The organism is Pseudomonas sp. FeS53a (assembly GCF_000931385.1).
In the GTDB taxonomy this organism is placed as follows: domain Bacteria; phylum Pseudomonadota; class Gammaproteobacteria; order Pseudomonadales; family Pseudomonadaceae; genus Metapseudomonas; species Metapseudomonas otitidis.
The window spans coordinates 1-115343 of record NZ_JYFT01000008.1 but is presented as its reverse complement, the minus strand read 5'-3'; the positions used below and the strand labels follow the sequence as shown (position 1 = coordinate 115343).

The following is a 115343-nucleotide window of genomic DNA, read 5'->3' as shown; positions in this document are numbered from 1 at the left end:
CAGGTACCACCAGCAGAACGCCGGCAGGACCGCCCAGGCCAGGATGCCGAAGGCATCGCTGAAGCCGCGCCGCAGCAGCACGAGGCCACCTGCGGCCGCACTCAGCCAGAACAACAGTGGAACAGCGGCGGAACCGGCTACGGCCAGTGTCGCCTGCATGCGGCCCCGCATGGTGAATTCAGCCAGTGCGCGCATGCGATCTATCTCTCAGCTTGCCGGCAGTCCGGGATCAACGGCCGTGGCTGTCGGTGTAGGGCAGCAGGGCCAGGTAGCGGGCGCGCTTGATAGCGGTGGCCAGCTGACGCTGGTACTTGGCCTTGGTACCGGTGATACGGCTGGGAACGATCTTGCCGGTTTCGGAGATGTAGGCCTTCAGGGTGTTGAGATCCTTGAAGTCGATCTCTTTCACGCCTTCAGCGGTGAAACGGCAGAACTTACGACGACGGAAGAAACGTGCCATGAACTTGGCTCCTCAATAAGGTCCGGGGATTACTCGTCAGCGTTGTCGCTGTCGTTGTCGCTGTCATCGCCTTCAGCGGCGCTTTCAGTCTCAACGCGCTCACGACGCTCACGGCGCTCGTTGCGGTTTTCCTCGGCCTTGAGCATCTCGGACTGGCCGGTAACGGCTTCATCGCGACGGATGACCAGGTTGCGCAGGACGGCGTCGTTGTAGCGGAAGTTGTCTTCCAGCTCGGCCAGGGCCTTGCCGCTGCACTCGACGTTCAGCATCACGTAGTGAGCCTTGTGAACGTTGTTGATGGCGTAGGCCAGTTGACGACGGCCCCAATCTTCCAGACGGTGGATCTTGCCGCCGTCTTCTTCGATCAGCTTGGTGTAGCGCTCGACCATGCCACCAACCTGCTCGCTCTGGTCCGGGTGAACCAGGAAGATGATTTCGTAATGACGCATAAATGCTCCTTACGGGTTGTAGCCTGCCAACATCGTGGTCAGGCAAGGAGTGAATGTTTCGTTTTGGCTTGCTGGACATCGGGCGTACGAACGCCTGCCGTCGCGGCAAGGGGCGCCATTCTAGAGAAGGGCACCGGGCCACGCAAGAAAAACTGGTGAATATTTGAACAGCCGCTAAGGGCGCGCCGGGACAACCGAAGTGGCGCGCCCCGGCGCGGTTCGCTAGCGGCCGCTGGCGGCGGAAGGCTTGCCGGCGGTGCGCTGGCGCACCGCCTCGAACAGGCAGATGCCGGTGGCGACGGAGACGTTGAGGCTGCTGACGCTGCCGCCCATGGGGAGCTTGACGAGGTAGTCGCAATGCTCGCGAGTCAGGCGGCGCATACCCTTGCCTTCGGCCCCCATGATCAGCACGGTGGGGCCGGTGAGGTCCTGCTGGTAGATGACCTGCTCGGCCTCGCCGGCAGTGCCGACCGTCCACAGGCCCTTCTTCTGCAGTTTCTCCAGGGTGCGGGCCAGGTTGGTGACGGCCACCAGGGGCACCACCTCCGCTGCACCGCAGGCGACCTTACGCACCGTAGCGTTGAGGGTGGCGGACTTATCCTTCGGAACGATGACCGCCTGCACGCCGGCGGCATCGGCGGTGCGCAGGCAGGCGCCGAGGTTGTGCGGATCGGTGACGCCGTCCAGTACCAGCAGCAAGGGCGGGCCCTCGCTGCGCTCCAGCAGTTCGTCAAGCATGTTCTCGCCCCACACCTGGCTGGGGCTGACTTCGGCGACGACACCCTGATGGACACCCTCGGCCCATTCATCCAGCTCGCGCCGGTCCTTGTTGCCGACCGGTACGCGGGCCTGCCCGGCCAGGCCCAGCAGGGCCTGGATGCGCGGGTCCTGCCGGCTCTCGGCCAGCCACAACTGCTTCACGCGCTTGGGGTGGTGACGCAACAACGCTTCCACGGCGTGCACGCCGTAGACCTTTTCCAACTCACTCATGACTTGACCTTGTTCTTGCCGCTACCGGCGGCCTTGGGCTTGGGCGGCCCCTTGCGATGCTTGCCTGGCTTGCTCGCCTTGGCGGCGGGCTTGGCCTTCTTCGACTTGTCACCCCCCGCCTTGGCAGGCCGGGCCTTGCCGGCCGGGTCCTGGCCGTCGGCGCCGAAGGGCGCGGCGCGGGACGAACCCTTGCCGGCCTTGTCCTTGCCTTCGCGCGGTTTCTCGCCGCCCTGCCGGGCCTCGCTGAGCAACGCCTGCTTCAGGGCGCGACTGCGCTTGACGTCGGTATTGCCAAGCATCTCCTCGGCCTGGGCAAGGATTTCGGGTGCCACCGGCGGCAGCGCCTGGACCTTGCCAGCCTTGGCACGACGGGGTGCCACGGCGACGCCGGGGGCCATCTGCTCGGGCTGAGGCGCTCGCGCGGCCTTCTTCGCCTGGGCAGAGGGCTTGCTTCCGCGGCTGCGGGTCTTGGCCCCCTTGGCGGTACGAGGCTCAGCAACCGGCGCGGCCTTGTCGGCCCCGCGTTTCTTGCGGCCGACCGGCGCAGTCAGCACGTTCTCGGACAGTTCGAAGTCGATCTTGCGCTCGTCCAGATCGACCCGGGCGATGACCACTTCCACCTGATCCCCCAGGCGGAAGCTGCGGCCGCTGCGCTCACCGGCGAGGCGGTGATGGATCGCGTCGAAGTGGTAATAGTCGCCAGGCAGGGCGGTGACGTGCACCAGGCCTTCCACATAGATGTCGGTGAGTTCGACGAACAGACCGAAGCCGGTGACGGCGGAGATGACGCCGGGGAAGGTCTCGCCCACCCGCTCGCGCATGTACTCGCACTTCAGCCAGTTGGTGACATCGCGGGTGGCTTCGTCGGCACGGCGCTCGGTCATGGAGCACTGCTCGCCGAGGCGCTCGAGAGCCGCTTCGTCGTACGGGTAGATGCGTGCCTTGGGCATGGCGGCGGCGCCGGCACGACGAACGTGCTCGGTTTCGCGCTTGGAGCGGATCACGCTGCGGATGGCACGATGCACCAGCAGGTCCGGGTAGCGACGGATCGGCGAGGTGAAGTGGGTGTAGGCGTCGTAGTTGAGGCCGAAGTGGCCCTGGTTGTCGGCGCTGTACACCGCTTGGCTGAGGGAGCGCAGCATGACCGTCTGGATCAGGTGGTAGTCCGGGCGATCACGGATGGTTTCCAGCAGCGCCTGGTAGTCGCTCGGCGTCGGTTCGCCCTTGCCTTTATTGAGGGTCAGGCCCAGTTCGCCAAGGAACAGGCGCAGCTTCTCCAGGCGCTCGGCCGGCGGGCCATCGTGCACGCGGTAGAGCGAGGGAATGTCATGGTCCTGCATGAAACGCGCGGTGGCGACGTTCGCGCAGAGCATGCATTCCTCGATCAGCTTGTGGGCATCGTTGCGCTGGGTCGGACGGATCTCGGCGATCTTGCGATCAGCGCCGAAGACGATGCTCGTCTCCTGAGTCTCGAAGTCGATGGCGCCACGCTTGTGGCGTGCGGCCAGGAGCACCTTGTAGAGCTTGTAGAGCTGCTGCAGGTGCGGGACCAGGTGCGGCATCTGCTCGGCGAGTTGCTGCCCTTCCGGGGAGTCAGGCGTCTCCAGCAACTGGCTGACCTTGGTGTAGGTGAGCCGTGCATGGGAGTGGATGACGGCTTCGTAGAACTCGTAGCCGGTCATCTTGCCAGCCCGGGACAGGGTGACCTCGCAGACCATGGCCAGCCGGTCGACCTGGGGGTTCAGCGAACAGAGGCCGTTGGAGAGAACCTCCGGCAGCATCGGCACGACCTTCTCGGGGAAATAGACGGAGTTGCCGCGCTTGGCTGCTTCTTCATCCAGTGCCGAACCGACCTTCACATAGTGGGAAACGTCGGCGATGGCGACGAACAGGCGCCAGCCGCCGCCCTTGCGAGCCTCGGCGTAGACCGCATCGTCGAAGTCGCGGGCGTCCTCGCCGTCGATGGTGACCAGGGGCAGGTCACGCAGGTCGACGCGCTTCTGCTTGTCCTTCTCGGCCACTTCGGGCTTGAGCTTGGCGGCCTCCTTCTCGACGGCCTCGGGCCACTCGTGGGGGATGTCGTAGCTGCGCAGGGCGACTTCGATCTCCATACCGGGCGCCATGTAGTCGCCCAGTACGTCCACCACTTCACCCTGGGCCAGGCGGAAGGCGCTCGGCCATTGCTCGATGCGCACCTGGACGAACTGGCCGTGGCGTGCACCGCCCCGCTTGTCGGGGGCCACCAGCACTTCCTGCTGGATCTTGGGATTGTCGGCGACCACGCGGCCGATGCCGCTCTCTTCGAAGAAGCGGCCCACCAGGGTCTCGTGGGCGCGCTCGATGACTTCCACCAGCGCACCTTCACGACGGCCACGGCGGTCGTGGCCGGAAACACGCGCGAGGGCGCGGTCGCCGTCGAACACGAGGCGCATCTGGGCGGGGCTGAGGAAGAGGTCGTCGCTGCCGTCGTCGGGGATCAGGAAGCCGAAGCCGTCCCGGTGGCCGCTGATGCGGCCGCGTATGAGGTCGAGCTTGTCCACCGGTGCATAGGCGCCACGGCGCGTATAGATAAGCTGGCCATCACGTTCCATGGCACGCAGCCGGCGCCGCAGGGCTTCCAGCTCGTCGTCCGTGGTCAGGCCGAACTCTTCCACCAGCTGCTCGCGGCTGGCGGGCGCGCCACGTTCGTCGAGGCGCTGCAGGATGAGTTCACGGCTGGGAATGGGGTTGTCGTATTTTTCCGCTTCGCGTGCGGCCTCGGGATCGAGGTTTTGCCAATCGGCCATCAGTTGGGAATCACCTTTTCATTCATAGGTCGGCTTGTCATGTAGCTATTGAAGCGCGAAATCCAATCGTCGGTCAGCTTTCGTCAGAGAATAATTTTTTTCGGGGTCAGGGGTTTACAAGCAAAAACCCGAACCGTATAGTTCGCGCCCACAACGTTGCTGACGTTGTAGTGTGAAGACGGTGAGCAATCATCGCACGCAGTGCCCAGGTGGCGGAATTGGTAGACGCACTAGGTTCAGGTCCTAGCGGTGGCAACACCGTGGAAGTTCGAGTCTTCTCCTGGGCACCACTCTTCAGAAACACGGCAATGCGCCGGGTTTCAACATAGGGACGCAGCACTCCCTGTCGACTCGGTCGATCAAGTGCAGCAAAAGTCGATGAGCGATCATCGCAATGTGCCCAGGTGGCGGAATTGGTAGACGCACTAGGTTCAGGTCCTAGCGGTGGCAACACCGTGGAAGTTCGAGTCTTCTCCTGGGCACCACTCTTCAAGACAAAGCCGAGCAATGCTCGGCTTTGTGCTTTCTGGCATTCCCTCATCACGCCTTGAACTGCCCGAGACTGGACTTGAGCTGAGCCGCCAGGCCATCCAGCAAGCGCCCGCTGCTGGCCGTGGCCGCGACAGCCTCGGCTGCAAGGCGCGCCTCGGCGTGGATGACATCGACCCGCCCGCGTACCGCCCCCGCTCCCTCGGCCTGATGCTCAGCCGCGCGCGCCGCAGTCCGTACCGCCTCGTGCACACCTTCGACCGCCTGCTGGACGCTCTGCTGCAGGCGCTCGCTGTCCCGCAGGGCGTCGATCCCTTCGGCGGCCCGCGCACGGGCCTGGGAGATGGCAGCCACCGCCTCCTGCGCACCTTTTTGCAGCGCACCGATATGAGCCTGGATGTCACCGGTGGATTGCTGGGTCTTGCTGGCCAGCGCCCGGACCTCATCGGCGACCACGGCGAATCCGCGACCGCTTTCCCCTGCGCGCGCCGCCTCGATCGCGGCGTTGAGCGCGAGCAGGTTGGTCTGCTCGGCAATACCGTGGATCACCGAAAGCACGACCTCGATCTGCTCGCTTTGCCGCGCCAGGCGCTCGATGACTTCGGAACCGTTCTGGACCCGCTCCTCCAGGGTTTCGATCAGCCCACCCACCTTGCGGGCGATCGCTGCACTGTCCTGGGTGGCTTGGCGGATCTCACCGACCTGCTGGAGCGCGGTCTGCATGGCATGGCTCTCGGCCTGGGCCTCGGCCGCCATCTGGCCCAGAGCCTCCAGGCTGCCGGCGACTTCGTTGCGCTGCCGATCAGCGGCAGCCTCGGCCGCCCTACTGCGCTCCGCCAGGGAGCGGATCTCCGAACCGGTGCGCACCGCCACCTCGCCCGCTTCACGGACGATCGGCTGGAGCTTGTCGATGAAGCGGTTAACCGCACCCGCCATCTCCCCCACCTCGTCACGGCTGTCGATCTGCACGCGCCGGGTCAGGTCACCCTCGCCCGCCGCCAGGTCATTCAACGCGGATATGAGCAGGCGCAGGCGATTGACCACCCGATGCCCCAGCACCACCGCCAGGACCAGCAGCACGCCCAGGCCGACCAGCACGAGCGCCAGACCGATGCGCCAGCGCAACTCGTGGGCAGCGCCCTCAACGGTGTTCTGGGCACCGGTGCTCATGCTGCTGGCTGCATCCTGGGCAGACTTCAAGCGCGCCGTGAGTACGGCCGTGCTACCGGTAGCCGCCCCCGCGAGACTCTGCGCCACGAGGTCGCCGCTGCTGGCGATGAGGGCACTGAAGCGGCTGTCCAGGGCTTTCAACTGGGTTTCGACGGAGGCGGTGGAAACGCCGAGGCGCACCTTGCCGATCTCTACTCCGTTGGGACTGATGGAGGCCTCCACCAGATAGACAGAGGGGTCGTGGGCCGCTGCATCCAGGACCTTGTCCAGCGCGCGCTCACCCTGACCTTTGTCCAACAGAGCCTTGATGACTTCGTTCTCGCGATTGAGATAGCGGGTCAGGTGCTGACCCTGAGCATCGTCGTAGATCACGAACAGCACATTGGGGTTGCGCTGGGCGCGCCGAGCGAATTCGGAAAGGGTGGGGATATCGCTGTCCCACATGGCGCGAGGTGCTACGGCCGCCAGCAGTTGGGCCAGGTCGTTGGCGGATGCCTTCAGGCTCTGCTCGAGGGATTCGCGCAGCTGCCCCTGCTCGGCCTTCAACCGCTCGGAAAGGGAGGCGCTCAGGCGTTCACGGGTCTGGGTGGAGAGACTGGAAAGGCTTCCCGACACCTCCTGCCCCGCCTGAGCCAGTTCGCCGGACAGGCGCTGGGTGTCATCCCCCAGGCGCTTGCCAAGGTCCGTGACCAAGGCATCGACCGTGCCCCGAGTCAGTGCAACAGCCACCACCACCTGCACCAGCAGGGCGATTCCGAGGGCGATGAATACAGGCCGCAACAGGCGGCTCTGCAGGAGGGAAAGGATGGCGGACACGACGATTACTCCTCAACGACCGTTCTGGGTTAACGGCGACTTCCGGGATTTATATAGGTCCTCAGCAAGGGGCATGCCGCAAATTTTTGAAACCCGGCCCATGGAGTGTGGCTGCGACGGGGCGGACGCGCGGAGGGGAAGGAGAAGGGGTCGACGAACGGTCGCTGTCTCGCAAAGAAAAAGGGCCGCATCAGCGGCCCTTTCTCGTTCATCGCACTCAGGCGTAGGGATGGCGCAGGACGATGGTCTCGTTGCGATCCGGGCCAGTGGAGATGATGTCGATGGGCGCCCCCACCAGCTCTTCCACGCGCTTGATGTAGGCGCGGGCGTTGGCGGGCAACTCTTCGAGGGACTTGGCCCCGACGGTGGACTCGGTCCAGCCCGGCATTTCCTCGTACAGCGGCTGCAGGCCGATGTAGCTGTCTGCATCGGTCGGCGCGTCGTCCAGCAGGTTGCCGTTCTGGTCCTTATAGCCGGTGCAGATGCGGATGGTTTCGAGGCCATCCAGCACATCCAGCTTGGTCAGGCACAGGCCGGAGATGCTGTTGATCTCGATGGCGCGGCGCAGGATGACGGCATCGAACCAGCCACAACGACGGGCACGACCGGTGGTGGAACCGAACTCGTGGCCACGCTTGGCCAGGTATGCACCGGTGTCGTCGAACAGCTCAGTGGGGAACGGGCCGGAGCCGACACGGGTGGTGTAGGCCTTGGTGATACCGAGGATGTAGTCCAGGTACAGCGGGCCGAAGCCGGAGCCGGTGGCGGTACCGCCAGCGGTGGTGCTGGAGCTGGTCACGTAGGGGTAGGTGCCGTGGTCGATGTCCAGCAGGGAGCCCTGGGCGCCCTCGAACATGATGTAGGCGCCCTGCTTGCGCAGTTCGTGAAGGCGGGCAGCGACGTCGGTGATCATCGGCTTCAGCAGCTCGGCATAGCCCAGGGCTTCGTCGAGGGTCTTCTGGAAGTCGACGGCCGGCTCCTTGTAGTAGTTCTGCAGGACGAAGTTGTGGTAGTCCAGCAGCTCGCCCAACTTGGCGGCGAAACGCTCGCGGTGGAACAGGTCGCCGATACGCAGGCCACGGCGGGCAACCTTGTCCTCGTAGGCCGGGCCAATGCCACGACCGGTGGTGCCGATCTTGGCGTCACCACGCGCCTTCTCGCGTGCCTGGTCGAGGGCCACGTGGTACGGGAGGATCAGGGTGCAGGAGGGGCTGATGCGCAGGCGCTCGCGAACCGGTACGCCTTTCTCCTCGAGCTTGGTGATCTCGCGCATCAGCGCGTCCGGCGCCACAACCACGCCGTTGCCGATCATGCACTGCACGTTCTCGCGCAGGATGCCGGACGGAATAAGGTGCAGGACGGTCTTCTCGCCATCGATCACCAGGGTGTGACCTGCGTTGTGGCCGCCCTGGTAGCGCACGACAGCTGCAGCCTGGTCGGTCAGCAGGTCGACGATCTTGCCTTTGCCCTCATCACCCCACTGGGTGCCCAGGACCACGACATTCTTACCCATAACACTTGTCCTCTTCGGAAGCTCGATGCCGGCGCGCGCCGGCGGGAAAACCTTAAACCAGGGGCGCAACCTGCCAGCGCCCATCCTGCAGGATCAGCTGGCGATCGCATGCCACTTCCTGCGCACTGCCCACATCCTGGCCCGGCAGCGCCTGAACGACACGCTGGCCTTCGCCACGCAGGCGCTTGATTGCCTGCCAGAGGTAGACGTCATGGACATCCGGTGCCCAGATTCCGGCGGGCGCATCATCCAGCTGCATGCGCCCCAGGGTCACCAGGGTCTTCAGATCGGTGGAGAAGCCCGTTGCGGGGCGCGCACGCCCGAAGTCGGCGCCGATGTCGTCGTAGCGACCACCCTGGGCAATGGACTGCCCTTCACCTGGTACGAATGCCGCGAAGACCACGCCCGTGTGGTAGTGGTAGCCACGCAGCTCACCCAGGTCGAAGTACAGCGGAAGCTCCGGATAACGTAGCTCCAGCTCATCCGCGATGGCGACGAGTTCATCGAGCGCGACATGGACCTCTTCGGGCGCATCCACCAAGACGCCCTGGGCAAGCTCAAGAACCTGGCGATCACCGCAGAGCTCGGCGAGGGAGCGAAGCATCCCGGCCAGGTGTGCAGGGAGGCCTTCGGTCAGCTCGGCCACCTCATCGACCGCCTTGCGTTGCAGGGCGTCGAAAAGACGCTGCTCAGCTTCGCCGGACAACTCGGCAGCACGGGCAAGACCACGGTAGATACCGACATGACCAAGGTCCATGTGCACGTCCGGCACATCGGCCAGCTCGAGCATCTCCAGCATCAGGCTGATGACCTCGACGTCGCTGGCCGGGCTGGCATCGCCATACAACTCGGCACCCAGCTGGATCGGGCTGCGGGAGGTGGAAAGTGCGCGCGGCTTGGCATGCAGGACACTACCCGCATAGCACAGCCGGTTAGGCCCTTCGCGACGCAGGGTATGGGCGTCCAGGCGCGCAACCTGGGGCGTGATGTCGGCGCGGAAGCCCATCTGCCGTCCCGATTGCGGGTCCGTGACCTTGAACGTACGCAATTCAAGATCCTGTCCGGCGCCCGTGAGCAGGGATTCGAGAAATTCGATGTGCGGGGTTACCACGAAGTCGTAGCCCCAGCGCTGGAACAGGTCCAGTACCTGGCGGCGGGCTGCCTCGATGCGCGCCGCGTCGGGCGGCAGTACTTCTTCGATTCCGTCTGGCAGCAGCCAGCGATCTACCGTTGCCATTTCGCCACTCCCCTCTTAGCTGGGCGGCAAGCCTTCAGTGAAGCAGATACAGGAGGCCGGTCCCCAGCAACATGCTGGCGAGGCCCATGAGGCGGAGATGGCGATCCTTCAGACTCGCCAACCCAAGCACCGCGGCGCGCCAACGGCGCGGATAGAGGAAGGGCAGGATGCCTTCCAGCACCAGCACAAAACAGATCGCTATGCCGATTTCCTGCCACATGATTCCCGCGGACGCAAAAAAGCCGGGATTTCCCGGCTGGCCCATCATAACACGTTTTCCCGGAGGGTCACCCCGGCGGTCAGGTTCGTCCGCCGGGGGTGCATCCTCACTTGGCCTTGTTCAGGAACTGGAAGAACTCGCTGTGCGGGTCCAGCACCATCACATCGCTCTTCTTGGCGAAGCTCTCGCGGTAAGCCTGCAGGCTCCGGTAGAAGGAATAGAACTCCGGGTCCTGGCTGTAGGCCTTGGCATAGATGGCAGCCGCCTGGGCATCACCATCACCGCGAAGCTCTTCGGACTCCCGGTAGGCCTCGGCCAGCAGTACACGGCGCTGACGGTCGGCATCCGCGCGGATACCTTCTGCCAACTCGCTACCCTTGGCGCGATGCTCACGCGCTTCCCGCTCGCGCTCGGTGCTCATGCGCTCGAAAACGCTGCGGTTCACCTCGCGAGGCAGGTCGATGGCCTTCACGCGGACGTCCACGACCTCGATACCCAACTCCTTGCTGGCCATGGTGTTCAGCGAACGCGTGATATCGGCCATCAGGCCATCGCGCTCACCGGACACCACTTCATGCAGGGTGCGCTTGCCGAATTGGTCGCGCAGGCCGGCCTCGAGACGACGAGAGAGCCGCTCGTCCGCAATCTGCTTGAGGCCGGACGTAGCGGTGTAGAAGCGCTCAGCATCGGAGACCCGCCACTTGGCATAGGCATCCACCATCACCGCTTTCTTCTCCTGGGTCAGGAAACGCTGGGTGGGTGAATCCAGGGTCAGCAGGCGCGCATCGAACTTACGCACCTGGTTGACGTAGGGGATCTTCACATGAAGGCCGGGCTGGACATCCGCCTCGACGATACGGCCGAACTGGAGGAGAACCGCTCGTTCGGTCTGGGCCACGATGTAGAAGCTGCTCCAGGCTACCAGCCCGAGCACGACAGCCCCGATCAGGGCGATCAGCGACTTGTTACCCATCAGCGACTCTCCCTAGAACGCAGATCGCGCTGCTGCAGATCGGTGGTGACGCGCGAACCCAGGTCGCTGGCCGCGCCGCTCGATGGGGCCGGGGCCGGCATCGCCGCACTGGAACCACCGCGGTTGTCGATCATCTTGTCCAGCGGCAGATACAGCAGGTTGTTCTGCCCCTTGTCACCCGTTACCAGGACCTTGCTGGTGTTGCTGAAGACTTCCTGCATGGTGTCGAGGTACAGGCGCTGGCGCGTGACATCGGGGGCCTTGCGGTATTCAGCCACGAGCTTGGTGAAACGATCAGCCTCACCCTTGGCACGGGAGATGACCTCTTCACGGTAACCGTTGGCCTCTTCGATGATGCGCTGGGCCTGACCACGGGCTTCAGGGATCACGCCATTGGCGTAGGCCTCTGCCTGGTTCTTGGCACGCTGTTCATCTTCACGGGCACGGATCACGTCATCGAATGCTTCCTGCACCTCACGGGGGGCGGCCGCACTCTGGACGTTGACCTGGGTGACGGTGATGCCGGTGCCATAGGTGTCGAGGAAGCGCTGCAGGCGCTCCTTGATCTCACTGGCCATCAGCTCACGGCCTTCGGTCAGCACTTGGTCCATCTCGGTCGAGCCCACCACATGACGAAGGGCGCTCTCGGTGGCGTGCTGCAAGCTCACTTCAGGCTGATCGACGTTCAGCACGAACTTCTGCAGGTCGCTGATCTTGTACTGCACAGTGAGCGGCACTTCGACGATGTTCTCGTCCTCGGTGAGCATCTGCCCCTGCTTGCTGTAGGCGCGCTCGCGGGTGACGTTCTCCTGGAACTTGCGATCGATCGGCGGGAAATAGATGTTCAGGCCAGGCCCAACGGTCTCGTAGTACTTGCCGAAGCGAAGTACCACCGCCTGCTCCTGTTCATCGACCACGTACACCGCGCTGTAGAGCCAGCCCAGTACAAGGATGAACAGGGCGATACCCAGCAAACCGAAGCCACCGCCACGGTTTTCATCGCCGCCTCGTTTCTTGCCGCCCCCGAACAGGCCATTAAGGCTGTCCTGCAGCTTGCGGAAGGCTTCGTCCAGATCCGGCGGTCCCTTGCGGTCACCGCCACGGCGGCCACCCCAGGGATCCTGATTGTTCGAGTTGCCACCCGGCTCGTTCCAAGCCATAGCGCTCTCCATACTGATAAAGCAAAGACGCGCCCAAGGCACGTCCGCCAATGCTACCGAAAGCCCGCTATCTGCGGCAAAAAGCCATTCCGCGGCCTTATTGCAAAGTGTGTTGCTCGATGAACGCCTGGGGTTGCCAGCCTTCGCGACTGACAAGCCGGTTCAGCTCGACACGCGGCAACCTGACCGCCAGCAATGTATCGCCAGCCTCATCGTGCTGCTCGCTCTGCACGGCCCCCAATGCGAAGAACTGCGCCCGCAGGCGCCCCAAACGCTGCGGTAGCTTCAGGGTCCCTACGAAGAGGTCCTCCCCCAACAACTCGGCAATCGCTTGCTCAAGCAGCTCAAGCCCTTTGCCCTCGCGGGCAGACAACCAGACACGCTCGGGCTTGCCATGCTCGTCTCGCTGGATCTGCGGTTCCATGGATTCCAGCAGGTCGATCTTGTTGTAGACCTCCAGCATCGGCAATCCATCGGCACCGATCTCCCCCAGTACCGCCAGCACTTGTTCGATCTGCGCCATCCGCTCAGGCTCATGAGCATCGATAACGTGCAGCAGCAGGTCGGAGTTGCTGGACTCCTCAAGGGTAGCCCGGAAAGCCTCGACGAGCTTGTGCGGAAGATGGCGGATAAAACCCACGGTATCTGCCAGCACGATCGGCCCCAGATCGGCCAGCTCGAGCCGGCGCAGCGTGGGGTCCAGCGTGGCGAACAATTGGTCTGCCGCATAGACCTCGGACGTGGTCAGGGCATTGAAAAGCGTGGATTTACCCGCGTTGGTATACCCCACGAGTGACACGGAAGGGATATCCGCTCGCTTGCGGCCACGCCGGGCCTGCTCACGCTGGCTGCGGACCTTTTCGAGGCGCTGCTTGATCTGGCGGATGCGCACGCGCAGGAGGCGACGGTCCGTTTCCAGCTGGGTTTCACCGGGACCACGCAGGCCAATACCGCCCTTCTGGCGCTCCAGGTGGGTCCAGCCGCGAACCAGACGGGTGCTCATGTGTTCGAGCTGCGCGAGCTCCACTTGCAGCTTGCCTTCATGGGTCCTGGCGCGCTGGGCGAAGATATCGAGGATCAGACCGGTGCGGTCCAGCACCCGGCACTCGAAGGCGCGCTCGAGGTTGCGCTCCTGGCTGGGTGTGAGGGTGTGATTGAAGATGACAAGCTCAGCCTGCTCAGCTTTGACCAGATCGTGAAGCTCCTCGACCTTGCCGCTGCCGATCAGGTATTTGGCGGTCGGCTGGTGACGGGAAACGGAGATGAAGGCCACCGTATCCGCACCAGCCGATCGAGCCAGCTCCTGGAATTCCTGCGGGTCTTCTCGCGCCTCAGGATCATGGCCTTCCAAATGAACAAGGACGGCACGTTCACCACCACCTGGGCGTTCGAAAAACAAAGCAGACTCCTATCAGGCGTTACCGGGCTCAGGCTGCTCTTGTTCGCTGGCGCTGGGCAGGCGGACGGGGCGGCTCGGTACAACGGTGGAAATGGCGTGTTTGTAGACCATCTGGCTGACGGTGTTCTTCAGCAGGATCACGAACTGGTCGAAGGATTCGATCTGGCCCTGCAGCTTGATGCCGTTGACCAGGTAGATGGAAACCGGTACGCGTTCCTTACGCAAGGTATTCAGGTAAGGGTCTTGTAGCGAATGCCCTTTTGACATATGCCGCACTCCTGTAGGGATCTAATTCGTATGAGTTGTCAAATGACGAGAAAGTTGGCCGCCCTACCCCCAAGGATAGACGGTAACTGGCGAGGTCTTAGCCCAATATGGAGACCGACTCCAGGTATTTCAAGGCGCGCGGCAGATTGTCGCAAGCCAGGCTGTCGAGCCAGTGCAAATCGGCCCAACTGCGTAACCAGGTGAACTGTCGCTTGGCCAACTGGCGCGTGGCAATGATGCCTCGCTCCTCCATTTCGGCCCGGGTCAGGTTGCCCTCGAGGTATTCCCATACCTGGCGGTAACCCACAGCCCTTATAGACGGCAATCCTGCGTGCAAGTCACGTCTTTCGCGCAGGTTTTCGACCTCTTGGACGAACCCCTGTTCCAGCATCAGACGAAATCGTTGCGCAATTCGTGCATGCAAAACCTGGCGATCCGTAGGAGCAATCGCCAGCTGCGCGACAGTATAAGGCAAATGCCCCGCCCCAGCGGGGCCGGCGTCGTGATTTTGCGACGCCTGTCGACGCCGCAGCTCACTCATGGAAACACCGCCAGAGAGGTACACCTCCAGCGCCCGGGTCAGGCGCTGGGGATCATTGGGATGAATGCGCGCCGCCGACTCGGGATCGACCGCTGCCAGCTCCTGATGCAAGACCTCCCATCCCTCCCGCGCAGCGCGGGCTTCCAGCTCAGCCCGTATGGCCGGATCCGCACTGGGCATGTCCGCCAACCCCTCCAGCAACGCCTTGTAGTAGAGCATCGTGCCGCCAACCAGCAGCGGTATGCGTCCGCGGGCGGTGGCATCCGCCATGGCGGCCAGCGCATCCGCGCGAAAATCCGCAGCTGAATAGGCGTCGGCAGGGTCGAGGATATCGATCAATTGATGCGGGTAGGCTTCCAGCGTGGCGCGATCCGGCTTGGCGGTGCCGATATCCATGCCGCGATACACCAGGGCGGAATCAACGCTGATCAACTCGCAGGGCAGTGCCTGGGCCAACTCAATGGCCAGATCGGTCTTCCCCGCAGCAGTCGGCCCCATCAGGAAGATGGCGGGCGGCAAACGCTCCCCCATCTCAACGGCCCCGCAGGAAGAGCTTGTCGAGGTCGTCCATGCCCAACTGGGTCCAGGTGGGGCGCCCGTGGTTGCACTGGCCGCTGCGCTCGGTCTGCTCCATGTCGCGGAGCAGGCCATTCATCTCCGGCACGGTCAGCCGGCGATTGGCACGCACCGCGCCATGGCAGGCCATGGTCGCCAGCAGCTCGTTCAGGTGCGCCTGAATGCGGTCGCTGGTCCCGTATTCGAGCAGATCCGACAGCACGTCCCGCACCAGTTGGGAAGCTTCGGCCTGCTTCAGCAATGCCGGTGTCTGGCGGATCGCCAGGGTCTCCGGCCCCAGTCGCTGCAGCTCGAAGCCAAGCCGCTGGAACCAGGCCGCGTGCTCTTCGGCGCAGTCTGCTTCGCGCTGGCTCACCGCCAGGGATTCCGGCACCAGCAACGGCTGTCCTTTGAGCCCCTCGCTGGCCATGGCGATCTTCAGGCGCTCATAGGTGATGCGCTCGTGAGCCGCATGCATGTCGACCAGCACAAGCCCCTGAGCGTTTTCCGCAAGGATGTAGATGCCCTTGAGCTGTGCCAGCGCATAGCCCAGCGGCGGAATATCGCCCTGGCTTTCCGGCAGGCTCACGGGCGCCGAATCCGGCAACGGAGCGAAATACTCGCGGTAAGCCGCCTGGGCCTCGGCCGTCCCTACAGGGCCGGCAGGCCGGGACGGCGGCGCATAACCGCCAGACGAGGCTGTCGGTCGCCAGGCAGGCTCGGCCACAGGGCGTTCCAACACATTGGCGGCCAGGCTCATCTCGCCCTGGGGACCGAACTCGCCCGCTTCCAGGCCGGTAGGGCGAACCACGGGCGCGACCGCCGCAGGCGCGGCGAGCTGGTCTTCGGGACGCACCTCGCCCAGGGCGCGATGCAAGGTTCCGTAGAGAAAGTCATGGACGGTGCGCCCTTCACGGAAACGCACCTCGTGCTTGGTGGGGTGCACATTCACGTCCACCGCAGCAGGGTCCAGCTCCAGAAACAGCACGAAGGTCGGATGGCGACCGTTGTACAGCACATCGCGATACGCCTGGCGCACCGCATGCACCACCAGCTTGTCCCGCACCATCCGACCATTCACGTAGAAATACTGCAGGTCCGCCTGGCTGCGGGAGAACGTCGGCAGCCCCACCCACCCCCACAGGTGCAGGCCATTGCGCTCCACCTGGATGGGCAGTGCCTGTTCCAGGAAAGCAGAGCCGCACACGCTGGCAACGCGCCGCGCGCGGGAAATTTCGTCACGGGCCTCATGCAGCGCGAATACCGTCTTGCCGTTGTGGCGAAGGTGGAAGGCCACATCGAACCGCGCCAGGGCGAGACGCCGGATGACCTCCTGCAGATGCTCGAACTCGGTCTTCTCGGCCCGCAGGAACTTGCGCCGCGCCGGCGTGTTGAAGAACAGGTCGCGCACCTCCACCGAGGTTCCCACCGGGTGGGCGGCAGGCTGAACGCGCGCTTCCATGTCGCGCCCTTCGGTCTCCACCTGCCAGGCCTGGTCGGCATCCGCCGTGCGCGAGGTCATGGTCAGCCGTGCCACGGAGCTGATGGAAGCCAGTGCTTCGCCCCGGAACCCCAGGCTCATGACCCGCTCCAGGTCATCCAGGTCGCGGATCTTGCTGGTGGCGTGGCGCGCCAGGGCCAGGGGGAGGTCATCGGAGGGGATGCCGCAACCGTCATCACGGACCCGCAGCAGCTTCACACCGCCCTGTTCGACCTCCACGTCGATCCGACGCGCACCGGCATCCAGGCTGTTTTCCAGCAGCTCCTTGATTACCGAAGCCGGGCGCTCGACCACCTCGCCGGCGGCGATCTGGTTGGCCAGGCGCGGGCTGAGCAGGTGGATGCGGCGCAGCTCTGCCATGTCGCTCATGGCTGGGCCGCCAGAGCCGTGGCGGCCGGGATGCTCAGGGTCTGGCCGACCTTGATGGTGTCGCTCTTCAAACCGTTGGCGTTGCGCAACGCCACCAGGCTGACCTGGTAGCGCTGGGCGATGAGCGCGAGGCTCTCGCCGGACGTGACGATATGCTCACGCGGGCCGGCGGCGATCTTGCCCGCATCACGCAGGGAGGCAATGTAGGTTCCCGGCGGCGGGTTCTGCACGAAGAACTGCTTGATGCCGCTCTGGATGGAGCGCGCCAGCGCCTGCTGATGCCCTGCTGAGGCCAGCTTCTGGGATTCCTGGTGGTTGGAGATGAAACCGGTCTCCACCAGGATCGACGGGATGTCAGGGGACTTAAGCACCATGAAGCCCGCCTGCTCGACCCGGCGCTTGTGCAGCGGCGTGACGCGCCCGATGTTGGTCAGCACCTTGTGCCCGACGTTCAGGCTGGAGGACAGCGTGGCCGTCATCGACAGGTCCAGCAGCACACCGGCCAGCATGCGGTCCTTGTCATCCAGGCTGACGCTGCCCACACCGCCGATGAGGTCGGAACGGTTTTCGTTGTCCGCCAGCCAGCGGGCCGTCTCGGACGTGGCGCCCCGGTCGGACAAGGCGAAGACCGAAGCACCGAACGCGCTGCGGCTCGGCGCCGCATCGGCGTGGATAGAGACGAACAGGTCGGCGCCCTTCTTGCGGGCGATCTCGGTGCGCTTGCGCAGCGGAATGAAGTAGTCGCCGGTACGCACCAGCTCGGCGCGGAAGCCCCGCTCCTGGTTGATCTGGCGCTGCAACTCCTTGGCGATGGCCAGCGTCACGTCCTTCTCGTGCTGCCCCTTGGGCCCGAGGGCGCCCGGGTCCTCGCCGCCGTGGCCGGCGTCGATGGCAACGATGATGTCGCGCTTGCCACCGGAAACCGGCGGCAACTTGCCGGTGGACGGCTGAGTGGGGGAAACCGGCGGCTGCGGCATGCTGGGCGCCGTCGCAACCTGCGGAGCGCTGGCCTCTTCGGCGGCAGAGGGCTGGTCGTACAGGTCGACCACCAGTCGATTGCCATATTGCTGGTTGGGCGCCAGGGTGAAGCTCTTGGGCGTGACGCCGGGCGCCACGTCAATCACCACCCGCAGGTCGGTCGGCGAGCGCTGTGCCGAGCGGACGCTCTTGATCGGCGTGTTGGCGATGGACAGCTTGTCCAGCTGAGTCCCCAACTGGGCGCCATTGATGTCGATGACGATGCGATCCGGAGCGGTTAGCGTGAACACGCTGTGCTGCACCGGGCCGGACAGGTCGAAGACCAGGCGGGTGTTGTCGGGAGCACGCCAGAGCCGCACACTGCGGACCTCGGTGGCAGCCAGGATATTGGTGGCAAAGGCTGCCAGCAGCAGACCGATCCCGGCAAACAGTGCGCGCGAGCGCATACTCCACCCCATACTCGTCTTCATTCTCCCGTGGCCAAGGCGGCACACCAGGCTTCGCCGCGCGCGGTATGCGGCGAGAAATGCAGCGAGCGGCCGCCTGCATGGGCGCTAATGGTAATGTCAAGGTCCGCCTTTGGCAAAACGCCCTGACCCCGCTCGGGCCACTCGATCAGGCACAACGCGTCGCCCTCGAAATAGTCGCGGATGCCGAGGAATTCCAGCTCCTCGGGGTCGACCAGGCGGTACAGGTCGAAGTGGTAGACCGCGACACCGCCGATCTCGTAAGGCTCCACCAGGGTGAAGGTCGGGCTCTTGACCGCACCGACGTGCCCGAGTCCCCGCAGCAAGCCCCGCGAAAGGGTCGTCTTGCCCGCGCCCAGGTCGCCATGAAGGTAGATAACCCCTCGCCCACCGCTGATATGCCCCAACCGGGCCCCAAGGGCGGTCATGGCGTCTTCTCCCTGGGCGAACAGCTTCAGCTCAGGCACGGCGAATACTCCTCGATCAACTGACGAATGGTAGGTATCAGGTCGCTGGCCGCCAGGCCGCGCCCTTTGAGCCCCTGGCGTTCCCCGGCTACGGCATGCAGCCAGGTGGCCAGGGCAGCGGCCTCGAAGGGTGACAGGTGCTGTGCCAGCAAGGCGCCAACCAGTCCCGCCAGGACATCCCCGAGCCCGGCGGTGGCCATGGCCGGATGCCCCCGATCACAGAGCACCAGGCGGCCATCGGGCGAGGCCACCAGGCTGCCAGCCCCCTTGAGCACCACCACGGCGCTGTAACGCCGGGCCAACGCCAAGGCAGCGGCGGGTCGATCAGCCTGAACCTGGCCGACCTCCACACCCAGCAGGCGCGCCGCCTCGCCGGGATGGGGCGTGATCACGCAATCGGGCGGCAATTGAACAGCACCCGCAGCCAGCAGATTCAGTGCGTCGGCATCCCAGACCTGGGGCAATACAGCGGCCGACAAAACGCTCAGCAAGGCCCGCCCCCAGGGGCCCTGCCCGAGCCCCGGCCCCACCACCAGCACATCGGCACGTTCCACAAGCGGCCGCAGCGTACCCGTCGACTCGACGGCCACGCTCATCACTTCAGGCACCCGCGCCAGGGCAGCGGCCAAGTGTTCGCCCCGGGTCGCCAGGGAGACCATCCCCGCCCCGCTTCGCAAAGCACTCTCGGCACTGAGCAACGCTGCGCCGCCGGTACCACGCTCGCCGCCCACGACCAGCACCTGCCCGTAGCGCCCCTTGTGAGCCGTGCGCGGTCTCGGCAGCAGGGATGGGAGGCCACCGGGCGCCAGCCTGCGGGCCAGGACCGGATGAGCGGCGACCACTTCCGGATCCGCCTTGAGGTCATCGAAAACCAACGCCCCCACATGATCAGGAGCCTGGCCGGTAAACAGGCCGAGCTTGAGGCCGATGAACGTCACCGTCATCGTCGCGACAACCGCCGCCCCCAGCATCTGGCCGGTGTCCGCACTGAGTCCCGACGGAATATCAACGGCCAGCACCGGCAGGCCGCTGCCATTGATCTGGCGGATAGCTGCTTCATAAGGCGCGCGCACCGGTCCGGAGAGGCCGGTGCCGAGCAACGCATCCACCAGCACGCCGCGCAGGGGTCCATCGGCGTGCCAGGCAATGATCGGAACACCTGCTGCCTGGGCCTCGTCCCGGGCCAGCGCCGCATCACCCGCCAGCGCTTGGGGCTCCCCAACCGCCAGGACGCGCACCTGCCAACCTGCGCGAGCCGCCAGGGCCGCCAGCAGGTAGCCATCCCCGGCGTTGTTGCCGCGACCGGCCAGCACAGTCACTTCGCCAGCCTCTGGCCAACGGCGACGCAGGGCCCGCCAGGCGGCATGGGCAGCCCGCTGCATCAGTTCGAAGCCGGGGGTACCCGCGGCGATCAGGCGGGCATCGAGTGCGCGCACCTGCTCGGCGGAATAAAGCGACAGCGGCAGATCATCGACAGGATCGGACATGCGATTCGGTAGTTCAGGCAGGGGTCTGGCAGAATTATACGCACCTCGCCACTGTTTCCCTCTCTCCCGATGCCCCTTTCCCCGCAGCAACTCGACGAACTGGCCGACGCCATCAAGACATGGGGGCGCGAGCTCGGCTTCCAGCAAGTGGGCATCAGCGATGTCGACCTCGGCGAGCACGAGGCGCACCTGCAACGCTGGCTGGAGGCAGGCCACCACGGCGAGATGGACTACATGGCCGCCCACGGCAGCAAACGCTCGCACCCGGACGAACTGGTGCCCGGCACCCTGCGGGTGGTGTCGTTGCGCATGGACTACCTGCCAGGCGACACGCGCATGGCCCAGGTACTCGCCGAGCCCGAGAAGGCCTACGTGTCCCGCTATGCCCTGGGCCGGGACTACCACAAGCTGATTCGCAAGCGCCTGCAGCAACTGGCCGACCGCATCCAGGCGGCCATCGGCCCCTTCGGTCATCGCGCCTTCGTCGACAGCGCCCCCGTACTGGAGAAAGCCATCGCCGAGCAGGCAGGCCTCGGCTGGATCGGCAAGAACACCCTGGTGCTCAACCGCAAGGCCGGCAGCTACTTCTTTCTCGGCGAACTGTTCGTCGACCTGCCGCTGCCCGTGGACGCGCCCCACGGCAGCGAGCATTGCGGTCGCTGCACGGCCTGCATGGACATCTGCCCCACCGCCGCCTTCGTCGCGCCCTACCAACTGGACGCGCGCCGCTGCATCTCCTACCTGACCATCGAGCTGAAAGGCCCGATCCCGGAAGCGTTGCGCCCGCTGATCGGCAACCGCGTGTTCGGCTGCGACGACTGCCAGATCGTCTGCCCCTGGAACCGCTTCGCCCGCCCCAGCGACCAGGGCGACTTCCAGCCGCGGCACAACCTGGACAACACCGAACTGGCCAGCCTGTTCGCCTGGACGGAAGAGGAGTTCCTCAGCCGTACGGAAGGCTCCCCGCTACGCCGGGCCGGCTACGAGCGCTGGCTGCGCAACCTGGCCGTGGGCCTGGGCAATGCCCCGAGCACCGTGCCGGTCCTGGAGGCGCTGCGCGCTCGGCGGGATCACCCGTCCGAGCTGGTGCGCGAGCACGTGAGGTGGGCCCTCGCCCGCCACGGTGCGAGCGAGGCCTGAGGGATCACAGCTTGATGAAGTGATCGCGGTAGTGGCGCAGCTCCGCGATGGAGTCGCGGATATCGTCCAGGGCCAGGTGGCTGCTGCTCTTCTTCACCCCGTCGCGAACGTGAGGCGCCCAGCGCGCGGCCAGCTCCTTGAGGGTGGACACGTCGAGGTTGCGGTAGTGGAAGTAGGCCTCCAGGCTCGGCATCTGCCGATAGAGGAAGCGGCGATCCTGGCAGATGCTGTTGCCGCAGATCGGCGACTTGCCCTTGGGCACCCAGTGTTCGAGGAAGGCCAGGGTCTGCGCCTCCGCCTCGGCGGTGCTGATGCGGCTCTCGCGAACCCGCTGGGTCAGGCCGCTCTGGCCGTGCTGGCGGGTGTTCCACTCGTCCATGCCGGCCAGGATCTCGTCGCTCTGGTGAATGGCCAGCACCGGCCCCTCGGCCAGCACATTGAGGTGGCTGTCGGTGACGATGGTGGCCATTTCGATGATGACGTCGTTGTCCGGATCCAGCCCGGTCATTTCCAGGTCGATCCAGATGAGGTTCTGAGGGTTCTGCATGTCGGAAATGCTCTCTAGGGACAGAGCGCAATTCTAGCGGATTACGCACGCCCCATCGGCCAGAAAAGCAGCGCCGTCTGGCGCCCGACCATCACGGGCAGGGAATGCTGTGGCGCCACGCCCGGCACCTCGAAGGTGTTGCTGACCAGCCAGCTGCCGCTGCGCATCTCCCCAAGGGCCTTCTCCCACAGACGCGGCATGGGCTCCGGCGAGAGAAAGCAGTAGGCCAGGTCAAATGTCGCCAAGTCGGCGCGCCACAGGCTCTGGTAGCGCACGCTGCAATTGCGCAGCGGCAGGCAGCGCAACCAGGCGAGCAGGAACAACAGCGGCGCGGTCTCCACGCCGACGAAGTGCCGCTCCGGGAAGCGCCGCGCCAAGCGCACCAGCAGGCCGCCGGTGCCACAGCCCAGGTCGACGAAGCGCAGTGCCTGTGGCTGCCCATCCAGCCAGTCGCCCAACAGCTGAACAGCCCGGTCGCCACTGAGATAGAGCGGCACGCGCTCGAACACGCTGTTCCAGTTCACCAGCGCCACCAGAACGAAACCCAGCAGGAACAGCCAGGGCGGCAGCGCCAGGTGCTGGACCAGCAACAGCGCCGGCAGGAACGCCAGGTTGATCCACGCCCACCAGCGGGACAGACCGAGCCTTTGACCAATGCCCGCCGCCAAGCCGCCTTCCAGCAGCGCCAGCGCCCATAAAGGCAGGCGCTGCCCCAACAGCCAGGCGAACGCATACACCAGCAGCGCCAGCAGCACGACCGCCGCCCCGTGTGCCAGGAGCGCACGCCCCAACGGCCGACCGAACAGGCCCACCCCCGACTTCATCCACCTCTCCCAACCGTGTTCAGCAGCCGCCCATGCTAGACTCGCCGCGCCCAACCCGCACGAAACTCTACCGACCCGGAAGCCCATGGCCAAACGCCACCTCAGCCGCCGTCAAAGCTGGCGCATCGAAAAAATCCAGGAAGAACGCGCCGCCCGCGCTGCCAAGCGCGAATCGCGCCTGGTCGATGAATTGGAAGGCGGCGACCTCGGCCCCGAGCAGACCGGATTGGTCATCGCCCACTTCGGCGTCCAGGTAGAAGTCGAAGCCCTGGAAGGCGAACTCGCCGGCCAGGTCGTCCGCTGCCACCTGCGCGCCAACCTGCCCGCCCTGGTAACCGGCGACCGCGTGGTCTGGCGCCCCGGCAACCAGGGCAGCGGTGTGATCGTCGCGCAACTGCCGCGCACCAGCGAGCTGTGCCGTCCGGACATGCGTGGCCTGCTCAAACCGGTGGCGGCCAACGTCGACCTGATCGTCATCGTCTTCGCGCCGCTGCCCACACCCCACGCCAACCTGATCGACCGCTACCTGGTAGCCGCCGAGCACGCCGGCATCCAGCCACTGCTGCTGCTGAACAAGTGCGACCTGGTGGATGACCAGAACGGCGCGATGCTCGACAGCCTGCTGGAGGCCTATCGGCAACTGGGCTATGCGTTGCTGGAGGTCTCGGCCCATGGCGGAGGCGGCATGGATGACCTGCGTGCGCGCCTGGATGGCCACACCAGCGTCTTCGTCGGCCAGTCCGGCGTGGGTAAATCGTCCCTGGTGAACAGCCTGCTGCCCGGCGTGGATACCCGCGTCGGCGCACTGTCGGAACTCACCGGCAAGGGCACCCACACCACCACCACCGCCCGGCTGTTCCACTTCCCCGGGGGCGGCAACCTCATCGACTCCCCCGGCATCCGCGAGTTCGGCCTCGGCCATGTCAGCCGTGATGACGTGGAAGCCGGCTTCATCGAATTCCGCGACCTGCTCGGCCATTGCCGCTTCCGCGACTGCAAGCACGACCGCGAGCCGGGCTGCGCCCTGCTCCAGGCACTGGAGGAAGGCCGCATCCATCCACAGCGGATGGGCAGCTACCGGCACATCATCGCCAGCCTCCCCGAGCCGGAGTACTGATGCAGAAAGGCCACGCAATGCGTGGCCTTTCTCGTTCAAGCAGCGAGCCCGGTCAGGGCTGCTTCTGCGAATCCATCTTCAGCACCCCATCCTCGAAGATGTTCAGCTTCTGCTGCAGCTCCTTGGGCTGCATGGGTTCCGCCCCTGAAGCCGGCTGCCCACCGGCGGGTGCAGCGGCGCCGGGCGCTGATGCCGGAGCATTGGCGGGCGCGCCCTCTTTGCTTTGCTGAGGTTCGCCCTCGATGTCGCGCTGGGCACGCTTGGTCAGGACGATGATGTCGATGCGACGGTTCACCGGGTTGAGCGGGTCCTTGCGGTCGAACAGGGCCGACGAGGCATAACCCACCACGCGCGCCACCTGCTCATCCGGGTAACCACCTGCAACCAGGGTGCGCCGCGCTGCGTTGGCACGGTTGGCGGACAGCTCCCAGTTGCCGAACTCGCCATTACCGGCGAACGGCTTGGCGTCGGTATGGCCACTGACGCTGATCTTGTTCGGCACCGCCTTGATGGTCTCGGCCAGGATCAACAGGATGTCCTCGAAATACGGCTGCAACCGCGCGCTGCCCAGGTCGAACATCGGCCGGTTGGCGGCGTCCATGATCTGAATACGCAGGCCGTCCTGGGTGATCTCGAAGAGGATCTGGTCCTTGAACTTGCGCAGTTCGGGGTTCTCCTCGACCTTGTTCTGCAGCTCCTGTAGCAGCATCTCGAGGCGCTCGCGCTCAACCTGCTCGGCCAGGTTCTCGGCCTGGGTCGGGTCGACCTGGCGAGTCTGGATCTGCTCGTTGCTGGAAGGGTCGACGGACTGCTCCTGGGCGTCGGGGGCGTCCTTCAGCTCGGGGTTCAGGGTGCGGTCGGGTGCGGGAGTCGGGGTACCGCCCAGGTCGATGACATAGGGGCTGGCGCTCTCAGTGAAGCCGATCGGGTCCTGGAAGTAGCCGGAGATCGCCTTCTTCTGTTCAGGCGTGGCTGACGACATCAGCCAGAGCACCAGGAAGAACGCCATCATCGCCGTGGCGAAGTCGGCGAAGGCGATCTTCCAGGCGCCCCCATGGTGGCCGGCCGCGCTCTTCTTGACGCGCTTGACGATGATCGGCTGGTTGTTGTCCATGCTCGGTCTTCAATCAGCTGCCGCGGACGGCCTGTTCGAGCTCGCTGAAGCTCGGGCGATGCGCCGGGAACAGGACCTTGCGCCCGAACTCGACGGCCAGGGACGGCGGCATCCCCGACGCGGAAGCCACCAGGGTGGCCTTGATGGCCTCGTACAGGTTCAGCTCTTCCTTCGCGTCGTGCTCAAGGCTGACCGCCAGCGGGCCGAAGAAGCCGTACGCCGCGAGAATACCGAGGAAGGTCCCCACCAGAGCCGCCGCCACGTGCTGGCCGAGTTCCGACTGGGCCACCTGGCCCAGCAGCGCCATGGTCACCACGATGCCGAGTACCGCCGCCACGATGCCGAAGCCCGGGAGGCCGTCAGCGATCCGGTTGACGGCATGGGCCGGGTGCTCCAGTTCTTCCTTCAGGCTGTTCAGCTCCATGTCGAACAGGCCTTCCAGCTCGTGGGGGGCCATGTTCCCGGAAGACATGATGCGCAGGTAGTCGCTGATGTAGGCCACCATCCCCGCATCCTTGAGAATGGCCGGGTACTTGCTGAAGATCGGGCTCGCGTTGGGGTCTTCGATGTCGGCCTCGATGGCCATCATCCCTTCACGGCGGCTCTTGTTGAGGATTTCGTAGAGCAGGCGCAGCACTTCGAGGTAGAACGCATGGGTGAAGCGCGAGCTGAACATCTTCAGCGACTTCTTCAGCACGTGCATGAAGGTGCTGCCGGGGTTGGCCTGGAGGAAGGCGCCCAGCGCCGCACCGCCGATGATCAGCACCTCGAAGGGCTGGATCAGCGCGGCGATCTTGCCGTGTGAAAGAACGTAGCCACCGAGCACGGCGGCGAAGACGACGATGATGCCGATTATCTTTGCCATAGAGAGAAGGGAGTTTCCGGGTGAAAACAGGGCCGCGAATACAGCCCTTCTAATTATCGGAACTTATGCGCCAGACTATAGCCAGTTAAGGCGAAAAGCCAGTTCGGCACAAACCTCATGAAGACCTCAAAGCCCGTCCCCACAAGCCTCGAAGGCTGGATCAAGCAGCTCGACGGTGTTCGCCTGCCGATCCCTGCCGCCAGCCACGAGCGGGTGCGTCGGGCCCTGGGGGACAGCCGCCGTTCGTTGCGCGACATCGCCGACATGATCCAGGACAGCCCCGCCCTTGCCCTCAGCCTGATGCGCGAGGCGAACCGCACGGCGACAGCACTGGGCGGCCCGGCGGAAAGCCTCGAGGTAGCCCTGACCCGCCTTGGCCTGAAGCGCTCCGAAGAGTTGCTCAACCGCCTGCCCGCCGTTGCCGAACACGACATTCCCCTGCCCCTCCGTCAGATCCTGTTGATCAGCCAGCACGCATCCCAGCAGGCCAACGGCCTGTTCGCCGCCCGACTGGCCAGGCTGTGGCAGGAGATCCACTGGAACAGCCTGCTCTTCCTCTCGCCGCTCTGGCCGCTGCTGGCGCTCTATCCCGAGCTGTTCAGCGCCTGGGAAAAGCGCGTACTGGTGCGCGGCGAGCCCGCCCGCCAGGTCGAGCGCGACCTGCTCGGCGTTCCCGTCCTGCGCCTGTGCCAGGCCCTTGCAGAGCATTGGCGACTGCCGGAGTGGATCACTGAAGGCTACCGCCTGCTGAATACCCAGCAGCGCATGCTGGTCAAGGCGCTGCACATTGCGCGCGACAACGAGCATCCGCTGCACCAGCAGCAATTACTGGATGCCGATACCGACCTGCGCCGCTGGCTGACCCAGCCCGCCAACACCGTGCTGCTGGCCAACGGTCTGGCCATCTCGGCCCACAACTCCTGGACCTGCGACCACAGCCTGCGCTGGCAGCGCCTGACAGGGCTCTACATGCAACTGCCCCTGGCGGACGTACAGCAGCTCATCCACCAACAGGCCGCGGAGAGCGCCCGCCACCACGCCGCGCCCGAGCTCTGGCACCCGGCGCAAGGCCTCATCTGGCCGTGGGGCACCAGCCGCTGGCCGGTCGATGCGGCCAAACCGGCACCGCCGCCCCCGGCCGCCCTGCAGGAATGGCGCACCCTCTGCACCCAGCTGCTGCAAGAGCCGAGCACCTTCGCCAATATCGTCCAGCTCACCGCCTGTGCCCGTGACGCACTTGCCGCCTGCGGCATGCGCCGCAGCCTGCTCCTGCTGGTGGACAAGACCCAGACGCGCCTGATGGTCCAGCAGAGCGGCGGCCTGCCCAAGGAGGCAGCCGGCCTGCAGCTGGACCCGGCCCAGAGCCAGGTCCTCAAGCGCCTGCTTGCCCAGCCGGGCCAGTTGCGCCTGAGCCCGGAGAACGCGGCGCAGTACTCCGCCTTCATCCCCGGCAACCTCAAGGCCCTGTTCCCGGCCGATCACCTGTTGCTGCGCTCCGTGGCGGCCAATGGGCGGGTGGTGCTGCTGGTGGTTGCCGATCAGGGCGGCCAGCCGTTCTCCGACATCGGCTTGCAGGCCTTCGGAAAGACCATGCAATGCATCGAGCGTGCCCTGCTTGGCTTTGCCAGTCGCGGGCGCTGACCTTTCCGCTACAATCTCCCGCTTTCCGCCCTTACCGGAGCCCGTCATGCCTGCCTTTGCCGGCCTGCCATTGGTCATCGAGCCCGCCGACCTGGCCGCACGCCTGGATGCCCCCGAGCTGATCCTGGTGGACCTCACCAGCGCCGCCCGCTATGCCGAGGGCCACATCCCCGGCGCCCGCTTCGTCGACCCCAAGCGCACCCAGTTGGGCCAGCCCCCTGCCCCCGGCCTGCTGCCGGCCAAGGCTGACCTCGAGGCACTGTTCGGAGAACTGGGCCATCGCCCCGACGCGGTCTACGTGGTCTATGACGACGAAGGTGGCGGCTGGGCCGGGCGCTTCATCTGGTTGCTGGATGTGATCGGCCACCCGCATTACCACTATGTCGATGGTGGCCTGCATGCCTGGCTCGCCGACGGCCACGCCACATCCAGCGATACCCCCACACCCGCCGGCGGCCCGCTGCCCCTGGTGCTTCACGACGCCCCGACCGCCACCCGCGAGTACCTGCAGAGCCGCCTCGGCGCAGCCGACCTGGCGATCTGGGATGCCCGCAACCCCGCCGAGTACGCCGGCACCAAGGTGCTGGCTGCCAAGGGCGGACACATCCCCGGCGCGGTCAATTTCGAATGGACCGCCGGCATGGACCCGTCGCGCGCGCTGCGTATTCGCCGCGACATGCCTGAAATCCTCAACCGGCTGGGCATCACCCCCGACAAGGAAGTGATCACCCACTGCCAGACCCACCACCGCTCCGGCTTCACCTACCTGGTGGCCAAGGCGCTCGGCTACCCCCGCGTGAAGGGCTACGCCGGCTCCTGGTCGGAGTGGGGCAACCACCCGGACACGCCCGTCGAGGCCTGAGGCCCCGGAACCCAAGGAAAGACCATGAAAGAACGCCTGTTCATCATCAGCCAGTACCTGCTTCCCCATCACCTGCTCTCGCGCCTGGCCGGGTGCGTGGCCGAATGCCGCATCCGCTGGTTCAAGAACGCCTTCACCGCCTGGTTCGCCCGCCGCTACCAGGTGAACATGAACGAAGCGCTGGTCGAGGACCTCACCGCCTACGAGCATTTCAACGCCTTCTTCACCCGCGCACTCAAGGACGGCGCCCGCCCGCTGGACAGCACCCCCGGCGCCATTCTCTGCCCCGCCGACGGCGCGGTCAGCCAGCTCGGCCCGATCGAACACGGCCGCATCTTCCAGGCCAAGGGCCACAGCTTCAGCGTGCTGGAGCTGCTGGGCGGCGATGCCGAACGCGCAGCCCCCTTCATGGGCGGCGACTTCGCCACCATCTACCTGTCGCCCCGCGACTACCACCGCGTGCACGCCCCGCTGGCCGGCACCCTCCGCGAAATGATCTACGTGCCGGGGCGCCTGTTCTCCGTGAACCAGAGCACCGCCGAGAACGTGCCGGAGCTGTTCGCCCGCAACGAGCGCGTGGTCTGCCTGTTCGACACCGAGCGCGGGCCGATGGCCGTGGTACTGGTGGGCGCGATGATCGTCGCCTCCATCGAGACCGTCTGGGCCGGCCTGGTGACGCCGCCCAAGCGCGAGCTGAAGACCTTCCGCTACGACGAAGCCGCACGGGCACCGATCAGCCTGGAAAAAGGCGCCGAACTGGGTCGTTTCAAGCTCGGCTCCACCGCCATCGTGCTCTTCGGGCCCGAGCAGATCCGCTGGGCCGAAGGCCTGGCCGCCGGTAGCGCGGTGAGCATGGGCCAGCTCCTGGCACTGCCGAAGGAAGCCTGACCGCAAGGCCCTGGGACGTTGAACGCGCGGCCACCCGGCCTGGTCCAACGTCCCATAAGCCCGCTCGACACGCCTGTCCGCGCGATACCGCCACCGGCCTCTCGTTAGGCTGCGGCGACCCGATGATGCTGCTAGAGTGCGAGAGACAGTTCCCACACGCCTGGCCCGTTGCTGTTGGAGTACCCGAGTTACATGGACAAGCAGAGTCCCCACCTGTTATTGCGTGTTCCGACTCCGAGCAAGCAGAGCCTGTCCCTCTGTGAAGCTACGCCCCGCGATATCAAGCGCTGGATCTCCCTGCTGCCCAAAGCCAACATCGGCGAGACTGCCCGTCAGCTCTACCAGGCGCTGGTGGAGCTGAACCAGCTCATCACCCCCAGCGACAACCGCCTGCACCTGCTGGAACTGATCCGCCCCGAGGTGTACTTCGTCTGCCAGCACCTCGAACGCCACTTCCTCAACCAGGCCATCGTCCTCGACGAACGTCCGCGCAAGGTGGCCAACCTGTGCCAGGCCCTGCAGAACCACCTGGCCATCGGCTACAAGCAGATCGTCGTGCAGGAAGCCCAGCGCCAGGCCCGTGACGGCCAGCAACTGCTGACCATCGCCCTGCAGCGCGCCATGCACAGCCTCAACTCCGCCCTCATCCGCGCCAGCCAGCTGTACTGCCCGGTGCCGGAAGGCCTGTGGCTGGAACTGCACCAGCTCTACCAACTGGCCAGCAGCCGGCAGGTTCACCGCGTCGTCGTGCGCGACGGCCTGGCCCGCCACACCGAAGGCCTGAGCGTCGAACAGACCTACCTAGTCGCCCTGCTGCTGGGCTGCGCCCGCTGCAACCAGATGCGCCAGAACAACATCGCAAAGCTCGCCGAAGTGCTGGAGCCCTGGAGCGCACTGGTGCGCCTGCAAGGCGCCGAACTGGCCTCCAGCCTGTTCGCCGTCGCGCCGCAGGTCGACGGCCCGCCCCGCTACAAATCGCTGTTCCAGGCCAGTGAAATGGCAGGCCTGCTGGGCATCGACCCGCTGCCGCTGGTGGATGCGATCAAGCACTACCTGACCCTCGCTACCGAAGACCGCGCCCAGGCGCGCCTGCTGGTACCGGAAGGCATCAGCGTCGACCTCCTGCAGCACCTCAGTTCCGCCTGGGGCGACATCTCCGAGCGCACCTTCCAGCGCACGCCCGGGCGCGGCGCGCTGACCCTCTGCATCGGCATGAGCGCCCTGCACTTCTTCCTCTCCGGCAAGCAGCCGTTCGGCGCGATCCTGAAGATCAAGGAAGCCGGCCAAGCGGTCTTCAAGCCGATCAACAAGGACGAAGGCGACGTCTGGAACACCGCCTTCGACGCCCAGCCGCAGAACTGGGACGAAGGCCTGCCCTACGAGGAAATCCAGTACAGCAAGCCGGTCACACCCGGCGATACCAGCACCCAGCCAGAACCCACGGCCAGCGGCGAGAACTACCCGACCTTCGAACTGACCATCGTCAACCACAGCCCCGGCGGCTACTGCCTCAGCTGGCCCAAGGAAGTCCCCAGCCAGCTCCAGGCCGGCGAACTGCTCGGCGTGCAGGACGCCCCCAGCCAGGGCTGGAGCGTCGCCGTGGTGCGCTGGATCCGCCAGGTACGTGGCGGCGGCACCCAGATGGGCATCGAGCTGATCGCTCCCCACGCCCAGCCGTGCGGCCTGCAGCTGCTGCGCAAGGCCGACCAGCACAGCCAATACCTGCGGGCACTGCTGCTCCCCGAGATCTCGGCCATCTCCCGCCCGGCGACCCTGATCACGCCGCGCCTGCCGTTCCAGGAAGGCAACAAGGTGCAGATCAACATCCACGGCGACGAACGCCGTGCCGTCCTCACCAGCCGACAGACCTCGACCGGCAGCTTCAGCCAGTTCGAATACCGTCCGTTCGAGCAGCCGACGGAGCAGCACGGGAAGCCTGTCACAGCTTCGGGAGAGCGCGGATCGGGTGGGGACGAAGACTTTGACTCGCTCTGGAAGTCGCTGTAGATTCCCCAGCCACTCCCATTTGTCGCCATTTAGCGCCCGTTCGGCGCGGTCTAAGCACACGCCATGGCAATCGAGAAGAAAACCATCCGTCTGCTGATCCTGGAAGACTCGCAGAACGAAGCCGAGCGCCTGGTCAGCCTTTTCCGTAACGCCGGACGCGCCACCCGCGTCCATCGCCTGGTGTCCAGCGAAGACCTCGCCGAAGCCCTCCAGCAGACCTGGGACCTGCTCATCGCAGCCCCCGAGAGCGAGAACCTCTCCCCCGGCGAAGCCCTCGGCGCGATCCGTCGCCAGTCAAAGGACATCCCCTTCATCCAGCTGGTGCAGGACAACGACCCGGACCTCGTCACCGAAGCCCTGGCCCTCGGCGCCCAGGATGCGGTGCCCCAGGGCGAGGACGAGCGCCTGGTGCTGGTGGCCAATCGCGAACTGGCCAACCTCGAGGAACGTCGCGCCCGCCGCGCCGCTGAGGTGAGCCTGCGCGAAGCCGAGAAGCGCTGCCAGCTGCTGCTGGACAGCTCCGTGGACGCCATCACCTACGTCCACGACGGCATGCACATCTATGCCAACCGCGCCTACGTCGAGATGTTCGGCTATGAAGATGCCGACGAACTCGAAGGCATGCCGATGATCGACCTGATCACCGGCGACGACCAGGCCGCGTTCAAGGACTTCCTCAAGAACTACCGAGACGGCGAAGGCAACAGCGAACTCACCTGCTCCGGCTGCAAGGTCGACGGCCAGGCGTTCCAGGCCCGCATGAGCTTCTCCCCCGCCACCTACGATGGCGAACCCTGCATCCAGGTGGTGATCCGCGCTGAAGTCGCCAGCGCCGAACTGGAAGAGAAGCTGCGCGAGATCAGCAGCCAGGACCTGGTCACCGGCCTGTTCAACCGCAACCACTTCACCGAGCTGATGGATGCCGCCGCCGAGCGCGCCGTCAACGCCGGGCAGCCCGCGAGCCTCGCCTACATCCGTGTGGACCGCTACTCCGCCCTGCAGGCGGACATCGGCATCGGCGGCAGCGACCTGGTGCTGACCGACCTGGCCAACCTGCTGCGCACCCACTTCCCAGCCGACGCCCAGCTCGCCCGCTTCAGCGACGACGTCTTCAGCGTGCTTCAACCCGGCCTCAGCCCGGAGCAGGCTCGCGACGGCCTCCAGGCCTTGCGCAAGAAGGTGGAAGGCCATCTGTTCGACGTCAGCGGCCGCACCGCCCAACTGACCCTGTCCATCGGCGTCGCCGGCCTCAACGAGACCACGCCACGGGCGGAAGAGGTCATCGACCGCGCCCACCGGTGTGCCGACGAGATCACCGACGGCAACGACGTGCGCCTGTACGACCCCGCCAGCGAACTGGCCGCCGCCGCCAGCCGCGGCAACCTGGTGGCCATGGTCCAGCAGGCGCTGGAAACCAACAGCTTCCGCCTGCTGTTCCAGCCCATCATCAGCCTGCGTGGCGACAGCCACGAGCACTACGAAGTGCTGCTGCGCCTGCTCAGCCCCCAGGGCGAGGAAGTGCCGCCGGCCGAGTTCCTCGGCGCCGCGCGGGAAGCCGGCCTGGCCGAGAAGATCGACCGCTGGGTGATCCTCAACTCGGTCAAGCTGCTGTCCGAGCACCGCGCCAAGGGTCACAGCACCCGCCTGTTCGTGCACCTGTCCGGCTCCAGCCTGCAGGACCAGACCCTGCTGCCCTGGCTGAGCGTCGCCCTCAAGGCCGCACGCCTGCCTTCCGACGCGCTGATCTTCCAGTTCAGCGAGCCCGACGCCATCGCCTACCTGAAGCAGGCCAAGGCCCTGACCCAGGGTCTGGCAGAGCTGCACTGCAAGGTGGCGCTGAGCCAGTTCGGCTGCGCGCTGAACCCCTTCAACACCCTCAAGCACCTGAACATCGACTTCGTGAAGGTCGACGGCTCCTTCACCCAGGACCTGGGCAAGGCCGAGAACCAGGAAGCACTGAAGACCCTGCTGGCCAGCCTGCACGCCCAGGCCAAGCTGACCATCGTGCCCTTCGTCGAGAGCGCCAGCGTGCTGGCCACCCTCTGGCAGGCCGGGGTCAACTACATCCAGGGCTACTACCTGCAGGGCCCCAGCCAGTCGATGGACTACGACTTCTCCTCCGGAGACGAGTAAGCCTTCAGCCACACACGAAAAAGCCGCCCTCGGGCGGCTTTTTCGTGCCTGGATGGCCGGACTCAGTCCTGGCCGTCGCGGTCGCGGAACCCCAGCAGGTAGAGGATGCCGTCCAGCCCCAGGGTGGAGATGGCCTGCTTGGCCGACTGCTTGACCAGCGGCTTGGCACGGAAGGCCACGCCCAGGCCGGCCAGGCCCAGCATCGGCAGGTCGTTGGCGCCGTCGCCCACGGCGATGGTCTGCTCCAGGCGCAACCCCTCGCGCTCGGCCAGCTCGCGCAGCAGGTCGGCCTTGCGCTGGGCGTCGACGATGGGCTCCACCGCCACGCCGGTCAGCTTGCCGTCGACGATCTGCAGCTCGTTGGCGAACACGTAGTCGATGCCCAGCTTGGCCTGCAGCTGCTTGGCGAAATAGGTGAAGCCCCCGGAGAGGATCGCGGTCTTGTAGCCCAGGCGCTTGAGCTCGGCGAACAGCGTCTCGGCGCCCTCGGTCAGGCGCAGGGAGGCACCGATTTCCTGCAGCACGTCTTCGGAAAGCCCCTTGAGCAGCCCCAGGCGCTCCTTGAAGCTGGCGCGGAAATCCAGCTCGCCGCGCATCGCACGCTCGGTGATCTCGGCCACCTGATCACCCACACCGGCCGCCTTGGCCAGTTCGTCGATGACCTCTGCCTCGATCAGCGTCGAGTCCATGTCGAACACCGCCAGGCGGCGGTTGCGGCGGAACACCGAATCGCGCTGGAAGGCGATGTCGACGTTCAGCTCCTGGGCCACGCTGAGGAACTCGGCCCGCAGCGCTGCCGGGTCGGCCGGCTCACCGCGCACGGAGAACTCGATGCAGCCCTTGCCCTGGCTGTCGGGCATGTCCAGCGGCATGCGCCCGGACAGGCGGTCGATGTGGTCGATGTTGAGGTCGTACTTCGCGGTGATGGCGCTGACACGCTGCAGCTGTTCGGCAGTGACCTTGCGGGTCAGCAGGGTGACGATGTGGCGGGCCTTGCCCTGGCCGCCGACCCAGGTCTGGTAGTCGGCTTCCGACACCGGCGTGAAGCGCACCTGCTGGTCCAGCTTGTAGGCGGTGAACAGCACGTCCTTCAGCACCGACGAGGCCTGCTCGGTCCCGGGGATCTCCACCAGGATGCCGAACGACAGGGTGTCGTGGATGACGGCCTGGCCGATGTCGAGGATGTTGACGCCGCCCTGCGCCAGGACGCCGGTGATCGCCGCGGTCAGACCGGGCCGATCCTCACCGGTGATGTTGATCAGGACTATTTCGCGCAAGGCGCACCTCCTGCAGTGGAAAAGGCGCACATTCTACCCACTTTCCCGGCCCGGCGAGCATGCCGGCCGCTTTGCCCTGCGGGGGGCGCTCGCTATACTGCGCCCCAATTCCGTCCGAGAAGAGCCGAGCTCTGTGAACCGGCCCACGTCCGTCAAACCCGACAACTTCTTCCTGCTGATCTTCAACGCCCTGCGCCAGCGCCGTGTGCCGATCGCCTTGCGCATCGCCAGCCACAGCCTGCTCCTGGTTGCCCTGGCGCTGGTGATCTACGCCTGGGTGATGGGCATGCAGTTCCGCCAGGCCATGCAGCAGCAGGCCGACGCCCTCGGCCAGAGCCTCACCGCGCAGACTGCCGCGTCCGCCACCGAGCTGCTGGTGTCCAACGACATCCTCAGCCTCAACGTCCTGCTCAACAACCTGGTGAAGAACCCGCTGGTAGCCCACGCCGCCATCTACAGCGTGGACAACCGCATCCTCGCCGAGGCCGGCTCGCGGCCCAAGCAGGGCCTGCTGGGCGAAACCACCGGGCTGTACTCCACCCCAATCACCTTCCAGGAAGTCATCGCCGGGCACCTGCGCCTGAGCCTGGACATGCAGCAGTTCCAGCAGCCGATGACCATCAGCCTGCAGAGCATGGGCCTGTTGAGCCTCATCCTGCTGGCCCTGACGCTGTCCCTCAGCCTGCGCCTGGGTCGCCACCTGTCCACGCCGCTGCTGCAACTGCGGGTGTGGCTGCGTGACCCGGACGACCCCGCCCCCGGTGCCGGCCGCCAGGATGAGCTGGGCGACCTCGCCCGCCAGCTCCAGGCCCGCCTGGTGCCGGAGAAGCCCGAGCCGGAACCCGAGCCCGAGCCGGACTACCCGGAACTCGAAGATGAAGACCTCCAGCCCGAGCCCGGCCTGGAAGACGAAGAAGACGGCTTCGAGGTCCGCGACCTGCGCGACACCCGCTACGACGTCGAGGACGAGCTGCCCAGCCGCCTGTTCACCCCGGACGATGACGATCCCTTCGCCGAGCTTCGCCCGGTGGAGGAGCCGCCCCGTGCGCCGGCCGTCGAGCCCCCAGCACCGGTGCAACCCAGCGTGCCCCAGCGCAGCGCCGTGCTCGCCGTGCAACTGGGCGCCCAGGACCAGCTGCGCCGCCTGCCGCGCTCGCGCCTGCTGGACCTGCTGCAACGCTACCGCGACTGCCTCGACCAAGCCGCCACCCTCTACCAGGGCGAGCTGCACACCCTCAACGACGGCAGCAGCCTGATGCTGTTCCACAGCCTCGACAGCGGCGAGGACCACCTCACCCATGCGCTGTGCTGCGGCGAGCTGCTGCGTGCCCTGGGCCACGCCCTGCAGATTGAGGTGGCCGACAGCGGCATCACCCTCCAGCTGCAGCTGGGCCTGACCCTCGGCGACAGCCTGGCCGGCATGAGCCAAGGCGACCTGCTGCTGGACGACGTGACCCAGGCCGCCCTCGCGCTCAGCCAGCACAGCCGCAACCTGCTGCTGGTGGACCGCGCCATCGCCGATGACGCGCTGGTGCGCCAGCGGGCGCGTGTGCGTGCCATCGCCAGCCCCGAAGGCGCCTGCTGCGTTGAACGCCTGCTGGAACCCTACCCCTCGCTGCTGGAACGCCAGCTGGCCCGCATGCACGAAGCCCGGCACTGAGCCGGGCGCCACGGAACGGCAACATGACCACACTGATCACCCATCCCCTGCCGGTGCTTGCCGTGGGCATCGCCCTGGGCAGCCGGGTCATTCCCCCGCGCCTGCTGCTGGCCGGCCTGATTGCCGCCTGCCTGCCGGACGCCGACGTGCTCGCCTTCAAGCTGGGCATCGCCTATGCCGATGCCTTCGGCCACCGGGGATTCAGCCATTCGCTGCTGTTCGCCGCGCTCTGCGCCGCACTGGCCGCCCTGCTCTGTCGCCCGCTGCGCTGCGGCCCCCTGAAGGCGGGCCTGTTCGTCGGTCTGGCGGCCCTCAGCCACAGCGCCCTGGACGCACTCACCAACGGCGGCCTGGGTGTCGCCTGGTTCTGGCCGTGGAGCCAGGAGCGCTACTTCCTGCCCTGGCGCCCCATCGAGGTCTCGCCCTTCATCAAGGGCTTCTTCAGCGCCCGCGGCCTGGCCGTGCTGGGCTCGGAAGCCCGCTGGGTCTGGCTGCCCTGCCTGGCTGTCGCGCTGTCCGGCTTCACCCTGCGCCACCTGCTGCTGCGCTCGCCGCAACGCGACCACGCCTGAACGCCCGGCTGAAAAAAAACGCCGCGCTCCCTGGGGATGCGCGGCGTTTTCACAGGTGGAACGGCACACCGCTAGAAGCGGAACACCTCCACATCGGTACGCACCGGAGCCGCCATCGGGATCTTCGGTTGCGCCGGCTCCCGGCTGTTGCGCGCGGGCGCGGGGCTGGGCTTGCGCGTCTCCCCGGCAGCGGGCGCAGAGGCCTGGCCCTCCAGGGGCTTCACGGCACCCGCCAGTTGCTCGGCCAGTTGCTGCAGCAGCTGGCTCTGGGCGCGAACCTGATCGCCCGCCGAACCGTCATGGGGCTGCTCCAGGCGCACCAGGCGGCTGTCACGCAGTTGGCCGGCCTTGTCCAACACCCGCCACTGGGCTTCCAGCACCGCCGGGCGCTGGGGGCCGGAGTCCAGGCGGTTGATGCTCAGCAGCACCTGGGCATCCGGGGTGAAACCCGGGTTGGCAGGGGCCAGCACCAGGCGCTGGCTGTCCAGGCGCCAGGCCAGTTGGCGCAGCAGGAGCTGGTCGATGTCACCGGCCAGGCTGCCGGCCCAGCGCCCCTCGGTGGAGGCGGTCAGGCTGCCGTCGGGCTGGCGTTGCAGAAGGGTTTCGCGCTGGAGGTAGTCCGCCACGGACACTGGGCCCAGCAGCACGGCCATGCCGGCAGCCTGGGAGGGCAGCTCGGAGTTGCCGGTCTCCAGCTGGTAGAGCGGCGCGGGTGGGGTGTGGACGCAACCCGCCAGCCCCAGGAGGCTGGTCAGCAGCGCCAGGAGTGGAAGTCGTACGACGTTCATCTGTCTGCTCTTCCGGGCCGCACGCGGCGGCCCTGTTCGAATTCATCTCGGGGCGCCCGCCATGGCGGGGCCGTCAGGGGGCACTATCATCCGCCAATGCGGCGGACGACTCCAGCCTCGCGCGTCGAATGGCAGGCGCCAAGGCTCCGCCGGGCGGTCAGCCCGGCAGCTCCACCTGCAGTGCATCGACCCGCTGGAAGCCACGGGGCAGCTTGTTGCCACGCCGTCCGCGCTCGCCCTTGTAGTGCTCCAGGTCGTCGGCCTTGAGCGACAGCGTGCGCTTGCCGGCCTGCAACACCAGGGTGGCGCCAGCGGGCAGCACGGCCAGGTCGGCCAGGTATTCCTCGCGGCTGGCAACGCGCTCGCCGGGGATGCCGATGATCTTGTTGCCCTTGCCCTTGGCCAGCTGCGGCAGGTCCGCAACCTTGAACAGCAGCAGGCGCCCTTCGGTGGTCACGGCGGCGAGGCAGTCCTCCTCCAGGCTGCCGAGAGGTCGCGGCGCCATCACCCGCGAACCTTCCGGCAGGCTGACCAGCGCCTTGCCGGCCTTGTTCTTGGCCTGCAGGTCGGCGCCCTTGACCACGAAGCCGTAGCCCGCGTCCGAGGCGATCACGTAGAGCGCGTCGTCGTCCGGCAGCAGCACGCATTCGAAGGTGGCCCCCGGCGGCGGCGTCAGGCGGCCGGTGAGCGGCTCGCCCTGGCCACGGGCGGACGGCAGCGAATGCGCCGCCAGGGAGTAGCTGCGGCCGGTGGAGTCGATGAACACCGCGAACTGGTTGGAACGGCCCGGCGCTGAGGCCTTGAAGCCGTCGCCCGCCTTGTAGGAAAGCCCGGTGGCGTCGATGTCGTGGCCCTTGGCGCAGCGCACCCAGCCCTTCTCCGAGAGCACCACGGTGACCGGCTCGGTGGGCATCAGTTCGGTTTCCGACAGGGCGCGGGCCTCGGCACGGGCGACGATCGGCGAGCGGCGCGCATCGCCGTAGGTCTCGGCGTCCTTGATCAGCTCCTCGCGCACCAGCCTCTTCAGCTTGGCGTCGCTGCCCAGCAGGGCCAGCAGCTTCTTCTGTTCCTTCAGCAGCTCGTCCTGCTCGCCACGGATCTTCATCTCTTCCAGGCGGGCCAGTTGGCGCAGGCGGGTGTCGAGGATGTAGTCGGCCTGGGCTTCGCTGAGCTGGAAGCGCTCCATCAGCACCGGCTTGGGCTGGTCCTCGGTGCGGATGATGTGGATCACCTCGTCGAGGTTGAGGAAGGCGATCAGCAAGCCATCCAACAGGTGCAGGCGCTTCTCCACCTTGTCCAGGCGGAACTGCAGGCGGCGGCGCACGGTGCCGACGCGGTAGGTCAGCCACTCGGTGAGCAGGGTGCGCAGGTCCTTGACCTGGGGACGCCCGTCGAGGCCGATCACGTTCATGTTGACCCGGTAGCTGGACTCCAGGTCGGTGGTGGCGAACAGGTGCTGCATCAGCTCGTCGGCATCCACGCGGTTGGAGCGCGGGATGATGACGATGCGGGTGGGGTTCTCGTGGTCCGACTCGTCGCGCAGGTCGGCCACCATGGGCAGCTTCTTGGCCTGCATCTGGGCCGCGATCTGCTCCAGCACCTTGGCGCCGGAGACTTGGTGGGGCAGCGCGGTGACGACGATGTCGCCGTCCTCGACGCGGTACACGGCGCGCATGCGCACCGAGCCACGGCCCGTTTCGTAGATCTTCAGCAGGTCGGCACGCGGGGTGATGACCTCCGCCTCGGTGGGGAAGTCCGGGCCGAGCACGTGTTCGCAGAGCTGCTCGACCGTGGCCGAGGGCTCGTCCAGCAGGTGCACGCAGGCACTGGCCACTTCCCGCAGGTTGTGCGGCGGCACGTCGGTGGCCATGCCCACGGCGATGCCGGTGGTGCCGTTGAGCAGCAGGTTGGGCAGGCGCGCCGGCAGGGTCAGGGGCTCCTGCATGGTGCCGTCGAAGTTGGGGCCCCAGTCCACGGTGCCCTGGCCCAGTTCGGAGAGCAGCACCTCGGCATAGCGGGACAGCCGCGCTTCGGTGTAGCGCATAGCGGCGAAGGACTTGGGATCGTCCGGCGCACCCCAGTTGCCCTGGCCGTCCACCAGCGTGTAGCGGTAGCTGAAGGGCTGGGCCATCAGCACCATGGCCTCGTAGCAGGCGGAGTCGCCGTGGGGGTGGTACTTGCCGAGCACGTCGCCCACGGTACGGGCGGATTTCTTGTGCTTGGAGTCGGCATCCAGGCCCAGCTCGCTCATGGCGTAGATGATTCGCCGCTGCACGGGCTTCAGGCCGTCGCCGATGTGCGGCAGGGCGCGATCCATGATCACGTACATGGAGTAGTTCAGGTAGGCCTGCTCGGTGAACTCGGCCAGGGAACGGCGTTCCACGCCTTCCAGGGAGAGATCGAGGGTTTCGCTCATGCGTGCCTCACGGTGTCAGGTGTTGGCGCAGCACCAGAGTGCCGTCGCGCTGTGTGAATTCGAGCTGCTTGAGGGCGCTCATGCCGAGCAGCACCTCGTCGCCATCCATGCCGGGAGCGATGATGGCGGGCACCTGGGCAAGGTGGATGTCGCCCAGTTGCAGCTCGTCCAGATGGGTGCGATGGCCGGTGGTGCGGCCATTCGCGGTACTCAGGGTGATGGGCTCGCCGCGCTTGAGCGCCAGGCGCCGGGCCAGCGCTTCAGGCACGGCAACGGCGGTGGCGCCGGTGTCCAGCAGGAAGGTCACGGCCTGCCCATCGATACGGCCATTGGCGAGGTAATGCCCCTGGCTGCCACTGGCCAGGCGCACTTCCACATAGCCATCGCCACGGGTGGAGGTGGGCGCCTGGTTGGGATTGCGCTTGCCGTCTTCCCAGCGGCCGAAGAAGTGTGTGGCCAGGAGCATGGCAATGCCCCAGGCGAGCACCAGCATCACCCGGCCCACACGCTTGCCCGGCGCCTGCTGGGTCATGGTGCTTCCCAGCCTCCGGTCGGCTTGGCAAAGCGCCACACGATCGGACGCGACTCGCCGTCGGCGCGCACGCTGGAGCCGTTGTCGACGCCGATCCAGGCGCCGTCGGCGTCGACCACCAGCGCCTCGGCCATGCCCCAGTCCACGTCGTAGCGACGGGGCTCGGTGAGGGCTTCGGCGGCGAACGACCAGCAGCGCTCCACCAGGCCCTTGGCCGGATCGCGGCGACAGACCTTGTGGGCATGGCGCTCCAGGGTGAACAGCTTGCCCTTGTACAGCGACAGGTCGGCGAAGTCCTTGGCCATCGGTACCGCACGCCCCAGGGTCGGCGGCGGGGTGTCCTCGCCGGCCTCGCTGAAGATCACGCAGCCCCCGGAGCACGACCAGGTGGACTGCTTGCGGTGCACCACCATCAGCCCACGGCGCTCGCGTTCGGCGGCCAACCACAGGCGCTCCCCGGCGGGGTCGATGGCGATCCCTTCGAGCAGCGCATTGAAGTGCAGCAGCATGCCACTGGCGCGGGCCTGGCGGACCAGGCTGTCCGGCAGGCGCAGCCAATCGGCGGTGCCTTCCGGGCGAACCTGCAGCACGGCGGCATGGGCTTCGCTGAGCAGGTAGCGGTTGCCGGCGGCATCACAGGTGATGCCTTCCAGGTCCAGTTCGTTGCCACGGAACAGGTTCATGAACCAGGTGCGTGTGCGCACGCCCCAGGGCAGGCCGCTGGGCGGCGGCGGCGGTGCCTCGAAGGCTTCCGCACGCGCCTGCAGGACGCCGTCCACCGGCTCCAGCACGAACAGGCGGTCATCCACCCGGTCGGACACGCTCTGCAGCGCCTTGCCACAGACTGCCAGGCCGGACAGGTTGCCGCCGTCCATGCCCGCCACCGGGTACTCGGCCACCAGCCGCAGCTCTTCCACCGGGGCAGCGGCCCACAACGACGGGGCGGACAGCAGCAGGGCGAGGAACAGGCCCGCCCTCACACCTGGACCTCGACCAGGTTGCCCTTGGATTCGAGCCAGCTCTTGCGGTCGCTGGCGCGTTTCTTGGCCAGCAGCATGTCCATCATCTCGTGGGTCAGGCTGCCGTCATCGAGGGTCAGTTGCACCAGGCGCCGGGTGTTCGGGTCCATGGTGGTTTCGCGCAGCTGCAGCGGGTTCATCTCGCCCAGGCCCTTGAAGCGGGTGACCTGGGGCTTGCCACGCTTCTTCTCGGCCGCCATGCGGTCGAGGATGCCGTCGCGCTCGGCGTCGTCGAGGGCGTAGTGGACCTCCTTGCCCAGGTCGATGCGGTATAGCGGCGGCATGGCGACGTAGACGTGGCCGGCTTCCACCAGCGGGCGGAAGTGACGCACGAACAGGGCGCAGAGCAGCGTGGCGATGTGCAGGCCGTCGGAGTCGGCGTCGGCGAGGATGCAGACCTTGCCGTAGCGCAGCTGGGACAGGTCGCTGGAGCCGGGATCGATGCCGATGGCCACGGCGATGTCGTGGACCTCCTGGCTGGCGAGCACTTCGCCGCCGTCGACTTCCCAGGTGTTCAGGATCTTCCCGCGCAGCGGCATGATCGCCTGGAATTCCTTGTCCCGGGCCTGCTTGGCGGAGCCGCCGGCGGAGTCACCTTCCACCAGGAACAGCTCGGCGCGCATCGGGTCCTGGCCGGCGCAGTCGGCCAGCTTGCCGGGCAGCGCCGGGCCCTGGGTGATCTTCTTGCGCTCGACCTTCTTGCCCGCCTTGAGGCGGCGGCCGGCGTTGCTGATGGCCAGTTCGGCCAGTTGCAGGCCCAGCTCGGGGTGGGCGTTGAGCCAGAGGCTGAAGGCATCCTTGGCGACGCCGGAGACGAAGGCGGCCGCCTCGCGGGAAGACAGGCGCTCCTTGGTCTGCCCGGAGAACTGCGGGTCCTGCATCTTCATCGAGAGGACGAAGGCGATGCGCTCCCAGATGTCCTCGGGGGCCAGCTTGACCCCGCGTGGCAGCAGGTTGCGGAACTCGCAGAACTCGCGCATGGCGTCCAGCAGGCCCTGACGCAGACCGTTGACGTGGGTGCCGCCCTGGGCCGTGGGAATCAGGTTGACGTAGCTCTCCTGCAGCGACTCGCCGCCCTCGGGCAGCCACAGCAGGGCCCAGTCCACCGCCTCCTTGTCACCGGCCAGGCTGCCGACGAACGGCTCGTCGGGTAGGCGCAGGTATTCGCTGACGGCGTCCACCAGGTAGGAGCGCAGGCCGTCCTCGTAGTGCCATTCGACGCGCTCGCCGGCGGCCTTGTCCTCGAAGGTGACCAGCAGGCCCGGGCAGAGCACGGCCTTGGCCTTGAGCACATGCTTCAGCCGGCTGACGGAGAAGCGGTGGGAGTCGAAGTACTTGGCATCCGGCCAGAAATGCACACTGGTGCCGGTGTTGCGCTTGCCGACGGTGCCGATGACTTCCAGGTCGCTGGCCTTGAAGCCATCGGCGAAGGCCATGCGGTATTCGTTGCCCTCGCGCTTGACGCGCACTTCCACACGGGTGGACAGGGCGTTCACCACCGAGATGCCCACGCCGTGGAGGCCGCCGGAGAACTGGTAGTTCTTGTTGCTGAACTTGCCGCCGGCATGGAGCTTGGTGAGGATCAGCTCGACGCCGGGCACCCCTTCCTCGGGGTGGATGTCGACGGGCATGCCGCGGCCGTCGTCGATCACTTCCAGGGAGTTGTCCTCGTGGAGGATCACCTGGACGCTCTTGGCATGGCCGGCCAGGGCTTCGTCGACGCTGTTGTCGATGACTTCCTGGGCCAGGTGGTTGGGCCGGCTGGTGTCGGTGTACATGCCCGGGCGCTTGCGCACCGGGTCCAGGCCGGAGAGGACTTCAATGGCATCCGCGTTGTAAGTGGCCATGGATTCCCTTTCGTTCAAAGGTCGGAAAAATCGATGTCCCGCCACTGCTGGGCGGGGAAACCGGCATACGCCAGCAGGGCCGGCAAATGGGCGGGGAAGCGCTGGAACCCATGGTCGCCGCCGGCCTCGATGCGCAGGGCACAGGCACGGTAGAAGCGCTCGGCTTCGCGGTAGTCCAGGGTTTCGTCGGCGGTCTGCAGCCAGACCTGGTAGCGGCTGGCGTCCTGCGGAGGTGCCACTTCCAGCGCTGCCAGGGCGTCCACATGGGCCTGGGTCAGCTCCCATTCCTCGCCGCTGTAATAGTTTTTCTGCGGCCCGAGGCGGCCCTCGAACAGCCGGTGCGGGTTCACCGCCGGGTTGATCAGGATGGCCTTGAGCCCGTGCCGCTCCGCAAGGTGGGTCGCATAGTAGCCGCCCAGTGAGCTGCCGACCAGCACCGGCCGGCCCAGCTCGGCGAGGGCCGCCTCCAGCTGCTCGATGGCCTGGCGCGGGCCATGGTGCAGGGCCGGCACGCGCAGCCGCTCGGCCTGCCCCATGCGCTGCATCAGGGCAGTGAGCTGGAGGGCCTTGCGGGAGTCGGGTGAGCTGTTGAAGCCGTGGATATAGAGGATGGCGGGGGCGGCGGTGGGCACGTGGCGTCCTGGGGTGTGTGGCTGGCAGTCGTACTTCTTGCCGTGCCTCGGCGCCAAGGTCAATAACCTTTGACGCTGTAGTCCACTTCGAAATCGATTCCGGTGACCCGCGATACGCCGGTCTCCAGGCGGCCATCGCCGTGCAGCCTGAGCCAGCGATAGCCCGGGGCCTCACCGCCGACCTGGAACTCCTCGCTCCCCGGCGCGAACTGCACGCAGGTGGAGGGAGAGGCCAACAGGCGCACGCCGTCGCGCAGCTGGTCGAACTCCTGGTGCACATGGCCCCAGAGCACGCCGCGCACATTGCTGAAGCGCGCCAGCACCTCGAACAGGGCGTCCGGGTTGCGGATGCCGATCGGGTCCATCCAGCGGCAGCCGATGGGCACCGGGTGGTGGTGGAAGCTCACCAGCACATGGCGATCGCCGGCTTCTCTCAGCGCCTGCTCCAGCAGGGCCAGCTGGGCGGGCGGGAAATGCCCGGGCACGGCACCGCCGATGGTGGAATCCAGCAGCACCACGCGCCAAGCGGGGAAGTCGATCACCGGTTGCAGCAGGTCGCTGTCGCGGCACACCTGCTCCATCACCTGGACCTCGTCGTGATTACCGGGGAACCAGCGGCACGGCGCGGGAATGCGGGCACAGAGATCACGGAAATGGACGTAGGACTCGGGACTGCCGTCCTGGGACAGGTCACCCGTGGCCAGCACCAGGTCGATGGCGGGCTGTTCCTCCAGCACCTGGTCGATGACGCGGCTCAGGCTGTCGTGCGTATTCATGCCCAGCAGCCGTCCTTCTTCTTCGGCGAAGAGGTGGCTGTCGGACAACTGCACGAGCAGGACCGAAGGAGCAGCGGCGTGGCGGTTCGCGCTGGACAAGACAGTCTCCTGGGGGTGAATGCCACGAATTATGGTGGCACAAGCGTGACGCGGTAAACCCGAGAACCGGGAATGGTTCACAGTTAGCGCGCCCCGGGAGATGGGCGGAAAGAAGTTTCCTACAAGACGACGGGTTCGACTTCGTGACCACAGGCCAGGCAGTGGGACAGCCACTCACCCAGGAAGAGGTTCAGCTGGCTCTTCTCGTCCGGCTGGTGCATGTCGACATTGGGGTAGGGATAGAAGCTGCGCAGGCGCCGTGCGTTCTCGGCGGCGACCACCTCGGCCATGCGCGCATCGTGGTACACGCGGACCTCCAGCTGCGGGGACGGCAGCCAGGGCAGCGGCAGCTCCTGGCGCACCTTCAGCGTGGTGGTGTAGGAGCATGCCTCCACCACGTCCAGCGCCAGCACCCCCAACAGGTGCTCGCCCTGGCTCAGGGCCACGCGGCGCGAGGCCTGGGCCTCGCGCATCTGGGGCAGCAACCGCATCAGCCGGGCGTAGTTGGCCTCACAGGCGGCTTGCAGCCCGGCCAGGTCCACCCGGTAGCGGTCGCGCAACAGGTTCACGTCCACATCCCCCGTACTTCGTCGCGGTTCAGCGCCAGCCATTGCAGGGCAATGATGGCGGCAGCGTTGATGATGCGCCCCTCGCGCAGGGCGGCCAGGGCATCGGCGAAGGACAGCACGTGGACACGGATGTCCTCCCCCTCCTCCGCCAGACCGTGTACGCCACCGGCACCCTCTGCGGTGCAACGGCCTACGTACAAATGCACGAATTCGTCGGAGCCACCGGGTGAAGGATAGTAGGCGGTGATGGGCCAGAGGGAGGTCAATGTCAGGTCAGCCTCTTCGACGGCTTCGCGTCGGGCCACCTCTTCCGGTTCCTCGGCCTTGTCGATGAGGCCGGCCACCAGTTCGAGCATCCAGGGGTTCTGGCTCTTCTCCATGGCGCCGACACGGAACTGCTCGATGAGCACCACCTCATCGCGTTGCGGATCGTAGGGCAGCACGCAGACGGCATCGTGGCGCACGAACAGCTCGCGGCTGAGTTCCGGGCCCATCTGCCCGGAGAACTGCCGATGACGCAGGCGCAGGCGGTCCAGGCGGTAGAAGCCGCGGAAACACACCTCGCGCTCAATCACGTCGATCGCATCAGGGCCGGGTTTGAAGGTGTCTGTCATTGCATCTCGCTCTTTCGGGTGGTTCTGCGTCCGCGCATCCTACTCCGCCGTTTCGGCTTTGCGCAGCCTCTTTGCAGGCGGGCCGGGGACTGGGATCATGCGTCCCCTCCTGCCCGGCGCCGCGAACTCATGGCGCCGGGAACAGTCGAAAACCGCACCGTCCAGCAGACAGCCGATCCGATGACCGATTCCCTCTCCCTGCGCAAAAAACTGGCGCTCGCCGCCTTCACCCTCCTGCTCGGCGCCTGCCAGAGCCTTGCGCCCGACACCGGCCTGAAGGTCGAACGCCAGGCCTGGGAACACCTCAAGCCCGGTTGCCAGGGCGAGAGCTGCCCGCTGGTGAACATCGACGTGGTGCACTTCCCCGACGCACCGGCACTGGAAAGCCTGGTCACCCGCCGCCTGCTGCAGATGACCCAGGACGCCCCCGGCACGCCGCTGCCGGCCTCGCTGGCCTCCTACGAACGGGACTTCCTCGCCCGCGCCGAGCCCGGCTGGGCCAGCTACCTGCAGGCCAAGGTACGCGAGCAGCATGACCAACTGACGATCATCGAACTCTCCAGCTACCTGGCCACCGGCGGGGCCCACGGCATGCCAGGGCGCGGCCTCATCACCTACGACCGCAAGCGCGAGCAGGCGCTGACCCTGCGCGACATGCTGCTGCCCGGCCAGGAAGAAGCCTTCTGGAAGCTGGCGGAAACGGCGCACCAGCGCTGGCTGGCGGCCAACAAGCTGGACCAGGATGCCGATTTCGCCAGCACCTGGCCCTTCCAGCGCACCGAGCACGTGGCCCTGACCCGTGGCGCGATGCTGCTGAAGTACGACGTCTACAGCATCGCCCCCTACGCCAGCGGGCACCCGGAGCTGACCATCCCCTACCCGCAGCTCAACGGCATCCTCAAGCCGGAGTATTTCCCCGGCCGAGGCTGATCCGCCCGAGCCCCCACTGCAGCACGCCGGCCGCCAGCAGCGCCGGCAGGGTCGCCCCCAGCTCCGGCCAGCGGGCGGCCAGCAGGTGGTACAGCGCCACACCGCAGCCCCAGGCCACCAGGGTGTCCCAGCGCAGCACACGGCGCGGCGCCAGCTCCGCACGGCGCTGGCGCAGGATGAAGTGATCCACCAGCACCACGCCGAACAGCGGCGCGAACACCGAGCCGATCAGCAGCAGGAAGTTCTGGTACTCCGCCAGCGGCGCGAAGGCCGCGATCAGGGTGCACAGCACACCGATGGCCAGGGCCAGCTGCTCCACCCTCAGCGGCAGCAGGATGCCCGCCGAAACGGCCGCCGAATGGATGTCGGCAAAGGCCTTCTCCGACTCGTCCAGCAGCACCAGCAACAGCGGAATGCCCGTCCCGGCACCGGCCAGGGCCAGCAGCAGGGCGTTGGCATCGCTGCCCTCGGCGAACGCCAGGGTGTAGGCCACGCCCAGGCTCATCAGCCACAGGCAGCCGACGAAGAAGCCCAGGGCCGAGCCAACGAACACCCCCGAGCCACGCCGCCCGAAGCGCGTGTAGTCGGCGATCAGCGGCAGCCAGGACAGCGGCATGGCGATGGCGATGTCGAAGCCCAGGGCAAAGCCCATCGAACCGTCGCCCGCCTTGGCCAGGATGGCGCCCAGGTCCGCACGGCGCAGCAGGTCCCAAGTCAGCCACAGGCAGGCCCCCAGCAGCAGCCAGATGCCCCAGCGCCGCAGGATGCGCCGCACGAAAGCCAAGGGGCCGGCCACTGCCAGCAGGGTCGCCAGGCCGCCGAAGACCAGCGTCCAGAGCAGCGGCGAGGTCCAGGCGCCCTGCTCGCCGAAGCTGCGGCTGGCCAGCAGGCTCGCGGCATCGCGCATGACGATGATCTCGAAGGCGCCCCAGCCCACCAGTTGCAGCAGGTTGAGCAGCGCCGGCAGGGACGCGCCGGCCGAGCCGAGGCTGAGCTTCATCGCCGCCATGCTCGACAACCCGGTGTCGCTGCCGATCAGCGCCGCAGCCCCCAGCAGCAGCACGCCGACGCCGGTGCCCAGGAGGATCGCCAGCAGCGCATCGTCCCCACCCAGGCCGGGCGCCAGCAGCGCACCGGTCTGCAGCACCATCAGGCCGAGGCCCAGGGAGAACCAGAAGGAAAACAGGTCGCGCGTGCCGAGAACGCGCTGGTCGAAAGCGACCGGGATGGACGGCGAGTAGCGAGGCGAGGTGTTCACGTGGCGGATGCCCTGGTTGGACGGTGGCAAGGATTGGCCCACAAACCGCGAAGCCGGGCATCAGGCCCGGCTTGCGAAAGAGGGTGGATCGGGGCGCCGGCGATGCCTGGGGCACGCCGGGCCCGGCTCGGTCAGACCTGCTTGTAGATCACCGAGCCTTCTTCGCGGAACCGCCCGGACTGCTCGGCGAACCCGGCCTGGATGGCCTTCTGTTCGTCGGTCAGCCCGTTTTCCTTGGCGTAGTCGCGCACTTCCTGGGTGATCTTCATGGAGCAGAACTTCGGCCCGCACATGGAGCAGAAGTGAGCCACCTTGGCCGACTCCTTGGGCAGCGTCTCGTCGTGGAACGCGCGGGCGGTGTCCGGGTCCAGGCCGAGGTTGAACTGGTCCTCCCAGCGGAACTCGAAGCGCGCCTTGCTCAGGGCGTTGTCGCGGATCTGCGCCCCGGGGTGGCCCTTGGCGAGGTCGGCGGCGTGGGCGGCGATCTTGTAGGTGATGATCCCGGTCTTCACGTCATCCTTGTTCGGCAGGCCCAGGTGCTCCTTGGGCGTGACGTAGCAGAGCATGGCGCAACCGAACCAGCCGATCATCGCGGCGCCGATGCCGCTGGTGATGTGGTCGTAGCCGGGGGCGATGTCGGTGGTCAGCGGGCCGAGGGTGTAGAACGGCGCCTCGTCGCAGCATTCCAGCTGCTTGTCCATGTTCTCCTTGATCAGGTGCATGGGCACGTGGCCGGGGCCTTCGATCATGGTCTGCACATCGTGCTTCCAGGCCACCTTGGTCAGCTCGCCGAGGGTCTCCAGCTCGCCGAACTGCGCCGCGTCGTTGGCGTCGGCAATGGAGCCGGGGCGCAGGCCGTCGCCCAGCGAGAAGGACACGTCGTAGGCCTTCATGATTTCGCAGATTTCCTCGAAGTGGGTGTAGAGGAAATTCTCCTGGTGATGCGCCAGGCACCACTTGGCCATGATCGAACCGCCACGGGAAACGATGCCGGTGACCCGCTTGGCGGTCAGCGGCACATAGCGCAGCAGCACACCGGCGTGGATGGTGAAGTAGTCCACGCCCTGCTCCGCCTGCTCGATCAGGGTGTCGCGGAACAGGTCCCAGGTCAGGTCCTCGGCGATGCCGCCGACCTTCTCCAGGGCCTGGTAGATCGGCACGGTGCCGATGGGCACCGGCGAGTTGCGGATGATCCACTCGCGGGTCTCGTGGATGTGCTTGCCGGTGGACAGGTCCATCACCGTGTCCGAGCCCCAGCGGATGCCCCAGGTCAGCTTGGCCACCTCTTCCTCGATGGAGGAACCCAAGGCCGAGTTGCCGATGTTGCCGTTGATCTTCACCAGGAAGTTGCGGCCGATGATCATCGGCTCCAGCTCCACGTGGTTGATGTTGGCGGGGATGATGGCGCGGCCGCGGGCGACCTCCTCGCGGACGAACTCGGGGGTGATCTCCTTCGGGATGGCGGCGCCGAAGCTGTGCCCCGGGTGCTGCTCCTTCAGCAGGCCGGCCTCACGGGCCTCGGCCAGCTTCATGTTCTCGCGGATGGCGACGAACTCCATCTCCGGCGTGATGATGCCCTTCTTCGCGTAGTGCATCTGCGTGACGTTGTGCCCGGCCTTGGCCCGGCGCGGGTTGCGCACGTGGGCGAAGCGCATGGCCGACAGCTCGGCGTCCGCCAGGCGGCGCTGGCCGAACTCGGAGGTCAGGCCCGGCAGGCGTTCGGTGTCGTTGCGGTCATCGATCCAGGGGGTGCGGATGTCTGCCAGCCCCTTGCGCACGTCGATGGCGACGGTCGGATCGGTGTAGGGGCCGGAGGTGTCGTAGACGGTCACCGGCGCATTGATCTCGCCACCGAAGGCGGTGGGGGTCACGTCCAGGGCGATCTCGCGCATGGGCACGCGGATGTCGGGGCGCGAGCCCTGTACATAGACCTTGTGAGAACGGGGAAACGGCTGGACGGATTGCTGATCGACCTGGGCGCTCTCGCTCAGGTTTCGTTGTTGTTTTGCGGTCATCGGCAGGCTCCTGGGTGATGTCGGAGCGAACCTGAAAGGCAGAGTGCACCGGGGCTGGTGCCGAGAGGGACCTCTCCGGAGTGCAAGGCGGGAGAGGCACATCTTGTTCCCTACGCAGGCCTTAACCTGATCAGGTTCAACGGGATCCGGAACTTTCCGATCTCAGCCTCCGATTCGAGGCACCCCGACAAGAACTCGCGCAGTCTAATCAAGCCCGCCGCCACAAACCAAGCCCGCGCCGGTAAATAAATGACCCGCGCGTCAGGAAATCCGCTGAAAACAGTATTGTTCCGGGCAGGCAACATAACGTCCGGCAAACTACACTCAGCCCGCCTGGTGGTTGTCTTGACCGCGTACCACGGCACCCGTAGCCTTGCCCGACCCCACTGAATCCAGGATTGATCATGCTGCGCAGACTCTCACTGGCTGTTGCCGTGGCCTCCGCATTCGCCGGAACCGCCTGGGCAGCCAACGCCCCGCTGTCAGCCAAGACGGACCTTGTAACCGTGTACAAGGACGCGGTCGACAACAACGCCGACCTCGCCGCCGCCCGCGCCAACTTCGAAGCCCAGCGCGAGGCCGTGCCCCAGGCACGTGCCGGCCTGCTGCCGCAGATCAATGGCGGCGCCAGCGCCAACGACACCCGCACCAAGCTGGACCAGCCCTCGGCCACCAGCTCGCGCAGCGGCATCGTCTACCAGGCCAGCCTCAGCCAGCCGATCTTCCGCGCTGACCGCTGGTTCCAGCTCAAGGCCGCCGAGGCCAGCACCGAACAGGCCTCCCTGGAGTTCTCCGCGACCCAGCAGAACCTGATCCTGCAGACCGCCGAAGGCTACTTCGCCGTGCTCCGCGCCCAGGACAACCTCGCCTCCACCAAGGCCGAGGAAGCTGCCTTCAAGCGCCAGCTCGACCAGGCCAACGAGCGCTTCGACGTGGGCCTCTCGGACAAGACCGACGTGCTCGAAGCCCAGGCCGGCTACGACACCGCCCGCGCCAACCGGATGATCGCCGAGCGCAACGTGGAAGACGCCTTCCAGGCGCTGACCACCCTGACCAACCGTGAATACGGCGCCATCGAAGGCATCCAGCACACCCTGCCGGTAGTGGTGCCCAGCCCGAACGACGCCAAGGCCTGGGTCGACACCGCCGCCCAGCAGAACCTCAACCTGCAGGCCAGCAACCACGCCGTGGACGCCGCCGAGGAAACCCTGCGCCAGCGCAAGTCCGGCCACGCCCCGACCCTGGATGCCGTCGCCCAGTACCAGAAGGGTGACAACGACAGCCTCGGCTTCACCAACAGCGGCAACAGCCCCGTGCGCTACGGCAGCGATGTCGAGCAGCGCACCATCGGCCTGCAGCTGAACATCCCGATCTACAGCGGTGGCCTGACCAGCTCCCAGGTGCGCGAGTCCTACCAGCGCCTGAGCCAGACCGAGCAGCAGCGCGAAAGCCTGCGCCGCCAGGTGGTGCAGAACACCCGCAACTACCACCGCGCGGTGAACACCGACGTCGAGCAGGTCAAGGCCCGCAAGCAGTCGATCATCTCCAACCAGAGCGCCCTGGAAGCCACCGAAATCGGCTACCAGGTCGGCACCCGCAACATCGTCGACGTGCTGGACGCCCAGCGCCAGCTGTACAGCTCGGTGCGCGACTACAACAACGCCCGCTACGACTACATCCTCGACAACCTGCGCCTGAAGCAGGCCGCCGGCACCCTCAGCCCGGCCGACCTGGAAGCCCTGGCCGGCTTCCTCAAGGCGGACTACGACCCGGACAAGGACTTCCTGCCCCCGGACCTGGCCAAGGCGGCGGAAGCCAGCCTGCGCAACAAGGCCAACTGACAGGCCCCATGAAAAAGCCCGGCACATGCCGGGCTTTTTCATGGGTGCGAGGTTCACTCCTCGCTGTGCACCACCACCAGCAACTCGGCCTGCTCCTCGCCCAGGGAGCGCAGGCGGTGCGGCTTCTGGGCGTTGAAGTGCAGCGCGTCGCCGGTTTCCAGGGTCAGGCGCTCGGACAGGAAGTCGACCTCCACCCGCCCGCGGTGGACGAAGATGAACTCCTCGCCCAGGTGCTCCTTGAAGGTCGAATGGCTGAAGTCCCGGGGGGGATGGACGATGAACGGCAGCAGCGCGCGGTCGCCGATCTGCCGGGCGAGGGAGGCGTAGGCCGGGCCCTCGTCGTCCCGCGCCAGCGGCTGCCGCTCGTCGTGGCGCACCAGGCTGTAGCCCTCGCTGGCGGCCCCCTCCTCGGCGAACAGCTCCTCCACCGGCACGCTGAGCGCCTTCGACAGCTTCAGCGCGGTGGCGATGGAGGGCGTGCTCAGGCCCCGCTCCACCTTGGACAGGTAGCTCTTGGTCATGCCGGTCTTCTCGGCCAGCGTTTCCAGGGTCATCCCCAGTTTTTTTCTCAACAATTTCAATCGCATGGACATGCAGAACGCCCCTTTGGCGTCGGTGCGGGAAACTTTTCTCTTGCCAATGACACTTTGTGTCATTTAGCTTTGTTTGTGTCATTCGCTTCGACATGACCGCGAGCCCCACTCGCGTCACCCGGCTAAGGATGCTCACATGGCAACTACCATGCACCTCCCCAAGGACCAACTGATCCAGCATGCCGAACGGCAGATGCAGACCAGCCTGCTGGATAATACGTGGACGGCCCGGCAAAAACTGGCCCTGACCTGCCGAATCCTCTTCGAGGGCGGCCATGATTCCGGCCTGGCCGGGCAGATCACCTGCCGTGCCGAGGAGCCCGGCACCTACTACACCCAGCAACTGGGGCTGGGCTTCGACGAGATTTCCGCCAGCAACCTGCTGCGGGTCGACGAGGACCTCAAGGTGCTCCAGGGCCAGGGCATGGCCAACCCGGCCAACCGTTTCCACAGCTGGGTGTACCGCGCCCGCCCGGACGTGAACTGCATCATCCACACCCACCCGCTGCACGCCGCCGCCCTGTCGATGCTGGAAGTGCCGCTGGCGGTCTCGCACATGGACCTCTGCCCGCTGTACGACGACTGCGCCTTCCTCAAGGAGTGGCCGGGGGTGCCGGTGGGCAACGAAGAGGGCGAGATCATCTCCGCCGCCCTGGGCGACAAGCGCGCCATCCTGCTCTCCCACCACGGCCTGCTGGTGACCGGTGCCAGCATCGAGGAAGCCTGCGTACTGGCGCTGCTGTTCGAACGCGCCGCGAAGATGCAGCTGCTGGCCATGTCCGCCGGCGAGATCCGCCCCATCCCGCCGGCCCTCGGTCGTGAGGCCCACGACTGGATCTCCACGCCCAAGCGCCACGGCGCGGCCTTCAGCTACTACGCACGGCGCAGCCTGCGTCAGCACGGCGACTGCCTGAGCTGACCGCGCGCCACCACACAAGACCTTTCGTTCATTGCCCCAGGTGCACCCATGTCCTCTTCCATCCTCCACGGCATCATCGGCTACACCATCACCCCCTTCGGCGCGGACGGCGCCCTCGACCTGCCGGCCCTCGGCCACTCCATCGAACGCCTGCTGGACGGCGGCGTGCACGCCATCGCGCCCCTGGGCAGCACCGGCGAAGGCGCCTACCTCAGCGACCCGGAATGGGACGCTGTGGCGGAATTCAGCCTGAGCACCGTCGCCGGCCGCGTGCCGAGCATCGTCAGCGTGTCCGACCTGACCACCGCACGCACCGTGCGCCGCGCCCGCCTGGCCGAGCAGCTGGGCGCCAGCGCGGTGATGGTGCTGCCGGTGTCCTACTGGAAGCTCAGCGAGGCGGAGATCCTTGCCCACTACCGCGCGGTGGGCGAAGCCATCGGCATCCCGGTGATGCTCTACAACAACCCGGGCACCAGCGGCACGGACCTGCCGGTGGAGCTGATCCTGCGGATCGTCCGGGAGGTGGAGAACGTCACGATGGTCAAGGAGAGCACCGGCGACATCCAGCGCATGCACCGGCTGCACCTGCTCTCCGACGGCCAGGTGGCCTTCTACAACGGCTGCAACCCGCTGGCGCTGGAGGCCCTGGTGGCTGGGGCGAAAGGCTGGTGCACCGCCGCGCCCAACCTCATCCCCCGGCACAACCTGGCGCTCTACGAGGCGGTGCGCGAGGGACGCCTGGACGAGGCGCGGCAGTCCTTCTATCGCCAGCTGGCGCTGCTGGACTACATCACCCGCCGGGGCCTGCCCACCACCGTCAAGGCCGGCCTGCGCCTGACCGGGCTGGACGTGGGCGTCCCGCGCCTGCCCCTGCAGGCGCTGGATGACGAAGGGCAGCGCTACCTGAGCGGCCTGCTGGCCGGCCTGCGCCTGACCGGGCTGGACGTGGGCGTCCCGCGCCTGCCCCTGCAGGCGCTGGATGACGAAGGGCAGCGCTACCTGAGCGGCCTGCTGGCCGACCTGCGCTGACCGGCGGCCCCGCCCGTCGCACGGCGGGCGGGGCGGCTCAATCGCGGTAGTCCGGTGCCACCCGGTCCAGCAGGCGCAGCAGCGCCTGCCAGGCCAGTTCGTTGGCATCCGGGTCGCTCAACTCGCCGTCCGCCAGCGGGCGCGCGGGTTCGTTGAACTGGCGCTGGGTGTGTTCGCAGACCTCGTGGGACGGCAGCAGCAGCTCGCCGCCGGCCTGGGCGGCCAGCTGGATGTCGCAGGCCTTCTCCAGGTAGTACATGCGCAGGAAGGCCTGGGCCACCGTCTCCCCCACCGTCAGCAGGCCGTGGTTGCGCAGGATCATCACCGGCTTGTCGCCGAGGTCAGCCACAAGGCGCTTCTGCTCGTCGAGGTTCAGCGCCACGCCCTCGTAGCCGTGGTAGGCCACGCGGCCATAGAACTCCATGGATATCTGGTTCACCGGCAGCAGCCCGGCCGGCTGGGCGGCCACCGCGCACCCGGCGCGGGTGTGGGTGTGCAGCACGCAGCGGGCGTCCTCGCGGGCGGCATGGATGGCGCTGTGGATGACGAAGCCCGCCGGGTTGACCTTGTGGCGGGTCGGCTCCACCGGGCGGCCCTGCAGGTCGATCTTCACCAGGTCGCTGGCGCGGATCTCGTCGAACATCAGCCCGTAGGGGTTGATCAGGAAATGGTGCTCGGGCCCCGGCAGGCGCACCGAGATGTGGGTGAAGATCAGGTCGGTCATGCGGAAGTGCGCCACCAGCCGGTAGCAGGCGGCCAGCTCCTGGCGCAGGGTGCGCTCCTCGGGGGAGCAGGACGAAGGGGGCAGCGGGGCGTGCAGCGGCGTCATGGAAGGCTCCGGGGTCGGTGGAAGGTGAAGTGGCCCACCGCGAGGGTGGGCCGGGTAGAGGCACCCTATCAGCGCACCGCCCAGGCGTTGAAGCGCTCCTCCAGCTCCTCGCCGTGGTCGACCCAGAACTCCACGTCCATGGGCAGGGCGTCCGCCAGGGCCTGGGGCGTGGCCGGAATCCAGCGCGCCTGCTCGGCGTCCAGCGCGGCGGCGGCCTCACGGTTGGTCGGGCCATAGGGAATGCGACCGATGTAGTCCAGCTGCGGCGCCTTGCGGTTCATGTAGGCGACCAGCCGTTCGGCCTGGGGCAGGTGCCGGGAACCCTTGATCACCGCCCAGTAGTCCATGCCGTAGAGGCTGCCGGGCAGCACCAGGGCGAAGTTGCGCCCGCCCTGGTGCGCGGCGGCCACGCGCCCGGAGTAGGAGGAGGTCATCACCACATCGCCTGCCGCCAGCCACTGGGTGGGCTGGGCACCGGCCTCCCACCACTGGATCTGCGGCTTGATCTGGTCGAGCTTGGCAAAGGCGCGGTCCACCCCGGCCGGCGTGGCCAGCACCTTGTACACCTCGCCGACCGGCACGCCGTCGGCCAGCAGGGCGAACTCCAGGTTGTACACGGCGCGCTTGCGCAGGCCGCGCTTGCCGGGGAATTTCTCCAGGTCCCAGAAATCCGCCCAGGAGGTGGGCGCCGTCTTCAGGCGGTCGGCGTCGTAGCTCAGGGCCACGCCCCACACCATCGCGGCCGAGCCGCAGTCCTGGGCGGCCTGGTCGATCAGTGCCTCGCGGCCGCCAAGGCGCGACCAGTCCAGCGTCTCGAACAGGCCGCTCTCGCAGCCGCGCACCAGGTCGGGCCCCTCGATCTGCACCAGGTCCCAGTCCACGTGGCCGGTCTCGGCCATCACCCGGATGCGCGCCATCTCGCCGTTGTATTCGGTCTGGATCAGGCGGTGGCCATCCTCGGCCGCGAAGGGTTTGAAGAAGGCTTCGTCCTGGGCCTTCTGGCCGTCGCCACCGTAGCCGACCACCACCATGTCGGGCGCCGCCTGGGCACCCAGGGCGGGCAGCAGCAGGGCCAGGCAGGTGAGCAGGCGGGGCAGGAACGGCGCGCTGCGCCGGTGGAACGGAGATGAGGTGTGGTTTCGCATGAACGTGCTCCCAGTCTTGTTGTTGTTCAGGGATGCCCCGTCGAGGGGGGCTTTCACGCTAGGGCCACGTCATTAAAAAAACAAGTTGATTTTTTACTGAAAACAAACAAGTAATGAATTTATAAGAAACGACCTCGCCGAGGCCCCCATGTCTGCCTTCCCCCACCTGTTCGAGCCCCTGCACCTGCGCGGCAAGCGCCTGAAGAACCGCATCATGTCCAGCGGGCACGACACCAGCATGCCCACCGACAACCGCGTCAACGACACCCTCATCGCCTACCAGCGCGCCCGCGCCGAAGGGGGCGTGGGGCTGATCGTGCTGCAGGTGGCCGGCGTCCACGACAGCGCGCGCTACACCTCCCACGTGCTGATGGCCACGGACGACTCCTGCATCGAGGGCTACCGCGAACTGGCCGAGGCCTGCCACGCCCACGGCACGCTGGTGCTGTCGCAGCTGTTCCACCCCGGGCGGGAGATCATGGAGACCGCCAACGGCCTGCTGGCGGTGGCCTACGCGCCGTCCGTCACGCCCAACGAGCGCTTCCGGGTCATGCCCCGGGCCCTCGACCAGGCCATGATCGACGAGATCGTCGCCGGCTACGGCGCCGCCACCCGGCGCCTGCGCGAGGCCGGGCTGGATGGTGTGGAGGTGGTGGCCAGCCACGGCTACCTGCCGGCGCAGTTCCTCAACCCCCGGGTCAACCTGCGCGAGGACGGCTACAACGGCGACCTCGACGCCCGCCTGCGCTTTCTCCGCGAGGTGCTCGAGGCGGTGCGTGAAGCCGGCGGCGAAGACTTCATCGTCGGCCTGCGCATCTCCGCCGACGAGCGCGATCCCCAGGGGCTGACCGAGGACGAATCCCTCAGCGCCGTGCTCGCCCTGCAGCCGCAGCTGGACTACGTGCACCTGGTGGCCGGCACCTCCGCGTCCTTCGGCGGCGCCGTGCACATCGTGCCGCCGATGGCGGTGGCGCCGGCCTACCTGGCCGAAACCGCCGGGCACTTCAAGGCCCGGCTGGGTATCCCGCTGTTCGTCACCGGGCGCATCAACCAGCCCCAGGAAGCGGAGCAGATCATCGCCAGCGGCCAGGCGGACGTGTGCGGCATGACCCGGGCGCTGATCTGCGACCCGCAGATGCCGGAGAAGACCGCCAGCGGCCGGGTGGACGACGTGCGCGCCTGCATCGCCTGCAACCAGGCGTGCATCGGCCACTTCCACAAGGGCTACCCCATCTCCTGCATCCAGCACCCGGAAACCGGGCGCGAACAGCAGTTCGGGCGCCTCGTCCCCACCGATCGCCCGCAGCGGGTGATGGTGGTCGGCGGCGGCCCGGCCGGCATGAAGGCGGCCGCCGTGGCGGCCCGCCGCGGCCATCAGGTCACCCTCTACGAAGCCGGCGCCCAGCTCGGCGGGCAGGTGCTGCTGGCCCAGCTGCTGCCCCGGCGCAGCGAATTCGGCGGCGCCGCTACCAACCTGCAGCGCGAGCTGGAGCTGGCTGGCGTGCAGGTGCAGCGCAACACCCGGGTGGACCTGGCCCTGGTGGAGCGGGAGCGCCCGGACCGGGTCATCCTCGCCACCGGCGCCCGCCCCTACTGGCCGGCGTTCGAACGCGGCGGCGACCTGCAGGTGGTGGATGCCTGGCAGGTGCTGCGCGGCGAGGTGAAGGTCGGTCGCTCGGTGCTGGTGGCCGACTGGCGCTGCGACTGGATCGGCCCCGGCATCGCCGAGCACCTGGTGCGCCAGGGGCATGCGGTGCGGCTGGCGGTGAACGGCACCCACTGCGGCGAGAGCCTGCCGCTGTACGTGCGCGACCAGATGGCCGGCGAGCTGCATCGCCTGGGCATCCCGGTCACGCCCTACGCGCGGTTGTATGGCTGCGACGACGACACGGTGTACATGCTGCACAGCGCCAGCGGCGAGCCGATGCTGTTCGAGCAGGTGGACACCCTGGTGCTGTGCCAGGGCCATGCGCCGTTCGATGAGCTGGGCAGCGCCCTGGAAGGCCGGGTGCCGTTCCAGCGCATCGGCGATTGCCTGGCGGCCCGCACGGCGGAAGAGGCGATCTTCGAGGGGCTGCAGGCAGCCTGGACGCTCTGAAGCCGGGGCGCGCGGCAAGGGTCGAACCTGCCTTACAATGCCGCGCCCGACACACCGGGCCGCCGGCCTACAAGGACAGCCAGACAATGAGCCCACTGCCGCCCTCGCCCCAGGCCGTACCGCCTGAAAGCCAGTTCCTCGGCACCCGCATCCGCGGCCTGCGCAAGCGCCGCGGCATGACCCTGAGCGAACTGGCCGAGCAGAGTTCGCTCACCGCCGGCTACATCAGCCAGCTGGAACGCAACCTCGCCTACCCCTCGATCCCGGCGCTGTTCAACATCGCCCGCAGCCTGGGGGTGACCATCCAGTGGTTCTTCGGCAGCGAAGCCCCCGTGGCCGAGGCCGACCGGGGCTACGTGGTGCGGCGCAACGCCCGCATGAGCCTGCATTACGAGGACGGCATCACCGACGAGCTGCTCAGCCCGCAGCCCAGCCGTTCGCTGGAGGTCCTCCATTCGCGCTTTCCGCCCGGCACCTACAGCGAGGAGAGCTACAGCCACGAAGGCGAGGAAGCCGGCTACGTGCTGAGCGGGCAGTTCGAGCTGTGGGTCGGCGAACGCCACTTCCTGCTGAACGAAGGCGACAGCTTCGCCTTCTCCAGCCAGGAGCCGCACCGCTACGGCAACCCCGGCGAGCGGGATGCCCTGGTGCTGTGGATCGTGACCCCGCCGACCTTCTGATCCCGCGCCGCCTCGGCGACGCTCCTCACTTCCTGATTCGGGCAGCCAGGCCAGCCAACAGGCGCTCCAGCGCGCCCTGGTTCGCCCGCAGCACGCCGAGCCCGGCATCGCGCATGGCGGCGGCGCGTGCGGCGTCGGCCCAGAGCCCTTCGAGGTCACGGGCCAGGGCCTCGGCGCCGTCCACCTCCAGCAGGGCGCCGGCATCGCGCAGTTGTGCGGCGATTTCGAGGAAGTTGAACAGGTGCGGGCCGGACAGCACCGGCTTGCCCAGGGCCGCCGGCTCCAGCAGGTTGTGCCCGCCGTTGGGCACCAGGCTGCCACCGACGAAGGCGCTGTCGGCCAGGGCGTAGAGGAACAGCAGCTCACCCATGGTGTCGCCCACCAGCACCTGGGTCTGCGCCGCCACCGACTCGCCGCTGGAGCGGCGCTGGCTGGCGAAGCCGGACTGGCGGCTCAGCTCGTACACCGAGGTGAAGCGCTCCGGGTGGCGCGGCACCAGGATCAGCAGGGCATCCGGACGCCGGGCCAGCACGGCGCGGTGGGCCGCGAGGATGATCTCGTCCTCGCCGGCATGGGTGCTGGCGGCGATCCACACCGGTCGCCCGCTGGCGCCCCAGGCTGCACGCAGCTCGGCGGCACGGGCCGGCAGGGCCGGGTCGATGGTGAGGTCGTACTTGATCGAGCCGGTCACCCCCACGCATTCAGGGCGCGCGCCCAGTTGGCGGAAGCGCTCGGCTTCGGCCTCGGTCTGCACGGCGATCCAGTCCAGCTCGGCCAGCATCGGCGCGGTGAGTTTGGCGAAGCGCGCATAGCCCCGTGCAGAGCGGGCCGACAACCGTGCGTTGGCCAGCACCACCGGGATCCGGCGCCGCGCGCACTGGTGGATGTGGTTGGGCCAGAGTTCGGTTTCCATGATCACCGCCAGCTTCGGCCGCACCCGGTCGAGGAAGCGCGACGCGGCCCAGGGCAGGTCGTAGGGCAGGTAGCAGTGCTGCACGCGGTCGCCAAACAGCGCCTGGATGCGCTCGGAGCCGGTGGGGGTCATGCAGGTGAGGGTGATGGGCAGGTCCGGGTGGCGCGCCATCAGCTCGCGCACCATAGGCGCGGAGGCGATGCTCTCCCCCACCGACACGGCGTGCACCCAGATGCCCCCCGGCTTGAGCGGTGGCAGGCCGAGGGCGAAACGCTCGCCGATGCGCCGGGCATAGGCCGGCGCCCGCCAGGCACGCCAGGCCAAGCGCAGGGCCACCAGGGGCAGGCCGAGATGGAACAGCAGGGTGTAGAGGGTGCGATTCATGGTGAGGCCAGTGATGCGGACAGGGGGCGGATGATAACTGAGCGGTCCGCCAATCGAAGCGTTTTCGGGCGCCAGCGGCTGGGCCTCAACCCAGGGCCTGCAGGTGCTCCGCCAGTTGCTCGGCCAGCCACAGCGCGGCGGGGCCGAGGGCTTCGTCGCGCCGGCAGACCAGCTCCACCACCAGCGAGGGCGGCGTCCAGTCGCTGCGCAGCTCCACCAGGTGGCCCTGGTAGGCCGGGTACTGCGCCACGTGCCGGGGCAGCCAGGCCCAGCCCAGCCCGCGCATCACCAGCTCGGCCATGACGTAGAAGCTGTCGGCGCGCCACACCTGCGGCCCGAGCTGCTCGCCGCCGGGATAGTGGCTGTCCTGCGGGGCCATGAGGATCTGCCGGTGGCGCACCAGCTCGCGGCGGTCGGCGTAGCCGCTGGCGGCCAGGGCGTGAGTCGCGCCACAGACGGTGACCATCTCGATGGTGCCGAGGCGCTGGCGCTCCAGGGCGTCGGGCATGTGTTCGTGGTGGAACAGCAGGCCGAGGTCGGCGCGGCGCTCCAGCAGCTTGCGCGCCACGTCGCCCTGGGCGCTGCTGGCCAGCTGCACCTCCAGCAGCGGGAAGGCCGCCCCCAGTGCCTCCAGGCTGGCCAGCACCGGCTGGTAGGGCATGGCCTCGTCCTGGGCCAGGCGCAGGCGTGCCTCCTCGCCACGGGACAGCCCCTGGGCGCGGCCCTCCAGGCGCTGGCACTGGCGCAGTACTTCGCGGGCCTCCTCCAGCAGGGCCGACCCTTCCAGCGTCAGCCTGGGCTGGCGCCCGCTGCTGCGGTCGAACAGCGCCACCCCCAGGTCCTCTTCCAGCAGGGCAATGGCGGTGCTGACGGCAGACTGGGCGCGGCGCAGATCCCGTGCGACGGAGGAAAACGAGCGCCCCTCGGCCACGGCGACGAAGACGCGGATCTGTTCGAGGTTCCAGTGCATAGCGGCTCAACCTATCTCTGATTCAGATGGGTAATGACTTTATCCCATCATGGAAAACTCTAGAATCCGCCCACCTGACAGGAGGGCCCGACCATGACCGGCTACATCTACCTCGCCATCGCCATCGCCGCCGAAGTGGTCGCCACCACCTCGATGAAGGCCATCGACGGCTTCAACAAACCCCTGCCGCTGGTGCTGGTCATCGGCGGCTACGCCATCGCCTTCTGGATGCTGACGATGGTGGTGAAGAGCATCCCGGTGGGCATCGCCTACGCCATCTGGGCCGGGCTCGGCATCGTCCTGGTGAGCATCGCTGCGCTGGTGATCTACCAGCAGAAGCTCGACCTGCCGGCCGTGGTGGGCATGGGGATGATCGTCTCGGGGGTGGTGGTGATCCAGCTGTTCTCCAGCAGCACCGGCCACTGATCCAGCGGCGAACGGCCACGCACGGCACACGCGACAGGGGCGCTATACTGCGCCCCTGTTTTTTCCCAGGCGTCGTCTCCCATGGCCGAACCCCTCAGCACCGACATCCTCATCCTCGGCGGCGGCATCGCCGGCCTCTGGCTCAACGCCCGCCTGCGCCAGCTGGGCTATGCCACGCTGCTGGTGGAATCCGCCAGCCTGGGCGGCGCCCAGAGCGTGAAGTCCCAGGGCATCATCCATGGCGGCACCAAGTACGCCCTGCACGGCGCCCTCACCGGTGCCTCCGAAGCCATCTCCGACATGCCGCGCCGCTGGCGCGAAGCCGTAGCTGGCAGCGGCGAGCTGGACCTCTCCGGCGTGCGCCTGCTCTCCGACGCCCACTACCTGTGGTCGCCGGGCAGCCTGTTCGGCAACGTCACCAGCTTCTTCGCCAGCAAGGCCATGCGCGGCCGGGTCGACCCGGTCAGCGGCAGCGAGCTGCCCCCGGCGCTGCAACATCCGAAATTCAAGGGCAAGGTCTACCGCCTGGCCGAGCTGGTGCTGGACGTGCCCAGCGTGATCGCCCGCCTGGCCGAGCTGGCCGGTGACAGCCTGCTGGCTGGCCACCAGGTGGAGCCGCTGCGCGACGGCGAGACCCTGGTGGGCCTGCGCGTAGACGGCCGCGAGATCCGCGCCCAGCGCATCGTGCTCAGCGCCGGCGCCGGCAACGAGGCGCTGCTGCAGGCGCTGGGCATCCAGCAACCGGCCATGCAGCGCCGCCCGCTGCACATGGTCATGGCCAAGGGGCCGGGGCTGAAACCGCTGTATGCCCACTGCCTGGGCGGCGGGCCGAAGCCGCGGGTCACCGTCACCAGCCACCCGGCGGCCGATGGCCAGTGGGTCTGGTACCTGGGCGGCGACCTGGCGGAAGCCGATGGCGTGGCCCGCAACGAAGCCGAGCAGATCGCCGCTGCCGAACAGGAGATGCAGCAGTTGCTGCCGTGGATCGACTACACAGGCACCCAATGGGCGACCCTGCGGGTGGAGCGCGCGGAGCCGGCGCAATCCGGCCTGGTGCGCCCGGACAACGCCTTCCTCGCCGAGCAGGGCAACCTGCTGGTGGGCTGGCCGACCAAGCTGGCCCTGGCGCCGGACTTCACCGACCGCGTGCTGGCCAGCCTGGACCGCGACGGCATCCGCCCCGGCCAGCACGCACCGCTGCCCACCCTGCCCCGCCCGCCGGTGGCCCAACCGGCCTGGGAGGAACTGCTGGGATGAACAGCCTGCACCACCTGCACCGCCCCCTCGGCGACACCGGCCTGCGGGTCTCCCCCCTGGGGCTCGGCACCGTCAAGCTGGGCCGCGACCAGGGCGTGAAGTACCCCTCCGGCTTCACCATCCCCGACGATGCGGAAGCCCGCCAGTTGCTGGCGCTGGCCCGTGACCTGGGCATCAACCTGATCGACACCGCTCCGGCCTACGGCCGCAGCGAGGAGCGCCTCGGCCCGCTGCTGCGTGGCCAGCGCCAGGACTGGGTGATCGTCAGCAAGGTGGGCGAGGAGTTCGAAGCCGGCCAGTCGCACTTCGACTTCAGCCCGGCCCACACCCGCCGCTCCGTAGAGCGCAGCCTCCAGCGCCTGGAGACCGACGTGATCGACCTGGTGCTGGTGCATTCCGACGGCAACGACGTGGCGGTGCTGCGGGACAGCGGCGTCTACGAGACCCTCGCCGAGCTGAAGCAGGCCGGCAAGATCCGCGCCTTCGGCCTCTCCGGCAAGACCGTGGAAGGCGGCCTGCTGGCACTGGAGCGCGGCGACTGCGCGATGGTCACCTACAACCTCAACGAGCAGGGCGAGCGCCCGGTGCTGGACTATGCTGCCCAACACGCCAAGGGCCTGCTGGTGAAGAAGGGCCTGGCCAGCGGCCATGTCTGCCTGGCACCCGGGGTGGACCCGGTGCGAGCCAGCTTCGAGCTGATCTTCGGTCACCCGGGGGTGACCAGCGCCATCATCGGAACCATCAATCCGCTGCACCTGTCCCATAATGTCGCGACGGCCGCCGCGGTACTGGGTGGGCCAGCCTGACGCCGCGCCCGCGGCCGACCCCGACGCAAGGAGGAGCCGCCATGCCGCGCACCCTGGCACGCAAGGACCCGACCCTCTTCAAGACCCTGCCCCTGCAGGTGGACGCCAGCCCGGACGGGCTGGCCTACCGCAGCCTCGGCCTGCCGATGAACTTCGCGCAGATGCTCGAACGGCGTCGCCAGCCCCTGGTGATCGACGACAACCAGCGCTTCTCGGTGCAACTGGCCAACCTCGGGGTTTCGGTGCGCCTGACCCTGACCCTGCACGGCCAGACCTACTGGGTGGTGGTGCGCCAGCGCCGCCAGGACCGGGGCGACACCGTGCTCAAACTGATTTCCGGCTATGTGCCAGCCCATGAACTGAACCTGCCGCTGCTGACCGCCATCCAGGAAGTGGCCGAGGAATGCCTGATCGAGACGCCGGACGGCTGGCTCGCAGGCCGCTTCGCCGACACCTGGCTGCCGACGCCCTACCCCAAGGCCCTGCACTACCTGGAGCACGCCTACTTCCGCCTCAGCCCGCTGTCCGGCGCGGCACGGCCGGTGCAGAGCGGCAGCCTGACGCTGCTGGAGCGCCCCCACGCCTACGTGCACCTGCCCACCGCTTCCCTGCAGCTGGTCTACGACCTGGCCCTGGAGCTGCCCCGCGAGGCGCGCCAGCCGAGCCTGTTCCACGTCGATGAAGTGCTGCAGGGCGAGGCCCTGGTGGCCAGCCTGGAGCGCCGCCGGCCGGACATCTACCTGCTGCCCTGCCAGGACGGCCAGCCCACCGGCGAACTGTTCACCCTGCTGGACGGCGAGCTGAAGCCGGCCAGCACGCGGGGGCTGTGGCTGTCGGAAGGGTTTGCCGAGCAGGACGGCTGGCTGGTGCGGGACGAGCGGGTGCGCTGGAAGGACTGGCTGGCACGGGTCGGCACCGCGCCGATGAGCCGGCGGCGACTGGCGGGCTGAGCCCGCCAGCCGCACTCGCGGCCTACTTCAGCTCGCTGGAGCTCTTGCCCAGCAGGCGCCGGGCCACGATCAGCAACTGGATCTGCTGGGTGCCTTCGAAGATGTCGAGGATCTTCGAGTCCCGCGCCCATTTCTCCAGCAGTTCGTCTTCCCCGTAGCCCAGCGCGCCACACAACTCGACGCACTTGAGGGTGACCTCGTTGGCGACGCGCCCGGCCTTGGCCTTGGCGATGGAGGCTTCCTTGGAATTGGGCAGCTTGTTGTCGGCCATCCAGGCGGCCTTGAGGGTCAGCAGCCGCGCCGCTTCCCACTCGGCCTCCAGGCGATAGAGGGTGGCTTCGGCGTGGCTGACGCTGAGCAGCGGCTTGCGGTAGTCGAAGCTGCAGCCGGCCTTCTTCAGCAGCTCGCGGGTCCTGTCCAGCGCGGCCTTGGCGACGCCGATGGCCATGCCGGCCACCAGGGGGCGGGTGTTGTCGAAGGTCTCCATCACCCCGGCAAAGCCCTTCTGCACGTCGATCTCGGGGTTGCCCAGCAGGTTGGCCGCCGGCACGCGGCAGTCGTTGAAGCTGATGGAGGCGGTGTCGGAGGCCTTGATGCCGAGCTTCTTCTCCAGGCGGGTGACGGTCATGCCCGGGGTGCCCTTCTCCACCACGAAGGACTTGATCGCGGCGCGGCCGAGGCTCCTGTCCAGGGTGGCCCAGACCACCACCGCATCGGCGCGCTCGCCGGAGGTGACGTAGATCTTCTCGCCGTTGAGCACGTAGTGGTCACCGTCCTTCACCGCCGTGGTGCGGATGGCGGCGGAGTCCGAGCCGCAGCCCGGTTCGGTGATGGCCATGGCCGCCCAGGTGCTGCCGAAGCGCTTGAGCTGCTCCTCGTTGGCCACGGCGGCGATGGCGGCGTTGCCCAGGCCCTGGCGGGGCATGCCCAGCAGCAGGCCGACGTCGCCCCAGCACAGCTCGATGACGCCCAGCAGGGCCGAGAGGTTGCCGCCGTTGCGCACGCCCTCCTCCGCCTGGCCACTGCCGCGCTTGCTGGCGGAGGTGGCGCCGACGGCATCGGGGGAGCCGGCGTTCATGCCGTCCAGCAGGGCGGCCAGCAGGTCCAGCTCCTTGGGGTAGGCGTGCTCGGCCTTGTCGTACTTGCGGGAGATGGGGCGGAAGTAGTTCGCCGCCACCTGGTGGGCCTGGTTGGCCAGGCCGCGGAATTTCTTCGGGGTTTCCAGGTTCATCACAAAGTCCTCAGGACCGGATTTCGACCGTTCGAGCTAGACGCGCAATCGGTAGAAAACGGTTCTCACAAGTGCAGGCCGCCGGCCATGACGGCCACGGCACGCAGGTCGCGGTACCAGCGCTCGGCCGGGTGTTCCTTGGTGAAGCCGTGGCCACCGAGCAGTTGCACGGCGTCGGTGCCGATCTTCATGGCCTTCTCGGCGCACAGCAGGCGCGCCAGGTAGGCCTCGCGACGGAAGTCCTCGCCGCGCTCGGCACGGGCGCAGGCCCGCCAGACCATCAGGCGCATGGCATCCAGCTCGATGCCGATGTCGGCCACCATGAAGGCCACGCCCTGGCGATGGCTGATGGGTTCGCCGAAGGCGACGCGCTCGTTGCAGTAGGTCACCACGTAGTCCAGCGCGGCCTGGGCGGTGCCCACGGCGAGGGCGCACCAGGCCAGGGTGGTGTAGGCGAGAAAGCGCTCCAGATCGAAGGCACTGCCGGCCAGGCGGTCCTCCACCGGCACCCGCACGCCCTTCAGGCTCAGTCGGGCGGTGGCGCAGGCCTTGAGGCCCATGGCCGGTTCGGGGCGCAGGTTCAGGCCCTTGGCACCGACATCCACACGGAACAGTGCCGGGCCGTCGGCCGTCTGGGCGGCGACCAGGATGGCACTGGCGTTGAGGCCTTCGAGCACGAGGCATTTCTCGCCATCGAGCTGGTAGTGACGCCCCTTGCGCTTGGCCCGGGTGGCCAGGCGCAGCGGGTCGACCAGCAGGCCCGGCTCGCTGACGGCAATGGCCATGGCCGGCGGGCGCGCAATCCCGACGAAGGCGGGCAGCCAGCGGGCCTGCTGCTCCTGGGAGGCCCAGCGGCGGATGCAGTTGGCCACCGACAGCGGCACCAGCAGCGAGGCCGCCAGGGACAGGTCGCCCCCGCCGAGGGCTTCGGCGATCAGGGCGTTGGTGACGACGGTGCGCTCGCCGGCCATACCGCCCAGCGCTTCGCTGACGCCGTAGTGGGCCAGGCCCAGCTCCAGGGCCTGGTTGATCAGCTCGGCGGAGACGCAGCCCTGGGCATCCGCCGCTTCCGCAGCCGGCCGCAGGACCTCCCTGGCGAAGGCGCCGAGCATCTCCACGAGCATCTGCTGCTCGTCACTGAGGGACAGGTCGAAGAGGCCGTCCGGGTCCGCCGGGCGCGGGGCCTTGGCAGATTTGGCGGGCTTGGCCGCCATCCGGAAGCCGGCACGGCTGCCGGTGTACAGGAGGCGTTCGAAGGGTTTGCGCAGCTTGAACCGGTCCGGCCAGTCGGCCTGGGCCACGCGGTTCAGCACGGACAGGGCACGGCCCTGCACATCGGTACTCATGGCATCGCTCCACGCGGGGTGAGGATGCCGGGATGATGCGCGCGCGCCACGAGGGGCGCCTATGACCGGGCCGACGCGCCGCTGTGGCGCCTCGGCCAGTGGGAACCCCGTTCAGGGGCTGCTGGGCGTCGGCCCTGCCGGACCGTGGGAAAGCTCAGCGAATCAGCGACTACGGATCTTCTCGACGATGGCGGTGGTGGAGCTGTTCTCCACCAGGCCGAGTACCCGCACTTCACCGCCGTAGGCACGGACCAGGTCGGCACCGACCACCTGCTCGACGCCGTAGTCGCCACCCTTGACCAGGATGTCCGGCTTGACCTCGCCCAGCAGGCGCTCGGGGGTGTCTTCGCTGAAGCTCACCACCCAGTCCACGGCGCCGAGACCGGCGAGCACGGCCATGCGCCGGTCCACCGAGTTGATCGGCCGGCCGGGGCCCTTGAGGCGGCTGACGGAGGCGTCGTCGTTGATCGCCACCACCAGGCGGTCGCCCTGGGCGCGGGCCTGCTCCAGGTAGGTCACGTGACCGGCGTGGAGGATGTCGAAGCAGCCGTTGGTGAAGACGATCTTCTCGCCGTGGGCGCGGGCGTCTTCGATGGCCAGCAGCAGTTGCTCCAGACTCAGCACGCCGCGCTCGGAGCCCTGCTCGCGCTGCACCGCGCGGCGCAGCTCGGGGGCGCTGATGGCGGCGGTACCCAGCTTGCCGACCACGATGCCGGCGGCCAGGTTGGCCAGGGCGACGGCCTGGGGCAGGTCTTCACCGGCCGCCAGGCTGGCGGCCAGGGTGGAGATGACGGTGTCGCCGGCGCCGGTGACGTCGAACACTTCGCGGGCACGGGCCGGCAGGTGCAGGGCCGGGTGGCCGGGGCGCAGCAGGGTCATGCCGTGCTCGCCACGGGTCACCAGCAAGGCGCCGAGGTCCAGCTCCTGCATGAGCCGGGCGCCCTTGGCGACCAGCTCGGCCTCGTCGGCGCAGCGGCCGACGATGGTCTCGAATTCATTGAGGTTGGGGGTGATCAGGCTGGCGCCCCGGTAGATTCCGAAGTCCTTGCCCTTGGGGTCGGCCAGCACCGGGATACCCTTGCGCCGGGCTGCCTGGATCAGCGCCTGGTGGTTCTTCAGGGCGCCCTTGCCGTAGTCGGAGAGCACCAGCACCTTGACGCCGGTGAGCAGGCGTTCGACCTCGGCGGCCAGGGCCTCGGCGTCGGTGTCGAAGGGCTCTTCGAAGTCCATGCGCAGCAGTTGCTGGTGGCGGCTCATGACCCGCAGCTTGACGATGGTGGGCTGCCCGGCGATGCGCTGGAAGCGGGCATCCACGCCGGCGGCACCGAGGCTGGCGAGCAGGCTCTCGGCGGCTTCGTCCTCACCGGTGACGCCGACCAGGGCCGCCGGTGCGCCCAGGGCGGCGATGTTCAGCGCCACGTTGGCGGCACCGCCCGGACGGTCTTCGATCTGGTCCACACGCACCACCGGAACCGGCGCCTCGGGGGAGATGCGCGAGGTGCCGCCATGCCAGTAACGGTCGAGCATGACATCGCCCACCACCAGAACGGGGGCCAGATCGAAATGGGGCATGGTGAGGTTCATGAAGACTCCGGGGCATGAAAAAACGGCGCGGATCATACCATAGCAGCCGATCCGCCCCGGCGAAGGTGGCCGTCAATCGGAAAGCCGGCGGACCCAGAACAGCTCGTGGCGACGCACGGCCTTGCGGAAGAATTCATCCTCGCCGGTGGCTGGCCAGCGGCGGCCTGCGAGGCAGCGCTGGATCAGCCGGCGCAGGCGCTTTTTAGTGGGCAGCGGCCCCTGCAAGTCATGCTGCATGGCCAGGGCCTGGGCCTTGTCACGCTGTTGCGCGGCATCCAGGCAGAGGCTCCACAGCGGGTCGGCCGGAAGCGGCTCGATGGCCGGCGGCAGCGCGATGCCCTGGCCGGCGGGGCCCATGGGCCAGCGGTCGTTGTCGTGCAGGTGGTTGGCGTAGAGCAGCAGGCTGGCGGGCTGCCAGTCGGCTTGCTGGATGGCCGCGAGCAATGCCTGGGTCGCGGCGACGTGGTCGCTGTGGGGATCCAGCTCGGGATGGGGCGTGACCACCACCTCGGGGCGGAAATGCTCCAGCAGGCGCGCCAGGTCAGCCACCAGATTGGTCCAGCTGGGCACGCCGTCGGCGTCGCCGGGCAGCTCGATGGGGTTGTGCTGGCGCACGGTGCGGACGTCGGCATCCCTGGAAACCTTCGAGCCGAAGCCCTGGTCGGGCGCCTGGGCCATGGCCGGGAGCTGCAGGCAGTAGTAGCCGAGCTGCACACAGCGGGATTGCGGGACGCCGCCCCAGAGCGGGATGGCCAGGCTGTCCCAGCTGCGCAGGCGCCCTTTGAGGCGGGCGGCTGCGGCGGCGTCCAGGCCGAGCCGCTGGTAGTGCTCGGCTTCGATCTCGCCTTGGGTGAGGGTGACGATGCTGGCCTCGGCGGCCTGGCTGTACAGCCCGAATGCGGCCAGCTCGGCGTCGTCGGCATGGGGGGCGATAACCATCACCCGCTGCTGGCGGAAGTCGGGCTGGGCGAGGGCGTAAAGAGTGGCGTCGGCGGCGACCCGGCAGAAACGCCCACGAATGACGAGGGTGCCGGCCTGCAGCGCGTCGTGCTGGCCGGTCAGGTTGAGGTAGCGCCAGCCATCGACGCCGCGCTCGAAGTCCTGGCGGTCGTCACCCACGCAGACCGCCGGGTCCAGCCAGCGGCCCAGCCAGGACGCGCGCAGGCGTACCCGCAGGATCAGCGTGTCCGCGGCGCCTGCGCCCTCGGGCAGATGGACACGGCCGCTGGCCAGGTCGAGCGGCCACTCGGGCGTACCGGCCGGGAAGGCGTAGCGGTAGTCATCGCTCGGGGCGTAGAACAGGTGGTCGGCGAACCAGGCCTCATGGGCGATCCAGCCCAGCACCAGGGCCAGCGGCACTAGCCACCAGGCCACGCCGATGCCCAGTGCTACCAGCAGGACGAGGGCCACCAGCAGCGCGATGCGCTTCTGCCGGCGATGGCGTTTCAGCAGTTGCTGCTTGCGTCCGCTCATGGGTTCACACCTGGTAGACGGGCACGCGGTGGCACCAGCGGTCCTTGTATTCGCGGTCGGCACGCCCGAAGGAGTAGCGCAGCGGCTTGTCCAGGGCGCGGGCCTCGGCCCAGGCGGCCTGGGTGTTGACGAAGCTGAGGACGCTGCCGGGGCTGAAGGCGCGCTCCTGGGGATCGACGCCACCGTTGATGTATTCGAGGCTGACCCAGCGCGGGGCCTCGACCCGGTAGAGCACCTGGATGGCCACGGGGCGGTCCTCCAGGTAGATCAGCGAGCCGGTCATGAACTCGCGCATCAGGCCGAACACCTCGGCCAGGTGCGCCTTGCCGGTGGCGTCGAAGCCCCAGCGGCGGTGGAAGAGATCGGCATAGATGGCCGCCTGCTCCGCCGGTTCCAGCTCCAGCATGGGGCGGATCACGCCGCCCGCCTCTTCCAGCAAGCGTTGCTCGCGGCGCTGGTTGTAGCGGAACTTCTTGCTGTAGTCCTCCGGCTCGCGGGCCAGGGCCAGGCCCTCGGGCTGTTCACGCAGGCCGGTGATGCCGCCGAGGTTGAGGGCCGAGACATAGCGGGCCCGATGACGCAGGGCTACGCCGGCCTGCTCGGCGATGGGCAGGATGATTTCGGCGTTGCCCAGGTCGAACAGGCCGCGCTTGCCCTGTTGCTTGAGCACGACCTTGGACAGCGCCAGGTGTCGGCCCCAGGTGGGCAGCGCAGCGACCAGACGGCCGTCCTGGTTCCGCCCCAGGTAGCGCACGGGGATGCCGGCCAGGCCGGCCAGGCGCTCGATCACCTCGGGGTGGGTGGCGACGCTGCCGCCGAACTCATGCCAGGCACGGGCATAGGTGGCGGCGTCGATGGGCTCCCAGCCCCGCTCACGCCAGGCGCGCAGGTAGCTGAGCATCAGGCGTCCTGCTCCACCGCGTCCTTGCCGTCGTCCTCGAACTGCTTGGCGTGCAGGCGGGCGTAGTAGCCGTTGAGGGACAGCAGCTCGCGGTGGGTGCCGCGCTCGACGATGCGGCCCTGGTCCATCACCAGGATCAGGTCGGCCTTCTCGATGGTGGAGAGGCGGTGGGCGATCACCAGGGTGGTGCGGCCCTTCATCACTTCGTCCAGCGCGGCCTGGATGTGCCGCTCGGACTCGGTGTCCAGGGCGGAGGTGGCCTCGTCGAGGATCAGCAGCGGGGCGTTCTTCAGCAGGGCGCGGGCAATGGCCAGGCGCTGGCGTTGACCGCCGGACAGCAGCACGCCGTTCTCGCCCACCAGGGTGTCGTAGCCCTGGGGCATCTTCTCGATGAACTCGGCGGCGAAGGCGGCTTCGGCGGCGGCCTTGACATCTTCCAGCGGGGCGCCGGCGAGGTCGCCGTAGGCGATGTTGTTGGTGACCGTGTCGTTGAACAGGGTGACGTGCTGGGTGACCAGGGCGATGTGCCGACGCAGGTTGCGCAGGCGGTAGTCCTCGATCTCGACGCCATCCAGCAGGACCTCGCCGTTCTCGTGGTGGTAGAAGCGCGGGATGAGGTTCGCCAGGGTCGACTTGCCGCTGCCGGAGCGCCCCACCAGGGCCACCATCTGGCCGGGTTCGGCGACGAAGGATATGTCGTCCAGCACGGGCTTCTCGCTGCCCGGGTACTGGAAGTTCAGGTGGCGGACCTCCAGGCGGCCTTCGACACGCTCGCGCTCGACGGTGCCGCGGTCGATCTCGGGCTCTTCATCGAGCTGTTCGAAGATGCTCTCGGCACCGGCGACACCGCGCTGGATGGTGGAGCTGACTTCGGACAGCTGGCGGATCGGCTTGGGCAACAGGCCGGCCAGGGTGATGTAGGCCACCAGGTCACCGGCCGAGGAATCACCACGCAGCAGCAATACCAGGAACATCAAGACAGCCATGGCACTATATATGACCAGTTGCAACGACGGGGTATAAATGGCTCCGGTGCGAACCATCTTGAGCTGCTTGGCCTTGTTTTCCTTACTAGCGTTCAGAAAACGCCTCTTCTCGTAATCCTCTCCACCAAAACTCCGCACAACACGATAGCCTTGTATGCTTTCAGACGTGATATGGGTAACATCCCCCATACTTGTTTGAATTTTTTTGCTTTGCCTACGAAATTTACGACTGGTATTAGTCACCATAAGGCCGATAACTGGAAGGATTGCAACCATGACCAGTGTAAGCTTCCAATTCATCCACAAAAGGGTGCCAAATAGAAAAATTACTGTCATCCCCTCGCGAACTACAACTTTGATTGCATCAGTGGCTGCACCAGTGACCATCGTTACGTTGTAGGTAACTCGCGAGATTAGATGACCTGAGTTATGGTTATCGAAATAGTGGTTCGGCAGCGTAAGTAGATTATTGAAAAGGGCGATGCGTAGATCTTGAATCAGCCCCATTGAGACCTTAGCAAGGTAGTAGTTGCCGAGGAAAGAGCCGATTCCCTGCCACAGCGCAATTAACACAATGAGCAACGGAACGGCCTGCAGCAGTTTCAAATGCGCCAACCAAGGCGCATGCTCAAGCAGCCAAGGTACACCAAGGAACAGGCTAGCATTCGGATTGGACAAGCCGTCGACAAAGTACTTCAGCATGTACCCAAGCATCGGCTGGGTGGAGGCGAAGACCAAAAATCCGAGTATGCTCAGCACGAACAGCCCCATGTAGGGCCGCACATAGCCTAACAGACGGAAATAGATCCTCAAAGCAGAAGCGTCTTTTTTGGCAGATTGGGTCATGACATACCAGCCGGCAGTAAGAGCGATACATTTTAGCACAGAGTCTCTGCACATCACTCTATACGTGTGTCGCAAGCAGGCGTAGGTTGTGTAAACTATGTGTCGACAGCGCTGCTGGCTGCAACTTAGAGAACTTGGAATGCCGCTGAAAGAGATTTTGCTAGACTGGCTCAACCCTCTGGAAAAAATTCAGAGCGAGACCTACCATCAACTATGCAATGGCGCAACAGTACTTGAACGAGATAGCCATGGAGAAAAAGTGCTCCTCCTCAAAGACGGTAGCATTATTAAGTTATTTCGCCTCAAGCACATAGTCAGCTCAGCACTATTCTACCCTTATGCCAAAAGATTTTCCGACAACGTTAAAAAACTGAAAGATCTAGATATTGCGTGCCCTTCGGTGATTGGTGTTTATCGGGTGAAATCCATAGATCGAGACGCGGTACACTATCAACCCGTACCAGGAAAAAATTTAAGACATTTTCGCAACACACAAGAAAAGTGCCCATCTGATCTATTTTATAGACTGGGATGTTTCATTGGAAAGCTTCATAACACCGGAATATATTTCCGCTCACTACATTTAGGAAACATAATATTAATGCCTTCAGGCGAGTTTGGCCTGATAGACATAGCAGACTTGCAATATCAAAAAAAACCACTCAGCAAGCTGAAAGCCACACGAAACTTTAGACATTTACTGCGAGACCCCCAGGATAAAAGATGGCTCACAAGCAACGAGTTCGGTGATTTTTTCGCAGCCTATCGAACCTCACGAAAGATTAAATAATACCCAGCAAAGCATCTAAATCACACTGAGCAAGCTTAGGCACAATCTCACTCGGCAACTTGCTAGCAATTGAAAGATTGTAAACCTCATAACGCCCCTTCCTGACAATTTTTCGTGACATCCATTCAAAGCTGGGCTCAATAAACTTATCGTAATCTTGGTGCAGAGAGGTACGCACCGCCTCCTCTCCTGACTCATAGAAGCGCCCCATTGCGCCATCTAAATCAACCCCAACAAGGTATACTCGCCGAACCCCTAAGTGATAGCTCAATTGCAACGCCACATAAGGAATAGTTCGAGCAACGAAATACCCCTTATCCATATTCAAACTAAAACCTATCCTATTAGGTGACCGCCTGATCAAAGAGAGTCCACAGATCAGATCTGGATCATGCCTTATAGACCAGGCATAAGCCCTGTCCGAGAGGGGCTTACGACCAATGAATCGATTAACTCTCTCCAAAAGAAAAATAGACTTCCCCTTGAGAGCATCAGGACTTATGTTGTATATACCCGACAAAACCTCAAGACTAGCGGCGATATGCTTCGAGTAGTTCACACCTCTCAAAATCAACTCAGGACGGTCACAGACAAAACTTGCATCATCACACATATAGATAAAAGGCTTTACATCCTCATCTTCAAAGGCCGATATAGAGCCATTCATAGAAATAAACGAATAGCTTCTATATCTTTTGAAGTCAAAACTTTTGGTAGAAGGTCCCGATGCCACAATAAATGCATCTACCCCCAAGCCCCCTATTATCTCGGAGAACGAACGCAGGCGGGCTACTTGGCGGCCATAATCATCAGCCAACCACCGTTCTCCAGCAACAACCTTAACAGCAAGCATCTTTATACCGGCAGCCCACCAGCGCTATGCCAAGGGGCATCCAAAACCACAGCCACACTAAGTTAGGCGTACTCACAAAGCTGTTAAGCTCAACAGCCATAACCAAAGAACCCGAAGCAAGGAGCGAGAAACCGAATGCAGCCGAATCCCTCGTAGATGCCGACTTCAACATTCCCCACAACCGACGAAAAGCTAGCAACATAACCCCAGCCATCAGGACCAGCCCAACTATTCCGAACTGAAAATATACCTCAAGGTATAGACTGTGCGTATTATGAACAACTTGCTTTCCATCGTCGATGATGATGGGCTGAAGCTCAGAACCAGCGCCCGCTCCAAAAAGCCAATTTAGACGAGCCTGAGCAAGCACTGACTGCCAAACCTCATCACGAAAAGTAAAACCTCGGACACCAAACTCGTAAGCAAAGTGAGCGTAGGCAAAATAAGTCAAAACGGCGATAACAGCAATAGCGGAAAAGGCAAAGCGCCTCCACTTTTTCAGATCAAAGAATATTAACCACAAAGTAGCTCCGCAACTCAAAGAAGCCACCCAACCTGCACGAGAAAAAGTACAAACCACATAGACACCTATGACAAATGAGCACACCGACCAAAGTAGAAGAAGCCAAGAGTTTCTCTCCTTAAAAAACAGCCAGAGCGCCGCACAGAGACACACAGCATAATGCAGAGACGCTACTATTGTATTCCCAAAATCAGCCACCCCTTCTACGCCAGAGGAATATATGCTGTTAGCTCTATACCCAACAGATAAAAACCCAAAACCATACCAATTCCATAATGAAAACAAAGCAAAACCCGCCCCCGAAAGAGCATACAAACCAAGTAGCAAACGCCACTTGCAGGTAGACATTTCGATTCTCGAAACAGCAAAAATAAAACAGCCTATTAGCAGAAGGCGACGAGCAGACTTTCCATCAGCGCCAACCCAAGCCGAATTTATAAACAAGTAAAGCCAGAACACACATACCATCCACTGAAAAATATCTGGCTTAGCAAGCGGCCAATCACGGAAAAGTGCAAAAAGAACCGTAAGCACTATAGCCAGACGCAAAAAGCTTGCCCACGCGGCGTTACTAGCAGGCCAGTAAAATGGACCTAAGATGAGAGCACACAGGACAAGCACGCCACACAATTTTGTCAAAAAATCGCCATTATAGATTTTCACGATATAATAATAATTCCTTTCATACTTCAGAAAGCTCAGAAAATCCGGCATCACTGATCATCCACTCTGGTTGGTGCGATAGCGCAACCACTCGATCTGCGTCAGGCCTTTCGATTTTTATCCAAGCATCTCTTTTCCAGCCGAAGAAGTGCAAGTAAGGAAATTCCCTGTCGCCATCCAGATCATTGGTCAACAGCCCATTACGCCAATACCATTCCTTAGGAAAATTATAAGTCCCGTTAGTCCAAGTCCGTCCCGCATTCGGCGTACTGTAGGCTTCTTTAAACTCGCTACATCTATGCATTGGGTTAAACTTACCTACGAGCCTGAAAAGTGGCGCAGGAAGATTCTTACGCCAAAGAAAAATTCGACTAAAGGCCCCTTCATCCAGAGCATGATGCTCTTCATCGGCAAAAAGATCACGCCACTTTGGTATACGCCTAAAAGCCTCACGCATGCGTGTATTGTTACGCAGCAAACAGAGATGCCCAGATATACGCCTAGAATGCGTAGACAAAAGTTCATAGCGAGAAAGACGCTCAACATTGAAATATTTACGCAAGCGCCCATATATTACATCAATATCACCAAACCCCCAAAAATCATATTCTTCCAAACGATCAGCATGCACAAAACCCAATGCCTCTTTAATATCGCAAAGCTTATAAGGGTTTCGCGGCATAAACTTTATCTGAAGACGTTGACTTACCAACAAACAGTAGTCTTCGTAGCTAATTTCCTCAATAGATACATTCCCAGGCAAATCATCTGGAACTCCGCAGTCGCTGTACAGCAGCCAATCTATATCTGGATTCAGTGCACAGCTTCGTAAAAATAGAGGAAACCAAAAAGGCCAACTGCCAAAATATGGAATTACAAAACAGATTGAAGGCATTTCATAAACCCCATTTCATCTGTATACGCTCCCACCATTTAGTTCGTCGCCACGGACGGAGCGGAGCTTGTAAAGCCTCCACCACCTGTAGACCCAAAATATCGAAACGGTATTTTCTCTCAACCAAAGACTTACCCTGACGAGAGATCTCATCAGCTATTTCATGCTGTTGGCGCAAAAAATTAAGCTTCTTTCGAAATTCTTCAACGGTACGGTAAAGAACCACGTTCTTCATATCAATGAATCCTAAAGCTTGGTTTTCCTCTTCACCTTGATCATAGGCAAAGAGCACACAGCCACACGCCATAGCCTCAAAATTCTTGATCATATACTCGCCCATCCCCACGTCAGCGCTTATGAAAAACCGTATACGATTGAGAGTTTGTAAATACTCATCACCCGAATTCGTGCGCATGACGAGCAACGGCTCTTGTTCGCAAATTGAATCAAGCATGGCCTTCCGATTACTGTAAGCAGTGCTTTTAATACTACCTACAAACGCCAACTCAATATCTCTTTCCTGCTTTAAGTCACGTAAGAGAGAGTGATCATAGCCTTTGGGTACAAATACAGCATCCACACCTTCTTCGCGTAGTTTTTTAGCAACCTTATAACCAGAGCTTATAACACGAACCCATGGCAATTGCCTGTAGTACTTAGAGAATGCACCGGTATACTTGCATGGAATGTAATTCTGGTAAGCATCATGTTCAAGTATGACGAGATTGGGCAATGAGCTAATAAAAGAAACTTGACGAATCTCCTGCTTGAATCGTAAAAAAAGTAAAATACGATCAAACTCACCCAATTGGATATTCCTAGAGAAATATTTTCGCAAATTTTTCTGATCTTCACGGGTAAGCAACTGAATATTACAATCACAACCCTGTGCAATTCCGTCATAAAAACGATCAAGTATGACTCTCTGCTCCTTCTGTACAAGCAGCAGCACCTTCAAAGCACGACTCATGCTACTTTCTTCCCTCATAGGATTCATAATGAAGCTTATCAATACGAGTACGCAGCCGTGCCAAAGGCAGTAAGATACGATTTTCTCGGCGCCCCATGGAGTGCCTGGAAGAAAATGTCTCTTCCACGATTTCCCCCCCCACCCTGACTCGAGAAGCACGTACCTCTAGTGTACGAATTCGAGCTCCTACTTTTTTCATTGCATAGCTCAAAAGACGTTCGGCGTGCAGCCCTCTTTTCATCTCCTTGCAGAAAGGCAAGGCGAGCTCTATACGCTTTCCATATGCTTCAAATACCGAACTACCGCAAACAGCAAATCGGTCATTTAGCCCGTTCCACCATTGCCAATCAGGAATATAAATAGCTCGGTGCCTGGCAGAGATTGCGGGCACTACAAAATCAGGCAAAGGGTCGTGATAAATAAGATCAGGCCGAAGAAAAATAACTACATTTGGCCGAAAGGCTTTAACCATAGATGTAACTATGTGTAGCGAATTCAGCTGATGCACGAGATTTTCCAAGGACTTAAAATTATCCATCCAAACATCACCGTGACCCTTTAGCTCTTCGACCTTCCATTTATCCAAACATTCGCCTGCAACCTCGTAGCAACCAGTCATCCCTTCAAAAACCCGGTAATTCTCTTCACTTAAAAAAGCATTCTCCCCAGACCGAGAATTTTTGACTAACTGAGGCTCATACAAATGATAGAAAGATTTCACGCACGCATTTTTAGAAGGGAGACGCTTATATATATTTTTCTCGATAGAGGGGAAACAAATCGAGGAATTTCGGGGCAGACCAAAATATGCGAGAGCTATTCTCATAAAGCAGGCACAAATCCAGAAAAATTAAAATTAGCTTAACTAAACCTCAACACTTTTAACTACCTTAGACCATTCAGCCCTGCTGCATGTCGGCGAAAGTGGCAATGCAATTTAACTAAAATAATCCATGCGTCGCCATTCGCACAAAAACCTATAAAAAAACAAAAGCCTATCAAAAGAATTATACTTCCGACTTCTTACATCTATCCCTTAAGTATATTCACTCTGCTGAACCAGCCCCAAAAGACTTCACGCGCCTTCGTATCCGAAAAATCCTGCGCAAGACCATGATAAGCAGAGCGCGAGTACACATCTCCCCCAAGAGCATGTAGCTCGCGCTCAGTAATCAGGCATGAAGCGAATGATTGCTTATCTCCTAGATTAAACAGCTGCCCTTTTCCTTCAACCACCTCGCGAGCCCCCCCACAATCACTGCAAATCATCGACACTCCAGCTGCCATGGCCTCCAGAAGCACCATCCCAAAAGGCTCGTGATCGGACGTCAAAGCAAAGACGTCAAATGCCTTGAAATAACGCCGCCCTTCCGGGACCTGCCCAAGGAAGCGTACCTGTGCAGTAACGCCCAATTGCTCGGCCAGCGCTTTCAGGGAAGCCTCAAGCCGGCCACTGCCCATGATGGCCAGCAGGCTGCCAGTTGGCAGTTGCGGTAACGCTTCGGCGAATCCGCGGATCAGCGTGGCCTGGTCCTTGTCCGGGTGCAGGCGGCCGACATTACCGACCACCCAGGCATCCTGGGGCAGGCCCAGCGCCTCGCGCGCTTCTTCGCGAGACTTGAGGCCAGCCTGGACCGCCGCGATATCGATCCGGTTGTAGAGGGTCTCGATCCTTTCAGCAGGCCAGTCGGGCAGGCAACGGCGCATGTCGTCACGCACCGCGTTGGACACCCCCAGCAACGCCAGGCGCTTGCGGAAGAAGTTGGCGAACACCCGGCGCGACAACCGCTGGTAGTCACCGAAGGCATGGTGCACGCCGATCACAGGCAGCGATGTACCCAGCAAGGCGATGTAGATCGGCTTGAAACGGTGGGCAATGCAGAAACGGAAATCGCGAGCTGCCACGATCTTGCGGATCGCACGGATCGCACCGAGCTTGAGCCCCCTCACGTTACGGCTGCTCTGGCCGAGGAAGATCACTTCATCGGAAGCCGATCCCTGCACCACCGCCTCACTCGGCTCGCCCGTGAGGTAGACGGTCGTCACCTTGTAAGGGGTGCCCTCGAACAGCACGGCGTACTGACGGGCGCAATCCAGAAAGGGCCCGTCATAGCCGTGGCAGAACTGCAGGACGCGCGGTTCAGAGCTGCTCATACCACTCGGCGCCTTCCTTGACCACGAGGATGTCTTCCATGATCAGGTACTGCAGGTCCGACCCGTAGAACATGTTCAGGGCATCGGTCGGCGAGCAGATCATCGGCTCGCCGCGACGGTTCAAGGAAGTGTTCAGCGACACGCCGTTGCCGGTCAGCTTCTCCAGCTCGAGCATCAGGTCGTACCAGCGCGGGTTGTGCCGACGCTCAAGCACCTGGGCCCGCGAGGTGCCGTCCTCGTGCACCACCTCGGAGACACGCTCCTTCCACTCCTCGTTGACCTCGAAGGTGAAAGTCATGAAGGGGCTCGGGTGGTCCACCTTGAGCATCTTCGGAGCAACGGTATCGAGCATCGACGGGCAGAAGGGCCTCCAGCGCTCGCGGAACTTGATCTGTTCGTTGATGCGATCGGCAACGCCCGGAACGCTCGGGCAACCGATGATGGAACGACCGCCCAAGGCACGCGGGCCGAACTCCATGCGCCCCTGGAACCAAGCCACCGGGTTGCCGTCGACCATGATGCGGGCGATGCGCTCCGGGGTGTTCTCGATACGCTTGAACACCGGCTTGTTCGGGTGCTTGGCGCAGGCGGCGATGACCTCCTCGTTGGAGTAGGACGGGCCGAGGTAGACGTGCTCCATCTTCTCCACCGGCACACCGCGCTTGTGGGAGACATAGGCCGCAGCGCCCACGGCGGTGCCAGCGTCGCCGGAGGCCGGCTGCACGAACAGCTCCTTCACCTCCGGGCGGGCGATGATCTTCTGGTTCAGCTTGACGTTGAGCGCACAGCCGCCGGCGAAAGCGATCTTGCCGGTGTCACGAATGATGTCGCCCAGGTAGTAGTCCATCATCTCCAGCGCCAGCTTCTCGAACAGCGCCTGCATGCTGGCGGCATAGTGGATGTAGGGGTCGTCGGCGATGTCGCCCTGGCGCTTCGGTCCGAGCCATTCGATCAGCTTGGGCGAGAAGTAGTAGCCCTTGCCGTTCTCCTTGTAGCGGCGGAAGCCGATGACGTTGGCGTAGTCGGTGTTGATCACCAGCTCGCCATTCTCGAACTTGGCCAGGCGGGAGAAATCGTACTTGGCGGCGTCACCATAGGGCGCCATGCCCATGACCTTGAACTCACCGTCGAGCATCTCGAAGCCGAGGTACTCGGTGATCGCGCCATAGAGGCCGCCGAGGGAGTCCGGGTCGAAGAATTCCTTGATCTTGTGGATCTTGCCGTTCTCGCCCCAGCCGAAGAAGGTGGTGGCGTACTCGCCCTTGCCGTCGATCCCGAGGATCGCGGTCTTCTCCTTGAAGCCGGAGCAGTGGTAGGCACTGGAAGCGTGGGCCAAGTGGTGTTCCACCGGCTCGATCTTCACTTTCTTGGCGTCGAAGCCCAATTGCTCCAGGCACCAGACGATCTTGTTGCGGTAGCGCTTGTAGCGGCGGTTGCCCATGAGGATCGCGTCAAGGGCGCGATCCGGTGCGTACCAGTAGCGCTTGGCGTATTGCCAACGGGCCTTGCCGAAGAGGCTGATGGGGGCGAAGGGGATGGCCACCACATCCACATCGGACGGCTTGATACCCGCCTGCTCCAGGCAGAACTTGGCCGACTCGTAGGGCATGCGATTCTTCGCGTGCTTGTCGCGCACGAAGCGCTCTTCTTCGGCGGCCGCGATCAGCTTGCCGTCGATGTAGAGCGCGGCGGAAGGATCATGGCTGAGGGCGCCGGAAAGGCCGAGGATCGTCAGTGCCACAGTGTTAAGCCTCTATCAAAGCGGCCGGGCGTCGTGACGCCCGGCAAGTTGTCCAGTACACAGCCCCTCGGGGCTCGTTCCCAGCTTCAAGCCTCGGGCTTCAAGCTGGCCTTGGGTAAACGTTCATCCAGGTGACGGTACAGCGCCGAATCCGCCGGCCAGTTGCGCAGAAAGCGCTCGCGATCCCGGGCATAGGCCCTGGCGAAGCTGCGCTCGCTGCCGTGTTGCCGAACCGCATCCAGGTCGATCAAAGACCAGTGCCCGTCCTGCCAGAACAGGTTGTGCCCCTTCAGGTCGCCGTGGCTGATGCGCTCGCGGATCAGCGCGGCAAACAGGCGATCCAGGGCTTCCAGCTCGGCTTCCGGCGGCAGCCCCTGGTTCGCACCGTCCGCCTGGGCGTCTCGAAAACGGGCGATTATATCTTGACCCGGCAGATATTCGGTAATCAGGTACGCGCGTCCGCGCAGGCCCAGCCAACGGTGCTCCACCACCGCCAGCGGACGCGGCGTGGCGATGCCGAGGAAGGCCAGGCGATGACCCTCGCGCCAGCTGTGCCAGGCACGGGACGGCCGCCAGAAGCGTTTTAGCCAGTGCAGGAGGTTCTTGATGTTGTAGCGCTTGACCAGCAGCGTCTCGCCGCCTTGCTCCACCCGTGCCACCGTTGCGGCACCGCCGTCCTTGAAGCGATGACCGGCGGCGATGGCGGCATCCGGAGCGGCCAGCAGCGGCGCCACACGCGCCTCGGCATCCCGACGAACGGCACGCAGGCCGAACAGCGAGCGCCGGACGCTGAACAGGCTGCATTCGCGACCGACCTTCTCGAGGAAGTCACGCAGGCGCCAGCGGCGGACCCGGGCGATCTCCTTCTCCAGCATTTCCAGCGGCAAGGCGTGCTCACCGTTGGCCAGCAGGTAATGCACCAGCAGCTCTTCCAGGTAAGGCGCAAGGGTGGCGGGCAACTGGGCGAAGAACACCCCGAGATTGGCCAGCACCTGCTCGCGGGGCAGGGGTTCGCCCTCGCAGACGGCACGCACACCGCCACCATCGATCAGCTTGAGCTGCCCGTCATGCCGGAGGATGTTGTCCAGATGCAGGTCCTCCTGCACCAGGCCGCGAGCATGCAGGCGGGCGACCAGCTCCAGGGCTTCACCCACGACGCGCTGCTGGCCGTCGGAGAGCAACGACTCGCCTTCGACCCGGCGCCACTCGTCCCACAGGCTGCTGGCGCCCTCGAGGAACTCGAACAACAGCCAGCCACCCTGCCCGGACGCCAGCCCGCTTTCCAGCAGGGCCGGAGTCGGCAGGCCCTGGCGCGCCATCAGCTCGGCGCCCTGGCGCTCGCGCTCGAAGTGGCGGGCTGCCTTGCCCCCCACCAGCAACTTGGCCAGCACCCGGCGCCCTTTCCACATCGCAGCACCTACATAGCGCTGGCCCGGCAACACACGCAGCAGAGTCTCCAACTGCAGCCGTTCGCCGTTCAGCTCAAGCTGCAGGGGCAAGGCAGGGGAACGCCCCATGCCAGCAAGTTCAACAAGCCTCATGCGCGGCTCTCCTTGTCCCGCTGGCGCCGCATCAGGAGTTGCTCCCAATGCTCGACATCGGCGCTACTTCTCAGGTAGGCAACCAGGAAGTGCCGGATATCAGCGGTGCTCCAGATACGCGCACGGCGCAACAGAGGCTCCAGGTCCTTGACCCGGTCGCGACGACCGAACAGCAGCGGACGCGTCTTCTCCAGATCGATCAGGCACGCCTCGTAACCGACGGCGGCAGGGCGCAGGAAGATGTGCTTGGGGTAGAAACAGCCGTGCATCTGCCCGGTTCCGTGAAGCTGCCGCGCCAAACGGCCGCAGGCGTCCAGCAGGGCCTCGCGCTGGCCGGCTTCGACCGCAGGCCATTGGTCGAGCCAGTGGTCGAGCTCGTGCCAGCCATCCAGAGCACGGGTCAACAGGATGGCGCGGTGCTCGCCCGAGCAGCGCCGCTCAGCGAAGAAGGCTGCTTGTAACGCGGGAATGCCCAACTTGGCGTAACGACGGATATTGCGGAATTCCCTAGCGAAGGTCGGCTCACCGAAGGGATGCGCTAGGCTGCGGGTCAGGTGATTCGACTGGCGCTTGAGGTAGTACGCCCGCTCACCCAGCTCCAGGCGGAACACGCTGCTCCAGCCGCCGCGCTCGGTGTTGGGAAGGTCCACGGCTTCGAGCTTGAGCGCCCACAAGGCATCGAAGTCGGCCAGGCCGTGGGCCTGCAGGCAAGCCAGGTCGTCAGGGGCCACGAAGTCGTTCATTCGCGCCCCTCGAAGTAACTCAGCACACGGCGGACCTGAGCCTTGCCACTGCGATCCAGGCGCCCGAGCCCACGGTATTGCAGGTAGAAGCGCATCCGCTGAACGCGGGACAGCTTGTACTTGGCCACCTTGTCGAGGCAGGCGAGATCCTTGACGATCCGTCGCTCCAGGAAGCGCCCCCACCAGAAGGCTCCCGTGGGGCAATCGATGAAGAACAGTTTCCCGGCCGGATCCACCAGCAGGTTTCGCCATTTCAGGTCGTTGTGCGCAAACGCGTGATCGTGGAGGGTCCGGGTCGCCTTGGCCAGTTGCCGGCTGATGCCATCCACCCAGCGCCGATCGAGCAGACGCGGATCATCGGTGAGCGCCAGGTGCGCCAGGTCCTCGGTGTCCAGCAGCTCCCGAGTGATCAGCGCACCCCGCAGAAAAGCGCCACCCCGGCGCTCCATGCCGTAGGCGACGATGGGCGCGGTGGGTATACCCCACTTGGCGAACCAGCGCAGGTTCTGCCACTCCGCCTTGACCCGGGGCCGCCCGAGGTAGCGACGCAGTCCCTTGCCTGCCCCCCAGTAGCGCTTTACGTAATAACGGATGCCATTGCGCTCCAGGCGTACGACTTCGGACAGCGGATCGCTGGTGATGCGCTCCGCCTCCAGGGCAAAGACGCGATCCAGGCTGCCAAAGTCCTCCGCCAGCGCGGCGTAATCGGGGGCCAGTATCCAAGCCGCCATCAGAGTGCATCTCCATAGCGCTGCTTGCGCGCATAGAGCTTCGCCGCCTTGCGAGCCAGGTGGGCCAGCAGGGGCCGCTCCTGGCGCAAGACCTCGCTCAATGGCCGGTCGAAATAGACCCGCAGGAAGCGAAGCCAGTCATGTCGGGTCAGCCCGATATCCAGGGCCGAGAAATAGAGCGCAGCCAGGTCCTTGTCGCGCCAGCGGCGCGGCAGGCTCGGGCGGACCTGGGCGCGGTGCAGGTCGATGACCGACAGGCGGAAGTCGCTCGGGGTCACTGGCCTGTCGGTGTGCAGCAGGAAGTGGCAGATGTAGCAGTCGCGGTGGTTGACGCCCGCGCGGTGCATCTCACGCACCATTCGCGCCACCTCGTCGATCAGCGCGCGCTTGAGCGCCAGGGGCGGCGGGTTGCGCGGCCAGTCGAGGGAGAAGTCCTCGAGGCTGACGGTCGGCGCCAGTTCCTCGGTGATGATGAAGGAGTGCTGCTGGGCCGGGTTGTCGCCGCGCTCGCCGAAGGCGACGGCGGTCATGGTCGGCACGCCCACCTCCTGCAGGCGATGGATCGCCCGCCACTCCTGGCCGGCGCCGAGCACCGGCAACTTGGCGGTCACCAGGTTCTTGAGGATTTCGCCCCAGCCGATGCCGCGATGGATCTTGACGAAGTAGCCCCGCCCGTCGACCTCGGTACGCAGCGTGCGGCGGCCATCCAGCTCGCGATAGACCTGGCCATGCAGGGCCTCTACCGCTTCGAAGGCGTCACGCCCGCGCCACAGCTGTTCGAAAGGCGCCCTCAGCTCCAGCTTCATGGACGCTCCTGGAGAATCAGGTCGGCCGCCCGCTGGGGCATGCTGTACAGGTCGGCATGATCGGCGAAGGCCAGGCCATTGGCCGCCCAACGCTGGCGCGCCGCGTCGTCGGTGAGCATCTCGGCGAGCATGCGATTGAGGGTGTCCTGCTCGAAGGGACTGGGCACCACACGGCCGGCCTCGGCCTCGTCGATGTAGTGGGCATAGCCACAGACGTCGGTGACCAGGACCGGCAGGCCGGCCACCAGCGCCTCCAGCAGCACCGTGCCGGTGTTCTCGTTGTAGGCAGGGTGGATCAGCAGGTCGGCACCCAGCAGGAAGCGCGGGATGTCACTACGCCCCTTGAGGATGTCCACCTGGTCGGAAATGCCCAGGGCCTTCACCTGCAGCAGGAACGGCTTGGGGTCGTCCTGGCCGATGACGATCAGCCGGGTGCGCTTGCGCAACTCCCGCGGTAAGGACGCCAGCGCCTTGAGGGAGCGGTCCAGCCCCTTGGTCTTGAACCCGGAGCCGATCTGCACCAGCAGCCGGTCGTCGTCGGACAGTTTGAACTCCCGGCGGAACTCGGCACGGATGTCCGCCGCATTGGCCGGAGCACGACGGTCACTGGCAATGCCCGGTGGCAGCAGGTGGAAGCGCGACGCCGGGGTGGCGTAGTGCTTCACGAACAACGGCTGCTGCACTTCGGAAATCATCAGCACGTCGGTCTTCGACTCGGGGGCGAACACGGCGCGCTCGTAGTCGGAGAAGTGCTTGTAGCGCCCCCAGCGACGGTACAGGCCGTTGCGCAGGGTCTGCGCCTTGTCCTCGAAGCAGGGGTCGGCGGCGTAGTAGACGTCCAGCCCGGGCATCTTGTTGAAGCCGATCACCCGCTCCACCGGCTGGCGCGCCAGGTCGGCCTCGACCCAGGCGGTGAACTTCTCGTTGCGCTTGTGGTTGAACAGCGCCTTGACCGGCGCGACCCGCACGTCAAAGCCGTCCGGCACGTCGCCTTCCCAGATCATGGTGTAGACGCGGATGGCGTGACCACGACGCTGGCATTCCTGGGCGATGCGCATGAAGTCGCGCTGCAGGCCGCCGAAGGGGAAGTACTTGTAGAGCACGAAGGCCAGTTGCATCAGTGGGAGTCCTCGGTCAGCAGCAGGGCCTCCAGCTGGGTGGCCACCCGCTGCGGGTTCAGCCGGGTGAAGCACAGGGGCTGCTCGCGCTTGAGGTCGAAGCGACGGCGCTCCTCTTCGCTCGGCTGGTAGGCGCACTGCTTCTTCAGGCAGGGCGCACAGGGGAAGTCGCTGCCCAGGTGGACCTGCGAACGCCCGTAGGCGCCGGTGAAGCCTGGGTTGGTCGGGCCATAGAGCGACAGGGTCGGCACATCCAGGGCGGCGGCCAGATGCCCCAGCCCGGTGTCCACGGCCACACAGGCACGCGCGCCGGCGAGCACCTTGGCCATGCCGGCCAAGGACAGGCGCGGCAGCACGGCGGCGCCATCCAGGCCTTCGGCGAGGCGTTCGGCCCTGGCCTTCTCTGCGGCATTGCCCCACGGCAAGCGCAGGTTCCAGCCATGCTCGCAGACCCGCTCGGCCAGCTCGCGCCAGTAGGCTTCGGGCCAGTGCTTGGTGTCCCAGGTGGTGCCGTGGAGGAACAGCAGGTAAGGCGCGGCGCCCGGCGCGTCGGCCAGTTGCGCGCGATTCAGGCCGTAGTCACCGGTGCTCTGTGGCAGCGGGTAGTCCAGTGCCTTGGCGAACAACTGGCGCACCCGCTCGACGGCGTGTTGCCCCCAGGCGACGGCATGGGGCTGGTCGTAGAAACGCGCGGCGATGGGCTCACGGGCTGACTCGCGATCGAGCCCGGCCACCGGGGCCTTGGCGTAGCGGGTCAGCCAGGCGCTCTTGAACAGCCCCTGGGCGTCGATCACCAGGTCGTAGCGGGTCTCCCGCAGGCGCCGCTTGAAGCGCCCCCATTCACCGCTGCGCAGGGTCTGGAACAGGTTCTTGCGCCAGCGGCGGATTGCCACCGGAATGACCTGGGCCACCGCCGGGTGCCAGGCGGGAATCTCGGCGAAGCCTTCCTCCACCACCCAGTCGAACTGGATGCCGGGGATGGCACGTGCCGCATCGGTGATGGCCGGCAGCGTGTGGATCACATCGCCAAGGGAAGAGGTCTTGACCAGCAGAACCCTCATCCGGCGACCTCGATCGGGTCCGCCACCAGGCGCTCGAGGGCCTCGATGACCGGGCGCGGCTTGAGCTGGCGCAGGCAGTTGTAGTGCCCGAAGCGGCAGGTGCGCTCGAAGCACGGGCTGCACTCCAGCCGCAGGCGGACGATTTCGACGTGCTCGGCCAAGGGCGGCGTGAACTGCGGCGAGGTGGAGCCGTACACGGCCACCAGCGGGCGGTTCAGGGCGGCGGCGACGTGCATCAGGCCGGAGTCGTTGGAGACCACCGCCTCGGCGCAGGAAAGCAGGTCGATGGCTTCGGCCAGGCTGGTCTGCCCGGCCAGGTTGACCACCTCTTCCCGCAGGCCGGGAATGAGGCGCATGCGGATGTCTTCGCCGCCGGGGTGGTCATTCTTCGAGCCGAACAGCCACACCTGCCAACCGGCGCGGATCTTCACTTCCGCCACCTTGGCATAGTGCTCGGCCGGCCAGCGCTTGGCCTCGCCGAACTCGGCACCGGGGCACAGGGCCAGGACCGGGCGATCCAGTCCCAGGCCGAAGCGGCCGAGGGCGGCGTCGCGGCTCTGCGCCTCGATGCGCAGGGACGGGCGTGGATACGGCTGGGGCAGCTCGGCACCGGGCTCGAATGCCAGCGCCATGAAGCGCTCGATCATCAGCGGGTAACGGGCCTTGTCCAGCGTGCGGATGTCATTGAGCAGGCCGTAGCGCATCTCGCCCTTCCAGCCCGTGCGCTTGGGAATCCCGGCGAAGAACGGCACCAAGGCCGACTTCAGCGAGTTGGGCAGCAGGATGGCCTGGTCGTACTGGCCGGCCAGGGATTTGCCGATGCGCCGGCGGGTGGCGAGTTCGAGCGCGCCATGCCCGAGCGGGAAGCTCAGCGCCTGGCGGACTTCCGGCATGCGCTCGAGGATGGGGCGGCTCCACTCGGGGGCCAGAACGTCGATCTCGCAGTCAACAGGGCGCGCCTTCAGACACTGGAAGAGCGTCTGGGCCATCACCATGTCACCGACCCACGAGGGGCCTACGATCAGAATTTTCATAAGCGGGCAGCTTCACGCCTCAAGCGACAAGCCGCAAGCTCCAAGCGGTCGCCCACTTGCAGCCTGCGGCTTGCGGTATGCAGCTCAGTCGGATTACTTGACCAGGGTGCGCCATTCACCGTGGGCGGCAGTCTTGCCGGTCACCAGATCGAAGTAGGCCTTCTGCAGTTTCTCGGTCACCGGGCCGCGACGGCCGGCACCGATCTGGCGGCCATCGACTTCACGGATCGGGGTCACTTCGGCGGCGGTACCGGTGAAGAAGGCCTCGTCGGCGATGTACACCTCGTCGCGGGTGATGCGCTTCTCGACCACCTTGATGCCCAGCTCGCCGGCCAGGGTCAGGACGGTGTTGCGGGTGATGCCGTTGAGGCAGGAGGTCACTTCCGGGGTGTACACCACGCCATCCTTGACCAGGAAGATGTTCTCGCCCGAGCCCTCGGCCACGTAGCCTTCCGGGTCCAGCAGCATGGCCTCGTCGGCGCCACCGGAGATGGCTTCCTGAAGGGCCAGCATGGAGTTGATGTAGTTGCCGTTGGCCTTGGCGCGGGTCATGGCGATGTTGACGTGGTGACGGGTGTAGGAGCTGGTGCGCACCTTGATACCCGCTTCCAGCGCGGCTTCGCCCATGTAGGCGCCCCAGTGCCAGGCGGCGACGATGACGTGCACCTTCAGGCCGGAGGCGCGCAGGCCCATGCCTTCGCTGCCGAAGAACACCATGGGGCGCAGGTAGGCGCTTTCCAGGCCGTTCTCACGGACGGCGGCGCGCTGGGCTTCGTTGATCTCCTCCTTGGTGAAGGGGATCTGCATGTTGAAGATGTGGGCGGAGTCGAACAGGCGGTCGGTGTGGGCCTGCAAGCGGAAGATGGCGGTGCCGTCCGGGGTGTTGTAGGCGCGTACGCCTTCGAACACGCCCATGCCGTAGTGCAGAGTGTGGGTCAGGACGTGGGTGGTCGCATCGCGCCACGGCACCAGTTCGCCGTCATACCAGATCACGCCATCACGGTCGGCCATCGACATATTGCCAGCTCCTCAAGAGTTCGATTGATTCAGCACGGCGAGTGGGCAGGCAGTTAGCTCAAGCCCAACTCGCGCCAGATCCGCATCACGCCGTGGCGCTCCGCCTGGAACTGGTCCCCACTCACCACGCCGGGCTGCTTCTGCAGGGCCAGGCGATGCGCTGCGGAACGATAGGCCTTGTAGGCCTCCTGCAGCAGGCTGACGGTCTCGGCGGTCAGCAGTCCCACCGCGCCGAGACCATCCAGAATGCGGATGTTGTCGGTGTAGCGAACCAGCTCTGGATGCCGTCGCGACCAGGCGAGGGCCGCATATTGCACCATAAATTCGATATCGACGATACCGCCGGCGTCCTGCTTCAGATCGAACGGCGATGCGGCTTCGAAGGCATTCTCGCCGGTCCCGGCAGCGGTCGAGCGGCTGCCCAGGCTGTCGCGCATCTTGGCGCGCATCTCGCTCACTTCGCGGCGCAGGGTATCGATGTCGCGCTCGCGCCCGAGCACCGCAAGGCGGACCGCTTCGAAGGCCGACGCCACGCGCGGGCAGCCCACCAACACCCGCGCCCGCACCAGGGCCTGGTGCTCCCAGGTCCAGGCTTCGCTCTCCTGGTAGCGCTGGAAGGCGCCCAGGGAACTCACCAGCAGCCCTGCAGCACCGGAAGGCCGCAGGCGCATGTCCACTTCGTACAGGTCGCCGGAGGTGGTCTGGGTGGTCAGCAGGTGGATGATGCGCTGCCCCAGGCGGGTGAAGAACTGCGCGCCGTCGATGGGCTTGGCGCCGTCAGTCTCGGCCAGGGGATCGCCGTCGTGGATGAACACCAGGTCCAGGTCGGAGCCATGACCGAACTCGAGCCCGCCGACCTTGCCGTAGCCAACGATGATGAAGTCCGGGTCGCAGGCCGAGCCATCGGCCCGACGCGGCGTGCCGTGGCGCGCCACGGTGTGGCGCCAGGCCAGGGCCAGCACCTGGTCGAGGATCGCCTCAGCCAGCCAGGTCAGGTAGTCGCTCACCTTCATCAGGGGCAACGTGCCGGCGATTTCCGAGGCCGCGACCCGCAGGCTGTGGGCCAGCTTGAAGTGCCGCAGCGCTTCCATCTGCTGTTCCAGGTCGTCTTCCGGAATCCGCGTCAGGCGTTCACGCAGCTCGGCCGCCAGTTCGGGTGCCAGCGGCGGGTGATAGAGACGCCCTTCGTTCAACAGCTCGTCCAGCAGCAACGGGTAGCGGGCGATCTGCTCGGCGATCCAGGGGCTGGCGGCGCAGAGGGTGATCAGGCGTTCCAGGGCGCCCGGGTTCTCAGTCAACAAGACCAGGTAGGCAGAGCGGCGCGCGACCTTTTCCACCAGCGGCAATACCCGCTCCAGCACCAGGTCGGGGGTGGCATGCTCGACGGTCATTGCCAGCAGCCGGGGAATAAAGGCGTCCATCCGCTCGCGCCCCAGGCGCTGCATGGCACGCAGCTGGGGGCCGTTGCGCAGGTCGGTGAGGCGCTTGAAGGCGGCCGGGGCATCCCGGAAACCCGCCTCCTCCAGTTGGCGCTCGGCGCTTTCAGGGTCCAACGCCTCCTCCCAGAGCGGCAGCCATTCGGCACCGATGCAGGCTTCACAGACACCGCCAGCCTCGTCCTCATCGGGATCGGCAATCACTTGCTGGAAATGCCACTCCACCCGGCCACGCCAGAACATCAGGCGCTCATGGAACGCCGCCCAGTCGTCGAAGCCCATGATGAAGGCAACGCGTGCGCGGTCCAGCTCGTCGTCCGGCAGCATCTGGGTCTGGCGGTCAGCGATGGCCTGCAGGGCGTGCTCGGTGTAGCGCAGGAAGGCATAGCCTTCGCGCAACTCATCGACCACCTTGCCGGGCAGGTAGCCCTGGCCCGCGAGTGTGGCCAGGACCTTCAGCAGCGGACGCTGCTGCAGGCTGAGGTCGCGCCCGCCATGGATGAGCTGGAAAGCCTGGGCGATGAACTCCACCTCGCGGATGCCACCCGAGCCGAGCTTGACGTTCTCGGTCATGCCCTTGCGGCGGACTTCCTGCTGGATCAGTTGCTTCATCGAGCGCAGCGCCTCGATGGCGGAGAAGTCCAGGTAGCGGCGGTAGACGAACGGCCGCAGCATCTCCAGCAGTTGCGCCCCGGCGACCGGGTCGCCCCCCACCACACGGGCCTTGATCATCGCGTAGCGCTCCCAGTCCCGCCCCTGGTCCTGGTAGTACTGCTCCAGCGCATTGAAGCTGAGCACCAGCGCGCCGGAGGAACCGTAGGGGCGCAGGCGCATGTCGACACGGAACACGAACCCATCGACGGTGATGGCGTCCAACGCCTTGATCAGGCGCTGCCCGAGGCGGATGAAGAACTCCTGGTTGTCCAGCGCACGGCGCGCGCCTTCCGTCTCGCCGCCCTCCGGGTAGCCGAAGATCAGGTCGATGTCGGAGGACAGGTTCAGCTCATGCGCCCCCAGCTTGCCCATGCCCAGGATGACCATGTGCTGCGGCTGCCCCGACCGTCGGCCCATGGGCGTACCGAACTGGGCGCAGTGGCGCGGGTAGAGCCAGTGGTAGGCACGATCGATACAGGCGTCAGCGAGGTCGGAGAGGTCGCGGCAGGTTTCGGCGAGATCGGCCTGGCGAGTCAGGTCGCGCCAGATGATGCGCACCTGCTGCTGGTTGCGAAAACGCCGCAGGCAGCGGCCTAGCGCCTCATCGTCTGCGCAATCGACAAGGAGCTCATCAATTTTTGTACACAATTCTCCGGATTCGAGTGTACATTCAAGCCCGCCCGACTCCACCAACTGCACCAGCAGGGCCGGATCGCGACGCACCTGTTCAGCCACGAAGTCACTGGCTGCACAGACCCGGCGAAACGCCTCCCAGCGTGCCTCGGGCCACTGCTCGAAGGTCGCGCGCAGCGACTCGGGGAGGTGCTCGAGCCCGGCAAGAAAGCTGGTGCGAGCGCGCTCGGCAAGGGGTTGCAGCAGGTGGGGCAGGGCGACAAGCGGGGGCAGGCTCATGGTCTATCCTGTGATCGGCGCGCGCCGGGCCTCGGTTCCAGAGGCCTCGCATCGTGGACCTGTAGTTTTACTACGAAAGATTGTGCCCAGAGAGCTGAATCCGCCGTCGATTTGTAGTAAAACTACACAAGGCCGGTTCGACCCCCCGGTTAATCCAAGAATTAGCTTCTGCCTGCCCAAAAGGCCGGCAGTGAACATAGGCATCCGATTCTGGAAGCCTTTCCGCCCTGGAGCAAGCCATGCAAGACCTCGATACCGTCGAAACCCAGGAATGGCTGGACGCCCTGGAGTCCGTACTCGACAAAGAAGGTGAAGACCGCGCGCACTACCTGCTGACCCGCATGGGTGAGCTGGCCGCCCGCAGCGGCACCAAGCTGCCCTACTCCACGACTACGCCGTACCGCAACACCATCCCGGTCTCCCACGAAGCACGCATGCCGGGTGACCTGTTCATGGAGCGCCGCATTCGCTCCCTGGTGCGCTGGAACGCACTGGCGATGGTGATGCGTACCAACCTCGAAGACCCGGACCTGGGCGGCCACATCTCCAGCTTCGCCTCCTCGGCGACCCTCTACGACATCGGCTTCAACTACTTCTTCCAGGCTCCCACCGAGGAGCACGGCGGCGACCTGATCTTCTACCAGGGCCACGCCAGCCCCGGCATCTACGCCCGCGCCTTCATGGAAGGCCGCCTGAGCGAAGAACAGATGCAGAACTTCCGTCGCGAAGTCGACGGCAAGGGCCTCTCCTCCTACCCGCACCCGTGGCTGATGCCGGACTTCTGGCAGTTCCCCACCGTGTCCATGGGCCTCGGCCCGATCCAGGCGATCTACCAGGCCCGCTTCATGAAGTACCTGGAAGCCCGCGGCTTCATCCCCGCTGGCAAGCAGAAGGTCTGGTGCTTCATGGGCGACGGCGAGTGCGACGAGCCCGAATCCCTCGGCGCCATCTCCCTGGCCGGCCGCGAGAAGCTGGACAACCTGATCTTCGTCATCAACTGCAACCTGCAGCGCCTCGACGGCCCGGTTCGCGGCAACGGCAAGATCATCCAGGAACTCGAAGGCGTGTTCCGTGGCGCCCAGTGGAACGTCAACAAGGTTGTCTGGGGTCGCTTCTGGGACCCGCTGTTCGCCAAGGACAAGGACGGCTCCCTGCAGCGCCGCATGGACGAAGTGGTCGACGGCGAATACCAGAACTACAAGGCGAAGGATGGTGCGTACGTCCGCGAGAACTTCTTCAACAGCCCCGAGCTCAAGGAAATGGTCCAGGACCTTTCCGACGACGAGATCTGGAAGCTGAACCGTGGCGGCCACGACCCGTACAAGGTCTACGCGGCCTACCACCAGGCCGTGAACCACACCGGCCAGCCCACCGTCATCCTCGCCAAGACCATCAAGGGCTATGGCACCGGTGCCGGCGAAGCGCAGAACACCGCCCACAACACCAAGAAGGTGGACGTGGACAGCCTGCGCCAGTTCCGCGACCGCTTCGACATCCCGGTCCGCGACGAAGACCTGGAAAAACTGCCCTTCGTACGCCCCGAGCCGGGCAGCGCCGAGCACAAGTACCTGCATGAACGCCGTGCCGCCCTGGGTGGCTACGTGCCCCAGCGCCGTGCCAACAGCTTCAGCATCCCGACTCCGCCGCTGGATACCCTCAAGGCCATCCTCGACGGCACCGGCGACCGCGAAATCTCCACCACCATGGCCTTCGTGCGCATCCTCGCGCAGCTGGTCAAGGACAAGGAACTCGGCCAGCGCATCGTCCCGATCATCCCGGACGAAGCCCGTACCTTCGGTATGGAAGGCATGTTCCGCCAGCTGGGCATCTACTCCTCTGTCGGCCAGCTCTACGAGCCCGTCGATAAGGACCAGGTGATGTTCTACAAGGAGGACAAGAAGGGCCAGATCCTCGAAGAGGGCATCAACGAGGCGGGCGCCATGTCCTCGTTCATCGCGGCCGGTACCTCCTACAGCAACCACAACCAGCCGATGCTGCCGTTCTACATCTTCTATTCGATGTTCGGCTTCCAGCGCATCGGCGACCTGGCCTGGGCGGCCGGCGACAGCCGTGCCCGTGGCTTCCTGATCGGCGGCACCTCCGGCCGGACCACCCTCAACGGCGAAGGCCTGCAGCACGAGGACGGTCACAGCCACATCATGGCGGCCACCATCCCCAACTGCCGCACCTACGACCCCACCTACGGCTACGAGCTGGCGGTGATCGTGCGTGAAGGCATCCGCCAGATGACCGAAGAACAGCAGAACGTCTTCTACTACATCACCGTGATGAACGAGGCCTACCAGCAGCCCGCGCTGCCCGAAGGCACCGAGGAAGGCATCATCAAGGGCATGTACCTCCTCGAAGAGGACAAGAAGGAGGCCGCGCACCACGTGCAGCTGCTGGGCTCCGGCACCATCCTGCGCGAAGTCCGCGAAGCCGCGAAGATCCTGCGTGACGAGTACAACGTCGCCGCCGACGTCTGGAGCGTCACCAGCTTCAACGAACTGCGTCGCGACGGCCTGGCCGTGGAGCGTCGCAACCGCCTGCACCCGGAGCAGAAGCCGCAGCAGACCTACGTCGAGCAGTGCCTGACCGGCCGCAAAGGCCCGGTCGTCGCCTCCACCGACTACATGAAGCTGTTCGCCGACCAGATACGCCAGTGGGTTCCGAGCAAGGAATACAAAGTGCTCGGCACCGACGGCTTCGGCCGCAGCGACAGCCGCAAGAAGCTGCGCCACTTCTTCGAAGTGGACCGCTACTGGGTTGTGCTGGCCGCCCTGGAAGCCCTGGCAGACCGTGGCGAGATCGAACCGCGCGTAGTGGCCGAGGCCATCGCCAAGTTCGGCATCGACCCCGAAAAACGTAACCCGCTGGACTGCTAAGGAGCGTAGCGATGAGTGAGTTGATTCGCGTACCCGACATCGGCAGCGGCGAAGGTGAAGTGATCGAACTGTTCGTCAAGGTCGGCGACCGCATCGAAGCCGACCAGAGCCTGCTGACCCTGGAGTCCGACAAGGCCTCCATGGAGATCCCCGCGCCCAAGGCCGGGGTGATCAAGAGCCTCAAGGTCAAGCTCGGCGACCGCCTGAAGGAAGGCGACGAACTGCTGGAACTGGAAGTCGAAGGTGCCGCCGCAGCCCCGGCTCCAGCTGCTGCCCCGGCCGCCAAGGCCGAGGAAAAGCCCGCTGCCGCACCGGCCCCGGCAGCAGCCCCGGCTGCTTCGGGCGCCAGCGTGCAGGACGTTCACGTGCCGGACATCGGCACCAGCGGCAAGGTCAAGGTCATCGAAGTCATGGTCAAAGCCGGTGACACCGTCGAGGCCGACCAGTCGCTGATCACCCTGGAGTCCGACAAGGCCTCCATGGAGATCCCCTCCCCCGCCGCCGGCGTGGTGGAGAGCGTCATCGTCAAGCTGGACGACGAAGTCGGCACCGGCGACCTGATCATCAAGCTGAAGGTCGCGGGTGGCGCTGCTGCCCCGGCACCGGCCCAGGCCGCTGCACCTGCCGCCGCGCCGGCACCGGCTGCCGCCCCCGCAGCAGCGCCGGCTGCCTCGGCCGCCAGCGTGCAGGACGTCCACGTGCCGGACATCGGCACCAGCGGCAAGGTCAAGGTCATCGAAGTCATGGTCAAGGCCGGCGACACCGTCGAAGCCGACCAGTCGCTGATCACCCTGGAATCCGACAAGGCCTCCATGGAGATCCCCTCTCCCGCCGCCGGCGTGGTGGAAAGCGTCATCGTCAAGCTGGACGACGAAGTCGGCACCGGCGACCTGATCCTCAAGCTCAAGACCGCAGGCGCCGCCGCGGCTGTCGAGCCGGCCGTCCAGCAGCAACCGCTGCACCGCGTACCGGAAGGCGCCCACCCGGTGGCCGCCGCCGAGGTCTCGGCGATTGCCTCGCTGTCCGCCGCCGCCGCCAACACCACCGGCGTACCGGCCCGCTCCAGCGGTGCCAAGGTCCACGCCGGCCCGGCGGTTCGCCAGCTGGCCCGCGAGTTCGGCGTCGACCTGGCGGCCGTTCCGGCCACCGGCCCCCACGGCCGCGTGCTGAAGGAAGACGTGCAGGCCTACGTGAAGTCGGTCATGCAGAAGGCCAAGGACGCCCCGGCAGTTGCTGCCGCCGCGCCCACCGGTGGTGCCGGCATCCCGCCGATTCCCACCGTGGACTTCAGCAAGTTCGGTGAAATCGAAGAAGTGGCCATGACCCGCCTGATGCAGGTCGGTGCCGCCAACCTGCACCGCAGCTGGCTCAACGTGCCCCACGTCACCCAGTTCGACTCCGCCGACATCACCGAGCTGGAAGCTTTCCGCGTCGCCCAGAAAGCCGTGGCCGAGAAGGCGGGCGTCAAGCTCACCGTCCTGCCGCTGCTGCTCAAGGCCTGCGCCTACCTGCTCAAGGAACTGCCGGACTTCAACAGTTCCCTCGCCCCCAGCGGCAAGGCGCTGATCCGCAAGAAGTACGTGCACATCGGCTTTGCCGTGGACACCCCGGACGGCCTGCTGGTCCCGGTGATCCGCAACGTCGACCAGAAGAGCCTCCTGCAGCTCGCTGCCGAAGCCGCCGCCCTGGCCGAGAAAGCACGCACCAAGAAGCTCTCCGCCGACGACATGCAAGGCGCCTGCTTCACCATCTCCAGCCTCGGCCACATTGGCGGTACCGGCTTCACGCCGATCGTCAACGCGCCCGAGGTGGCGATCCTCGGCGTCTCCAAGGCCACCATGCAGCCGGTGTGGGACGGCAAGGCCTTCCAGCCTCGCCTGATGCTGCCGCTGTCGCTGTCCTACGATCACCGCGTGATCAACGGCGCCGCCGCCGCGCGCTTCACCAAGCGCCTCGGCGACGTGCTGGCAGACATCCGCACCATGCTGCTGTAACACCCTTTGCTTCATTGCGAGCACGTCAGGCTCGTACCTCAACCCCGCCGATTGGCGGGGTTTTTTTTGAGTGCGAAACAGAGGGGCAGACAACAACGACCCGCCGCGCAAATGCGCGGCAGGATGCAAGGCAAGGAAGAAGAAAAGAACGGGTGCCAAGGGCCGAGGAAGGCCCCGGAACTCAACCCTTCTGGACGTTGCGGATCAGGAAGCTCAGCGCCTTGGCCAGCTCGCCGGCGCCCTTCACGTCCCGCACGATGGTGAGCAGCGGCGCGTTGCTGCCCGGCGCATTGAAGGTGCAGCTGATGCCGCCACGCGGGCACTCGTAGCTGATGCTCGGATCGACGCCGAACACCGGCAGCAAGCGGTTGTGCACCGCCACCCCGGTGCCATTGGCGGCACGGGTTTCCTCGCGCAGCATCAGCTCCCCCGGGCGCGCCAGGCTGAGCTGGTAGCGCAGGTCCCGGCGATCCGCCTGGCCAACCTGGTAGCCGGCGCTCAAGGCGTAGGTGCTGAGCAGCGAATTGGCGTGTGCGAACAGCGCCTTGCGCTCATCGGAGGTCATGTACAGGCGCTTCAGCTCGGACAGGTAGCGCGCCTGTTCCTCGCTGCTCAGGGCCGGTTGCGTCTCCGCCGCGCGCGCCCCAACGGAAAAAAGCAGCCCGCACAGCAACAAAGCCCCACCCAGTTGTCTTGTCAGCCCCATCAGCATGATGCACCCTTGCCCGACGCCAAATTTTAGAAGTGGGCCGAGGCCCGAACTCGGCCAGCATACTGGAACCCACCCGCCCGATGAAAAGCCATCCCGATGCCGCCAGCCGTACGGTGGCCGAGGTTGTGACGCAGTTGCCAGTCCCTTCGCGGCTTGGCCTCATGCGTTTCGAGCGGCTGAACGAAGCCAGTTGGGCGATGCTCTTCCTCGATGCCAGTTGCGAACGCCACATCGGCCTGCCCGCCACCGAACTCTGCGCCCTGGTGGGCTCGCCCTACGCCAGCCTGATGAGTCCCGAGTCGCGCTACCGGCTGCATGACGACATCCAGCAGCAACTGGTCTCCGGCGCCAACTACCAGGTGCACTACCCGCTTCACGGCCCCGATGGCGTGCTCCAGCTGCTGGAGATCGGCGAAGCCTTCCAGCAGCACGGCCGGCAGCTGCTGCGGGGCTACCTGCTGCTGGTGGACACCCCGGTCGAGGAATCCGACCACGCCCAGCAGATCCAGGAGCTGGAAGCCCAGAACGCCCGCCTCAAGAGTTCCCTGGAGCTGTACCAGCGCTCCCAGGAAGACCACCTGCAGCACCTCATCCGCTCCCGCGCCCAGCAGAGCCTCATCGTCCGCCTGGCCCGCCACCGCTACAGCGCGGGTGACCCGGCGCAGGAAGCCGCGCGGCTGATCACCCAGGCCGCCTGCGAAGCCTACGAAGTCGCCCGCGCCTCCTTGTGGATGCTCGAAGACACCACCCTGCGCCCGGTCAGCCGCTACCTGCGCGACCAGGGGCACCACGAACTGCCGCCGGCGATGGACGTCAGCCGTTTCCCGCGCTACCTGGAGGCCCTGCACAGCGGCCGCGCCATCGACGCCCACAGTGCCCAGCGCGACCCCCGCACCAGCGAGCTGCAGGAGGAATACCTCAAGCCCTCCGGCGTCGTCGCCCTGCTCGACGCCAGCGTGCGCATCGGCGGTGAAGTGGTCGGCGTGCTGTGCCTGGAACACACCGGCGCACCCCGTGTCTGGCAAAGCGACGAGATCGCCTTCGCCGGCGAACTGGCCGACCAGTTCGCCCAGGTGCTGGTCAACCAGCAGCGCCTCGACGCCACCACCGCCCTGCACCTGTTCCAGCGCGCGGTCGAACAGAGCGCCAGCGCCTTCCTGCTGGTGGACCGCGACGGCCTGGTGGAATACGTCAACCCCAGCTTCACCGCTATCACCCAGTACAGCGCCGACGAAGTCCATGGCCGCCGCCTCTCCGACCTGCCCGCCCTGGAGAACCTCAGCGACCTGCTGTTCGATGCCCGCTCCAGCCTCAGCACCTGCAACAGCTGGCAGGGCGAGTTCCGCAGCCGCCGCAAGAACCTCGAGCCCTACTGGGGCCAGTTGTCCATCTCCAAGGTGTTCGGCGAGAACGGCGAGCTGACGCACTACATCGGCATCTACGAAGACATCACCCACAACAAACTGGCCCAGCAGCGCATCGAGAAGCTGGCCTACACCGACAACCTCACCGGCCTCGGCAACCGCCCCTACTTCATCCGCAGCCTCGAAGAGCGCTTCCGCCACGAACAGGAGTCGCCTCTCTGCCTGCTGCTGGTGGACATCGACAACTTCAAGCGGATCAACGACAGCCTCGGCCACCAGACCGGCGACAAGCTCCTGGTCAGCCTCGCCCGGCGCCTGCGCAACACCCTGAGCCCCGGCGACATCCTCGCCCGCTTCGCCAGCAACGAATTCGCCGTACTGCTCGACGGCGCCGACCTGGAGACCGGCCAGAAGACCGCCGGCCAGATCCTCCGCACCTTGGACAAACCCCTGTTCGTCGACAACCAGCTGATCAGCGTCACCGGCTCCCTCGGCCTCGCCTGCGCCCCCCAGCACGGGCGTGACCCGCAGACCCTGATGAAGCACGCCGGCCTCGCCCTGCACAAGGCCAAGGCCAACGGCAAGCACCAGCTGCAGCTGTTCACCGAGACCCTCAACGCCGAAGCCAGCTACAAGCTCTTCGTCGAGAACAACCTGCGCCGCGCCCTGGCGCAGAACGAGCTGGAAGTCTTCTACCAGCCCAAGCTGTGCCTGCGCAGCGGCCAATTGCTCGGTATGGAAGCGCTGCTGCGCTGGCAGCATCCCGAGCGCGGCATGATCCGCCCGGACCAGTTCATCAGCGTCGCCGAAGAGACCGGGATGATCATCCCCATCGGCAAATGGGTGATCCGCGAAGCCTGCCGCATGAGCCGTCGCCTCAGCGCCGCCGGTCTCGGCCAGGTGCAGGTCGCCATCAACCTCTCGCCCAAGCAGTTCAGCGACCCCGACCTGGTGGGCTCCATCGCCGCCATCCTCCAGGAAGAGGAACTGCCCCCCGCGCTGCTGGAACTGGAGCTGACCGAAGGCCTGCTGCTGGAGGCCACCGACGACACCCGCCTGCAGCTCAACCGCCTCAAGGCACTCGGGCTCACCCTGGCGATGGACGACTTCGGCACCGGTTACTCCTCCCTGAGCTACCTGAAGAAGTTCCCCATCGACGTCATCAAGATCGACCGCAGCTTCATCAACGACATCCCCGACAACTCCGACGACATGGAAATCACCGCCGCCGTGATCGCCATGGCCCACAAGCTCAAGCTCAAGGTCGTCGCCGAAGGCATCGAAACCGCCGCGCAGCTGGGCTTCCTACGCCGCCAGCGCTGCGATGTCGGCCAGGGCTACCTGTTCGACAAGCCCATTCCCGGCGCCCAGCTCATTGAGAGCCTGCACCGCTACCCCTGCCGCACGGCTCACTGACGCCGCTGTAACATCAGGCCCCGAAGCGGGTCTATCGACCAGCCCCATCCTCAGGAGAACGCCATGGTCCTGCGCTCACAGATCCTCGCCCACAAGATCGAACTGCCCACCGCCGCCCAGGCGCTGCCCGGCCGTGAGACCCCGATGCCGGTGCCCGAAGCTCATTACGTCAACGGCCACCCGCTGCAAGCGCCCTTCCCCGCCGGGCTGGAACAGGCCGTGTTCGGCCTCGGCTGCTTCTGGGGCGCCGAGCGGCGCTTCTGGCAACAGGAAGGGGTCTGGAGCACCGCCGTCGGCTACGCCGGAGGCCACACCCCCAACCCCACCTATGACGAAGTCTGCTCCGGCCTCACCGGGCACACCGAAGTGGTGCTGGTGGTGTTCGACCCGCGCGTGATCAGCTACGAACGGCTGCTCGCCGTGTTCTGGGAAGCCCACAACCCCACTCAGGGCATGCGCCAGGGCAACGACATCGGCACCCAGTACCGCTCCGCGATCTACTGCACCAGCGACGCCCAACTCCAGGCCGCCCGTGCCAGCGAAGCGCGTTTCCAGGCCGAACTGGACAAGGCAGGCTACGGCGCCATCACCACCGAGATCGCCGAAGCACCGGCCTTCTACTACGCCGAGGCCTACCACCAGCAGTACCTGGCCAAGAACCCCAACGGCTACTGCGGGCTGGGCGGCACCGGCGTCTGCCTGCCGGCCTGACCCCGAGTGCTGATCGCCCCCTGAGCGCCGCAGCGGAAACGCCATCGGCGCTGCGGAAGTCTGCTAGCCCTCGGCGATCAGCCAGTCCAGCCGCCAGTCGCCCTGGCTCTGGGCCAGTTCACCGGCCAGCCAGGGCAGCACCTCGCGCAGCTCCTCCTCCAGGCCCCACGGCGGGTTGGCGATGGCCAGCCCCGAACCGTTCAGGCCGATGCTGTTGTCCGTCGGGTGCACCATCAGCTCCGCCCGCAGCAGCTTGGGCGCACCGGACGCCGACAGCCCCTGGTAGAAGCGCTTCAGCTGGCGCTCGTCCTTGATCGGGTACCAGATCGCCACCACCGTCTGGCGCATCCGGCCAATCGCCTCCTTCAGCGCCGTCACGCAGCGCTCCAGGTCATCGGCCTGTTCGAACGGCGGATCGATCAGCATCAGCGCGCGCTTCTCCGCCGCCGGCAGCAGCGCCCGCGGCAGGTGCCAGCCATCACCGAGGCGCACCGTCACCCGGCGATCACCGGCCATGTTCTCCTTCAGCGCCTGGCCGTCTTCCGGGTGCATCTCGTTCAGCACCAGGCGGTCGTGGGGGCGCATCAGCCGGCGCGCCACCTCCGGCGAGCCCGGGTAGTAGCGCAGCGTACCCGACGGGTTCAGCGCGGCCACGGTGCCAAGGTAGTCCGCCAGCGGAGCCGGCAGGTCGTCGCGGCCCCACAGCCGGCCGATGCCCTCCTCCCATTCGCCGGTGCGGCTGGCCTGGTCGCCGGCCAGGTCATAGAGGCCGACCCCGGCATGGCTGTCCAGGTAGGCGAAGGGGGCGTCCTTGCGCGACAGCAGGGCGATCATCCGGGCCAGGGCCAGGTGTTTGAGCACGTCGGCGTGGTTGCCGGCGTGGAAGGCGTGACGGTAGTTCATGGCATGGTTTCCTCGCGAGGCGCGCAGTTTACCAGCCGCGACCCAGGCCGGGTTTGGCCGCTGCATCACCCTCATGGATGTTGCTAGGCGGCCTTCATTCACCAATCTAGACTCCGGGCATTCCACCGGAGACCGACCATGTCCGAGACCCTGCTCAGCTCCCGCAACCTGGCCTTCGAACTCTATGAAGTGCTCGATGCCGAAGCCCTGACCCAACGCCCGCGCTTCGCCGACCACAACCGCGAGACCTTCGACGCCGCCCTCGCCACTGCGCGCGGCATCGCCGAAGAGCTCTTCGCCCCGCACAACCGCAAGAACGACGAGCACGAACCGCAGTACGTCGACGGCGCCGCCCAGTTGATCCCCGAGGTCAAGCCCGCGCTGGAAGCCTTCATCGAAGCCGGCTTCCTCAACGCCACCCGCGACTTCGAAGTCGGCGGCATGCAGCTGCCCAACCTGCTGTCCCAGGCCTGCTTCGCCCACTTCCAGTCCGCCAACGCTGGCACCGCGTCCTACGCCATGCTCACCATGGGCGCCAGCAACCTGATCGAAAGCTTCGGCAGCGAAGAGCAGAAGGCCCGCTTCCTCGCCCCCATGATCGAAGGCCGCTACTTCGGCACCATGGCGCTCACCGAGCCCCACGCCGGCTCCTCCCTGTCGGACATCCGCACCCGCGCCGAACCCCAGGCCGACGGCACCTACCGCCTCAAGGGCAACAAGATCTTCATCTCCGGCGGCGACCAGCCGATCTCCGAGAACATCGTGCACATGGTCCTGGCCAAGCTGCCGGACGCCCCGCCCGGCGTGAAAGGCATCAGCCTGTTCATCGTCCCCAAGTTCCTGGTCAACGACGACGGCAGCCTCGGCAAGCGCAACGACGTCATCCTCGCCGGCCTGTTCCACAAGATGGGCTGGCGCGGCACCACCTCCACCGCGCTCAACTTCGGCGACAACGGCGAATGCGTCGGCTACCTGGTGGGCAAGCCCCACCACGGCCTGTCCTACATGTTCCAGATGATGAACGAGGCCCGCATCGGCGTCGGCATGGGCGCCATCATGCTCGGCTACGCCGGCTACCTGTACTCACTGGACTACGCCCGCAACCGGCCCCAGGGCCGCCACGCGGACGGCAAGGACCCGAGCAGCCCACAGATCCCGATCATCCAGCACACCGACGTACGCCGCCTGCTGCTCACCCAGAAGGCCTACGTCGAAGGCGCCTTCGACCTCGGCCTGTATGCCGCGCGCCTGTTCGACGACACCCAGACTCTCGCCGACGACAGCGCCCGCCAGCAGGCCCACGAACTGCTCGACCTGCTCACCCCCATCGTCAAGTCCTGGCCCTCCGAGTTCTGCCTCAAGGCCAACGAACTGGCCATCCAGGTCCTCGGCGGCCACGGCTACACCCGCGAATACCCGGTGGAGCAGTACTACCGCGACAACCGACTCAACCCCATCCACGAAGGCACCCACGGCATCCAGTCCCTCGACCTGCTCGGGCGCAAGCTGGCGCAGAACAACGGCGCCGGCCTGAAGCAGCTCAACCGCCTGATGAACGAGACTTGCCAGCGCGCCGCCGCCCACAGCGAACTGGACGCCCTGCGCCAACCGCTCGAGCAACTGCTCGCCCGCCTCTCCACCGTCACCCTCGCCCTGCTCGGCGACCTGATGCAGGGCAAGGTCGCCCAGGCCCTGGCCAACTCAGCGCTCTACCTCAACAGCTTCGGCCACGCCGTCATCGGCTGGCGCTGGCTGGAACAGGCCATCCGCGCGCAGGAAGGCCTGGCCAACGGCAACCCCGCCGACACCGAGTTCTACAAAGGCAAACTGCAGGCCGCCCGCTTCTTTCTCACCTGGGAAGTGCCCGGCGTCCACCACGCCCTGGCCATCCTCGAAGCCCGCGACGACACCTGCCTGGGCATGCAAGCCGACTGGTTCTGAGTCCAACCGGACCTTTCACGCCCCGCGCACATGCGGGGCTTTTTTATGGCTTGCTATCTTCTGAATTTAAACGCATTTACCGATAGGCTTATCAAAGATATCAGCCAGCTAATAGCCGCCTAACCTCATGATCCACTCTTTCATGCGCCTGCCTTTCCAACGGCTGGGAGCTATAGACAAGAAAAACCCCATCACCCAGCAAGTAAACAGACTCCACCTTCCCGCTTAACCTCTCGACAACCTCCTCAGGAGACAAATCAAATGCTCGCCCACAAAGTTCTCGATCAAAATAATTTATAGCATTAATCCGATAAACCCCATCTCTACCATTAACATCCCTCCCAGTCTCATCACATCTCTCTACCACTTTTGGCCAGTCACTCCTTGTAATCTCCCAGTTATGCACAGTCGCCCTGTAACACTCAAAAGCCATTATATAAACCGGCAAAAAATCAACCACACTTTTGAGACTTAATTTCCTAGAGGAAAACTCGACAAACAAAGTATCATCATTCTGGGAGCTATCCTCCAAATAACCACGCCCCCTATACATATATGTCAAGCGACCTTTTATGCCGACACCTAGAGATTTATCCAAAGAAATAGCAATCAATAATTCCGAGCCTATATCTGGAAGCTCACCTAACCCTTCTAAATCCCACGACCGCCCGAGCCCAGCAATAGCACTCATAAACTTGCTATGCTTCTCCTCAAAGGGCTCATCAACTCTAGCCCTATGCCGCAATTCAATTTTGTATTTTTCCATCAATTGGCCACCCGCACCTTAATATTAGTAATACCTTGCTCAATCATAATATCCATAGCCCTATCAGCAGCACGCTGAGCTGGAAACTCAAATACTTCCTTAAATCCAGGGTCTTGCCTTAAAGCAATTGAAGCCCTTTGTAGACTTTGTAGTGGTCAACCCATCCCGGACAGTGGGTTAAGCTTTTCTTCGGCAACGGCGGGCGGTAGCCCGTCGTTGAATTGATTTGGCATGAGCCAGTTGTACCGGTGCATCAAGTAATGGCTGATATCCCGTTGAGCCTCGTGATGCGTCATGTACCCAGTCGCTGGAATGCACTCTGATTTCAGGCTGCGAAATAACCGCTCCATCGGTGAGTTATCCCAGCAGTTACCTCGACGGCTCATGCTCTGCTCCATCCGATATCGCCACAGCCGCTGCCGAAACAGGCGGCTTGCGTACTGGCTGCCCTGATCGGAATGAAACAGCACCTGCTGCGGTTTGCCTCGTTGCTCGTAGGCCATGTCCAGCGCCTTGATGACCAGCTCAGCATCCGGCTTGACGGAAAGTGCCCAGCCGATCACTCGCCTTGCATGCAGATCCAGCACCGCCGCCAGGTAATGCCAACGACCTTGCGCCCAGATGTAGGTGATGTCGCCGCACCAAACCTGGTTAGATCGTTCGGTGGTGAACTCGCGGTTCAGCCGGTTCGGGATATCTGGCCGCTCAACTGTAGCCTGCTTGTAAGCGTGCGAGCCTGGTTGCTTGCTGACCAGACCTAGCTCACGCATCAACCGGCGCACCCGAAAGCGGCCAATGCTTACGCCATCCTCACGCAACATACACAGAATGCTGCGGCTGCCAGCCGAGCCTCGACTCTGGCTGAACAACTGATTGACCTGACTGCGCAGGGCAACCCAGCGTGCATCAACACGGCAGCGCCCTAGACGATGGGCGTAGTAGCAAGACCGTGCCACGTCGAAGGCTGAACAGACCACTTCCACCGACTCCCGCTCACTCAACTGGTCTATCAGCGCGTACGATTGAACTCGTCCGACATCAAGAGAGCGGTAGCCTTTTTTAGGATCGCTTTCTCCCGTTCCAGTCGGTCGATCCTGGCTTCCAGTTCCTGGATTTTCTGCTGTTCGGGAGTCAATGCTTTGCTCTTCGGAGTAACGCCCTGGCGCTCCTCTTGAAGCTGCTTCACCCAGCGACGAAGCGCCGATTCAACCAGCCCCAGCGAGCGAGCTGCTTCGATATGGCTGTAGCCCTGATCGAGCACCAGACCAGCGGCCTCTCGTTTGAACTCGGGCGTAAAAGAACGACATTGCTTGGTCATCAGACACCTCTCTGTGGCGAGCATTCTCGCCCTAAATGGGTGTCCGGGATCAGTAGACCGCTACATCCCACTCTTTGCCTAAGCTATCTTTTGTGAAGTCAATACCGCCTGGGTTCTACGCAAACTGCCCGCTGAGCAATCCCGCGCTATTTATTTCGTTCTTTAGCTGAGTATTCGTACCAATTCTGACAGCTATTTGCATACCTAATCGACACCGATTCGCACGCAAATCCAACACCACACTGCTTCCAAAATCGCCAGCCAATCGCACGACTCCGACACTCATTCGAGTCCCCTGGTCTGTCCCGGTTCTTGGTCGAACTCGGCGCATGGATGATCGTGGCATCGACGATGGTGCCCTAGCGCAACGACAGCCCACGCTCGCCCAAGTGGTCGTTGATCACCGCCAGAATTCCCATAGCCAATCTGTGCTGCTCCAGCAGGTGGCGGAAATTCATGATCGTCGTGTCTTCCGGAATGCTGCCTTGGGTCAATGACAGTTGGGAAAACTGCCGCAGTGAGGTGATCTCATCAAGGGTTTCCTCCATGACCGGATCACTGAGGGCAAATCAGTTCTGCAGCAGGTAAATGCGCAACATGGTTTCCAGCGGATCGGGGGACGGCCATTGCCCGCCTTGGGGTAGTACGGCGCGATCAGCTACAACAGCCCGGCCCAGGGCACCACTTGCTCTGCCGAAACCAGAAACTATTCGCGTCGGTTCTGGTGGCGTTTGCCGACATAGTCGGTATCGGAAAAGCTCATCGGGGACATACAGAGCTCAGATTTTGCGGGGGTGTTATTTCAGCAGTTCGATCGAGACCTCTTCGGAATCCTTAGACCAAACCCAGCTCAGCCTTGATTTTATTATTCATCTTTAAGAAGTCCTCATAAGACAAATCAGGATCATCATTGAGAACCAGATAAACACCATGCAGAAATCTCTCCACTCTCTTAACCTTATTCGAAAGCCGAGAAACGACTTCATCAGCACCATACCCCAGTGCCCTCAAACAAAGCTCAGAATCCCAAAACTGCGCAGGGTAAAGAGTATAAATATTATTCCTACCATCAACATCCACAGCCGGATCATTCCTTAATTCATTATAGACCTGATTATCATCATTCAATCCTCCCTGATAATAAAACCCATATAAATCGTAAGAAGCATGAGCTTTGTACGCACAAAAAGCTTCAACTACAGCCAAAAAATCCTCATTCAAAACCTTACTATAATCAATAAATTTATTCGAAGCCCTAAAACCATAGCGCAAGTGCTCATCGAAAGAAGCAAGATCCTCATGAGGGTATCTATCACTGCGATATGTGTAATCCCCGATAAATCGAAGACCTCTTATAGGAAGTTTTACCGTATACGTAGCAACCAAGCCATCACCACAACTTGGCGCCTCCGGAAGATCAAGTCCTAAAAAACCAAGTGGACCTCCAAATTTAGACAACCTATTCATTAACTCAGAATGTCGCTGCTCTATCGTAATGAAACGATCTGGGCGAGCATAAAATGACAATTCAACTTCTGCCACATTCATGGAATTCTTGTCCTTGTGCTGACAACATCACCAAAACCGTTAGCTCTTATGAAGGCCTTAGCTTGTGCTTCAATTTTTTTATTCGGAAACTCATATACAACCTTGTACCCCGGATTTTGATCCAGCGCAGACTTAACACGCCGAAGAGTATCCATAACCGCTTTTTGTGTTTCAGCCCCCCAAATAGCCAATTTGGTTTTCGCATCAATCAGGAGAATATGTGAACCATCAACACCTTTCTCGACCCCATCAAACTTAATGAAATTAACCCCTTTTTCATTAGGATTAACATAGCGAAGTGCCGGAACCCCTAACTTTCCACTGGCCAGGTCTGTAAAGGCTCCACTGGTACCAGCTTGAAAAGCTTGCGCAGCAGGTTTACCTCTCGGACTCTCGGCCACATAAATTAATCCTTTGTGATCTCCTCCTAACGCTCTTGCCTCGGTTTCAGTAAGCACTCGAGTCTTGGTGTTAGGCAACAATTCATCTAGCTTACCCAAAATCCCTTTAGAGGGCCCTCCCCCAATGACTCCCAAGGCCAAATTAAGAAGCATTTCTTGCCGATAACCCGGATCTCTTAGCATGAAAGCATAGTTATCGGCCGCCTTCTCGACATCACCCTGATTCGTGTAAAGCAAAACCGAGGCCATATTCAGCTGCCACTGAGGAGCGGTCTTGTAACCTTCTTGGATGTAGCGTGGAGACGCAATATAAACCTTGTATTCAGAAGGTTCCATTATCATCCAAGGATGACCAGACGAATCTAGCAGCGTATAGCTAACTATACTTCCGTCACCGCCCTTATTAAGAGCGACATTTCCTAGCGACTCACTGGTAACACCTGCGACTTTAAGTACAGTAGCGCATCCGGCATCTGAAGGATTTTTATTACAAGCCTCATGTTGCTTTTCAAACTCACTCCAATGAGCCGTATAGTTGTACTGAGTCGAATTTTGCGAGACCCAAGACCCAACTTTTAGATCTTCTTCGCTCCCTCCTTGGCCTGCGGCAACCAATATCCCAATAACTTGGGAGTTCATTACGAGCAGACTTTTCTTCTGCTCTGACTCCATCTGGCCATACCAATCTGACAAGCGATCCACTAGCGCTTCGTTAACTCCGGCAGCCAATGCCCCGGCCCTGAAGCTCCCGCCAGCGGCTTCGGCAGCAAGCCCCCCCATGACGGCATGCAGGCCTATCTTGGCTAGACTTCCATCCTCAATATCCCACATCTCAGGCGCAGTTTTATCACCAACCCAGTTAAAACCTGCAGCTGCGAACGTGTTGGCAAGACTGCTACGCAGGACATCGCTGAGCGAGCCTTTTCCCCCTAAAGCACGATCAAGAATGGTTGAGGTACCATTCTGCAGCACCTGATTGCCAGCAAAACGACCGACACCTTCCAGACTGGAAAGGTCAACGGTGACCTTGCCGGTCAGTGGATCGGTCTTGGTCTGAAGAATCCCATCAAATAGCCCGGCCGTCAGACCCGCTGTCAATCCACCGACAGCGTAGTCGCGGACAGCCTCCTTGGACGTGACGTCTTTAATAACGGCATTCAAATTGCCTCGGTTGTTAATAGTGCTAACAGCTGCTTTCGACGCAACAGAACTGACAACTGTATTTGCAGCAGCTGCCTGCCAAGTACCTTGGGCAGCGCCTACCAAACCTGAACCAGCCCCCCACGTTAAGTAAGTGACGACGATGGCAATAATCATCGCAGCGCCACCACCTAGCCCGGAATGACTATATTTGAAAGAGTCGTGCACCTCCTTTACCCGCCGCCAGTCCACATCACCTCGCTGCTCCATTTCCTTGAGCCAAATTAGACCGGGATCAGCCTTAACCATTGCGTCGATGGTCTGCCTGACTGACTGTTGGTTGACCTCCTTAAGGTCTATTTTCAAGCCGTTCACGGCCTGAACCACCATACTACCCTTGGCTATTAATTGGCTCTGCAGCACCGTTTCATCGGTGTTGCCTTTGCCGCTCATGGAGTTCCAGACGAAGCTACTCTTGCTCTTCTCGTGGCTCTCCTGGTGCAGGTCTTTCACCGCTTCGAAGGCGATTTCGCCTCCGCTGTCCAGGGTCAGGTTGCCGCCGCTTTCGAGGCGAGCACGCTGATAGAGCTGGTCACCTTCGCTGGCAAGGGTCAGGTTGCCGCCACTGGTGATCTGGGTGCCGACGTTACGTACGTCGGTTACTTCGTCGCGGCGGGTTTCCTTGGCGCCGAAGCTGCCTTTGTTTTTCTTGTCGAAGAGGTGGTAGTCACTGTCCTGGGCGGCGAGCAAGGCAAGTTGCTCACCGGCATACAGGTAGGCTTCATCGCCTGCCTTGAGCTGACTGGCGGCGACCACCAGGTTGCCGCCAGCCTTGACGTTGAGGTCACCACCGGCCTCCACCACGGACGCCAGCTGGCGGACCTGGCTGTCCTCGGCCTGCACCTTCTTGCCCCCGCTCTTGCGGAAGCTCTCGTTGTGGGTTTCGTTGGCGGCGGCTGAGATGCTGACATCGCGCTGCGCTGTAAGAGCTACGTCGCCTGTGGCTTTTACATGGCTGGCTACAATGGCGATGTCTCGCCCTGCCGTGGCGGTGAGATTGCCGCCCACGTCCACTTCACTGCCGTACTGGGTAAGGCTACTGCTCTTGCCATAGCCCTTGCGGTCCCAGGTGTGGGTCCGGTTTTCGGCTTCAGCAGAAACCAGCAGCAGGTCACGCCCAGCGTTCAGGCGGGTATCCGCGCCGGACTTGAGGGCGCCGCCGATATTCTGCAGGTCATTGCCAGCTGTGATGCTCAGACCGTTGCCGGCCTCGATGCGGGCGGCATCATCGACGAAGCTCTGCTGGCGATCGCTGCGCTCGGTCTGGCTGCGATGAACCGTCACGCTGCGCTCGTTGATGACGTCCTTGCCGGCTGTGAGTGTTACGTCCTTGCCATTGATCACACCACCTTGGGCATTGCGGATGCTGCCTGTGGCCAGCAGCTGCAAGCGCTCGTTGGCTTGCATGAGACCGCTATTGGTGATGTCGCTCGCGGTGGCGGTCAGGTTCTGGGTGGCCCGTAGAGTGCCGCTGTTGTGCAGGTTCGAACCGCTGATCAGCGCGACGTTGCGCCCCTGGATAAGCGAGCCTCCAGGCGCCAGGCGGTCCTTGGCCTGTGCCAGGTAAAGCACCGGCACCAGGACCTTCTCACCTTGGACCTCGCGCTCTTCCATCCAGACGATATCGTGGGTCAGCGCTGCCACCTGCTCGGCAGACAGGCTGATGCCGGGCACCAGCTTCAGCGACTCCTTGCTGGCGATGGCGTTGTCCATCAGGTACTTGAACTGCGCCTCGTCGGAGGCCAGACCATCGAGCAGGCGCTTGCCGGTCCTCGCCACAACGGCGTCACGAATCAGGCGTTGCTCATAGAAACCATCACCCAGCCGCTTCTGCGCGGTCTCCGAGCTGTAGCCCAGCAGATCCAGCATGTAGGAAGAACTGAGGAAGCCGCCCAGGCTGGCGAAGGCCGGGTTGGTTTCGATCAGGTAGGGGTGCCCTGGGTTGCTGACGACGTGGAACATGCCGTTCTGGCCCTGCGGAAGGCTGAAGCTGGGCAGGGTCAGTGGGTCGACAGGCTTCTGCTGCAGATCCGGCGCAACCTGGGGATTGAGAGTGACCGTCGTGGCGACGTCCGTGCCCGGGGCACCGGTATCTACGCGCTTGCCGCCATTGACGAAGGTGAACGACGGCTTGATGTCAGTGTTGCCCAGTTGCTGCGTGGCATTGATCTGTACATCCCCACCCGCTTGCACCACCGCTCGGTAGCCCTGGGTTGTACCCGGGGTGTAGGTCGTGCCGAAGAATTCCGCGCTTTCGAAGTAGCTGGCCAGCATGCCGTTCACCGCCCCGGCGACATCGCCGCCGGAGGCGGGCCAGTAGGACTGGTTAAAGCTATTGACCGCCACGTCGATGTGACCGACCGAGCGCAGTCGAGGCGAGGTAACACGACGCTCGGTGACCGTTTCGCCGATCTCAGCCCCTATGCCGTTATAGGTATCGGCCTTGATCAGCAGGTTGCCGTTGGCGCCCATCAGGCTGAAGCGGTTGTTGACCACCTGTCCGGTCAGGGTCAGGTTCCCGCCTGCCAGCAATGAGGCACCACGCCCACTGGCAGTCGCCTCGGTACGGTCAATCTCGCGCAGGCGATAACGCACATTCCGCTTGCTGCCACCGCAGTTGGTGCAGTCTCGGTCATAGAACAGCGCTGCGACCTTGCGGCTGACGATGAGGTTCTCCACCTCGTGGGCGTTTTCAATGAGGTCAGCACGCAGGTTGATCTGCCCTTCGCTCTCGATCACGCCGGACAGGTTGCGGAAGGCTGCCGACTGCCCGCCCTTACCATCGCTATCAAAGATCAGGTCACCGATGCTGTAGAGATCGCCCCGCAGGTTGGTGAAACGCTGGCCCGCGAGCTTCAGGCCAGCGCCGGAATAGATCAGCCCGTCGGTGTTCTGCAAGGTATCAGCAGTCAGTTCCAGCCCCGTCCGGGCACCGAGCGTACCTTGGTTGTCGAGCACATTGGCTTTGAGGTTGAAGGTGCCATCGGATGTCACGACGCCCCGGTTGAGCAAGGTGCCACCGAGGGTGAAATCAGCCTTCCCAACGGCTGTGATCCGCGCGTTCAGCCCCAGATCAGCACCCTGGGCGGTAAAAGCCAGGGCCTGCTGCGTTACCAACTGGCCGTTACCGCTGTAGTGCCCGTCGAGTTGCAGGTCGATCGAGCCATCGGCACTGATCTTGCCGTCGTTCTGCCAATCACCTCCCCGAATGATCAAGTCGCTGGCTGACACCAGTTGCCCGGTGGCCGTCTGGGTGAAGCGGCCGACCTTGAGGTCGATGCGCTGGGCCTGCAGGAGGCTGCTGTTGGTCCAGTCGGCTACGTCGAGGCTGAGAGTGCCGTTGGTGAGGAAGCGGCCGCCGGCCTGGCCGGCGTCGGCCAGGTTGAGGCCGAAGCCCTGGTTGCCGACGTGGCGCAGGGTGCCGCCCTGGTTGCTGAGCTGGGTGCTGCTGAGGCGGAAGGCGGCGTTGCCGATTTCCACCAGGCCGTTGTCGTTGTCGAAGCGGCCGCCGAGGCGGAAGACGCTTTCGCCGCTGCTGCCCAGGGCGCGCAGTTTGCCGTTGGCGTTGCGGGCGTCGTTGAGGTCGAGGCTGAGGGTCTGCGCGGCTTCCACCAGGCCGCCGCTGTTGTCGAGCAGGCCGCCGAGGGTGAGGTCGAGGGTGTCGGCGCCGAGGCTGCCGCTGTGGTTGCGCAGGCTGTCGGCGTTCACCGTGAGGCTGTGCTTGGCCTGGATCTGGCCGTTGTCGTTGAGCAGTTCGCCGCGGGTGAGGCTGAGGTTGCCCTGGGTGGCGGTGATGTGGCCTTGGCTGTTGTCGAGGCGGGTGCGGGTGGTGAGGTCGACGCTGTCGCCCTGGAGGCGGCCTGCCGTGTTGTCGAGGGTGTCGCTGCGGGCGGTGAGGGTGCCGTTCTGGGCGATGAGGCGCCCTTGCTGGTTGCGCAGGCCCTGGGCGTCGACGGTCAGGGCGCCCTGGCCGGTGAGGAGTTTGCCGTTGCGGTTGTCGAGGGTGCTGGCGGTGGCCTTGAGTTCGCCGCTGTCGGCCTGGACGGTGCCGCTCTGGTTGTCCAGGACGGCGGTGTCGAGGGTGAGGCCGTCGGCCTTGGAGAGGATGAGGCCGTCCTGGCTGTTGTCGAGGCGGTCGCGGGCGGTGACGGTGAGGGCTTTGTTGGACGCGACGGTGCCACCGCGGTTGTCCAGCGCCTGGCCGTCGAGGGTCAGGTCCTGCCGGCCGATGAGTTGGCCGCCCTGGCGGTTGTCGAGGGTGCTGGCCTTGATCTGGGCGCTGCCGCTGGCGACCAGTTCGGCGCTCTGGTTGTCGAGGGTGGCGAGGTCGGTGGTGAGGCTGCCCTGGGCGTTTACGGTGCCACGGTTGCGCAGGGTGCCGCCCTGGATGTCGAGGACGCTGTCGGGGCGGGCGGTGTTGGCGCTGCCGTCACTGCGTACGCCGGCTTCGAGGCGACCGGGGTTGTCGATGTGGGTGGCGTTGAGGCGCAGGTCGCCGCCGGCGGCGAGGCGTTCCTGGTTGTCGAGGGTGCCGGTGGTGAGGCGGGCGTTGCCGCTGGCGTAGGTGCTTCGGGTGAGTTCGATGTCGGTGGCGTTGGCGGTGAGGTTGCCGCTGGCGGCGGTGCGCGCGAGGGTCAGCTTGCCATTGGCGTCGATCTGGATGTCGCCGCCGCTGGCGGCCATGTCGCCGGCCAGTTTGACGCCGACGCCCTGTTCGGTGCCGACGAGGCGGATGGCGCCGGCGTACATGCCGCCCAGGGCGCTGCTGTCGATGGCCAGTTGGGGTTTGTCGGTGCCGTCGTCGGCCTTGGCGGTGGCGGCGAGGGTGGTGGCGTCGACGTCGTTGCGGCCGGTGACCATTGCCAGTTGCCGGGCGTGCAGTTCGGCGTTGATCTGATC

General features: G+C 64.9%; 91 protein-coding genes, 2 tRNA genes, 3 pseudogenes and 1 riboswitch (1 of these 97 running past the window's edge). Of the genes and pseudogenes, 27 read left to right on the top strand and 69 right to left on the bottom strand.

Features of this window, described 5'->3' with window-relative positions; all coding sequences use genetic code 11:
- The 5 genes from SZ55_RS03220 to rnr form a co-directional block, all read right to left on the bottom strand.
- On the bottom strand, nucleotides 1-195 hold the 5' portion of the coding sequence (locus tag SZ55_RS03220) for a hypothetical protein (RefSeq protein ID WP_044401192.1). Its footprint begins 681 nt before the window's first position; the window shows 195 of its 876 coding nt (coding positions 1-195); the start codon lies at nucleotides 193-195; its stop codon lies off the left edge, out of view.
- A 34-nt stretch (nucleotides 196-229) separates the two neighbouring features.
- A complete protein-coding gene (rpsR, locus tag SZ55_RS03215; RefSeq protein ID WP_003452992.1) occupies nucleotides 230-460 on the bottom strand; it encodes a 30S ribosomal protein S18 in 231 nt (76 codons plus the stop codon).
- Nucleotides 461-489: 29 nt separating this feature from the next.
- Nucleotides 490-909 carry a 30S ribosomal protein S6 gene (gene rpsF / locus SZ55_RS03210; RefSeq protein ID WP_044401190.1) on the bottom strand — a complete coding sequence of 140 codons (420 nt, stop codon included), beginning with the start codon at nucleotides 907-909 and terminating at the stop codon, nucleotides 490-492.
- Between the two features lie 222 nt (nucleotides 910-1131).
- Entirely contained in the window at nucleotides 1132-1899 is a 768-nt protein-coding gene (rlmB, locus tag SZ55_RS03205; RefSeq protein ID WP_044401189.1) for a 23S rRNA (guanosine(2251)-2'-O)-methyltransferase RlmB, read from the bottom strand.
- Complete coding sequence (rnr, locus tag SZ55_RS03200) at nucleotides 1896-4685, bottom strand: ribonuclease R (RefSeq protein ID WP_044401187.1); 2790 nt, start codon at nucleotides 4683-4685, stop codon at nucleotides 1896-1898. Before rnr ends, rlmB begins: the two co-directional genes overlap by 4 nt.
- Nucleotides 4686-4888: 203 nt before the next feature.
- Here rnr and SZ55_RS03195 point away from each other — a divergent pair.
- Together SZ55_RS03195 and SZ55_RS03190 are read left to right on the top strand one after the other, a co-directional pair.
- Nucleotides 4889-4975 (top strand) — tRNA-Leu (locus tag SZ55_RS03195).
- A gap of 108 nt (nucleotides 4976-5083) precedes the next feature.
- Nucleotides 5084-5170 (top strand) — tRNA-Leu (locus SZ55_RS03190).
- 55 nt (nucleotides 5171-5225) lie between these two features.
- Here the strand turns inward: SZ55_RS03190 and SZ55_RS28975 are convergent.
- The 14 genes and pseudogenes from SZ55_RS28975 to SZ55_RS03125 all read right to left on the bottom strand — a co-directional run bounded on the left by SZ55_RS28975 (nucleotide 5226) and on the right by SZ55_RS03125 (nucleotide 20294).
- Entirely contained in the window at nucleotides 5226-6110 is an 885-nt protein-coding gene (locus tag SZ55_RS28975) for a methyl-accepting chemotaxis protein (RefSeq protein ID WP_442963688.1), read from the bottom strand.
- Nucleotides 6084-6344: pseudogene (locus SZ55_RS28970) on the bottom strand (HAMP domain-containing protein); the annotation flags it as partial. The pseudogene SZ55_RS28970 and the gene SZ55_RS28975, both read right to left, overlap by 27 nt.
- A gap of 1033 nt (nucleotides 6345-7377) precedes the next feature.
- Complete coding sequence (locus SZ55_RS03180; protein WP_044401184.1) at nucleotides 7378-8673, bottom strand: adenylosuccinate synthase; 1296 nt, start codon at nucleotides 8671-8673, stop codon at nucleotides 7378-7380.
- A gap of 52 nt (nucleotides 8674-8725) precedes the next feature.
- Nucleotides 8726-9910 carry an ATP phosphoribosyltransferase regulatory subunit gene (locus SZ55_RS03175; protein WP_044401182.1) on the bottom strand — a complete coding sequence of 395 codons (1185 nt, stop codon included), beginning with the start codon at nucleotides 9908-9910 and terminating at the stop codon, nucleotides 8726-8728.
- A gap of 34 nt (nucleotides 9911-9944) precedes the next feature.
- Nucleotides 9945-10130 carry a DUF2065 domain-containing protein gene (locus SZ55_RS03170; protein WP_044401399.1) on the bottom strand — a complete coding sequence of 62 codons (186 nt, stop codon included), beginning with the start codon at nucleotides 10128-10130 and terminating at the stop codon, nucleotides 9945-9947.
- Between the two features lie 106 nt (nucleotides 10131-10236).
- A complete protein-coding gene (gene hflC, locus SZ55_RS03165; protein ID WP_044401180.1) occupies nucleotides 10237-11103 on the bottom strand; it encodes a protease modulator HflC in 867 nt (288 codons plus the stop codon).
- Nucleotides 11103-12263: an FtsH protease activity modulator HflK gene (gene hflK, locus SZ55_RS03160; protein WP_044401178.1), complete on the bottom strand. Its 1161-nt coding sequence runs from the start codon at nucleotides 12261-12263 to the stop codon at nucleotides 11103-11105. The genes hflC and hflK overlap by 1 nt, the downstream gene beginning before the upstream one ends.
- A 97-nt stretch (nucleotides 12264-12360) precedes the next feature.
- A complete protein-coding gene (hflX, locus tag SZ55_RS03155; RefSeq protein WP_044401176.1) occupies nucleotides 12361-13662 on the bottom strand; it encodes a ribosome rescue GTPase HflX in 1302 nt (433 codons plus the stop codon).
- Between the two features lie 12 nt (nucleotides 13663-13674).
- Nucleotides 13675-13929 (bottom strand): RNA chaperone Hfq, encoded by a 255-nt coding sequence (gene hfq / locus SZ55_RS03150; RefSeq protein ID WP_003453015.1) that lies wholly within the window; start codon nucleotides 13927-13929, stop codon nucleotides 13675-13677.
- A 97-nt stretch (nucleotides 13930-14026) separates the two neighbouring features.
- The gene (gene miaA, locus SZ55_RS03145; RefSeq protein ID WP_044401150.1) at nucleotides 14027-15001 is read right to left on the bottom strand and encodes a tRNA (adenosine(37)-N6)-dimethylallyltransferase MiaA; all 975 of its coding nucleotides are present in this window, start codon (nucleotides 14999-15001) and stop codon (nucleotides 14027-14029) included.
- Nucleotide 15002: 1 nt separating this feature from the next.
- Nucleotides 15003-16886: a DNA mismatch repair endonuclease MutL gene (gene mutL, locus SZ55_RS03140; RefSeq protein ID WP_044401396.1), complete on the bottom strand. Its 1884-nt coding sequence runs from the start codon at nucleotides 16884-16886 to the stop codon at nucleotides 15003-15005.
- A 5-nt stretch (nucleotides 16887-16891) separates the two neighbouring features.
- Nucleotides 16892-18331 carry an N-acetylmuramoyl-L-alanine amidase gene (locus SZ55_RS03135; protein ID WP_152644428.1) on the bottom strand — a complete coding sequence of 480 codons (1440 nt, stop codon included), beginning with the start codon at nucleotides 18329-18331 and terminating at the stop codon, nucleotides 16892-16894.
- An 8-nt stretch (nucleotides 18332-18339) separates the two neighbouring features.
- Entirely contained in the window at nucleotides 18340-18768 is a 429-nt protein-coding gene (tsaE, locus tag SZ55_RS03130) for a tRNA (adenosine(37)-N6)-threonylcarbamoyltransferase complex ATPase subunit type 1 TsaE (protein ID WP_442963687.1), read from the bottom strand.
- Nucleotides 18769-18794: 26 nt separating this feature from the next.
- A complete protein-coding gene (locus tag SZ55_RS03125; protein WP_044401142.1) occupies nucleotides 18795-20294 on the bottom strand; it encodes a bifunctional ADP-dependent NAD(P)H-hydrate dehydratase/NAD(P)H-hydrate epimerase in 1500 nt (499 codons plus the stop codon).
- Between the two features lie 69 nt (nucleotides 20295-20363).
- Between SZ55_RS03125 and queG the strand changes: the two genes are divergently transcribed.
- Nucleotides 20364-21434, top strand: coding sequence for a tRNA epoxyqueuosine(34) reductase QueG (gene queG, locus SZ55_RS03120; protein ID WP_044401139.1), 1071 nt, complete (start codon nucleotides 20364-20366; stop codon nucleotides 21432-21434).
- Between the two features lie 4 nt (nucleotides 21435-21438).
- Here the strand turns inward: queG and orn are convergent, their stop codons facing one another.
- Together orn and SZ55_RS03110 are read right to left on the bottom strand one after the other, a co-directional pair.
- Nucleotides 21439-21981, bottom strand: a complete 543-nt coding sequence (gene orn, locus SZ55_RS03115; protein WP_044401136.1) for an oligoribonuclease — start codon at nucleotides 21979-21981, stop codon at nucleotides 21439-21441.
- 41 nt (nucleotides 21982-22022) lie between these two features.
- The gene (locus tag SZ55_RS03110) at nucleotides 22023-22805 is read right to left on the bottom strand and encodes a class I SAM-dependent methyltransferase (protein ID WP_044401133.1); all 783 of its coding nucleotides are present in this window, start codon (nucleotides 22803-22805) and stop codon (nucleotides 22023-22025) included.
- 85 nt (nucleotides 22806-22890) lie between these two features.
- On the opposite strand from SZ55_RS03110, the gene rsgA reads away from it, so the two are divergent.
- The gene (rsgA, locus tag SZ55_RS03105; protein WP_044401129.1) at nucleotides 22891-23922 is read left to right on the top strand and encodes a small ribosomal subunit biogenesis GTPase RsgA; all 1032 of its coding nucleotides are present in this window, start codon (nucleotides 22891-22893) and stop codon (nucleotides 23920-23922) included.
- Between the two features lie 52 nt (nucleotides 23923-23974).
- Here rsgA and motB read toward each other — a convergent pair whose 3' ends face one another.
- Nucleotides 23975-25036 (bottom strand): flagellar motor protein MotB, encoded by a 1062-nt coding sequence (gene motB / locus SZ55_RS03100; protein ID WP_044401126.1) that lies wholly within the window; start codon nucleotides 25034-25036, stop codon nucleotides 23975-23977.
- Nucleotides 25037-25049: 13 nt separating this feature from the next.
- A complete protein-coding gene (gene motA, locus SZ55_RS03095; RefSeq protein WP_044401123.1) occupies nucleotides 25050-25901 on the bottom strand; it encodes a flagellar motor stator protein MotA in 852 nt (283 codons plus the stop codon).
- A gap of 117 nt (nucleotides 25902-26018) precedes the next feature.
- On the opposite strand from motA, the gene SZ55_RS03090 reads away from it, so the two are divergent.
- From SZ55_RS03090 to SZ55_RS03070, 5 genes are all read left to right on the top strand, one after another.
- Nucleotides 26019-27542 carry an HDOD domain-containing protein gene (locus SZ55_RS03090; RefSeq protein ID WP_044401120.1) on the top strand — a complete coding sequence of 508 codons (1524 nt, stop codon included), beginning with the start codon at nucleotides 26019-26021 and terminating at the stop codon, nucleotides 27540-27542.
- A 46-nt stretch (nucleotides 27543-27588) separates the two neighbouring features.
- A complete protein-coding gene (gene rhdA, locus SZ55_RS03085; RefSeq protein ID WP_044401117.1) occupies nucleotides 27589-28404 on the top strand; it encodes a thiosulfate sulfurtransferase in 816 nt (271 codons plus the stop codon).
- 24 nt (nucleotides 28405-28428) lie between these two features.
- Entirely contained in the window at nucleotides 28429-29292 is an 864-nt protein-coding gene (asd, locus tag SZ55_RS03080; protein WP_044401114.1) for an archaetidylserine decarboxylase, read from the top strand.
- Nucleotides 29293-29484: 192 nt separating this feature from the next.
- Nucleotides 29485-31299 carry a hypothetical protein gene (locus SZ55_RS03075; RefSeq protein WP_044401111.1) on the top strand — a complete coding sequence of 605 codons (1815 nt, stop codon included), beginning with the start codon at nucleotides 29485-29487 and terminating at the stop codon, nucleotides 31297-31299.
- Nucleotides 31300-31362: 63 nt separating this feature from the next.
- Nucleotides 31363-33432 carry an EAL domain-containing response regulator gene (locus SZ55_RS03070; RefSeq protein ID WP_044401107.1) on the top strand — a complete coding sequence of 690 codons (2070 nt, stop codon included), beginning with the start codon at nucleotides 31363-31365 and terminating at the stop codon, nucleotides 33430-33432.
- A 62-nt stretch (nucleotides 33433-33494) separates the two neighbouring features.
- On the opposite strand, the gene serB is transcribed toward SZ55_RS03070, so the two are convergent.
- Nucleotides 33495-34709 carry a phosphoserine phosphatase SerB gene (gene serB / locus SZ55_RS03065; RefSeq protein WP_044401104.1) on the bottom strand — a complete coding sequence of 405 codons (1215 nt, stop codon included), beginning with the start codon at nucleotides 34707-34709 and terminating at the stop codon, nucleotides 33495-33497.
- Between the two features lie 133 nt (nucleotides 34710-34842).
- Here serB and SZ55_RS03060 point away from each other — a divergent pair, with 133 nt between their 5' ends.
- Both SZ55_RS03060 and SZ55_RS03055 read left to right on the top strand, forming a co-directional pair.
- Nucleotides 34843-36369: an AhpA/YtjB family protein gene (locus SZ55_RS03060; protein WP_044401101.1), complete on the top strand. Its 1527-nt coding sequence runs from the start codon at nucleotides 34843-34845 to the stop codon at nucleotides 36367-36369.
- Between the two features lie 23 nt (nucleotides 36370-36392).
- Nucleotides 36393-36941 (top strand): metal-dependent hydrolase, encoded by a 549-nt coding sequence (locus tag SZ55_RS03055; protein ID WP_044401098.1) that lies wholly within the window; start codon nucleotides 36393-36395, stop codon nucleotides 36939-36941.
- A 71-nt stretch (nucleotides 36942-37012) separates the two neighbouring features.
- Here SZ55_RS03055 and SZ55_RS03050 read toward each other — a convergent pair whose 3' ends face one another.
- The 9 genes from SZ55_RS03050 to SZ55_RS03010 all read right to left on the bottom strand — a co-directional run bounded on the left by SZ55_RS03050 (nucleotide 37013) and on the right by SZ55_RS03010 (nucleotide 46233).
- Nucleotides 37013-37729, bottom strand: coding sequence for a PqiC family protein (locus SZ55_RS03050; protein ID WP_044401095.1), 717 nt, complete (start codon nucleotides 37727-37729; stop codon nucleotides 37013-37015).
- 157 nt (nucleotides 37730-37886) lie between these two features.
- Nucleotides 37887-40145, bottom strand: a complete 2259-nt coding sequence (gene parC, locus SZ55_RS03045; RefSeq protein WP_044401092.1) for a DNA topoisomerase IV subunit A — start codon at nucleotides 40143-40145, stop codon at nucleotides 37887-37889.
- 7 nt (nucleotides 40146-40152) lie between these two features.
- Nucleotides 40153-40677 carry a retropepsin-like aspartic protease family protein gene (locus tag SZ55_RS03040; RefSeq protein WP_044401089.1) on the bottom strand — a complete coding sequence of 175 codons (525 nt, stop codon included), beginning with the start codon at nucleotides 40675-40677 and terminating at the stop codon, nucleotides 40153-40155.
- Nucleotides 40674-41657, bottom strand: a complete 984-nt coding sequence (locus tag SZ55_RS03035) for an esterase-like activity of phytase family protein (protein WP_044401086.1) — start codon at nucleotides 41655-41657, stop codon at nucleotides 40674-40676. The genes SZ55_RS03040 and SZ55_RS03035 overlap by 4 nt, the downstream gene beginning before the upstream one ends.
- Complete coding sequence (gene parE, locus SZ55_RS03030; protein ID WP_044401084.1) at nucleotides 41654-43543, bottom strand: DNA topoisomerase IV subunit B; 1890 nt, start codon at nucleotides 43541-43543, stop codon at nucleotides 41654-41656. The genes SZ55_RS03035 and parE overlap by 4 nt, the downstream gene beginning before the upstream one ends.
- Before the next feature lie 14 nt (nucleotides 43544-43557).
- Nucleotides 43558-44175, bottom strand: coding sequence for a YqiA/YcfP family alpha/beta fold hydrolase (locus SZ55_RS03025; RefSeq protein WP_044401082.1), 618 nt, complete (start codon nucleotides 44173-44175; stop codon nucleotides 43558-43560).
- Nucleotides 44176-44234: 59 nt separating this feature from the next.
- Nucleotides 44235-45050, bottom strand: a complete 816-nt coding sequence (gene cpdA, locus SZ55_RS03020; RefSeq protein ID WP_044401078.1) for a 3',5'-cyclic-AMP phosphodiesterase — start codon at nucleotides 45048-45050, stop codon at nucleotides 44235-44237.
- A gap of 119 nt (nucleotides 45051-45169) precedes the next feature.
- Complete coding sequence (locus SZ55_RS03015; RefSeq protein WP_044401075.1) at nucleotides 45170-45625, bottom strand: DUF1249 domain-containing protein; 456 nt, start codon at nucleotides 45623-45625, stop codon at nucleotides 45170-45172.
- Nucleotides 45616-46233: an NUDIX domain-containing protein gene (locus SZ55_RS03010; protein WP_044401072.1), complete on the bottom strand. Its 618-nt coding sequence runs from the start codon at nucleotides 46231-46233 to the stop codon at nucleotides 45616-45618. Before SZ55_RS03010 ends, SZ55_RS03015 begins: the two co-directional genes overlap by 10 nt.
- A gap of 180 nt (nucleotides 46234-46413) precedes the next feature.
- On the opposite strand from SZ55_RS03010, the gene SZ55_RS03005 reads away from it, so the two are divergent.
- A complete protein-coding gene (locus tag SZ55_RS03005) occupies nucleotides 46414-47163 on the top strand; it encodes an RsiV family protein (RefSeq protein ID WP_044401070.1) in 750 nt (249 codons plus the stop codon).
- On the opposite strand, the gene cytX is transcribed toward SZ55_RS03005, so the two are convergent.
- Together cytX and thiC are read right to left on the bottom strand one after the other, a co-directional pair.
- Nucleotides 47132-48421, bottom strand: a complete 1290-nt coding sequence (gene cytX / locus SZ55_RS03000; RefSeq protein WP_044401068.1) for a putative hydroxymethylpyrimidine transporter CytX — start codon at nucleotides 48419-48421, stop codon at nucleotides 47132-47134. The genes SZ55_RS03005 and cytX overlap by 32 nt on opposite strands.
- A 131-nt stretch (nucleotides 48422-48552) precedes the next feature.
- Nucleotides 48553-50436, bottom strand: coding sequence for a phosphomethylpyrimidine synthase ThiC (thiC, locus tag SZ55_RS02995; protein WP_044401065.1), 1884 nt, complete (start codon nucleotides 50434-50436; stop codon nucleotides 48553-48555).
- A 90-nt stretch (nucleotides 50437-50526) separates the two neighbouring features.
- Nucleotides 50527-50633: riboswitch (TPP riboswitch) on the bottom strand.
- 207 nt (nucleotides 50634-50840) lie between these two features.
- Here thiC and SZ55_RS02990 point away from each other — a divergent pair.
- Nucleotides 50841-52277 (top strand): TolC family outer membrane protein, encoded by a 1437-nt coding sequence (locus SZ55_RS02990; protein WP_044401062.1) that lies wholly within the window; start codon nucleotides 50841-50843, stop codon nucleotides 52275-52277.
- Nucleotides 52278-52330: 53 nt separating this feature from the next.
- Here SZ55_RS02990 and SZ55_RS02985 read toward each other — a convergent pair whose 3' ends face one another.
- Nucleotides 52331-52870, bottom strand: a complete 540-nt coding sequence (locus SZ55_RS02985; protein WP_044401059.1) for a helix-turn-helix domain-containing protein — start codon at nucleotides 52868-52870, stop codon at nucleotides 52331-52333.
- A 136-nt stretch (nucleotides 52871-53006) separates the two neighbouring features.
- Between SZ55_RS02985 and SZ55_RS02980 the strand changes: the two genes are divergently transcribed.
- On the top strand, nucleotides 53007-53789 hold the full coding sequence (locus SZ55_RS02980; RefSeq protein WP_044401056.1) for an aldolase: 783 nt from the start codon (nucleotides 53007-53009) through the stop codon (nucleotides 53787-53789).
- 48 nt (nucleotides 53790-53837) lie between these two features.
- A pseudogene (locus SZ55_RS02975) lies at nucleotides 53838-54719 on the top strand (dihydrodipicolinate synthase family protein); the annotation flags it as partial.
- Nucleotides 54720-54855: 136 nt separating this feature from the next.
- Here SZ55_RS02975 and SZ55_RS02970 read toward each other — a convergent pair.
- The gene (locus tag SZ55_RS02970) at nucleotides 54856-55647 is read right to left on the bottom strand and encodes a class II aldolase/adducin family protein (protein WP_044401052.1); all 792 of its coding nucleotides are present in this window, start codon (nucleotides 55645-55647) and stop codon (nucleotides 54856-54858) included.
- Between the two features lie 68 nt (nucleotides 55648-55715).
- Entirely contained in the window at nucleotides 55716-56678 is a 963-nt protein-coding gene (locus tag SZ55_RS02965; protein ID WP_371320946.1) for an ABC transporter substrate-binding protein, read from the bottom strand.
- Between the two features lie 262 nt (nucleotides 56679-56940).
- Here SZ55_RS02965 and SZ55_RS02960 point away from each other — a divergent pair, with 262 nt between their 5' ends.
- On the top strand, nucleotides 56941-58890 hold the full coding sequence (locus SZ55_RS02960) for an oxidoreductase (RefSeq protein WP_044401046.1): 1950 nt from the start codon (nucleotides 56941-56943) through the stop codon (nucleotides 58888-58890).
- Between the two features lie 86 nt (nucleotides 58891-58976).
- Nucleotides 58977-59570 carry a cupin domain-containing protein gene (locus SZ55_RS02955; protein ID WP_044401043.1) on the top strand — a complete coding sequence of 198 codons (594 nt, stop codon included), beginning with the start codon at nucleotides 58977-58979 and terminating at the stop codon, nucleotides 59568-59570.
- A gap of 25 nt (nucleotides 59571-59595) precedes the next feature.
- Here SZ55_RS02955 and waaA read toward each other — a convergent pair whose 3' ends face one another.
- Nucleotides 59596-60867 carry a lipid IV(A) 3-deoxy-D-manno-octulosonic acid transferase gene (waaA, locus tag SZ55_RS02950; protein ID WP_044401040.1) on the bottom strand — a complete coding sequence of 424 codons (1272 nt, stop codon included), beginning with the start codon at nucleotides 60865-60867 and terminating at the stop codon, nucleotides 59596-59598.
- Between the two features lie 85 nt (nucleotides 60868-60952).
- On the bottom strand, nucleotides 60953-61837 hold the full coding sequence (locus SZ55_RS02945) for a LysR family transcriptional regulator (protein WP_044401037.1): 885 nt from the start codon (nucleotides 61835-61837) through the stop codon (nucleotides 60953-60955).
- A 93-nt stretch (nucleotides 61838-61930) separates the two neighbouring features.
- Between SZ55_RS02945 and SZ55_RS02940 the strand changes: the two genes are divergently transcribed.
- From SZ55_RS02940 to SZ55_RS02925, 4 genes are all read left to right on the top strand, one after another.
- A complete protein-coding gene (locus SZ55_RS02940; protein WP_044401034.1) occupies nucleotides 61931-62263 on the top strand; it encodes a DMT family transporter in 333 nt (110 codons plus the stop codon).
- Nucleotides 62264-62344: 81 nt separating this feature from the next.
- The gene (locus SZ55_RS02935) at nucleotides 62345-63520 is read left to right on the top strand and encodes an NAD(P)/FAD-dependent oxidoreductase (RefSeq protein WP_044401031.1); all 1176 of its coding nucleotides are present in this window, start codon (nucleotides 62345-62347) and stop codon (nucleotides 63518-63520) included.
- Nucleotides 63517-64326, top strand: coding sequence for an aldo/keto reductase (locus SZ55_RS02930; RefSeq protein ID WP_044401028.1), 810 nt, complete (start codon nucleotides 63517-63519; stop codon nucleotides 64324-64326). Before SZ55_RS02935 ends, SZ55_RS02930 begins: the two co-directional genes overlap by 4 nt.
- A 41-nt stretch (nucleotides 64327-64367) precedes the next feature.
- A complete protein-coding gene (locus SZ55_RS02925) occupies nucleotides 64368-65276 on the top strand; it encodes a hypothetical protein (RefSeq protein WP_044401024.1) in 909 nt (302 codons plus the stop codon).
- A 22-nt stretch (nucleotides 65277-65298) separates the two neighbouring features.
- Here SZ55_RS02925 and SZ55_RS02920 read toward each other — a convergent pair whose 3' ends face one another.
- The 6 genes from SZ55_RS02920 to msbA form a co-directional block, all read right to left on the bottom strand.
- Nucleotides 65299-66507: an acyl-CoA dehydrogenase family protein gene (locus SZ55_RS02920; protein WP_044401021.1), complete on the bottom strand. Its 1209-nt coding sequence runs from the start codon at nucleotides 66505-66507 to the stop codon at nucleotides 65299-65301.
- A 65-nt stretch (nucleotides 66508-66572) separates the two neighbouring features.
- Nucleotides 66573-67853, bottom strand: coding sequence for an acyl-CoA dehydrogenase family protein (locus SZ55_RS02915; RefSeq protein ID WP_044401019.1), 1281 nt, complete (start codon nucleotides 67851-67853; stop codon nucleotides 66573-66575).
- A 162-nt stretch (nucleotides 67854-68015) separates the two neighbouring features.
- The gene (hldE, locus tag SZ55_RS02910; protein ID WP_044401016.1) at nucleotides 68016-69437 is read right to left on the bottom strand and encodes a bifunctional D-glycero-beta-D-manno-heptose-7-phosphate kinase/D-glycero-beta-D-manno-heptose 1-phosphate adenylyltransferase HldE; all 1422 of its coding nucleotides are present in this window, start codon (nucleotides 69435-69437) and stop codon (nucleotides 68016-68018) included.
- A gap of 72 nt (nucleotides 69438-69509) precedes the next feature.
- Nucleotides 69510-70910, bottom strand: a complete 1401-nt coding sequence (locus tag SZ55_RS02905) for a PIG-L deacetylase family protein (RefSeq protein WP_044401014.1) — start codon at nucleotides 70908-70910, stop codon at nucleotides 69510-69512.
- A gap of 4 nt (nucleotides 70911-70914) precedes the next feature.
- Complete coding sequence (locus tag SZ55_RS02900) at nucleotides 70915-71811, bottom strand: GNAT family N-acetyltransferase (RefSeq protein ID WP_044401011.1); 897 nt, start codon at nucleotides 71809-71811, stop codon at nucleotides 70915-70917.
- Nucleotides 71811-73643 carry a lipid A export permease/ATP-binding protein MsbA gene (gene msbA / locus SZ55_RS02895; protein WP_044401008.1) on the bottom strand — a complete coding sequence of 611 codons (1833 nt, stop codon included), beginning with the start codon at nucleotides 73641-73643 and terminating at the stop codon, nucleotides 71811-71813. The genes SZ55_RS02900 and msbA overlap by 1 nt, the downstream gene beginning before the upstream one ends.
- Before the next feature lie 139 nt (nucleotides 73644-73782).
- On the opposite strand from msbA, the gene SZ55_RS02890 reads away from it, so the two are divergent.
- Nucleotides 73783-74433 carry a toluene tolerance protein gene (locus SZ55_RS02890; RefSeq protein WP_152644427.1) on the top strand — a complete coding sequence of 217 codons (651 nt, stop codon included), beginning with the start codon at nucleotides 73783-73785 and terminating at the stop codon, nucleotides 74431-74433.
- Here SZ55_RS02890 and SZ55_RS27850 read toward each other — a convergent pair.
- From SZ55_RS27850 to glnE, 16 genes are all read right to left on the bottom strand, one after another.
- Entirely contained in the window at nucleotides 74426-75286 is an 861-nt protein-coding gene (locus SZ55_RS27850; RefSeq protein ID WP_044401005.1) for a hypothetical protein, read from the bottom strand. The two genes, SZ55_RS02890 and SZ55_RS27850, sit on opposite strands and share 8 nt — an antisense overlap.
- Nucleotides 75273-76523, bottom strand: a complete 1251-nt coding sequence (locus SZ55_RS27255) for an O-antigen ligase family protein (RefSeq protein WP_082078133.1) — start codon at nucleotides 76521-76523, stop codon at nucleotides 75273-75275. The genes SZ55_RS27850 and SZ55_RS27255 overlap by 14 nt, the downstream gene beginning before the upstream one ends.
- Nucleotides 76492-77367, bottom strand: a complete 876-nt coding sequence (locus SZ55_RS02880; protein WP_044401003.1) for a DUF6625 family protein — start codon at nucleotides 77365-77367, stop codon at nucleotides 76492-76494. The genes SZ55_RS27255 and SZ55_RS02880 overlap by 32 nt, the downstream gene beginning before the upstream one ends.
- Nucleotide 77368: 1 nt before the next feature.
- Entirely contained in the window at nucleotides 77369-78325 is a 957-nt protein-coding gene (locus SZ55_RS02875) for a glycosyltransferase family protein (protein WP_044401388.1), read from the bottom strand.
- A 13-nt stretch (nucleotides 78326-78338) separates the two neighbouring features.
- Entirely contained in the window at nucleotides 78339-79058 is a 720-nt protein-coding gene (locus tag SZ55_RS02870; RefSeq protein ID WP_330217331.1) for a hypothetical protein, read from the bottom strand.
- Nucleotides 79059-79366: 308 nt separating this feature from the next.
- The gene (locus tag SZ55_RS02865) at nucleotides 79367-80491 is read right to left on the bottom strand and encodes a glycosyltransferase (protein ID WP_044400997.1); all 1125 of its coding nucleotides are present in this window, start codon (nucleotides 80489-80491) and stop codon (nucleotides 79367-79369) included.
- Complete coding sequence (locus tag SZ55_RS02860) at nucleotides 80478-82232, bottom strand: carbamoyltransferase family protein (protein ID WP_044400994.1); 1755 nt, start codon at nucleotides 82230-82232, stop codon at nucleotides 80478-80480. Before SZ55_RS02860 ends, SZ55_RS02865 begins: the two co-directional genes overlap by 14 nt.
- A gap of 86 nt (nucleotides 82233-82318) precedes the next feature.
- On the bottom strand, nucleotides 82319-83773 hold the full coding sequence (locus tag SZ55_RS02855; protein WP_044400991.1) for a lipopolysaccharide kinase InaA family protein: 1455 nt from the start codon (nucleotides 83771-83773) through the stop codon (nucleotides 82319-82321).
- Nucleotides 83770-84516 (bottom strand): lipopolysaccharide kinase InaA family protein, encoded by a 747-nt coding sequence (locus SZ55_RS02850; protein WP_044400987.1) that lies wholly within the window; start codon nucleotides 84514-84516, stop codon nucleotides 83770-83772. Before SZ55_RS02850 ends, SZ55_RS02855 begins: the two co-directional genes overlap by 4 nt.
- Nucleotides 84513-85247 (bottom strand): lipopolysaccharide kinase InaA family protein, encoded by a 735-nt coding sequence (locus tag SZ55_RS02845; RefSeq protein ID WP_044400984.1) that lies wholly within the window; start codon nucleotides 85245-85247, stop codon nucleotides 84513-84515. The genes SZ55_RS02850 and SZ55_RS02845 overlap by 4 nt, the downstream gene beginning before the upstream one ends.
- A complete protein-coding gene (gene rfaP, locus SZ55_RS02840) occupies nucleotides 85247-86053 on the bottom strand; it encodes a lipopolysaccharide core heptose(I) kinase RfaP (protein WP_044400981.1) in 807 nt (268 codons plus the stop codon). The genes SZ55_RS02845 and rfaP overlap by 1 nt, the downstream gene beginning before the upstream one ends.
- Nucleotides 86050-87171 carry a glycosyltransferase family 4 protein gene (locus SZ55_RS02835; protein ID WP_044400978.1) on the bottom strand — a complete coding sequence of 374 codons (1122 nt, stop codon included), beginning with the start codon at nucleotides 87169-87171 and terminating at the stop codon, nucleotides 86050-86052. Before SZ55_RS02835 ends, rfaP begins: the two co-directional genes overlap by 4 nt.
- A complete protein-coding gene (gene waaC / locus SZ55_RS02830; RefSeq protein ID WP_044400975.1) occupies nucleotides 87171-88232 on the bottom strand; it encodes a lipopolysaccharide heptosyltransferase I in 1062 nt (353 codons plus the stop codon). The genes SZ55_RS02835 and waaC overlap by 1 nt, the downstream gene beginning before the upstream one ends.
- Nucleotides 88229-89266 (bottom strand): lipopolysaccharide heptosyltransferase II, encoded by a 1038-nt coding sequence (gene waaF, locus SZ55_RS02825; protein WP_044400972.1) that lies wholly within the window; start codon nucleotides 89264-89266, stop codon nucleotides 88229-88231. Before waaF ends, waaC begins: the two co-directional genes overlap by 4 nt.
- A gap of 93 nt (nucleotides 89267-89359) precedes the next feature.
- On the bottom strand, nucleotides 89360-90283 hold the full coding sequence (locus SZ55_RS02820; protein ID WP_044400969.1) for a branched-chain amino acid transaminase: 924 nt from the start codon (nucleotides 90281-90283) through the stop codon (nucleotides 89360-89362).
- A 53-nt stretch (nucleotides 90284-90336) separates the two neighbouring features.
- On the bottom strand, nucleotides 90337-93285 hold the full coding sequence (gene glnE / locus SZ55_RS02815) for a bifunctional [glutamate--ammonia ligase]-adenylyl-L-tyrosine phosphorylase/[glutamate--ammonia-ligase] adenylyltransferase (RefSeq protein WP_044400966.1): 2949 nt from the start codon (nucleotides 93283-93285) through the stop codon (nucleotides 90337-90339).
- Nucleotides 93286-93524: 239 nt separating this feature from the next.
- Between glnE and aceE the strand changes: the two genes are divergently transcribed.
- Together aceE and aceF are read left to right on the top strand one after the other, a co-directional pair.
- Entirely contained in the window at nucleotides 93525-96170 is a 2646-nt protein-coding gene (aceE, locus tag SZ55_RS02810; protein ID WP_044400963.1) for a pyruvate dehydrogenase (acetyl-transferring), homodimeric type, read from the top strand.
- Between the two features lie 11 nt (nucleotides 96171-96181).
- Nucleotides 96182-98164, top strand: a complete 1983-nt coding sequence (gene aceF / locus SZ55_RS02805) for a dihydrolipoyllysine-residue acetyltransferase (RefSeq protein WP_044400960.1) — start codon at nucleotides 96182-96184, stop codon at nucleotides 98162-98164.
- Nucleotides 98165-98345: 181 nt separating this feature from the next.
- On the opposite strand, the gene SZ55_RS02800 is transcribed toward aceF, so the two are convergent.
- Entirely contained in the window at nucleotides 98346-98876 is a 531-nt protein-coding gene (locus tag SZ55_RS02800) for a hypothetical protein (RefSeq protein ID WP_107328978.1), read from the bottom strand.
- Between the two features lie 80 nt (nucleotides 98877-98956).
- Between SZ55_RS02800 and SZ55_RS02795 the strand changes: the two genes are divergently transcribed.
- Both SZ55_RS02795 and msrA read left to right on the top strand, forming a co-directional pair.
- Nucleotides 98957-101656 carry a putative bifunctional diguanylate cyclase/phosphodiesterase gene (locus SZ55_RS02795; RefSeq protein WP_044400954.1) on the top strand — a complete coding sequence of 900 codons (2700 nt, stop codon included), beginning with the start codon at nucleotides 98957-98959 and terminating at the stop codon, nucleotides 101654-101656.
- Nucleotides 101657-101719: 63 nt separating this feature from the next.
- Nucleotides 101720-102367: a peptide-methionine (S)-S-oxide reductase MsrA gene (gene msrA / locus SZ55_RS02790; RefSeq protein ID WP_044400952.1), complete on the top strand. Its 648-nt coding sequence runs from the start codon at nucleotides 101720-101722 to the stop codon at nucleotides 102365-102367.
- 63 nt (nucleotides 102368-102430) lie between these two features.
- Here msrA and SZ55_RS02785 read toward each other — a convergent pair whose 3' ends face one another.
- The gene (locus tag SZ55_RS02785) at nucleotides 102431-103270 is read right to left on the bottom strand and encodes a 23S rRNA (adenine(2030)-N(6))-methyltransferase RlmJ (protein ID WP_044400950.1); all 840 of its coding nucleotides are present in this window, start codon (nucleotides 103268-103270) and stop codon (nucleotides 102431-102433) included.
- Between the two features lie 138 nt (nucleotides 103271-103408).
- Between SZ55_RS02785 and SZ55_RS02780 the strand changes: the two genes are divergently transcribed.
- On the top strand, nucleotides 103409-105211 hold the full coding sequence (locus SZ55_RS02780; RefSeq protein WP_044400948.1) for an acyl-CoA dehydrogenase: 1803 nt from the start codon (nucleotides 103409-103411) through the stop codon (nucleotides 105209-105211).
- Between the two features lie 100 nt (nucleotides 105212-105311).
- Here SZ55_RS02780 and SZ55_RS27250 read toward each other — a convergent pair whose 3' ends face one another.
- The 5 genes and pseudogenes from SZ55_RS27250 to SZ55_RS02760 all read right to left on the bottom strand — a co-directional run bounded on the left by SZ55_RS27250 (nucleotide 105312) and on the right by SZ55_RS02760 (nucleotide 115304).
- Nucleotides 105312-105977: a hypothetical protein gene (locus tag SZ55_RS27250; RefSeq protein WP_082078132.1), complete on the bottom strand. Its 666-nt coding sequence runs from the start codon at nucleotides 105975-105977 to the stop codon at nucleotides 105312-105314.
- 155 nt (nucleotides 105978-106132) lie between these two features.
- A protein-coding gene (locus SZ55_RS02775) for an IS3 family transposase (protein ID WP_152644426.1) occupies nucleotides 106133-107295 on the bottom strand; the annotation gives its coding sequence in 2 pieces (ribosomal slippage) (nucleotides 106133-107040 and nucleotides 107040-107295; 1164 coding nt in all).
- A 290-nt stretch (nucleotides 107296-107585) separates the two neighbouring features.
- Nucleotides 107586-107998 (bottom strand): annotated as a pseudogene (locus tag SZ55_RS02765) (IS5 family transposase); the annotation flags it as partial.
- Between the two features lie 131 nt (nucleotides 107999-108129).
- Nucleotides 108130-108843 (bottom strand): hypothetical protein, encoded by a 714-nt coding sequence (locus SZ55_RS27845; RefSeq protein WP_152644425.1) that lies wholly within the window; start codon nucleotides 108841-108843, stop codon nucleotides 108130-108132.
- Nucleotides 108840-115304, bottom strand: coding sequence for a DUF637 domain-containing protein (locus SZ55_RS02760; RefSeq protein ID WP_236692383.1), 6465 nt, complete (start codon nucleotides 115302-115304; stop codon nucleotides 108840-108842). The genes SZ55_RS27845 and SZ55_RS02760 overlap by 4 nt, the downstream gene beginning before the upstream one ends.
- Nucleotides 115305-115343 lie beyond the last annotated feature (39 nt).

Coding starts and splice junctions, on each gene's coding strand:
- SZ55_RS03055 (WP_044401098.1), top strand. CDS start 36,393: ATGACCACACTGATCACCCATCCCCTGCCGGTGCTTGCCGTGGGCATC.
- mutL (WP_044401396.1), bottom strand. CDS start 16,886: ATGGCAGAGCTGCGCCGCATCCACCTGCTCAGCCCGCGCCTGGCCAAC.
- hfq (WP_003453015.1), bottom strand. CDS start 13,929: ATGTCAAAAGGGCATTCGCTACAAGACCCTTACCTGAATACCTTGCGT.
- SZ55_RS02785 (WP_044400950.1), bottom strand. CDS start 103,270: ATGAACTACCGTCACGCCTTCCACGCCGGCAACCACGCCGACGTGCTC.
- waaA (WP_044401040.1), bottom strand. CDS start 60,867: ATGAATCGCACCCTCTACACCCTGCTGTTCCATCTCGGCCTGCCCCTG.
- SZ55_RS02965 (WP_371320946.1), bottom strand. CDS start 56,678: ATGGTGGTGGTCGGCTACGGTGGCGACGGCCAGAAGGCCCAGGACGAA.
- SZ55_RS27845 (WP_152644425.1), bottom strand. CDS start 108,843: ATGAATGTGGCAGAAGTTGAATTGTCATTTTATGCTCGCCCAGATCGT.
- SZ55_RS02980 (WP_044401056.1), top strand. CDS start 53,007: ATGGCAACTACCATGCACCTCCCCAAGGACCAACTGATCCAGCATGCC.
- asd (WP_044401114.1), top strand. CDS start 28,429: ATGAAAGAACGCCTGTTCATCATCAGCCAGTACCTGCTTCCCCATCAC.
- SZ55_RS02850 (WP_044400987.1), bottom strand. CDS start 84,516: ATGAACGACTTCGTGGCCCCTGACGACCTGGCTTGCCTGCAGGCCCAC.
- SZ55_RS03005 (WP_044401070.1), top strand. CDS start 46,414: ATGACCGATTCCCTCTCCCTGCGCAAAAAACTGGCGCTCGCCGCCTTC.
- SZ55_RS02780 (WP_044400948.1), top strand. CDS start 103,409: ATGTCCGAGACCCTGCTCAGCTCCCGCAACCTGGCCTTCGAACTCTAT.
- SZ55_RS02955 (WP_044401043.1), top strand. CDS start 58,977: ATGAGCCCACTGCCGCCCTCGCCCCAGGCCGTACCGCCTGAAAGCCAG.
- SZ55_RS02930 (WP_044401028.1), top strand. CDS start 63,517: ATGAACAGCCTGCACCACCTGCACCGCCCCCTCGGCGACACCGGCCTG.
- aceF (WP_044400960.1), top strand. CDS start 96,182: ATGAGTGAGTTGATTCGCGTACCCGACATCGGCAGCGGCGAAGGTGAA.
- SZ55_RS02920 (WP_044401021.1), bottom strand. CDS start 66,507: ATGAACCTGGAAACCCCGAAGAAATTCCGCGGCCTGGCCAACCAGGCC.
- SZ55_RS27255 (WP_082078133.1), bottom strand. CDS start 76,523: ATGCCGGATTTTCTGAGCTTTCTGAAGTATGAAAGGAATTATTATTAT.
- SZ55_RS03170 (WP_044401399.1), bottom strand. CDS start 10,130: ATGTGGCAGGAAATCGGCATAGCGATCTGTTTTGTGCTGGTGCTGGAA.
- aceE (WP_044400963.1), top strand. CDS start 93,525: ATGCAAGACCTCGATACCGTCGAAACCCAGGAATGGCTGGACGCCCTG.
- SZ55_RS02820 (WP_044400969.1), bottom strand. CDS start 90,283: ATGTCGATGGCCGACCGTGATGGCGTGATCTGGTATGACGGCGAACTG.
- rhdA (WP_044401117.1), top strand. CDS start 27,589: ATGCCTGCCTTTGCCGGCCTGCCATTGGTCATCGAGCCCGCCGACCTG.
- SZ55_RS03075 (WP_044401111.1), top strand. CDS start 29,485: ATGGACAAGCAGAGTCCCCACCTGTTATTGCGTGTTCCGACTCCGAGC.
- rpsF (WP_044401190.1), bottom strand. CDS start 909: ATGCGTCATTACGAAATCATCTTCCTGGTTCACCCGGACCAGAGCGAG.
- parC (WP_044401092.1), bottom strand. CDS start 40,145: ATGAGCGAAACCCTCGATCTCTCCCTGGAAGGCGTGGAACGCCGTTCC.
- SZ55_RS03180 (WP_044401184.1), bottom strand. CDS start 8,673: ATGGGTAAGAATGTCGTGGTCCTGGGCACCCAGTGGGGTGATGAGGGC.
- SZ55_RS02845 (WP_044400984.1), bottom strand. CDS start 85,247: ATGGCGGCTTGGATACTGGCCCCCGATTACGCCGCGCTGGCGGAGGAC.
- orn (WP_044401136.1), bottom strand. CDS start 21,981: ATGCAGAACCCTCAGAACCTCATCTGGATCGACCTGGAAATGACCGGG.
- msbA (WP_044401008.1), bottom strand. CDS start 73,643: ATGACCCAATCTGCCAAAAAAGACGCTTCTGCTTTGAGGATCTATTTC.
- SZ55_RS02890 (WP_152644427.1), top strand. CDS start 73,783: ATGCCGCTGAAAGAGATTTTGCTAGACTGGCTCAACCCTCTGGAAAAA.
- SZ55_RS02925 (WP_044401024.1), top strand. CDS start 64,368: ATGCCGCGCACCCTGGCACGCAAGGACCCGACCCTCTTCAAGACCCTG.
- parE (WP_044401084.1), bottom strand. CDS start 43,543: ATGGCCACTTACAACGCGGATGCCATTGAAGTCCTCTCCGGCCTGGAC.
- SZ55_RS28975 (WP_442963688.1), bottom strand. CDS start 6,110: ATGGCGGGTGCGGTTAACCGCTTCATCGACAAGCTCCAGCCGATCGTC.
- motA (WP_044401123.1), bottom strand. CDS start 25,901: ATGGCAAAGATAATCGGCATCATCGTCGTCTTCGCCGCCGTGCTCGGT.
- rpsR (WP_003452992.1), bottom strand. CDS start 460: ATGGCACGTTTCTTCCGTCGTCGTAAGTTCTGCCGTTTCACCGCTGAA.
- rfaP (WP_044400981.1), bottom strand. CDS start 86,053: ATGAAGCTGGAGCTGAGGGCGCCTTTCGAACAGCTGTGGCGCGGGCGT.
- waaF (WP_044400972.1), bottom strand. CDS start 89,266: ATGAAAATTCTGATCGTAGGCCCCTCGTGGGTCGGTGACATGGTGATG.
- rsgA (WP_044401129.1), top strand. CDS start 22,891: ATGGCCAAACGCCACCTCAGCCGCCGTCAAAGCTGGCGCATCGAAAAA.
- SZ55_RS03175 (WP_044401182.1), bottom strand. CDS start 9,910: ATGGCAACGGTAGATCGCTGGCTGCTGCCAGACGGAATCGAAGAAGTA.
- msrA (WP_044400952.1), top strand. CDS start 101,720: ATGGTCCTGCGCTCACAGATCCTCGCCCACAAGATCGAACTGCCCACC.
- hflC (WP_044401180.1), bottom strand. CDS start 11,103: ATGGGTAACAAGTCGCTGATCGCCCTGATCGGGGCTGTCGTGCTCGGG.
- hflK (WP_044401178.1), bottom strand. CDS start 12,263: ATGGCTTGGAACGAGCCGGGTGGCAACTCGAACAATCAGGATCCCTGG.
- SZ55_RS03135 (WP_152644428.1), bottom strand. CDS start 18,331: ATGGGGTGGAGTATGCGCTCGCGCGCACTGTTTGCCGGGATCGGTCTG.
- SZ55_RS02970 (WP_044401052.1), bottom strand. CDS start 55,647: ATGACGCCGCTGCACGCCCCGCTGCCCCCTTCGTCCTGCTCCCCCGAG.
- rnr (WP_044401187.1), bottom strand. CDS start 4,685: ATGGCCGATTGGCAAAACCTCGATCCCGAGGCCGCACGCGAAGCGGAA.
- SZ55_RS02795 (WP_044400954.1), top strand. CDS start 98,957: ATGAAAAGCCATCCCGATGCCGCCAGCCGTACGGTGGCCGAGGTTGTG.
- SZ55_RS02865 (WP_044400997.1), bottom strand. CDS start 80,491: ATGAGCAGCTCTGAACCGCGCGTCCTGCAGTTCTGCCACGGCTATGAC.
- glnE (WP_044400966.1), bottom strand. CDS start 93,285: ATGAGCCTGCCCCCGCTTGTCGCCCTGCCCCACCTGCTGCAACCCCTT.
- SZ55_RS02760 (WP_236692383.1), bottom strand. CDS start 115,304: ATGGTCACCGGCCGCAACGACGTCGACGCCACCACCCTCGCCGCCACC.
- SZ55_RS02985 (WP_044401059.1), bottom strand. CDS start 52,870: ATGTCCATGCGATTGAAATTGTTGAGAAAAAAACTGGGGATGACCCTG.
- SZ55_RS27250 (WP_082078132.1), bottom strand. CDS start 105,977: ATGGAAAAATACAAAATTGAATTGCGGCATAGGGCTAGAGTTGATGAG.
- SZ55_RS03110 (WP_044401133.1), bottom strand. CDS start 22,805: ATGAAGTCGGGGGTGGGCCTGTTCGGTCGGCCGTTGGGGCGTGCGCTC.
- SZ55_RS02900 (WP_044401011.1), bottom strand. CDS start 71,811: ATGCTCAGCTACCTGCGCGCCTGGCGTGAGCGGGGCTGGGAGCCCATC.
- thiC (WP_044401065.1), bottom strand. CDS start 50,436: ATGACCGCAAAACAACAACGAAACCTGAGCGAGAGCGCCCAGGTCGAT.
- SZ55_RS02990 (WP_044401062.1), top strand. CDS start 50,841: ATGCTGCGCAGACTCTCACTGGCTGTTGCCGTGGCCTCCGCATTCGCC.
- waaC (WP_044400975.1), bottom strand. CDS start 88,232: ATGAGGGTTCTGCTGGTCAAGACCTCTTCCCTTGGCGATGTGATCCAC.
- SZ55_RS02960 (WP_044401046.1), top strand. CDS start 56,941: ATGTCTGCCTTCCCCCACCTGTTCGAGCCCCTGCACCTGCGCGGCAAG.
- rlmB (WP_044401189.1), bottom strand. CDS start 1,899: ATGAGTGAGTTGGAAAAGGTCTACGGCGTGCACGCCGTGGAAGCGTTG.
- SZ55_RS02940 (WP_044401034.1), top strand. CDS start 61,931: ATGACCGGCTACATCTACCTCGCCATCGCCATCGCCGCCGAAGTGGTC.
- miaA (WP_044401150.1), bottom strand. CDS start 15,001: ATGGGGGAGCGTTTGCCGCCCGCCATCTTCCTGATGGGGCCGACTGCT.
- SZ55_RS03040 (WP_044401089.1), bottom strand. CDS start 40,677: ATGACCCAGCAGGCGCCGGGCAAGCGTGTGGGCCGGGTGATGCTGGTG.
- SZ55_RS03010 (WP_044401072.1), bottom strand. CDS start 46,233: ATGACAGACACCTTCAAACCCGGCCCTGATGCGATCGACGTGATTGAG.
- SZ55_RS02800 (WP_107328978.1), bottom strand. CDS start 98,876: ATGCTGATGGGGCTGACAAGACAACTGGGTGGGGCTTTGTTGCTGTGC.
- SZ55_RS02905 (WP_044401014.1), bottom strand. CDS start 70,910: ATGAGCGGACGCAAGCAGCAACTGCTGAAACGCCATCGCCGGCAGAAG.
- SZ55_RS02945 (WP_044401037.1), bottom strand. CDS start 61,837: ATGCACTGGAACCTCGAACAGATCCGCGTCTTCGTCGCCGTGGCCGAG.
- SZ55_RS02915 (WP_044401019.1), bottom strand. CDS start 67,853: ATGAGTACCGATGTGCAGGGCCGTGCCCTGTCCGTGCTGAACCGCGTG.
- SZ55_RS02935 (WP_044401031.1), top strand. CDS start 62,345: ATGGCCGAACCCCTCAGCACCGACATCCTCATCCTCGGCGGCGGCATC.
- SZ55_RS02835 (WP_044400978.1), bottom strand. CDS start 87,171: ATGCAACTGGCCTTCGTGCTCTACAAGTACTTCCCCTTCGGCGGCCTG.
- hldE (WP_044401016.1), bottom strand. CDS start 69,437: ATGAACCTCACCATGCCCCATTTCGATCTGGCCCCCGTTCTGGTGGTG.
- SZ55_RS03050 (WP_044401095.1), bottom strand. CDS start 37,729: ATGAACGTCGTACGACTTCCACTCCTGGCGCTGCTGACCAGCCTCCTG.
- SZ55_RS02880 (WP_044401003.1), bottom strand. CDS start 77,367: ATGCCTTCAATCTGTTTTGTAATTCCATATTTTGGCAGTTGGCCTTTT.
- queG (WP_044401139.1), top strand. CDS start 20,364: ATGCCCCTTTCCCCGCAGCAACTCGACGAACTGGCCGACGCCATCAAG.
- motB (WP_044401126.1), bottom strand. CDS start 25,036: ATGGACAACAACCAGCCGATCATCGTCAAGCGCGTCAAGAAGAGCGCG.
- SZ55_RS03070 (WP_044401107.1), top strand. CDS start 31,363: ATGGCAATCGAGAAGAAAACCATCCGTCTGCTGATCCTGGAAGACTCG.
- SZ55_RS03125 (WP_044401142.1), bottom strand. CDS start 20,294: ATGTCCGATCCTGTCGATGATCTGCCGCTGTCGCTTTATTCCGCCGAG.
- tsaE (WP_442963687.1), bottom strand. CDS start 18,768: ATGACCGCCCTTGGGGCCCGGTTGGGGCATATCAGCGGTGGGCGAGGG.
- SZ55_RS03090 (WP_044401120.1), top strand. CDS start 26,019: ATGAAGACCTCAAAGCCCGTCCCCACAAGCCTCGAAGGCTGGATCAAG.
- SZ55_RS02855 (WP_044400991.1), bottom strand. CDS start 83,773: ATGAGGCTTGTTGAACTTGCTGGCATGGGGCGTTCCCCTGCCTTGCCC.
- SZ55_RS27850 (WP_044401005.1), bottom strand. CDS start 75,286: ATGCTTGCTGTTAAGGTTGTTGCTGGAGAACGGTGGTTGGCTGATGAT.